123 protein-coding genes, 1 tRNA gene and 2 riboswitches (2 of these 126 only partly in view) are annotated in these 113947 nt (G+C 46.8%); of the genes, 26 read left to right on the forward strand and 98 right to left on the reverse strand.

Features of this window, described 5'->3' with window-relative positions:
• Nucleotides 1-750, forward strand: the 3' portion of a protein-coding gene (locus LG211_RS13295) for a sensor histidine kinase (RefSeq protein ID WP_148397527.1). It extends 672 nt beyond the left edge of the window; 750 of the gene's 1422 nt are visible here — the last part of the coding sequence; its start codon lies beyond the left edge, outside the window; the stop codon is at nt 748-750.
• Between the two features lies 1 nt (nt 751).
• On the opposite strand, the gene LG211_RS13300 is transcribed toward LG211_RS13295, so the two are convergent.
• The 21 genes from LG211_RS13300 to LG211_RS13400 form a co-directional block, all read right to left on the reverse strand.
• Nucleotides 752-2122 (reverse strand): aldehyde dehydrogenase, encoded by a 1371-nt coding sequence (locus LG211_RS13300; protein WP_269477729.1) that lies wholly within the window; start codon nt 2120-2122, stop codon nt 752-754.
• The gene (gene mobB, locus LG211_RS13305) at nt 2119-2763 is read right to left on the reverse strand and encodes a molybdopterin-guanine dinucleotide biosynthesis protein B (RefSeq protein ID WP_148397529.1); all 645 of its coding nucleotides are present in this window, start codon (nt 2761-2763) and stop codon (nt 2119-2121) included. The genes LG211_RS13300 and mobB overlap by 4 nt, the downstream gene beginning before the upstream one ends.
• A gap of 12 nt (nt 2764-2775) precedes the next feature.
• Nucleotides 2776-3480 carry an ABC transporter ATP-binding protein gene (locus LG211_RS13310; RefSeq protein WP_269477730.1) on the reverse strand — a complete coding sequence of 235 codons (705 nt, stop codon included), beginning with the start codon at nt 3478-3480 and terminating at the stop codon, nt 2776-2778.
• 10 nt (nt 3481-3490) lie between these two features.
• Nucleotides 3491-4186: an ABC transporter permease gene (locus LG211_RS13315; RefSeq protein WP_269477731.1), complete on the reverse strand. Its 696-nt coding sequence runs from the start codon at nt 4184-4186 to the stop codon at nt 3491-3493.
• Nucleotides 4187-4264: 78 nt separating this feature from the next.
• Nucleotides 4265-5146 carry an ABC transporter substrate-binding protein gene (locus tag LG211_RS13320; protein ID WP_148397532.1) on the reverse strand — a complete coding sequence of 294 codons (882 nt, stop codon included), beginning with the start codon at nt 5144-5146 and terminating at the stop codon, nt 4265-4267.
• Between the two features lie 91 nt (nt 5147-5237).
• Nucleotides 5238-5367, reverse strand: a riboswitch (molybdenum cofactor riboswitch).
• A 151-nt stretch (nt 5368-5518) separates the two neighbouring features.
• Nucleotides 5519-6208: a HesA/MoeB/ThiF family protein gene (locus tag LG211_RS13325; protein ID WP_253020996.1), complete on the reverse strand. Its 690-nt coding sequence runs from the start codon at nt 6206-6208 to the stop codon at nt 5519-5521.
• A complete protein-coding gene (locus LG211_RS13330; RefSeq protein WP_269477732.1) occupies nt 6205-7530 on the reverse strand; it encodes an NlpC/P60 family protein in 1326 nt (441 codons plus the stop codon). The genes LG211_RS13325 and LG211_RS13330 overlap by 4 nt, the downstream gene beginning before the upstream one ends.
• Nucleotides 7531-7545: 15 nt before the next feature.
• Nucleotides 7546-8589, reverse strand: a complete 1044-nt coding sequence (locus LG211_RS13335) for a C40 family peptidase (protein ID WP_148397533.1) — start codon at nt 8587-8589, stop codon at nt 7546-7548.
• Nucleotides 8590-8630: 41 nt separating this feature from the next.
• On the reverse strand, nt 8631-8870 hold the full coding sequence (locus tag LG211_RS13340) for a MoaD/ThiS family protein (protein ID WP_148397534.1): 240 nt from the start codon (nt 8868-8870) through the stop codon (nt 8631-8633).
• 103 nt (nt 8871-8973) lie between these two features.
• A complete protein-coding gene (locus LG211_RS13345; protein WP_148397535.1) occupies nt 8974-10755 on the reverse strand; it encodes an aldehyde ferredoxin oxidoreductase family protein in 1782 nt (593 codons plus the stop codon).
• A gap of 14 nt (nt 10756-10769) precedes the next feature.
• A complete protein-coding gene (locus LG211_RS13350; RefSeq protein WP_269477733.1) occupies nt 10770-11156 on the reverse strand; it encodes a 4Fe-4S binding protein in 387 nt (128 codons plus the stop codon).
• Between the two features lie 561 nt (nt 11157-11717).
• The gene (locus tag LG211_RS13355) at nt 11718-12905 is read right to left on the reverse strand and encodes a pyridoxal phosphate-dependent aminotransferase (RefSeq protein ID WP_269477734.1); all 1188 of its coding nucleotides are present in this window, start codon (nt 12903-12905) and stop codon (nt 11718-11720) included.
• 25 nt (nt 12906-12930) lie between these two features.
• The gene (locus tag LG211_RS13360; protein ID WP_148397538.1) at nt 12931-14019 is read right to left on the reverse strand and encodes a putative NPN-dependent ornithine cyclodeaminase; all 1089 of its coding nucleotides are present in this window, start codon (nt 14017-14019) and stop codon (nt 12931-12933) included.
• A gap of 24 nt (nt 14020-14043) precedes the next feature.
• Nucleotides 14044-15510, reverse strand: a complete 1467-nt coding sequence (gene putP / locus LG211_RS13365; RefSeq protein WP_336246072.1) for a sodium/proline symporter PutP — start codon at nt 15508-15510, stop codon at nt 14044-14046.
• 21 nt (nt 15511-15531) lie between these two features.
• Complete coding sequence (gene serS / locus LG211_RS13370) at nt 15532-16806, reverse strand: serine--tRNA ligase (protein ID WP_269477735.1); 1275 nt, start codon at nt 16804-16806, stop codon at nt 15532-15534.
• A gap of 9 nt (nt 16807-16815) precedes the next feature.
• Nucleotides 16816-18732 carry a type I glutamate--ammonia ligase gene (locus tag LG211_RS13375; RefSeq protein WP_269477736.1) on the reverse strand — a complete coding sequence of 639 codons (1917 nt, stop codon included), beginning with the start codon at nt 18730-18732 and terminating at the stop codon, nt 16816-16818.
• Nucleotides 18733-18849: 117 nt separating this feature from the next.
• Entirely contained in the window at nt 18850-21732 is a 2883-nt protein-coding gene (locus tag LG211_RS13380) for a UPF0182 family membrane protein (RefSeq protein ID WP_148397541.1), read from the reverse strand.
• A gap of 38 nt (nt 21733-21770) precedes the next feature.
• The gene (locus LG211_RS13385) at nt 21771-24608 is read right to left on the reverse strand and encodes a zinc ribbon domain-containing protein (RefSeq protein WP_148397542.1); all 2838 of its coding nucleotides are present in this window, start codon (nt 24606-24608) and stop codon (nt 21771-21773) included.
• Nucleotides 24609-24626: 18 nt separating this feature from the next.
• Nucleotides 24627-25184 (reverse strand): hypothetical protein, encoded by a 558-nt coding sequence (locus tag LG211_RS13390; protein ID WP_148397543.1) that lies wholly within the window; start codon nt 25182-25184, stop codon nt 24627-24629.
• Nucleotides 25185-25393: 209 nt separating this feature from the next.
• Nucleotides 25394-25552, reverse strand: coding sequence for a hypothetical protein (locus LG211_RS13395; RefSeq protein ID WP_269477737.1), 159 nt, complete (start codon nt 25550-25552; stop codon nt 25394-25396).
• A gap of 204 nt (nt 25553-25756) precedes the next feature.
• Complete coding sequence (locus tag LG211_RS13400) at nt 25757-26095, reverse strand: hypothetical protein (protein ID WP_269477738.1); 339 nt, start codon at nt 26093-26095, stop codon at nt 25757-25759.
• 604 nt (nt 26096-26699) lie between these two features.
• Here LG211_RS13400 and LG211_RS13405 point away from each other — a divergent pair.
• Together LG211_RS13405 and LG211_RS13410 are read left to right on the forward strand one after the other, a co-directional pair.
• Nucleotides 26700-27350, forward strand: coding sequence for an NlpC/P60 family protein (locus tag LG211_RS13405; protein WP_269477739.1), 651 nt, complete (start codon nt 26700-26702; stop codon nt 27348-27350).
• Nucleotides 27351-27711: 361 nt separating this feature from the next.
• Nucleotides 27712-28614 (forward strand): DMT family transporter, encoded by a 903-nt coding sequence (locus LG211_RS13410; protein ID WP_148397545.1) that lies wholly within the window; start codon nt 27712-27714, stop codon nt 28612-28614.
• On the opposite strand, the gene LG211_RS13415 is transcribed toward LG211_RS13410, so the two are convergent.
• Entirely contained in the window at nt 28609-29412 is an 804-nt protein-coding gene (locus tag LG211_RS13415) for a MerR family transcriptional regulator (protein WP_269477740.1), read from the reverse strand. The genes LG211_RS13410 and LG211_RS13415 overlap by 6 nt on opposite strands.
• 149 nt (nt 29413-29561) lie before the next feature.
• Between LG211_RS13415 and LG211_RS13420 the strand changes: the two genes are divergently transcribed.
• Nucleotides 29562-30470 (forward strand): DMT family transporter, encoded by a 909-nt coding sequence (locus LG211_RS13420; protein ID WP_269477741.1) that lies wholly within the window; start codon nt 29562-29564, stop codon nt 30468-30470.
• A gap of 499 nt (nt 30471-30969) precedes the next feature.
• On the opposite strand, the gene LG211_RS13425 is transcribed toward LG211_RS13420, so the two are convergent.
• The gene (locus tag LG211_RS13425) at nt 30970-32418 is read right to left on the reverse strand and encodes a sigma-54 interaction domain-containing protein (RefSeq protein ID WP_269477742.1); all 1449 of its coding nucleotides are present in this window, start codon (nt 32416-32418) and stop codon (nt 30970-30972) included.
• Between the two features lie 71 nt (nt 32419-32489).
• Here LG211_RS13425 and LG211_RS13430 point away from each other — a divergent pair, with 71 nt between their 5' ends.
• The 7 genes from LG211_RS13430 (at nt 32490) to LG211_RS13460 (ending at nt 38054) form a co-directional block, all read left to right on the forward strand.
• A complete protein-coding gene (locus LG211_RS13430; RefSeq protein ID WP_269477743.1) occupies nt 32490-33722 on the forward strand; it encodes an amidohydrolase in 1233 nt (410 codons plus the stop codon).
• A 205-nt stretch (nt 33723-33927) separates the two neighbouring features.
• On the forward strand, nt 33928-35124 hold the full coding sequence (locus LG211_RS13435; RefSeq protein WP_269477744.1) for a M20 family metallopeptidase: 1197 nt from the start codon (nt 33928-33930) through the stop codon (nt 35122-35124).
• A gap of 30 nt (nt 35125-35154) precedes the next feature.
• A complete protein-coding gene (locus LG211_RS13440) occupies nt 35155-36552 on the forward strand; it encodes a YfcC family protein (RefSeq protein WP_269477745.1) in 1398 nt (465 codons plus the stop codon).
• Between the two features lie 308 nt (nt 36553-36860).
• On the forward strand, nt 36861-37163 hold the full coding sequence (locus LG211_RS13445) for a hypothetical protein (protein ID WP_269477746.1): 303 nt from the start codon (nt 36861-36863) through the stop codon (nt 37161-37163).
• Nucleotides 37164-37208: 45 nt separating this feature from the next.
• Nucleotides 37209-37409: a hypothetical protein gene (locus LG211_RS13450; RefSeq protein WP_269477747.1), complete on the forward strand. Its 201-nt coding sequence runs from the start codon at nt 37209-37211 to the stop codon at nt 37407-37409.
• Nucleotides 37410-37490: 81 nt separating this feature from the next.
• Nucleotides 37491-37646, forward strand: a complete 156-nt coding sequence (locus LG211_RS13455; RefSeq protein WP_269477748.1) for a hypothetical protein — start codon at nt 37491-37493, stop codon at nt 37644-37646.
• Between the two features lie 123 nt (nt 37647-37769).
• On the forward strand, nt 37770-38054 hold the full coding sequence (locus LG211_RS13460; protein WP_269477749.1) for a tyrosine-type recombinase/integrase: 285 nt from the start codon (nt 37770-37772) through the stop codon (nt 38052-38054).
• 425 nt (nt 38055-38479) lie between these two features.
• Here the strand turns inward: LG211_RS13460 and LG211_RS13465 are convergent, their stop codons facing one another.
• From LG211_RS13465 to LG211_RS13670, 42 genes are all read right to left on the reverse strand, one after another.
• Nucleotides 38480-38824 (reverse strand): phage holin, encoded by a 345-nt coding sequence (locus tag LG211_RS13465; protein ID WP_269477750.1) that lies wholly within the window; start codon nt 38822-38824, stop codon nt 38480-38482.
• 5 nt (nt 38825-38829) lie between these two features.
• On the reverse strand, nt 38830-39030 hold the full coding sequence (locus LG211_RS13470; protein ID WP_269477751.1) for a hypothetical protein: 201 nt from the start codon (nt 39028-39030) through the stop codon (nt 38830-38832).
• 8 nt (nt 39031-39038) lie between these two features.
• On the reverse strand, nt 39039-39740 hold the full coding sequence (locus LG211_RS13475) for a D-Ala-D-Ala carboxypeptidase family metallohydrolase (RefSeq protein WP_269477752.1): 702 nt from the start codon (nt 39738-39740) through the stop codon (nt 39039-39041).
• A 358-nt stretch (nt 39741-40098) separates the two neighbouring features.
• Complete coding sequence (locus tag LG211_RS13480) at nt 40099-40335, reverse strand: hypothetical protein (protein ID WP_269477753.1); 237 nt, start codon at nt 40333-40335, stop codon at nt 40099-40101.
• 406 nt (nt 40336-40741) lie between these two features.
• Nucleotides 40742-41839 carry a hypothetical protein gene (locus LG211_RS13485; protein WP_269477754.1) on the reverse strand — a complete coding sequence of 366 codons (1098 nt, stop codon included), beginning with the start codon at nt 41837-41839 and terminating at the stop codon, nt 40742-40744.
• A 16-nt stretch (nt 41840-41855) separates the two neighbouring features.
• Complete coding sequence (locus LG211_RS13490) at nt 41856-44105, reverse strand: hypothetical protein (protein ID WP_269477755.1); 2250 nt, start codon at nt 44103-44105, stop codon at nt 41856-41858.
• Nucleotides 44106-44108: 3 nt separating this feature from the next.
• Nucleotides 44109-44453 (reverse strand): hypothetical protein, encoded by a 345-nt coding sequence (locus LG211_RS13495; RefSeq protein ID WP_269477756.1) that lies wholly within the window; start codon nt 44451-44453, stop codon nt 44109-44111.
• Between the two features lie 10 nt (nt 44454-44463).
• The gene (locus LG211_RS13500) at nt 44464-47712 is read right to left on the reverse strand and encodes a phage tail protein (RefSeq protein ID WP_269477757.1); all 3249 of its coding nucleotides are present in this window, start codon (nt 47710-47712) and stop codon (nt 44464-44466) included.
• Nucleotides 47702-48019, reverse strand: a complete 318-nt coding sequence (locus LG211_RS13505) for a hypothetical protein (RefSeq protein WP_269477758.1) — start codon at nt 48017-48019, stop codon at nt 47702-47704. Before LG211_RS13505 ends, LG211_RS13500 begins: the two co-directional genes overlap by 11 nt.
• A gap of 74 nt (nt 48020-48093) precedes the next feature.
• Nucleotides 48094-48546 (reverse strand): DUF6096 family protein, encoded by a 453-nt coding sequence (locus LG211_RS13510; RefSeq protein WP_269477759.1) that lies wholly within the window; start codon nt 48544-48546, stop codon nt 48094-48096.
• 14 nt (nt 48547-48560) lie between these two features.
• On the reverse strand, nt 48561-48971 hold the full coding sequence (locus tag LG211_RS13515) for a phage tail tube protein (protein ID WP_269477760.1): 411 nt from the start codon (nt 48969-48971) through the stop codon (nt 48561-48563).
• Nucleotides 48972-48986: 15 nt separating this feature from the next.
• A complete protein-coding gene (locus LG211_RS13520) occupies nt 48987-49352 on the reverse strand; it encodes a hypothetical protein (RefSeq protein WP_269477761.1) in 366 nt (121 codons plus the stop codon).
• On the reverse strand, nt 49349-49867 hold the full coding sequence (locus tag LG211_RS13525) for an HK97-gp10 family putative phage morphogenesis protein (protein ID WP_269477762.1): 519 nt from the start codon (nt 49865-49867) through the stop codon (nt 49349-49351). The genes LG211_RS13520 and LG211_RS13525 overlap by 4 nt, the downstream gene beginning before the upstream one ends.
• Nucleotides 49864-50232: a hypothetical protein gene (locus LG211_RS13530; protein WP_269477763.1), complete on the reverse strand. Its 369-nt coding sequence runs from the start codon at nt 50230-50232 to the stop codon at nt 49864-49866. Before LG211_RS13530 ends, LG211_RS13525 begins: the two co-directional genes overlap by 4 nt.
• On the reverse strand, nt 50186-50527 hold the full coding sequence (locus tag LG211_RS13535) for a phage head-tail connector protein (RefSeq protein WP_269477764.1): 342 nt from the start codon (nt 50525-50527) through the stop codon (nt 50186-50188). The genes LG211_RS13530 and LG211_RS13535 overlap by 47 nt, the downstream gene beginning before the upstream one ends.
• 5 nt (nt 50528-50532) lie before the next feature.
• On the reverse strand, nt 50533-51570 hold the full coding sequence (locus LG211_RS13540) for a coat protein (protein ID WP_269477765.1): 1038 nt from the start codon (nt 51568-51570) through the stop codon (nt 50533-50535).
• Between the two features lie 15 nt (nt 51571-51585).
• Nucleotides 51586-52266: a DUF4355 domain-containing protein gene (locus tag LG211_RS13545; protein WP_269477766.1), complete on the reverse strand. Its 681-nt coding sequence runs from the start codon at nt 52264-52266 to the stop codon at nt 51586-51588.
• A 103-nt stretch (nt 52267-52369) separates the two neighbouring features.
• The gene (locus LG211_RS13550; RefSeq protein WP_269477767.1) at nt 52370-52561 is read right to left on the reverse strand and encodes a hypothetical protein; all 192 of its coding nucleotides are present in this window, start codon (nt 52559-52561) and stop codon (nt 52370-52372) included.
• Between the two features lie 53 nt (nt 52562-52614).
• On the reverse strand, nt 52615-52905 hold the full coding sequence (locus LG211_RS13555; RefSeq protein WP_269477768.1) for a hypothetical protein: 291 nt from the start codon (nt 52903-52905) through the stop codon (nt 52615-52617).
• Complete coding sequence (locus LG211_RS13560; protein WP_269477769.1) at nt 52895-54472, reverse strand: minor capsid protein; 1578 nt, start codon at nt 54470-54472, stop codon at nt 52895-52897. Before LG211_RS13560 ends, LG211_RS13555 begins: the two co-directional genes overlap by 11 nt.
• A complete protein-coding gene (locus LG211_RS13565) occupies nt 54465-55871 on the reverse strand; it encodes a phage portal protein (RefSeq protein ID WP_269477770.1) in 1407 nt (468 codons plus the stop codon). The genes LG211_RS13560 and LG211_RS13565 overlap by 8 nt, the downstream gene beginning before the upstream one ends.
• Nucleotides 55868-57169 carry a PBSX family phage terminase large subunit gene (locus LG211_RS13570; protein ID WP_269477771.1) on the reverse strand — a complete coding sequence of 434 codons (1302 nt, stop codon included), beginning with the start codon at nt 57167-57169 and terminating at the stop codon, nt 55868-55870. Before LG211_RS13570 ends, LG211_RS13565 begins: the two co-directional genes overlap by 4 nt.
• Nucleotides 57154-57942, reverse strand: coding sequence for a terminase small subunit (locus LG211_RS13575; RefSeq protein WP_269477772.1), 789 nt, complete (start codon nt 57940-57942; stop codon nt 57154-57156). The genes LG211_RS13570 and LG211_RS13575 overlap by 16 nt, the downstream gene beginning before the upstream one ends.
• Nucleotides 57943-58235: 293 nt before the next feature.
• Complete coding sequence (locus tag LG211_RS13580) at nt 58236-58466, reverse strand: hypothetical protein (protein WP_269477773.1); 231 nt, start codon at nt 58464-58466, stop codon at nt 58236-58238.
• 237 nt (nt 58467-58703) lie between these two features.
• The gene (locus LG211_RS13585; protein WP_269477774.1) at nt 58704-59099 is read right to left on the reverse strand and encodes an RNA polymerase sigma factor; all 396 of its coding nucleotides are present in this window, start codon (nt 59097-59099) and stop codon (nt 58704-58706) included.
• Nucleotides 59100-59295: 196 nt separating this feature from the next.
• The gene (locus LG211_RS13590; protein ID WP_269477775.1) at nt 59296-59484 is read right to left on the reverse strand and encodes a hypothetical protein; all 189 of its coding nucleotides are present in this window, start codon (nt 59482-59484) and stop codon (nt 59296-59298) included.
• A gap of 25 nt (nt 59485-59509) precedes the next feature.
• Complete coding sequence (locus tag LG211_RS13595) at nt 59510-60433, reverse strand: radical SAM protein (RefSeq protein WP_269477776.1); 924 nt, start codon at nt 60431-60433, stop codon at nt 59510-59512.
• Between the two features lie 137 nt (nt 60434-60570).
• The gene (locus tag LG211_RS13600) at nt 60571-60918 is read right to left on the reverse strand and encodes a RusA family crossover junction endodeoxyribonuclease (RefSeq protein WP_269477777.1); all 348 of its coding nucleotides are present in this window, start codon (nt 60916-60918) and stop codon (nt 60571-60573) included.
• Nucleotides 60915-61169, reverse strand: coding sequence for a hypothetical protein (locus LG211_RS13605; protein ID WP_269477778.1), 255 nt, complete (start codon nt 61167-61169; stop codon nt 60915-60917). Before LG211_RS13605 ends, LG211_RS13600 begins: the two co-directional genes overlap by 4 nt.
• A 10-nt stretch (nt 61170-61179) precedes the next feature.
• Nucleotides 61180-61590, reverse strand: coding sequence for a single-stranded DNA-binding protein (locus tag LG211_RS13610; RefSeq protein WP_269477779.1), 411 nt, complete (start codon nt 61588-61590; stop codon nt 61180-61182).
• The gene (locus LG211_RS13615; protein ID WP_269477780.1) at nt 61565-61867 is read right to left on the reverse strand and encodes a nucleoside triphosphate pyrophosphohydrolase family protein; all 303 of its coding nucleotides are present in this window, start codon (nt 61865-61867) and stop codon (nt 61565-61567) included. The genes LG211_RS13610 and LG211_RS13615 overlap by 26 nt, the downstream gene beginning before the upstream one ends.
• The gene (locus LG211_RS13620) at nt 61860-62390 is read right to left on the reverse strand and encodes a replicative helicase loader/inhibitor (protein ID WP_269477781.1); all 531 of its coding nucleotides are present in this window, start codon (nt 62388-62390) and stop codon (nt 61860-61862) included. Before LG211_RS13620 ends, LG211_RS13615 begins: the two co-directional genes overlap by 8 nt.
• Nucleotides 62368-63096 (reverse strand): conserved phage C-terminal domain-containing protein, encoded by a 729-nt coding sequence (locus LG211_RS13625; protein WP_269477782.1) that lies wholly within the window; start codon nt 63094-63096, stop codon nt 62368-62370. The genes LG211_RS13620 and LG211_RS13625 overlap by 23 nt, the downstream gene beginning before the upstream one ends.
• A gap of 13 nt (nt 63097-63109) precedes the next feature.
• A complete protein-coding gene (locus LG211_RS13630) occupies nt 63110-63652 on the reverse strand; it encodes a hypothetical protein (protein ID WP_269477783.1) in 543 nt (180 codons plus the stop codon).
• A 41-nt stretch (nt 63653-63693) separates the two neighbouring features.
• Nucleotides 63694-64035, reverse strand: coding sequence for a hypothetical protein (locus tag LG211_RS13635; RefSeq protein ID WP_269477784.1), 342 nt, complete (start codon nt 64033-64035; stop codon nt 63694-63696).
• Entirely contained in the window at nt 64032-64316 is a 285-nt protein-coding gene (locus LG211_RS13640) for a hypothetical protein (protein WP_269477785.1), read from the reverse strand. The genes LG211_RS13635 and LG211_RS13640 overlap by 4 nt, the downstream gene beginning before the upstream one ends.
• Nucleotides 64309-64935 carry a Sak single strand annealing protein gene (locus tag LG211_RS13645; RefSeq protein WP_269477786.1) on the reverse strand — a complete coding sequence of 209 codons (627 nt, stop codon included), beginning with the start codon at nt 64933-64935 and terminating at the stop codon, nt 64309-64311. Before LG211_RS13645 ends, LG211_RS13640 begins: the two co-directional genes overlap by 8 nt.
• Nucleotides 64936-64937: 2 nt before the next feature.
• Complete coding sequence (locus LG211_RS13650; protein ID WP_269477787.1) at nt 64938-65183, reverse strand: hypothetical protein; 246 nt, start codon at nt 65181-65183, stop codon at nt 64938-64940.
• A complete protein-coding gene (locus tag LG211_RS13655; RefSeq protein WP_148397367.1) occupies nt 65170-65481 on the reverse strand; it encodes an HTH domain-containing protein in 312 nt (103 codons plus the stop codon). Before LG211_RS13655 ends, LG211_RS13650 begins: the two co-directional genes overlap by 14 nt.
• A 37-nt stretch (nt 65482-65518) precedes the next feature.
• Nucleotides 65519-65716: a hypothetical protein gene (locus tag LG211_RS13660; RefSeq protein ID WP_269477788.1), complete on the reverse strand. Its 198-nt coding sequence runs from the start codon at nt 65714-65716 to the stop codon at nt 65519-65521.
• A 74-nt stretch (nt 65717-65790) separates the two neighbouring features.
• Nucleotides 65791-65979, reverse strand: coding sequence for a hypothetical protein (locus LG211_RS13665; RefSeq protein ID WP_269477789.1), 189 nt, complete (start codon nt 65977-65979; stop codon nt 65791-65793).
• Entirely contained in the window at nt 65973-66161 is a 189-nt protein-coding gene (locus LG211_RS13670) for a hypothetical protein (RefSeq protein ID WP_269477790.1), read from the reverse strand. The genes LG211_RS13665 and LG211_RS13670 overlap by 7 nt, the downstream gene beginning before the upstream one ends.
• A 90-nt stretch (nt 66162-66251) precedes the next feature.
• On the opposite strand from LG211_RS13670, the gene LG211_RS13675 reads away from it, so the two are divergent.
• A complete protein-coding gene (locus LG211_RS13675; protein ID WP_269477791.1) occupies nt 66252-66632 on the forward strand; it encodes a DUF2513 domain-containing protein in 381 nt (126 codons plus the stop codon).
• Here the strand turns inward: LG211_RS13675 and LG211_RS13680 are convergent.
• The 3 genes from LG211_RS13680 to LG211_RS13690 all read right to left on the reverse strand — a co-directional run bounded on the left by LG211_RS13680 (nt 66627) and on the right by LG211_RS13690 (nt 67770).
• The gene (locus LG211_RS13680) at nt 66627-66812 is read right to left on the reverse strand and encodes a hypothetical protein (RefSeq protein WP_269477792.1); all 186 of its coding nucleotides are present in this window, start codon (nt 66810-66812) and stop codon (nt 66627-66629) included. The genes LG211_RS13675 and LG211_RS13680 overlap by 6 nt on opposite strands.
• Nucleotides 66813-66824: 12 nt before the next feature.
• Entirely contained in the window at nt 66825-67490 is a 666-nt protein-coding gene (locus LG211_RS13685) for a Rha family transcriptional regulator (RefSeq protein WP_269477793.1), read from the reverse strand.
• A gap of 85 nt (nt 67491-67575) precedes the next feature.
• Complete coding sequence (locus LG211_RS13690) at nt 67576-67770, reverse strand: helix-turn-helix transcriptional regulator (protein ID WP_269477794.1); 195 nt, start codon at nt 67768-67770, stop codon at nt 67576-67578.
• A 134-nt stretch (nt 67771-67904) separates the two neighbouring features.
• Here LG211_RS13690 and LG211_RS13695 point away from each other — a divergent pair, with 134 nt between their 5' ends.
• From LG211_RS13695 to LG211_RS13710, 4 genes are all read left to right on the forward strand, one after another.
• Nucleotides 67905-68531 carry a helix-turn-helix domain-containing protein gene (locus LG211_RS13695; RefSeq protein WP_269477795.1) on the forward strand — a complete coding sequence of 209 codons (627 nt, stop codon included), beginning with the start codon at nt 67905-67907 and terminating at the stop codon, nt 68529-68531.
• Between the two features lie 69 nt (nt 68532-68600).
• The gene (locus LG211_RS13700) at nt 68601-69068 is read left to right on the forward strand and encodes an ImmA/IrrE family metallo-endopeptidase (protein ID WP_269477796.1); all 468 of its coding nucleotides are present in this window, start codon (nt 68601-68603) and stop codon (nt 69066-69068) included.
• 47 nt (nt 69069-69115) lie between these two features.
• A complete protein-coding gene (locus LG211_RS13705) occupies nt 69116-70402 on the forward strand; it encodes a DUF5067 domain-containing protein (protein WP_269477797.1) in 1287 nt (428 codons plus the stop codon).
• A 147-nt stretch (nt 70403-70549) separates the two neighbouring features.
• Nucleotides 70550-71773 carry a tyrosine-type recombinase/integrase gene (locus tag LG211_RS13710; protein ID WP_269477798.1) on the forward strand — a complete coding sequence of 408 codons (1224 nt, stop codon included), beginning with the start codon at nt 70550-70552 and terminating at the stop codon, nt 71771-71773.
• An 88-nt stretch (nt 71774-71861) separates the two neighbouring features.
• Here LG211_RS13710 and LG211_RS13715 read toward each other — a convergent pair.
• The 5 genes from LG211_RS13715 to LG211_RS13735 form a co-directional block, all read right to left on the reverse strand.
• Nucleotides 71862-71937 (reverse strand) — tRNA-Lys (locus tag LG211_RS13715).
• Between the two features lie 1061 nt (nt 71938-72998).
• A complete protein-coding gene (locus tag LG211_RS13720) occupies nt 72999-73358 on the reverse strand; it encodes a NifB/NifX family molybdenum-iron cluster-binding protein (RefSeq protein ID WP_148397554.1) in 360 nt (119 codons plus the stop codon).
• Nucleotides 73330-73689 (reverse strand): DUF134 domain-containing protein, encoded by a 360-nt coding sequence (locus LG211_RS13725; protein ID WP_148397555.1) that lies wholly within the window; start codon nt 73687-73689, stop codon nt 73330-73332. The genes LG211_RS13720 and LG211_RS13725 overlap by 29 nt, the downstream gene beginning before the upstream one ends.
• Before the next feature lie 630 nt (nt 73690-74319).
• A complete protein-coding gene (locus LG211_RS13730; RefSeq protein ID WP_269477799.1) occupies nt 74320-76047 on the reverse strand; it encodes an AMP-binding protein in 1728 nt (575 codons plus the stop codon).
• Entirely contained in the window at nt 76037-76918 is an 882-nt protein-coding gene (locus LG211_RS13735) for a 2-oxo acid dehydrogenase subunit E2 (protein WP_269477800.1), read from the reverse strand. The genes LG211_RS13730 and LG211_RS13735 overlap by 11 nt, the downstream gene beginning before the upstream one ends.
• Nucleotides 76919-77129: 211 nt before the next feature.
• On the opposite strand from LG211_RS13735, the gene LG211_RS13740 reads away from it, so the two are divergent.
• Together LG211_RS13740 and LG211_RS13745 are read left to right on the forward strand one after the other, a co-directional pair.
• Complete coding sequence (locus LG211_RS13740) at nt 77130-78842, forward strand: FtsW/RodA/SpoVE family cell cycle protein (RefSeq protein WP_148397559.1); 1713 nt, start codon at nt 77130-77132, stop codon at nt 78840-78842.
• The gene (locus LG211_RS13745; RefSeq protein ID WP_148397560.1) at nt 78839-80206 is read left to right on the forward strand and encodes a penicillin-binding transpeptidase domain-containing protein; all 1368 of its coding nucleotides are present in this window, start codon (nt 78839-78841) and stop codon (nt 80204-80206) included. The genes LG211_RS13740 and LG211_RS13745 overlap by 4 nt, the downstream gene beginning before the upstream one ends.
• Before the next feature lie 297 nt (nt 80207-80503).
• On the opposite strand, the gene LG211_RS13750 is transcribed toward LG211_RS13745, so the two are convergent.
• Together LG211_RS13750 and LG211_RS13755 are read right to left on the reverse strand one after the other, a co-directional pair.
• Nucleotides 80504-81274, reverse strand: coding sequence for a YlmH family RNA-binding protein (locus LG211_RS13750; protein WP_148397561.1), 771 nt, complete (start codon nt 81272-81274; stop codon nt 80504-80506).
• Nucleotides 81275-81276: 2 nt separating this feature from the next.
• On the reverse strand, nt 81277-82263 hold the full coding sequence (locus LG211_RS13755) for a DUF3048 domain-containing protein (RefSeq protein WP_269477801.1): 987 nt from the start codon (nt 82261-82263) through the stop codon (nt 81277-81279).
• A gap of 124 nt (nt 82264-82387) precedes the next feature.
• Between LG211_RS13755 and LG211_RS13760 the strand changes: the two genes are divergently transcribed.
• A complete protein-coding gene (locus LG211_RS13760; protein ID WP_148397563.1) occupies nt 82388-82660 on the forward strand; it encodes a TIGR03905 family TSCPD domain-containing protein in 273 nt (90 codons plus the stop codon).
• A 7-nt stretch (nt 82661-82667) separates the two neighbouring features.
• On the opposite strand, the gene LG211_RS13765 is transcribed toward LG211_RS13760, so the two are convergent.
• Nucleotides 82668-84116 (reverse strand): basic amino acid/polyamine antiporter, encoded by a 1449-nt coding sequence (locus tag LG211_RS13765; RefSeq protein WP_269477802.1) that lies wholly within the window; start codon nt 84114-84116, stop codon nt 82668-82670.
• A gap of 190 nt (nt 84117-84306) precedes the next feature.
• Here LG211_RS13765 and LG211_RS13770 point away from each other — a divergent pair, with 190 nt between their 5' ends.
• From LG211_RS13770 to cysK, 4 genes are all read left to right on the forward strand, one after another.
• The gene (locus LG211_RS13770; protein ID WP_253020976.1) at nt 84307-85479 is read left to right on the forward strand and encodes a cation diffusion facilitator family transporter; all 1173 of its coding nucleotides are present in this window, start codon (nt 84307-84309) and stop codon (nt 85477-85479) included.
• A gap of 452 nt (nt 85480-85931) precedes the next feature.
• On the forward strand, nt 85932-86369 hold the full coding sequence (locus LG211_RS13775) for an RrF2 family transcriptional regulator (protein WP_148397566.1): 438 nt from the start codon (nt 85932-85934) through the stop codon (nt 86367-86369).
• 120 nt (nt 86370-86489) lie between these two features.
• On the forward strand, nt 86490-87785 hold the full coding sequence (locus LG211_RS13780) for an O-acetylhomoserine aminocarboxypropyltransferase/cysteine synthase family protein (protein ID WP_148397567.1): 1296 nt from the start codon (nt 86490-86492) through the stop codon (nt 87783-87785).
• A complete protein-coding gene (cysK, locus tag LG211_RS13785; protein WP_148397568.1) occupies nt 87782-88702 on the forward strand; it encodes a cysteine synthase A in 921 nt (306 codons plus the stop codon). Before LG211_RS13780 ends, cysK begins: the two co-directional genes overlap by 4 nt.
• Before the next feature lie 39 nt (nt 88703-88741).
• Here the strand turns inward: cysK and LG211_RS13790 are convergent, their stop codons facing one another.
• From LG211_RS13790 to LG211_RS13800, 3 genes are all read right to left on the reverse strand, one after another.
• Nucleotides 88742-89500 carry a glycerophosphodiester phosphodiesterase family protein gene (locus tag LG211_RS13790; RefSeq protein ID WP_269477803.1) on the reverse strand — a complete coding sequence of 253 codons (759 nt, stop codon included), beginning with the start codon at nt 89498-89500 and terminating at the stop codon, nt 88742-88744.
• Between the two features lie 62 nt (nt 89501-89562).
• Nucleotides 89563-91407 carry an Ig-like domain-containing protein gene (locus tag LG211_RS13795; RefSeq protein WP_269477804.1) on the reverse strand — a complete coding sequence of 615 codons (1845 nt, stop codon included), beginning with the start codon at nt 91405-91407 and terminating at the stop codon, nt 89563-89565.
• 46 nt (nt 91408-91453) lie between these two features.
• Complete coding sequence (locus LG211_RS13800; RefSeq protein WP_269477805.1) at nt 91454-92278, reverse strand: deoxyribonuclease IV; 825 nt, start codon at nt 92276-92278, stop codon at nt 91454-91456.
• 123 nt (nt 92279-92401) lie between these two features.
• Here LG211_RS13800 and LG211_RS13805 point away from each other — a divergent pair, with 123 nt between their 5' ends.
• Nucleotides 92402-93433, forward strand: coding sequence for a DUF2804 domain-containing protein (locus LG211_RS13805; protein ID WP_269477806.1), 1032 nt, complete (start codon nt 92402-92404; stop codon nt 93431-93433).
• 2 nt (nt 93434-93435) lie between these two features.
• Here the strand turns inward: LG211_RS13805 and ribH are convergent, their stop codons facing one another.
• From ribH to LG211_RS13850, 9 genes are all read right to left on the reverse strand, one after another.
• Nucleotides 93436-93897: a 6,7-dimethyl-8-ribityllumazine synthase gene (gene ribH / locus LG211_RS13810; protein ID WP_148397571.1), complete on the reverse strand. Its 462-nt coding sequence runs from the start codon at nt 93895-93897 to the stop codon at nt 93436-93438.
• A gap of 14 nt (nt 93898-93911) precedes the next feature.
• Entirely contained in the window at nt 93912-95114 is a 1203-nt protein-coding gene (locus LG211_RS13815; RefSeq protein ID WP_148397572.1) for a bifunctional 3,4-dihydroxy-2-butanone-4-phosphate synthase/GTP cyclohydrolase II, read from the reverse strand.
• 11 nt (nt 95115-95125) lie between these two features.
• A complete protein-coding gene (locus LG211_RS13820; protein WP_269477807.1) occupies nt 95126-95761 on the reverse strand; it encodes a riboflavin synthase in 636 nt (211 codons plus the stop codon).
• 4 nt (nt 95762-95765) lie between these two features.
• Entirely contained in the window at nt 95766-96848 is a 1083-nt protein-coding gene (gene ribD / locus LG211_RS13825; protein WP_269477808.1) for a bifunctional diaminohydroxyphosphoribosylaminopyrimidine deaminase/5-amino-6-(5-phosphoribosylamino)uracil reductase RibD, read from the reverse strand.
• Between the two features lie 213 nt (nt 96849-97061).
• Nucleotides 97062-97177, reverse strand: a riboswitch (FMN riboswitch).
• A gap of 553 nt (nt 97178-97730) precedes the next feature.
• Nucleotides 97731-98384, reverse strand: a complete 654-nt coding sequence (gene phoU / locus LG211_RS13830; RefSeq protein WP_269477809.1) for a phosphate signaling complex protein PhoU — start codon at nt 98382-98384, stop codon at nt 97731-97733.
• 11 nt (nt 98385-98395) lie between these two features.
• Entirely contained in the window at nt 98396-99160 is a 765-nt protein-coding gene (gene pstB / locus LG211_RS13835; RefSeq protein ID WP_148397575.1) for a phosphate ABC transporter ATP-binding protein PstB, read from the reverse strand.
• A gap of 3 nt (nt 99161-99163) precedes the next feature.
• Nucleotides 99164-99988 carry a phosphate ABC transporter permease PstA gene (pstA, locus tag LG211_RS13840; RefSeq protein ID WP_148397576.1) on the reverse strand — a complete coding sequence of 275 codons (825 nt, stop codon included), beginning with the start codon at nt 99986-99988 and terminating at the stop codon, nt 99164-99166.
• Nucleotides 99985-100875: a phosphate ABC transporter permease subunit PstC gene (gene pstC / locus LG211_RS13845; RefSeq protein WP_269477810.1), complete on the reverse strand. Its 891-nt coding sequence runs from the start codon at nt 100873-100875 to the stop codon at nt 99985-99987. Before pstC ends, pstA begins: the two co-directional genes overlap by 4 nt.
• Before the next feature lie 13 nt (nt 100876-100888).
• Nucleotides 100889-101752, reverse strand: a complete 864-nt coding sequence (locus LG211_RS13850) for a phosphate ABC transporter substrate-binding protein (RefSeq protein ID WP_148397578.1) — start codon at nt 101750-101752, stop codon at nt 100889-100891.
• Nucleotides 101753-101970: 218 nt separating this feature from the next.
• Here LG211_RS13850 and LG211_RS13855 point away from each other — a divergent pair, with 218 nt between their 5' ends.
• Nucleotides 101971-102750, forward strand: coding sequence for a hypothetical protein (locus tag LG211_RS13855; RefSeq protein ID WP_269477811.1), 780 nt, complete (start codon nt 101971-101973; stop codon nt 102748-102750).
• Between the two features lie 32 nt (nt 102751-102782).
• Nucleotides 102783-103535, forward strand: a complete 753-nt coding sequence (locus tag LG211_RS13860) for a Rossmann-like domain-containing protein (protein ID WP_148397580.1) — start codon at nt 102783-102785, stop codon at nt 103533-103535.
• On the opposite strand, the gene LG211_RS13865 is transcribed toward LG211_RS13860, so the two are convergent.
• The 10 genes from LG211_RS13865 to LG211_RS13910 all read right to left on the reverse strand — a co-directional run.
• Nucleotides 103522-103953, reverse strand: coding sequence for an MOSC domain-containing protein (locus tag LG211_RS13865; protein ID WP_269477812.1), 432 nt, complete (start codon nt 103951-103953; stop codon nt 103522-103524). The two genes, LG211_RS13860 and LG211_RS13865, sit on opposite strands and share 14 nt — an antisense overlap.
• On the reverse strand, nt 103946-104473 hold the full coding sequence (locus LG211_RS13870) for a MogA/MoaB family molybdenum cofactor biosynthesis protein (protein ID WP_269477813.1): 528 nt from the start codon (nt 104471-104473) through the stop codon (nt 103946-103948). Before LG211_RS13870 ends, LG211_RS13865 begins: the two co-directional genes overlap by 8 nt.
• On the reverse strand, nt 104474-104956 hold the full coding sequence (moaC, locus tag LG211_RS13875; RefSeq protein WP_269477814.1) for a cyclic pyranopterin monophosphate synthase MoaC: 483 nt from the start codon (nt 104954-104956) through the stop codon (nt 104474-104476).
• Nucleotides 104957-104958: 2 nt separating this feature from the next.
• The gene (moaA, locus tag LG211_RS13880; RefSeq protein ID WP_269477815.1) at nt 104959-105912 is read right to left on the reverse strand and encodes a GTP 3',8-cyclase MoaA; all 954 of its coding nucleotides are present in this window, start codon (nt 105910-105912) and stop codon (nt 104959-104961) included.
• A gap of 130 nt (nt 105913-106042) precedes the next feature.
• Complete coding sequence (locus tag LG211_RS13885) at nt 106043-108436, reverse strand: transglutaminase-like domain-containing protein (protein WP_269477816.1); 2394 nt, start codon at nt 108434-108436, stop codon at nt 106043-106045.
• Nucleotides 108437-109591, reverse strand: coding sequence for a DUF58 domain-containing protein (locus tag LG211_RS13890; RefSeq protein WP_253020963.1), 1155 nt, complete (start codon nt 109589-109591; stop codon nt 108437-108439).
• Nucleotides 109591-110622, reverse strand: coding sequence for an AAA family ATPase (locus LG211_RS13895; RefSeq protein WP_336246070.1), 1032 nt, complete (start codon nt 110620-110622; stop codon nt 109591-109593). The genes LG211_RS13890 and LG211_RS13895 overlap by 1 nt, the downstream gene beginning before the upstream one ends.
• Before the next feature lie 428 nt (nt 110623-111050).
• Nucleotides 111051-111575, reverse strand: a complete 525-nt coding sequence (locus LG211_RS13900) for a hypothetical protein (protein ID WP_269477817.1) — start codon at nt 111573-111575, stop codon at nt 111051-111053.
• A 261-nt stretch (nt 111576-111836) separates the two neighbouring features.
• Nucleotides 111837-111986 (reverse strand): hypothetical protein, encoded by a 150-nt coding sequence (locus LG211_RS13905; RefSeq protein WP_253020961.1) that lies wholly within the window; start codon nt 111984-111986, stop codon nt 111837-111839.
• A gap of 273 nt (nt 111987-112259) precedes the next feature.
• Nucleotides 112260-113947 carry the 3' portion of a molybdopterin biosynthesis protein gene (locus LG211_RS13910; protein WP_253020960.1) on the reverse strand. It continues 217 nt past the right edge of the window, so only the last 1688 of its 1905 coding nucleotides appear in the window; its start codon lies off the right edge, out of view; its stop codon occupies nt 112260-112262.

Here is a 113947-nt window from a genome sequence, read left to right on the forward strand (position 1 = left end):
TATACGGAACTGAACAATCTGGCGGACACGCTGACCCGGGCTTCCATTGAACTGGAAAAGTCGACGATGCTCCAGAAGGATTTGATCGCCAACGTTTCCCACGATCTGCGGACTCCGCTGACCATGGTCAAGTCTTATGCGGAAATGATCCGCGATCTTTCCGGAGACAATCCCAAAAAAAGAAACGCCCACCTCCAGGTCATCATCGACGAGGCGGACAGGCTAAACCTTTTGGTAAACGACATGCTGACCTTATCGAGAATGCAGTCGGGCGCTATTGTCATCAAGAAAACCCATTTTAACATCAAGGAAGCAGTGGAAGGCATTCTGCTGTCCTACAAGCTTCTGATGGAGGAAGACGGCTATAACATTAATTTGGACTGCCGCGGCGACATTCTGGTGGATGCGGATCCGGAAAGGATGAAACAGGTATTCTCCAATCTGATCAACAACGCGCTCAAGTTCTGCGGAGAAGATAAAACCGTCAATGTAGTTATTAAAAAACGAGGCCGCCACGTACTATGCCAGGTGCAGGATCACGGAGTCGGTATCCCGGCGGAAGAACTGCCTCATATCTGGGAACGGTATTATAAAGCCAGCTCCAACATGGTCCGTTCCACCACCGGAACAGGTCTGGGTCTTTCCATCGTAAAGGAAATTCTTTCTCTGCACAAGGCCAATTACGGCGTTGACAGCACTCTGGGAGAAGGAACTTCCTTCTGGTTCGAATTGGATGTGGCCCTCAAATAACTTATTTGATAAACGCACGGACGATCTTTGTTTTCCACCGGGTATAAGGCGCATAGCGGAACGGGAGATCGATCCAGGTCTTTTTGTCCACCAGGCTTTTGTAATGGGTAAAGGTGTCGAATCCGGTCTTTCCGTGATAGGCGCCCATACCGCTTTCTCCCACGCCGCCAAAGCCCATGCTGGTGGAAGCTAAGTGAATAATCGTATCATTGATGCATCCGCCCCCAAAGGCAATTTCCTCAGTCAGTTTTTCTTTAACCGACTTGTTCTGTGTAAATACATAGAGCGCCAGTGGGGTCGGATGCTTTTCGATCATCTTTATGGCCTCTTCGATATCGTCGAATTCTAAAACCGGCAGCACCGGTCCGAAAATTTCTTCCTGCATGACCGGACTTTCCATGGTCACATCCGTCAGCACAGTGGGCTCCATCCTCCGGCAATCATCGTATTTGCCGCCGATCCGGGCCGTCTGTCCCTGGATCAATCCGATCAGCCGCTGAAAATGTTTTTCATTGATGATATTGCCATAATCCGAATTGGCGAGGGGCACGGTGCCGAATTGGATGCGGATAGCTTTTTCTATATGGGCCAGGAGCTCATCTTTCACGTTTCGCTGCACCAGAAGATAATCCGGCGCCACACAGGTCTGACCCAAATTGAGAAACTTGCCAAAGACGATCCGCTTGGCAGCCAGCGGCAGGTTTGCCGTCTCGTCCACCACACAAGGGCTCTTTCCTCCCAGCTCCAGCGAAACAGGCGTCAAATGCCTGGCCGCCTTTTCCATAACCAGCCTTCCCACCGTTTTGCCGCCGGTGAAAAATATGTAGTCGAATTTTTGCTCCAACAGCAGGCTGTTAGCTTCCCGGCCGCCTTCCACCACTGTAACCAATTGGGGCGAAAAGGTCTTTTCCACCAGCCTGGCCATGATTCTGCTGGTATGGGCAGATGCGTTACCGGGCTTTAAAATGGCCGTATTTCCCGCTGCCAGGGCATCCACAAGGGGCGCCATGGTCAAGAGGAAAGGATAATTCCAGGGGCTCATGATCAGAACGGTTCCATAAGGGCAGGGCTTGACATAGCTTTTCGAGTGAAACTGTACCAGCGGAGTTTTTACCCGTTTTTCCTTTGCCAGCCCTTTCAAGTGCTTTTGCATGTATGAGATTTCCTCTAGAACCATTCCCACTTCGCTCATGTAGCCTTCGGGAGCGCTCTTCCCCAGGTCCTGTTTCAGTGCTTCCAAGATCTCGTATTCCATACTGCGAATCTTATTCTTGAGTGACTCCAGTGCTGATTCGCGGGCAGCGATGCTCCTGGTGGCTCCTGTTTTAAAATATGCCTTCTGGCAGTCCAAAATTTCTTTTATATCTCTCATCCTTTCACCCGGATTGCAATCTCTTTTCCTTCTTCATAGCCATCCAACGCTTTCACCGCACCAATAACCACGTTTTTCAGCGTATTCTTAACAAATGGCACCATAGGAATTTCTACTCCGTCGATAGTCAGAATTACATCTGCCTCCTGTTTTTGTTCTTCAGTAGCTTTCTCGATTAAATCAGCCATTTTCTCTACCTCCTCTAAACAATTAATCACCGGAAGCCGGCCGTAATGGTCCAGTTTTCCGGAAATGATCCCCGATACAGCGATCACTTGATCGGTCATGCGTTTTGCCAGATCCTCCTCGGTCGCTCCGGTCAAAATGGCCGGGCAGTCTGCGCCGCTGTCGCCCTCCAGGATGATAAAATCCTCTTTATAATATTTCAGGACAGCGTCAATGTCCATCCTGCGCGACAGCAGGATGTCCGTCTCCTTCTCTCCCAGCGCAGTTACCCGCTGGGCCCCTGCCTGGGTGTGCTTATAGGTATCCGTCCCCGGATGATCCATGGCAAACTTCTCATAGTGAATATCCTTTACCGTTCCCACGCTGTATCCCCGCCTGCGCAGTTCTTTAATGATCTGCGTAACCGTGGTCGTTTTCCCTGTTTTTGAAAACCCTTTTACCATAATGACTCGCATCGCTATCGCTCCTTAAATCAGCAGTTCTCCTGCTATAAATTTTCTGGTCAATTCCTCCTTGGGATTTGCCAGTATCTGATCAGCCCTGCCCGTTTCGATCAGCTGCCCGCTTTTGAGGAACAAACATCGGTCGCAGGTCCTTTTGGCCTGAGCCAGGTTGTGGGTGACCAATACAACGGTAGTTTTCTCTTCCTCGTTGATTTTTATCAGCATCTTTTCGATTTCTGCCGTGGTGGAAGGGTCGATATTTGCTGTTGGCTCATCCAGCAGCAGCAGTCTGGGGTGAAAGGACAGCGCTCTGGCTAAAGCAACTTTTTGGGTTTCTCCCCCCGACAGCTTCCAAGCCTTTTTCTTTCTCATGCCGGTTAAATCCAGCTCCTGGCAGAGCTGGGCGACTCTTTCCTCAATTTCATCTTCACCCCATCCCCGCAGCTTCAGCGGGTAGGCAATATTTTTTTCTACGGTGGTCGTAATCAAATAAGGGGTCTGGAAGACCTGAGTAATTTCATTCTTTGGAATCTGGTTTTTTCCATCGTAATAGATCCGGCCCCCGTCAGCCCGGTCCAGTCCTCCGATCAGGTTGAGCAGCGTGCTCTTTCCGGCTCCGTTAGGCCCGATGACCCCGGTCCTGCTGCCGCTGACAATGGCTCCTGCTTTCAGATCCAGCACTTTTTTTCCTTCATATGCCCGTGTCAGCTCTTCAAATCTCAGTTCCAAGCCGCACCTCCTATCTGCTTTCCCGTTCCTGAAAATTATACAATACAGCGTTTACCAAAAATGAAAGGGTCAGCAGGATAATGCCCACGGCTATGGCGCGGTCATAGTATCCCATGCCTTTCAATTCTGAAATATAGGTGGTCATAACCCGGGTCTGTCCTTTGATATTGCCGCCGACAATCATAACGGCTCCCACTTCGGAGATGGCCCTGCCAAATCCGGTAACGACAGCTGTGGTAATGCCCACGCGCATCTCGTAAATGAGCAGTTTCATCCGGTCCAGCCGTTCCGCTCCCAGGGTCATACCCAGGCGGTTTACTACAGGCGCCTTTTCCTTTACCAAATTGTAAGTCAGGCCGATGATGATGGGCGTCACAAGGCAGATTTGAGCGATAATCATCGCCGTCACCGTATAATTCAGCTGCAAACTTCCCAGCGGTCCTCTCCGCATCAGAATCAGAAATACCGTCAATCCCGCGATGACAGGGGGCAGGCTCATAAAGGTGTAAATTAATCTGACTACGACGCCTTTGCCTCTGAATTGGTGCGTTCCCAGGAGAATACCCAGAGGTATGCCAGCGCAAGTGGAAAACACCACAGAAAAGCAAGAAACGTAGAGAGATAGCCCTACGATTTCAAAAATTTCCCCGTCGCCGGCAAAGATCAGTTTAAAGGCTTCGATAATTCCATGTCCAATTGCATCCATAAATGATCCTTTCTCAAATCAGTCCTATTATATCAAAAAAGGACAGGATTGTCTCCCGTCCTTTGCTTATCAAATCCGTTATTTTGCGTTGGGAACGAACAGAGCCTGTCCATATTCTTCCACTCCGTATTCACCGATCAGCTTCTGTGTTGCTTCTGAAACGATCCAGTTCTGGAATGCTTTCGCACCCTCAGCGTTGATGTTTTCATTCTTTTCAGGATTTACACAGATAACGCCGTACTGGTTGTTGAGCACGCCGCTTGGGTCTTTTTCGCTGACGATCTTCAGCTGGGTATTTTTGCCCACGTTGAGCCAGGTTGCTCGATCGGAAAGGGTGTAGCCCACCATTTCATCGGTCATGGTGATTACATCGCCCATTCCAGCCGCAGCTTCGATATACCAGTCGCCTTTCGGTTCAATCTTTGCCTTTTCCCAAATAGAAAGTTCTTTCTTGTGGGTACCGGAGTCATCTGCCCTGGATACGAACTTTTTTTTCTGGTCCTTAATGGTTGTGAAAGCCTTAATTGCGTCTTCTTTTGCGTTCTTTTCGATAGCCGCCGGATCATCCTTTGGTCCCAGTACAACAAAGTCATTGTACATAACGTCCAGTCTTCCGTCTTTGTCCGCATGGCCGCCTTCCACATATTCCTTTTCAGCAGCAGGTGAGTGTACGAGCAGTACGTCTGCTTCGCCCTTTTCGCCCATTGCCATGGCTTCGCCGGATCCTACGGATACAACGTCAACTTTGTAGCCGCTTTCCTTCTCGAATTCAGGCAGAATCGAATCTAAAAGTCCGCTGTCCTTGGTGCTGGTGGTGGTTGCCAAAATCAGCTTGGGATTGGCCGGTTCCTTGGCCGCTTCTTTGTCGTCTCCGCTGCCGCATGCACTCAGCATAGCTGCTGTGGAAAATACCATCATCAGCGCCAGCACGCATGCAAACACTCTCTTCTTACTTCTCATTTTTTCTCCTCCTCAGTAACAAAAATAATTTACCCAAAAAACAGAACAAAAAACCTTTCATTGCATTGAAATGAAAGGTTATATTCTGTATTTTGACATACATCGTATTCCTTTCCACACTGGGAGGCCGGAGAGTTTCCTCTAGGACCCTGAACGGTCAAGTGCCATGCGCCTTTTGCTGCGGACGGTTAGGCTGTATTGACTCGGAACATTTTCTATTCAGTTGTAAGGATCATTTTGGGCAATGATCCGGCCCGCTGCGTCATCTCAGCAGCCATTGGTATTTTCGCATGAAATCAACCCGTCTGTCAAGACAAATTACCATAAAACTATCATAATTCCCCTTAGATTCAAACATCTTCCACATTCAGATCAGAATCGAATCACTTCATATTCCTGATTGAGCAGATCGATGGTCAGCAGACGATTGCGCAAAATCTGTGGTTTTCCAAGGAGCACCTTTACGGTCTCCGCCACTTGGACCGCTGCTACCATTGCAGGCGTGAAGCTTGGGTTTCCAGTTTCCTGCTCGGCACCTTTATTAGAACCAGCAGGGTAGATTTTATCAAAGAGGTCGTCCCCCGGCATGATCACCGCGGCCTGCCCATGCCAGCCGGCGATGGCACCGTGAACCAACGGGAGCTTTTGCTCCCGGCATCCTTGTTCCAAAAGACGTCTGGCCTTTATATTATCCAAAGCATCGACAACGGCATCATAACGATCCGTTATAATGCCGTCCACATTGTTCTCGTCAATATAATGACACAAAGGATGGATCTGCACCTCTGAGTTGACCATTTTAATCCTCTCCTGAGCTTCCAGGGCTTTGTAGCGTCCAAGTGTCCTTTCTGTAGAGAGAAGCTGCCTGTTCAAATTGCTGGCTGAAAAAACGTCTCCGTCCACGGCTGTAATTTGACCCACTCCCAGTCTGGCCAGACCCTCGATTACATGGCCTCCCAAGCCGCCGCAGCCAGCTACCAAAACCCAAGAGTTTCGCAGTTTCTCGTTTTCTGCCAGTGAAATTGTACCGATATTTCTCTCGTATCTATCAGCAGTCATCATTCAATGATCCTTCTTACGGCTAGAATTGGTTTATAAGTCGCCTTGCTGATTTTAATCCCGTCCGTAGGATTGCTGGCGTGGACGATCTGACCGCCTCCCATATAAAGCGCTACGTGGCCGTCATAACAGATAATATCACCTGGTTTTGCCTCGCTGTAGGATACCCCTCTTCCGCAGGAGCGCTGAGCGCTGGAGGAATGGGGAAGCTTGATGCCGAATTTGGCATACACACTCATGGTAAAACCGGAACAATCGGTGCCGTTTGTCAGGCTGGAACCACCGTACACATACGGGTTGCCGACAAACTGCAAGGCATAATCCACGACTGCCTGTCCTTTATTGGTCGTAACCGGGGGTTTGGTTTCCTTATCCGGAGGAGTGGTTGGCTCCTTCTCGGGTTTTGCTGTGCTCGTCTCTTTTTCCGTATTCGCGGTCGGTTTTTCCGTTGTCTGCTTGGACGGTTTGGTATTGTCCACAGACGGCTTTATCGCTTCAGTCGCAGGCTGAGTGGCTTTGCTTGGCTCTTTTGCCGCAGCCGCTGTTGCCGGCTGGGGCGCTTTCTGTTCAGGCTGCTGCTGCGGTTCTGTCGTTGGTTCTTCCGCAGGCTTAGGCTGCTCCGTATCTGGGGCCTTAGCCGTTTCCTTTTCTTTTGCCGCTGTCAAGGTTCCGTCTTCTTTTACGGAATCATTGCCTTTGGCGACTACCATTGCTACAGGCTGGCGCGTTACTTTTTCCGATATCACCTTTTCTGACAGTGTACTGCCATTGACCCGGACCACCTGGCTGGTAATCAGCTTGCCGCCTTCCTGTCCTTGGGCTACAATTTTCTTCTGCCCTTTATCCAGGTTATCATCGATTCGGTATTCCGTCTGATATGCAATCGTTTCTGTTCGCGAAACTTGATCCACCGTCGTTACCGCTACCATCGGATTACCAGACGCAGCCGCCGTATAGATTTGCTCAACCGCGTCCTGCGCCTCCACAACGTTCACTTTCTCGTCGCTGCGTTTCAGCGCCTTTTTCTCCACGGTTATCTCCGGAGAAAGGCTAGTCTCTCCTTCCTTGGTATTGGCGGTGCTGTATTTTTGTTTGATGCCGTCGATGACCGCCTGTCCTTCTTTTTGACTGGCAACAATGAACGTTTCCTGATCGCCTATTTTTACTGCCCATGGTTCCTGTATTCTGGCCCCATTATCCGTAATAGCGTAAGGTTTTGTCATCTGAAGATAGATACAGACTGCAAGAATTAGAAGCACTAGACTCAAACCTGCTGCTGCAATCTTCAGCATCTTTCCTCTATTTTTTGAAATTGCTGCTCTCATAATCCCCTGCCTTTGTTACTCGATAATTCTTCTTACAGTAATGATGTTTTTATAAGTTGCGCTGCTGACCTTAATTCCGGTGCTCGGCGTACTGGCATGAACGATCTTGCCATTTCCGATATAGATGGCTACATGTCCCGCATAGCAGATAATATCGCCTGGTTTTGCTTCGCTGTAAGGTACTTCCTTGCCGCAGGATCGTTGCGCACTGGATGAATGAGGAAGTGAAACGCCGAATTTGGCGTACACGCTCATAGTGAAACCGGAACAGTCGGTTCCGTTGGTCAAACTGGTTCCGCCGTATACATACGGATTGCCCACAAACTGCAGAGCATAATTAACCACTTCTTTACCAGAGCCCCTTCCCATAGCTGCTCCGCCTCTAGAGACAACCTGAGAGGCCTTGTCAGCCGTCATGGTTTTGGTTCCTTTTTCGATAACTTTGGCAACCGGCTTTTGGTCCACAGTCGTAGCGATCACTTCTTCAGATACAATCTGGCCGTTCTGCTTAGTCACCTGGCTGACAATGGTCTTTTTACCTTTTTTGCCCTTTGTCGCTACCTTTTCTTCGCCAAGGTAGAGCTTGCTGTTTTCCTTATATTCTGTCTTATAGTCGATGGCTTCTGTCTTTGCCACCTCTTCTGTTGTGGTCACCGTTATCATCGGCTCAGCGGTTTTGTTTGCCGCGACCACTTGTGTCACCGCATCATCCGCTTCCACGACAGTGGGCGATTCATCGCCTCTTTTCAATTCTTTTGCCACTACGGTTACTTCCGGAGACAAGGTTGTAGCTTCCTTTTTCGTGTTCTCCGTTACATAGCTGCTTTTTATCCCCTCGATAACAGCTTTTCCTTCTTTTTCGCTGGCGACGACGAAGGCTTCGTTATCGCCTACTTTCACCACCCAAGGCTCTTCCACTTTCACCCCGTCTTCCGATATTGCGAAAGGCTTGGTGAACTGCAAGAACGCACACACACCTAACACGATTACTACGATCGCCAGCCCGATGACCGCGACCTCCATTTTGTGTTTCATTTTACCCAGGTGTTTTTCAAACATAGTACCCTTCCTTGTGTGTTCAGTAACAACGGACCCGCCGATCAGCCTCCCGAAATCCTCGAGTATGCCTTCAGCTCATCCCCTGGCGACAGCCGGTCATAGATCATGACGCGCATGCCATTGACTGCCACGAACCCAAAACTGGGGATCTCTTTGTAATTGATACCTACTGCCTGCAATGCTTCGTCGCAGGTGCAGTTATCGGGCACCTCCACCTTCCGCTCTTTATCCTGGCCAAAGTACTTGCGGAGCGTGCCTCTGAGTGTGATTGTGATTTCCATAGTTCCTCCTTGCAAAAAAGAGTGTATAGGATATTATCCAAACACTCTTTTATTATACATCATTTTTGCTATGGCAAAAAGCCAATTTTTGAAGTTTTTTGTATTAGAGCAAGGAAGCGATCAGTTCTTCCGGCATCATGCCGTTTTCATCCCATCCCATAACCTCATAATACTGGCTCAGCATATCATCAAAGACTTCCTGCGGAATCACCTGTCCCTTTGCAGGACCGTTCTGCAGAGCCTCGGTTACAACACGCTTGGGCACGGTATCGTTCTTGCGGTCAAATCCTTCTCTCTGATTGAATGCCCGGCCGATGTTGATGACGCGGCGTCCGATCTTAGACATGTCTTCCACCGTCCATTCGGTTCCGGTAACCATGGTCAGCAGCTCTGCCATGATTTCGTATGTAATCGATCCCCAGAAGTCGCAGATACAGAGGGAGAATTTAATGGCGTTGAACTCTGCCAGATCATAGACCAGCTGTCCTTTATTCTCGCCCGTATACGGCGGTGCAGCTGCTTCGAATACTTCCAAATTGGGAGCATAAGAACGCATGTGGCAGGCGCCTCTGTCGGATACTGCGTAGGATACGGACATAGCCCAGGAACCGCGTGGTTCATACTGAGGATATTCCAGTCCCTTAACCTGCATTGCGAATTCTGTGCCGCCGAATTTCTCGGATGCGCGCTTTGTGCCCAGGGCCAGATCCTTGCCCACGCCTTCATTTTTCGCAATCAGTTCCAAGTAGTGAATCATTTTATCGGCTTCTCCGAACTTGATGCCAAAGTCGTGGATGCCCTTTTCCGTCATTTCCATAGCCCAGATGATCGTATCTCCGGCACTGATGGTATCCAGTCCCATATTGTCAGCCACTTCATTGAATTTTACGATCTTTTCCGGGTCGCGGATTCCTGCGTTGGGGCCGGCAACGGAAATGGATTCATATTCAGGTCCCTCGCAGATGGCATCGCCGATCTTGAGGAAGTTTCCGCAGCCCAGGCCGCAGCTTCCGCAGCCCCGCTTACCGACTCTGTACTTTTTCAGCACATCGCCATTGTATTCGGTCCATTTTTCGTCCGTTGCATCGGAGAAATTCTTCCATGGAAGGATTCCGCCGTCGTTGCAGGCCTCCAGGAACGCAGTCGTACCATCGTGATAGATAAAATCGTTGTCCTCGGTTACTACGTTTTCACGAAGAAGCTCAACGATTCGCTTCGTCGTGTTTTCAATATCGTTTACTTTTACGCCGCCGGTTCCCCGGATGACGATCGCTTTCATATTTTTGGATCCCATTACGGCGCCGATTCCGCCTCTTCCAGCCTGTCTGTAGTAGTCGGAATTGATGCAGGACATGATGTTCAGATTTTCGCCGGCAGGTCCGATGGACATGATGCTGTACTCGGTTCCATATTTTTTGGAAAGAATGCTTTCTGCTTCATGGGATCCCAGTCCCCACAGATCAGATGCATCCATAAAACGAATTTTTCCGTCGTCAATGAGCACATATCCCGGCTTATCCAGTTTTCCTTCAAAGATAACCATATCGTATCCGGCAAATTTAAGACGGATGCCCACATGGCCGCCGATGGAACAGTCGTTCATAGTTCCTGTGGCCGGTGATTTTGCCGCTACTGACAGTTTTCCCGAGCAGGGAACCGGAGTTCCGGTCAGGGGACCGGTTGTCAAAAATAATTTATTTTCAGGTCCAAGAGGATCGATTCCAGGCGCCAGTTCTTCATACATATATCGAATGGCCAGTCCTTTTGATCCCACGTATTTTCTTGCAAAGTCCATGCGCAGCGGTTCGAAGGACACGCCCTTTTTCGTCAGGTCAATACGCAGTACTTTGTTTTGATATCCAAGCATTGTTTTATTCTCTGTCATGATTGTCCTCCTCCCTACTCAAATGTCAGCGCGTTCTGCGGACAAGTCTTTACACACATCGGGTCGCCCTTGCAGGTATCGCAGATGTACGCCTTCTCGTCTCTGATACGCACGACTTTCTTCGGACATTTTTCAGCGCAGGCTCCGCAGCCAATGCACTGATCCATATCCACCTCTATGTATTCGCCGATTTTTATCGCGTCTACCGGACATGCCTTTGCGCACATCCCGCATAAGATGCAGTAGTTATCGTGATATTTAAGATTGCCGTTGTCATAACAGGTCTCGATAAAAATTCTCGCCTTGGAAGGAATGTATTCCCCTTCCTTCATCGCTGAGCAGACCTGAGCACAAAGCTGGCAACCGATACACGTCTCTTTCTTAAACTTCAGTCGCTTCATTTTTTCTCTTCCTTTCAACATTTAGCATAAATTCCGCAAACAAAAAATGCAAAGCATGTCTTGCCGCTGTCCGCGGTTTTTAAGACTCTCCTTTGCACAATGGCAGGCAGCAAAATCGCTTTTACTACCCTAACGTTTTCGCCGGCACAGAGTGTCATGCGAAAATCGGAGTTATTAAATTTGTCGTTTCTATGTCTGATTATAACCTATTTTCTCTTCAGTTGTCAATTACTCGGGCCTTCCTTTTTTATACAAGTTTGCTGTGTTGACCCAGCTCATTTGTTGTGCTATATCGGGCTGCTGCATAAAGGAAATCACTTTTTATGCAGCAGCTCATGTTTTTTTCAAATTTCACGTGGCAGGGCTTGAGGGCCTGGTATTTGGGGATATATAAATTTTCAAGGATTTTGACACCATTCAACCCTTGGAAATGTTGAAATTCTACACTAAACTTCTAAATGTTAGAAGTTTAGTGTAATCCCAGTCATGGCACAGCTGCATAAAGAGCCGCTTGAAACAAATCAGTTTTCACGCACCTACCCCCTCAAAAAGAACAGATCTTTATAATCCGTATTCCGCCGCCAGTTTTTTAAACCCGGGCATGGAATTTACAATCGTCTCATAAGAAACGCAGTAAGCCAGCCGCACATATCCCGGGCCGGCAAAGGCGCTGCCCGGCACCATCAGGATATTATACTTTTTCGCTGCCTGGCAGAATTCCGCTTCATCTTCCACCGGAGATTTTACAAAGAGATAAAACGCGCCCTGGGGCAGGATACATTCAAATCCGCATTCCTTCAATCCTTCGTAGAGCGCTTTTCTGTTTTTATCATAATAGCTGAGATCCACCTTGGCATCCACACAGCGGCCGATTACCTTTTGCTGCAGGGAAGGAGCATTGACGCAGCCGATGATTCGATTGGCATTGGACGCGGTATCGAACACCAGCTCGCTCTCCTCAAGCTCATCGGGGATAACCAGATAACCGATCCGTTCTCCCGGCAGGGACAATGATTTGCTGTAAGAGTACGCCACAATGGTGTTATCGTAATACTTGGTCACATAGGGCACATTGATTCCATCATAGGCCAGCTCCCGATATGGCTCATCGGCAATGATAAAGATGGTCCGGTTGAGCTCCTTTTGTTTTTTCTCCAAAATGGAAGCGATTCCCTTGATGGTTTCCTCCGAGTAGACGACGCCGGTTGGGTTGTGGGGCGAATTGATCAGCACCACCCTGGTGCGATCGCTGATACACGATTCGAAAGCAGCCAGGTCCGGCTGGAAGGTTGTCGGCTCAGTTTTAGCTTGAACCACAGCACCGTCGAAGTTGTTCACATACCAGTTGTATTCCAGGAAATACGGGGTAAAGATTACCACTTCTTCCCCTGGATTTAAAATGGTTTTCAGGGCCACGTTGAGTCCGCTGGCCGCGCCTACTGTCATTAAAATATTCTTCATGGAAAAGTTGGTGCCCTGGGTCTTATTGATGTGCTGGGCAATGGTTTCCCGCACATCTTCAAATCCCGCATTGCTCATATAGCCATGGAGGATCAGGTCTGGTTCTTCCTTAACAATATCGCAGATGGCCTGATTGACTTCCGGCGGCGTGGGAGCATCGGGGTTTCCCAGGCTGAAATCGTAAACCTGATCGCGGCCGTACTTGGCCCGCATTTTATCCCCTTCCTCGAACATGGTGCGAATGGCGGAATTATTCTCCATCAGCGGTTTCATTTTCTCTGAAATCATTTCTTCATCTCCTCTGTTTACATGCTTACAGCTTCAGGCCTTTTGCCAGATTGCAGACAAAATCCTGCACATTGGTCACGATCCCTTTGGCTGCCAGGCTGCCTCGGTCCGCCAGTTTATTGACAGCAAATTCCGAGGTATCTATGGTATAAAAATAAATTTGGCGAATGGTTCCGTCGGACATTACCCGGTAATTGGGAGTCATGTTTCCGGCGGCAATGGTATGCAGCACCGTCGCCATACCGATCACTGTAGTCGCTTTGCTGATGTGGATTCTTACCGCGTCCTGCCCCACATATGTATGTTCATATACTTCCGGCAGTGGCCCGTCGTCCCGCAGCGAACCGTTGAGGATAAACGGAACATCGTGCTTAACACAGCTGTATATGATGCCGTCTTTTATTTTTTCTTTCTCAAGAAAGGCTGGTATGGAGCCATGGAGATTCACCTTGTTAATGGTATCAATATGGTTATAATGTCCATTGAAGTGGGGCCGCTGGGTTCGGATATCCTGCCCGAGGGCGGTTCCCAAAAGTCCTGCCTCCAGATCGTGGGTAGCCAAGGCGTTTCCAGCCAACAGCGCATCCACATAACCTTCCGCAACCAGCTTGGAAAAGGCTTCTCTGGCCTCATAGTCAAAGGCGCAGGCAGGTCCCAGCACCCAAACTACATAGCCATGCTTTCTTTCATGCTTCAAAAGTTCAATCAACTGTTCATAGTCATAGGAGAAGGCAGTCTCACGGCTGCGGCTCTGGCGAAAGGAGAAAGGTGTATCCTTATTTTCTTCCTGCTCAAAGCAGTCGACGTGCACGTAGATACCTTCCTCGCATTCCTCGGTTCTGCCTACAACGATCCGGTCTCCCTGTTTTATGTTGCGGAACTCCCTTACATGAATCTTTCCTTCTTCGTAAACTGCCACACAGTCCATCCGGGATTCTTCTGCAAGCCTCCATTTTCCATCGATCTTAAAATATTCTGGAAAAATAGAGGTGGCGTGAAAATTCTGAGGCGCTGTCATGTCCTTTGGGGCAAGGCGCAGCACCGCATCCGGCGCATCGCTGAATTTTCTCAGCGAAAAATTCGGCTCTTTATATGCTCGTAATTTAAAAGCCATTTCAATCAACTCTCCCTTGCTGTACTAAAATTTGGTTGTTTTTACCGAGTCAAACTCTTCTGCGATCTCAGGCGACAATTTGCTGCAGAGGCTGACGATCACGATCACCGCCGCGGAGGCGATAAATCCAGGAATGATTTCATAAATATCAAAGATGCCGCCTTCCAGGTTGTACCACAAAAGATCCACCACTCCGCCTGTAATCATACCGGCGATGGCGCCCGGCAAGGTCATTCTTCTCCAGAAAAGGGCAAAGAGAATCAGCGGTCCGAAAGCCGAGCCGAACCCTCCCCACGCACAGGAAACCAAACCGAAGACGGAACTGTCCGGATCGATGGCAATGATGATGGCGATTACAGAAATGATGACTACCGTCAGTCTGCTGGCCCAAACAATGGAAGGGCCTTCCGTATCTTTTTTAAAGATGGTGGCATAGAGATCCCGCGAAACCGATGATGCTGATACCAGCAGCTGAGAGCTGGCCGTACTCATGATCGCAGCCAGAATCGCAATTAATAAAATGCCTGCGATGACCGGGTTAAACATAGTATTGATCATGGACATATAGATCGTTTCTCCGTCCTCCAGACCGGGCATGAAGGCTTTGCCTACGATGCCGATGATAATGGCTGCAGCCAGCGTAATTCCAACCCAGATCATGGCGATCACCCTGGATTTGTGAATCATATCCGGGCTTTCGATGGCCATAAACCGTACTAAGATGTGGGGCTGTCCGAAGTAACCCAATCCCCAGCCCAGGGCAGAGGCTAAAAGCAATCCGTTGATTCGTCCGTCGATCTGCGGGAAAAATCCCAGCGATTCGGGTGTCAGCTGGGCCAGACGCAAGGATACGTCGTCGATCCCGCCCATGGAGATTACGGCGATGATGGGTACAATAATCAGCGCGAAGAACATGATGGTTCCCTGAATGGTGTCGGTCCAGCACACAGCGGTAAACCCGCCCAAAGCCGTATATGCTAAGATGATCGCCGCGCATACGATCAAGCCGATGGTATAGTCCATTCCAAAAATGGTGTTGAACAGCTTGCCGCCGGCCGCGAACTGGGAGGACGTGTAGACCAGAAAGAAGATAACGATGAACACGCCGGAAACGATCCGCAGGATATGCTTATGATCCCGGAACCGGTTTTCAAAAAAGTCGGGTATAGTAATGGCGTTTCCCGCCACCTGTGTGTATTTTCTCAGCCGTTTGGCTACAAAGAGCCAGTTAAGATATGTACCGATGAACAGGCCGATGGCGGTCCAGATGGCTTCCGAGGTCCCCGTGTAAATCACATAGGCGGTTCCCGGAAGGCCGATCAATAGCCATCCGCTCATATCCGATGCCTGGGCGGACATGGCCGTTACCCAGCTGCCTAGTTTACGCCCGCCCAAAATATACTCTGATAAGCTGTCTGTCTTGCTGTAATGTTTTATTCCGATTGCCACCATTACGCCCAGGTAAAGGATGAAAATGGCGGCGATAATCACTGTACTCAAAATATCGCTCCTTTATTTGGTAATCTTGTCTACGCCCATATAGGATATAAGCGCCTCTGGAATCACAACCGAACCGTCGGCCTGCTGATAATTTTCCAGAATCGCCGCAACCGTTCTGCCTACTGCCAAACCCGATCCGTTGAGGGTATGAACGAATTCCGGCTTGCCCTTTTCCTGAGGGCGGAAACGGATGTTTCCTCTTCTCGCCTGGTAGCTTTCAAAGTTGCTGCAGGATGAAATTTCTACATATCTGCCATAGCTCGGCATCCATACTTCAATATCGTAGGTCATTGCCGAAGAAAATCCCAGGTCGCCCGTAGAAAGCCGCACAACTCTATAAGGAATATTCAGCTTTTGCAGAACTTCTTCCGCCGCATTTGTTAAAAGCTCCAGCTCTTTGTAGGATTCATCAGGATGCACGAATTTTACCAGCTCTACTTTATTAAACTGATGTTGGCGGATCAGACCTCTGGTGTCTCTGCCCGCGGAACCCGCTTCTTTTCTGAAACAGGGCGTATATGCGGTATAGTAAACCGGCAGTTCGTCATAGCTGAGGATTTCATTCATTCTCAGATTGGTTACCGGCACCTCTGCTGTAGGAATCAAGAAAAAGTCTTTAGCCGGCACATGGAACATGTCATCTTCAAACTTGGGGAGTTGGCCGGTTCCTGTCATCGCGTCCCGATTGACCATAAAGGGAGGCAGAATCTCCGTGAAACCGTGTTCTCTTGTATGAAGATCCAGCATGAAGTTGATGACGGAACGTTCCAGTCTGGCACCCAATCCTTTGTAAACGGTAAATCTGGTACCAGAGATTTTCGCTGCCCGCTCAAAATCCAGGATATCCAGATCCTGGCCCACATCCCAGTGGGCTTTTTCTTCAAAGTCAAACTTCCTCGGCTCGCCCCACTTGCGCAGCTCCACATTGTCGCTGTCATCGGCGCCCACCTGTACGTCTTTGTATGGGGTGTTGGGAATGTTGAGAAGGGCGTTTCTCAGCTTTTCTTCCACATCGCTGACTTCCCCGTCCAGCGCTTTAATTTCTTCTGAAAGAACCTTCAGCTCCTTCATCAGCTCGCTTGGATCTTCGTCGGCCTTTTTCATCTTTGGAATTTGTTTGGAAGCAGTGCTTTGCTGGTTCTTCATCTGTTCCACTTTTGCCAGCGTTTCCCGCCTTTTTTTATCGTATTCCAGCACCTGATCGATCCCGAAATCACCCTGTCCTCTGGATTCGACGGCTTTTTTTACATTTTCAAAATCTTCTCTAATTCTTCTGATATCTAACATGGCTCACTCCTAAAATAAATTTTTCTTATATATTATGTACAAATCCGTTAGTTCTTTTACCTTTTCCTGCATTTCGATCTGCAGGTTGGAAGCCGTTTCAAAGTCCCGCTTATCCAGCGCCCGGACGATTCTTGTGAGCAGGCACTGTTCATTGAGTTTATCTCTTCCCAGCAAGTTGCGAATCGTATTGATTTTTTCCCAGTAGACCACATCGTAGTCTACGCAGTCGCCCTCATCATGACATTTGACACAGTGGCGGATCAGATCCATAGTATTGGGCACGATTCGGTTATGAAGCTCGGTCGCCCACTGTGCTACAATCGCTTCTTTATAAGATTCCAAGGTAATCGGTGTCATGACATCATCCTGCTGGAATACTTTCAGCTTTTGCGGATGGTCTTCAAAGGCGCAGATGTTTTCCCACACTGTCCGCGGCACCCGGCCGAAGAGTTCATTCCGCTCCTGCTCCGTATATTCTTCAAACACATCCAGCTCGCTTCTGTAAAGCCGGTCTTTTTCCAGATAAAAATCTTCCTGTCCGTACTCTTTGGAGATGGACGCTTCCAGCTCTTTAGGCGTTTTTTCCCCTTCCAGAGCCGCCTTGATCCCATCTAACATAGCCATATAAGACGATGCCAGGATCAGATAGGTGTTGCTCTTGGGGTTGGGCGCTCTCAGTTCAAAGCGTGTTGCCAGCGGATTGTCCACATCCCGGACCAGTCCCACGAGAACGGTCCGGTTTCTGGAGGGCATTTCCACGCCGTGGCCCAAAGAGGTAACCACACAGACAGGCGCTTCGTATCCGGGCTTGAGGCGGTTAAAGGCATCGTTTGTAGCGCTGACAAAGGGGTTTACCACTTCGTAGTTCTTGAGAATTCCCATCAGCGCGCCGAAACCGATGGGGCTGAGGAATTCCTCTTTCATGTCCTTTGCCGAAAACAGATTTATCCTGCGGCCGTCTTTCAATTTGGCGGCAAGCCCCATATGGGTATGCTCTCCGCTTCCGGCCACGCCTTCCATGGGCTTGGCCATAAAGGTCACTTCCAGCCCGTGCATACGGAAAATATCTCGCACCACGTATTTGATATGATTTTCATTATCCGCAGCCTGAATGGCTGTGGAAAACTTCCAGTCGATTTCCAGCTGTTCCATTACGTGGTCATAATTTCCCGAGTTTCCAATTTTGGCTTTTACCCCGCCGACCTCTTTATGGCCCATCTCCATCTCAACGCCGTATTTATCCAGAACCAGCATCACTTCTTCCAAAGCCGTCCGCACCGGGCCAATGGTTCTCTTCCAATACTGTTCTTTTAGAATCTGCGCCGTTGACAGCTGCTCCCGGTCCGCTTCGTCATCCGGGGTTTTTACCCAAAACTCCAACTCTGTGGCCGCTGTGATCTCCAGCTTTTCGATCTGATCCACGCCGTCTATGTCCAGGTGATCGAAGATATAAGGATTTTCCTTAATAATTTGTAAGAGCTCTTTTTTAAAGTTGATAATGGCATCCCGCAGAATTACCCTCGAGCCTACCTCCGCCACATCGTTGTGGATTAGAAAAGAAGGAATACGCAGGGTTCCTATGGGGAGCCCGGTTTCTCTGTCCACATGTTTAAAATTATGGTCCACATACCAGTTTACCTCTGTATCTGGAATGATATCCACTTTTGCGTTATTTAATTCTGCGATCTTCGGCAGGACTACGCTGGATCCGTCCGTCTGCACGCCGGAGTTAAGAAATTTATCCATATCCTCGATAAAGAGATTTACCGGGATCTTTTCATCTGTATCATGACCTCCGATGTCCAAACCTACCAGTGAAACGAAGCGAACTTCGGGATGGGCCCGAAGAAGGCTGGTAATTTCCTCCGGCGAATGGTTTCCCGCCGGTATGGTAAACAGCATCTTATCCAAGTCGAAATCAAACATGTAAACAATACTCCTTTCAAATTTATGGTTCTCAAACAGGCTAGGACATCCTCTTTACAAAATCTGCAAAAAGAATGTCCCCTAAAACCCTTACTTATTCTAAATGATTCTGAAGTTTTATTCTTCAGCTTCTTTTGCTGGCGGTGCCAACAGATTCAGATACTTCTGCAGTTCATCCAGGTACTGGCCGTATTTGGCCCAGTCGCCGTCTTTCTGCGCTTTCTCCGCATTGGTGAACGCTTCCTGCGCCTTGGCTGCCAGTTCTGCCTGGCTCAGTGCATCGTCGGTCTTTTGTCCCTCCTGTGCCTCGGCATCGCCGCTGCCCGGGCTTTCCTTGGCGCTTCCTTCACCGAACAGGGAATTGAGCGCATCTGCCAGCGTGCTTTCATATGCGATCTGGTCGCCGTAAGCGACAATAACACGCTTGACTTCCGGAATACTGGAATTTTTCGCCTCCAGGTAAACCGGTTCTACATAGAGCAGGGAATCTTCGATCGGAATGACGAACATATTTCCTCTGCTGTAGTTGGATCCGGCAGAATCCCACAGGGAGAATTCCTTAGAAATCTCCGTATTCTGGTCGATCTGCGCTTCGATTTGCATTGGCCCGTAAATAATCTTGCTCTTCGGCAGCTGATAGAGAACCAGTTGTCCGTAGTTTTCTCCATCATTTCGTGCCACCAGAAGACCGGTCATATTCTTCTTATCTTTCGGCGTATACGGGATCGAGTTAACGAATTCTGCGCTCTTTTCTCCCGGCAGCTTCATGATATAGTAGTTCGGCGTCATCGCGGTTTCTTTTGTGCCGTAAATTTCATCGGCCACATCCCACATATCCTCTTTCTGGTAGAATACCTTCACATCGGTCATGTGGTACTTTTTGTACACGTTGGCCTGAATGTTAAAGAGTACATTCGGATAACGAATATGCGCCTGGAGAGATTCCGGCATTTCTTCAAAATCCTTGAAGAGCTTGGGATAAATCTCTTTGAAGGTATTGGCAATCGGATCCGTATCGTCAACCAGGTAGTAATTGGTTGTTCCATTGTATGCATCGATAACAACTTTAACCGAGTTCCGGATATAATTGGTGTTGTTCGTCTCATCGAACGGTTCGGAATACGGATATCTGGTACTGGTCGTGTACGCATCGATCATCCAGTAAAGGTTTCCGTCAGCTGTCACGATATATGGATCGCTGTCGTATTCCAAGTATGGCATGATCTTCTGAACTCGTTCCTCGATGTTGCGGTTGATGACGATCCTTGAGTCGCTGTCAATGTTGCTGGACACCAGCAGCTTGAGGCTGCGCTCGCGGATTGAGAACATCATTTTATTCAGCATATTGAGTTTGATTCCGGCATCACCTTCGTATGTGGCGTATTTATTGTTGTCTCCGTCCGGATAGTCGAACTCTTCTTCGTTGGTATTTACTAAGATATAATTATCTGTTTTTTCTCCGAAATAGATCTCCGGCCGTTTGATCTGAATTTCCTGTACATCGGAAATCGGCGGGATACTGTCAATCAGCATATCCGGCTGGCCGCTGGAAGTCACCTTGTCAACTCTGGAAAGAGTAAGTCCGTATCCATGGGTGTATTTCAGATGCTTGTTCAGCCATGTATCGCTGATCTTTTCTTCATCAATTTCTCTAGCTGACTGGAATGTCTGAGTATATTCACCGTTAACCATATAGCGGTCCACATCGACATCATTAAAGGTGTAGTATTGTCTGATACTTTGTGTTTGATTGTAGAATTTTTCCGCTGGTTCATAATCATTGATACGGATGTTGGAAATCGTCTCCGCATTGTTAGCGATGTCTTCGCTGCTCAGGTCATTGTTGGCCGCAAAGGGTTTGACCGTCACTTCCCCCAAATCATATGCGTATCTGGTATATTCAATATTACGTTCCAAGTATTTGCTTTCTTTGTTGATTTCATCAGGCGATACGACCAAATTCTGGATCAAGGTACCTGCGCCTGCGCCAACCAGCCCTACTACAATCATAATGACCGGTACAACCACAGCTGTCTTAAATTTTCTCTTGGAAATGCCAATGGCAAAAGCAATAGCTGCTACCACGGAAAGGACCATAAGGATACGGTATACCCAAAGGGTAATGTTGACATCTCTGAATCCGGCGCCGTAGACCGTTCCCGTATGTCCATAAAGCAGATCGAACTGCTTCAGGAAAAAGTTAATTGCAACCATAACAAAGAACAAAATCCCCACAATAATCAACTGCTTTTCGGCAATGCTGATCAGGTGCATAAAGTTCTTGTCATCGAACTGCTTTTTCCGTCTTGGAGCACGGTTCATGCCGCTTTTCTTGCCGGTAAAGGCTTCCCCGAATTTGCCGAACATGTCGGTTACATTGTCAAATCCGGTTCTAGGTCCGTCATGCGGACCGGTGAAGGGTTCTTCTTCAAAAGGTTCTTCTTTTTCCTCAAACATTTGAGGCGTCCGAACCGACAGGAGCACAGCGTAATAAAGCAGCGTCAATATGGCAAAGGCTATAATTACACCGATTAAAATCTGGTTAAGCTCCTTAATGAATGCCAGCTTAAATACATAGAACGATACGTCCAGATTGAATAAAGGATCGGAAATATCAAATCCTGTGCTATTGGCGAATTTTAGAATTTCAAACCACAGCTGGGTCACAGAAACAAAGGTGACCAGTACGGCGAAGACGATTGCCATTCCCCATGATATGAGATTCAGCCTCTTATGGTTTGTCTCCTCATTAGATTCCACCTTTTTGAAATATCCTCGTTTGAGGAATTTCAGGTAGACATACGCCAAGAATGTGATGACGATAAATGTAGGTATTCCGATTTCCAGCTGAGTAATCAGCTTTTTGAGAAATACGCTTACATACCCCAGTTCTCTGAACCATAAAAAGTCTGTTATAAACCCAATAAGACTCAGGAACAATACGATGAGCAAAAGAATTACGATGATTAATCCTTTTAAGCCCAGTTTCTTCTTTTTCAAATCAGTTCCTCCCTTTTGTGATACTACATATATAAAGGTTAAATTTCATAGCTGGCTACCACTTTCATAATCTCGTTATCCGGCTGCAGTTCATAGATTCGCTTTGTTGTGGAATTTTGCTTGCTTCCGTTTTGCGTATCAGACACTTTTTCGGATACCCAGACAAAGTAGGAGCTGCCCGCTTGTCTAATTTCTCCAATTTTTAGCGTCTTGAAAGTCTCTTTCATGCCTTTTTTGCCCAGCTGTTTGACCTCTTTATAAAGATCCGTTCCTTGCTGCATTAAATTGAGAACACTAGTGTCATTATTATTGATCAGGTTTACCTTTTGCGAGTCATATGCAATGATCGCTCCAACGATAGCCTGGTCGTAATACACTTGTTTGTTTTCAGCGTCTTTGTACCAGGTAACATCCGCCAGCTTTTGGGTCAGGTTCAAATCTTGATTCTCATATTTTTTGTCCGGATCAAATTTTAAATCCGCGTTGTATTCGATAGCCGCGATGTTTCCATCCTTATTTTTGCCCATTTCAGCCTGAATTAACGTCGTCTTGTCTTCCATCGGCTCCTCACGAATATCTTCCTTCTCCATGGCAAAGGTATATTCAGCATCGTTTCCGGTGAAGAGATGGATCACCTTGTTGAGCTGGCTGTCGATGAACTTGGCAGCACCGCTGTTTGGCGCAGTCAGCTTAATCACAACGCCGGCAATTTCGATTGCCAGCAGGATGATCAGGATTACCAGGAAGACTTTAAGAACCACTCTGCCTTTTCCGCCCTTTTCTTCTTCATCCTCATCTTCTTCATCTTCAAATTCCATATGGTCCGCAATTCCAGTCTGTTCAATGGCTTCGCTAATGTCTTCCGCCGGGCTGTAATCGGACGGGAAGACCATGGTCGCATCCATCGGCTGTTGAGCTGGTTCTGTTTGATTATTTAAAATATCGGCAACGGATTCTTCTGACATAATCAGAGTCTCGTCCGATACTGGTTTTGCTTCCGCAGCAGGTTCATCCGGAGCCGGATCCTGCGCTTCTTCCCCCATCAGATCATCAAAGGAGAAAAGCTCTGCCGGGATTTCTTCCAGTTCTTCTGCCGAACGAGCCGGCTCCGCTTCGACGGAAAGATCTTGGAGTTCGTCGAGAATATCAATTTCTTCAATCGTATCTGCAGCTGGCACAGATGCTGCCGGCTCTTCCTCAAAGTGTCCCAAAAAATCAGGCATATCCACTGGTTCAGATGCAAAATCTTCAACTGGTATCTCTTCCTGCGGCGCTACCTTGGCCGCGGCTTCGGCTGCTGCTGCTTGCCGGTCCCGCTGTACCATCTCAGAGGCAGTTGCCATTCCTGCGAGAATGGCGGCTTTATCAACGGCTTTTGTCTTTTCTGGAATCGGCTGTTCCTCTTGCAGCGGCTCGTTTTCTTTCAGCGCATCCTCAAGGGATTGCTGACCAAAGAAGGTCTCTCTTGCCCGCACCATTTCAGAAATATGGTTGAGCGGATCTTCTTCCGCAGCTTTAGCCGCAGCAGCCTTGGCTTCTTCTTCCGCCTTTGCCCGCGCAATTGCTTCTTCCCGAGCCTTGGCTTGCGCCTCTGCTTTGGCTCTAGCTTCTGCGGCTGCTTTGGCCTCTGCCTCGGCTTTTGCCTTAGCTTCTGCTTCTGCTTTGGCTCTGGCTTCCGCCTCTGCCCGCAGTCTTGCCGCTTCCTGAGCTAATTTGGCTTCTGCTTCTTCTTGCGCGATTCTGGCTTTTTCTGCTTCTGCTTTCATCGCTGCTTCTGTATCTTCTCTAGCTGCTGCTCGTTCTTTTTCGCGTTCGGCAGCTTCCTGCGCCGCTCTTGCATCCGCAGCCCGCTTAGCTTCCTCTTCCAGTCTCAGCCGTGCGGCCTCTTCCGCTGCCTGCGCCTTTGCAAGAGCTTCAGCCTCTGCTTTGGCTTTGGCCGCCTCTTCTTCTCTGGCCTTGGCTTTTTCTTCTTCTATGATTCTGGCCGCTTCTTCCCTGGCTTTTTTTTCTGCTTCTGCTGCCTCAATGCGGTCCAGCACATCGGTTTCTACTGGTTTCGGTTCGTAGCTTTTTACGACCCCTTCGGCAGCAAAAAGTTCTTCCATTGGGTCTTCCGGCTTTCTTGAAGCAAATTTTTCTTCAGATGCGGCCGCCGCTGTGTTCATTTCCTCAGAGAGTATATTCCCGGATTTTATCTTTTCATACTCCCGATCTAAAAGTTTCTGAAACTCTTCGTTCTTTTTATTAAAAGTAAAAAATTTGTCGATTTGCTCGGATTGTTTTCTAGCTTCGTCAGCCTTGCTGTCCAGCCCTCCGAAGAGTTCTTCTTCCAGGCTGGACGCTGCCTGAGGTTTTTGCCCTTCATCCGGCTGTTTTATAGTTTCGGATGCAGGCTGTGGTTTGGCGTCTGCCGAGTTAATCGTTTCCTGCACTATTTCTCCTGCTGGTTTTGTTTCAGCCGTGTGCGTCTGCGCAGGCGCGCTTCTATGCTGTGCCGCCTCCAATTCTTCAGGACTCATCGACCAGTTAAAATCAATTTCTTCTGTCTTTTCCACTCGTTGTCCCGGGAATGTATGTATATTCCAATCAAAATCCTCAACCGGCGGTGTCACGGACCCGGATTCTTTGGATTTTCCTGCAGAGTCGTCCAGCCCAAGGTCTATTCCAAGATCGAGTGACTTAAAGTCAAATGGTTCAAACAAAGGAGCCTTTTCTTCCGGCTGCCCTTCAGCCTGTGCGTGCGAAGTTTTCTCCTCTGCGTCCGCAGCCAGATTCTCCGGTTTATCGTTTTCGCTTGCTAAAATTGTTTTTTCTCCACAGGAACTGCAAAACTTATCCCCGTCTGCCAATTTTTGTCCACAATTTCTACAATACATAAGTTCCTCCTCTGCTTGTTACTCTTTAATAAGTAATTCAAGTTCTTCCTTTGTATAGATTTTTCCGCTTTTTCCAATATTATAAATTGACGTTGCGGGCGTTTCGCTGCCCTTGTCCAAAGTATCTGTCAGCTGAACGTCGGGCTCAGCTTTTTCTGTGGCCTCTATGTTCGGAATATTAGCGGTCTGTATCGTTTCTGGCTCGTGAGAGGATTCTTCCGGAGCGTTTATTGGTTCATGTTGTTTTTTCTCCGGTCCCTTATCCTCCTCCGCTGTATATTCGCCGTGTTTTTCTGCCGGCGGCGGTTCCGGATTCACGTTTTCTTTTTGTATCGGTTCCGTCTCTTGCACTTGTCCTGTTTGAATGCTGGCCGTGTTCTGCCGTGACACTGCCGCTGCTTCCTGCCTGATTCTGATGGTTAAAGCCTTTTCCACTGTAGTCAGACGCTTTTCGATATTTTCCAGAGCCGTGAGCTGCGCAGCGGATTGTTTCCGCCATAGGATCAGAGTGATCACTAGAATCAGCAGGATCACGACAGCTACTACTGCAAGTATCGGCAAAGCTATTGTCGTCATGCTAAAATCTCCTATTTTTAAGATATCCCGGCCTTTCTATTTGTCTTGGCGTACTTCACCGAGATTATAACTTTTAATATTATACTACAAAGTTAAAACAATAGCAAACACAACAGTACAGAAAGCTTCAGGAAATTCCATACGCAAAAAGAGCGGGTACCCCCGCTCCAATAATTAGGAGAGACATCCTGCTCTTTTTGCCGTAAGAATTAGTACTCAGATCTGTTGTTCTGGTTCTTTTCGTTGTTGAAACGATTGTTCTGTGAATTTTTTTCGTTCCTTTCACTTCTTTCGCTTCTGTTCTGGTTGTTGTTGTTCTGGTTGTTGTTGTTGTTGTTCTGGTTGTTGTTGTTTTGGTTGTTTTTCATTTCTCATCCCTCCTCGTTTATTATTTTGTTCCGACCGTGCATTTTGTATGTGCGGAAAAATGAGGAATTTTTATACGCATGTGTTTTTTTGGCTTTGATTGATTTGCAGTGGAAGGAATGAAGGCAGGTCATTCACTAAGAAAGTGACCGAAAAAAGAAAGTCGAACTGGGTAAAGTGCCGGTGAACTGCAACCGCAAGAACTATTAATAATATCCATTTACATATGAAACCGCCCATATCCGAAGCTTGCAAAAGCGCTTTTCCCGCTTCTTCAGTTTACCAGAAGAATAAAAAATGGTATCATTCGTTTTGGCAAATAGACCCGTATTCAATATAATAAAAGGAAGGTACATCATGTTGAAATTTTTTCGAACCACTTGCACGGTATTAGCTGTTGTCGTACTTTGCTCCTCATTCTCAGTCCTTGTCTTTGGGCAAAGCAGTGCAGAGCCAGCCGCAGCACCATCAGACGCCCAAAGCTCCGGACAAAAAATCATTGCAGAACTTGATAGTTTGCCATCCAACACATCTCGGCAAACCATTAAAATTGGCTCCGGAAAATCTCCCAATCTTCCGAAAGAACTCCGGGTCCGCTTTGAAAATAACTCTGATTTTATAGCCGTCAATGCGGACTGGAACTCAAGGCCGAGCTTCAGCGCCGATCGGGCAGGTAATTATACATTCACACCAACGTTTCCCGCTCAATTTCATACAAACCCATCTACTGCACTTCCCGTTATCCATGTAATCGTAGTCAAAGCGGATACTTCCGTTAGTGGAATTTTTCAAAAATTCACAAAAAAATCACGGCAGACAATTTTCCAAAATATTACTGTAACCCCGGCTTATGGAAGAACCCTCGAATTGCAGTTATACCAAAACGGACAGTGGCTCACGAAAAAAAACTTTCAGCTGCCTGACTCAAGCAGCGCTGCCCTCACCGCCGTTTTCCCCAATGATTGGTGGAAGGTTCCCTCCTCCGCATGGCGTTTTGTGGTTCCGGAAAGCGACCAAGCAGCGGCTTTCACTAGCAGCAGTATAACCATAAAGACTCAAAGGTATTATCAAAATCCCTCAAAATATATTCAAATCCAGGATAAAATAAAGTTAAAGCATTCCGGCGGCTACAATTTAAAGGTGGGATATATGGGGCTGAAAGTCCAGAAGGTCAATCGTTATTTTCATATTGGGAATAAATATTGGCCTCGCTACACTGCTCAAACAAAACGGAAAGTCAAAGCCTTTCAAAAGCGAAAAAAATTAAAGGCAACCGGCGTCGTTAATAAAGCTACGTGGTTAATGATGGGTTTTTCGGAAAGTTCCTGGTACAACCTGGGAGCCTATGTTTCACCGATCATAGTAGACCCTTCCAGCACGAAAAAGGACCATATCGACGCGATGATCAGTACCGCCAAGAAATATCTGGGCTCAAACTACGTGGTAGGAGCTTCGGGAAAACCCCGCCAGGGTGCGGATTGTTCAGGCCTGATCATGCAGGCGCTGTACGCGTCCGGCATCGATCCTTATCCGGTCAGTTGTGTAAGGCATTCCAAGCCGGGGTACGAATTTGAATCGCGAAATATCTGGAAGAACAAAAAGTTAAAGACCGCGTCTTATACGAAAAAGAAGCGGGGCGATTTGATCTTTTACCAAGGTCCCAGCGGAGCAATCAACCACATTGCCATTTATCTGGGCGGTGGAAAGGTAATCGAATCCTGGCCTAACAAAGTAGTGATCCAGCCGATTAAGAACGGCCGCCGGAGCAGAATTAAAGGGGTAAAACGAGTGTTTAATTAACGACATGTATTCAGGAAGAATAAAACCAGCATACTTGTTGTAATACTGGCATTCTGGTTTTTACGTTTTATTTTTGCTTAAGCGCTTTTTTGCTGCTGAAGATTATGGTCATCCCGATCGTCATGGCAATAAGCATTCCCCTACAAGCTGAGATCGACATCGGCACCGGTCTGGACCGAATCGGCATTATCCAATGTATCCCCATCCGATGTGGTGGTTGTAGTTGATGTCGTCGTATTGTCATCGTCCCATCTTTGTATTGTAATTTACGAAATTTTTAAAATCTTCTTGACATTACAGTTACAGGATACGCTAACATGATAGGTAAGAATATTGGATTGATGGAAAGAGGCTGAAAGGTTTGTTAGAAAAATTTATTCAGAAATATGGGGCCCCGGCCGGGGTTTTAAGCCTAATCATTGCCGCACTCCTGTGGGGCGGCGAATATGTAGTTGCAAAAGATGTTTTGAACTTGATCGAACCAAATTGGAGCAATGCTATCCGAACGTTCTTCACGTCTGTTCTGGCCCTCGTTATATGGCGGAAGCAGTTTGCCAGGGCCACCCGGCAGGATTGGAGACGGGGAGCCGTCTGCGGGAGTTTGTTCGGCCTGGCCTTTGCGCTTCAGATCATGGGATTGAAGATGATCAACGCCGGAATTAACGCGTTTATCTCTTCTGCATATGTTGTGCTGGTTCCATTTATGGTATGGTGCATCGAAAAAAAGCGGCCACCCAGTAAAGTTTTTGTCAGCGCTTTCGTGGGAATTTTAGGCGTAAGTATCATGTCCGTAACCGGTTTTTCCACAGGGAGTCTGTCAATCGGCACCGGCGAACTTTTATCGCTGCTCAGCGCCGTCGGCTATGGAGGTGCCATCGTGGCGGCGGATTATTACACGAAAAAAACATCTGTAGAATTTATCACAGGCTGTCAGTTCTTATTTACGTTTGTCATCGCTGTCATCTTTGCAGTGATTATGGAAGTGCCGCCGCGCATCGTTATGACGCCGTCCATTCTGTTGGAGTTTTTATATTTAATCATCTGCGGAACATTTATTACGCAGCTTTTGTTTACCATAGGCGTGAAATATGCTTCGGCCAATCAGGCAGGCGTCATATTCCCCTTAGAATCTGTTTCCGCAACCATATTGGGCTGCCTGTTTTTGCACGAGCAGCTGAAAGTCGTTCAGGTTATCGGGGGAATTCTCATTGTTGCCGCGATCGTCATCAGCAGCATTACCAGGAAGAAGTCATCAGACTTATAAAGAAACCGGTCCGATAATCTCAACCATGGCTTTATAGTAATCGTATTTAATGCCGTTTTCGGACCCGGCTGTCAGGAACTTGCTAATCACAACGCCCGTCGTATTACCAAGTTCATGCAGCCCTTTTAGATCCCCTTTCAGATTATGCTCCCACGGGAAGGCGTACTCCGTTCGAAAGAGAAACGACAAGTACTGATTTTCTGGCTGTTTCAGTGCCCAAAGGGGCGCTACCCCTTCCGGTATCTGATCCGCGTGATCAAGGGGTAGAGCGATACCCTCCAGACACCGATCGTAAGGAGGCTCATAGACATTGATCATACAAAACGTATTTATACTGCTTACGTATAATTCCATGATGGAATTTTCAAAACTCCAGGGCAAAAGAATGAAGGGATCGGGCTTGCATGGCTGAAATGGGGCATTTTGCAGCGCCTTATATTCATTGGATCGTTCAATCCTGTAATCCAGCTTGCTCATCGTATTCGACAGCTTTTCCATTTCCTTTTCCAGCACACTGCGCCTTTTGGCAATCATATCGATGTTATCGTCTACGGACGCTTGGTTGATTCGGCAAATGTCCTTGAGGGACAGACCGAGAGAACGGTACATGAGCAAATCCTGTATTTCAGAAATTGATTTCTTGGAATAGACTCGGTAATCGTTTTCCTTATTTCTTTCCAGGGAAATTAATCCTTTCTTCTCCCAATAGCGTAACGCGGACTTGGGTACATTGAAGAGCTTTGCGATATCTTTTATGTTTTTAAGGAATGCTTTGCTATTTTCCTTTTGATCTGGCATCTTGTCCACCTTTTTCTTATCGGAGTTACAATAAAGGAACGGTCGTTTTGTTATAAGGAAATTCTATCAAAATAACCATTGACATTCAAGTAAGTTTAAGGTTTACCATGAGAACATAGAATTCAAAACTTAATTCAGGAGGAGAGAAGATGGATTTACAAACAACGGACAAAAAAATAAAGCCAGTATTGGCGGCTACGGTTTTACCGGTGGCAGGCGGATTGGATTTTGTCTTTATTGAATATATTTCCGCATACATAGACTCGGTGAGTCTGGTGTTCTTGAGACTTGCGCTGATCGCTATTTTATTTCTGATTGTACTTAAGATCAAAGAAAAGAAGCTGCCTTTTCAAAAGGAAGACATACCAAGATTTCTGATTGGCGGCGCTCTTGGATCCGGGCTCTATTATATCATCGAAGCCATCGGGATTACGCTTACGGGAGCCTCTCTTTCGTCGCTGTTGTTTGCAACTGTCCCTCTCTTTGGAATAATCGGAGATGCCATCGTATATAAAAATAAAATTACAAAAGTAAAATTGCTTGGCGTTCTGGCGTCCATTGCTGGTGTGGCCGTGATTCTTATGGGCGCAGAAGAAGGCGATTTCAGCGGCAGTCTCTTGGGGATCATTCTGGTGCTCATTGCTGCTTGCTGCTGGGTTGGTTATACGATTGTCGCCAAACCGTTAAATAACAAGTATTCCATCTTGGCAATGACGACCGGTTTTTTTACAGCGGGAGCATTGATCGATCTGCCGCTTTTCTTGCTCTATCATCCGGAGCACGTTCTGCAGCTCACTCCAATCCAGTTAATCCTCATTATGGCGGCGGCTGTCCTTCTTATCGGAATCAGTCAGCTTTTCTATCTTTATGGGGTCGGAAGGTTGGCAGTAACAACAACCGCCATTATGATGAACCTGCTGCCTTTCACAGCGGTTATTGTCACATGGATTTTATTTGGGACGTTATTAAACACGATGCAGCTGCTGGGCGGAGCTGTAATCATAGCATCGATTACCATAGTTGCCCTGGCTGACAGGCCGAAGGTCGGCGCCGAATAAAAGTGTCCGTAACAACGGGTGCGGTGTGAAGAAAACATCTAGATGCACCAGACTTATCAACGGGTTTACAAAGGATATAAATCAACGATGCGGGAAATTAAAGTGTCTCAGATTGTCTGTTTGGGAATCATAGAACGTTCTAAAACGTTAGAATTTTATGGTTTATTCAACCCGCTTCGCGGCCTGCCGTCCGGCGGCTCCTCTTTCAATCGTCTTGGACCGCGCCTTACTCGATGGTTCCGCCGGACCATCTCGCTTTACACTCGCGCCTTTCGGGTTCGAACCCATCGCGGCCTTTTTACAAAAAAAGATACCAGCTGTCTGCGGTATCTTTGCATTTTGATACACCATCAAGGGTTCGAACAATTATCAAAATCTGAAAGTATTGAAAAATAGAGGTTTGACACGTTGCCTGATTCGAGTGTAAGCACAAGTGTAAGCATTTTGGCGGATGCTGCTTAGGGGGGCTTGCATGGTGGAAAAGTGTCACTCTTGTTCATTATTTTTTGACGTATTTCCTTATCAATCTATTTGCTTTACTCTGTGATATTTTTAATCTGTCTGCAAGTTTGTATGAATTGTTGTACTCTAAATAGAGATGATTTATAAGCTGGCTCTCGCATGATTCGATGTAATTATCAAAAGAGTCTACTGCATCAAGTTTGCTGGTATCTGAAACGGATGGCGATATGCTGATGAAATCCGATGCAGGCGTGAAGCTGCCGTTGTGCTCAGGTAGTTCAGATTCGTTTATGATTTGTGAAGGCAGCATCTGTGGAGTAATATATCCTTCATCGGCATTCAGTATCAGAAATTCTATCAGATGTTCAAGCTCTCGGACATTGCCAGGCCACGAATAATCAAGCATAAGTTCCATAGCTTTTTTTGAGAATACAGCATCGGTTTTGTGCTTATGATTGAATATATGTGTGAAGTGATGGATAAGCAGTTCAATATCCTCATAGCGACCTTTAAGTGCCGGCATTGTAATTGTCACTACAGCAAGACGGTAATAGAGATCTTCACGGAATACACCATCCTTAACCTGAAGAAACAGATTCTTATTTGTAGCAGCTATTATTCTGGCATCTATCTGCTTCGGCTGCACGCCACCAACAGGGAGGTAGGTTTTGTCCTGAACAAGCTGCAGAATCTTGGCTTGAAGGCTCAGGGGGATTTCGCCTATTTCATCGAGGAAAAGGGTACCACCATCGGCTAGTTCCACAAGACCTTGTTTGCCGCGATCGCTGGCCCCGCTGAAGGCACCCTTCATATAGCCAAAAAGCTCTGATTCAATAAGATTTTCTGGAATTGTAGAGCAGTTTATGGTTACGAAAGGCCCGTTTTTTCTGGTGCTGTTATCATGTATCCTTTTTGCCAGACATGATTTACCTGTTCCGGAAGGACCCAGAATGAGAATGTTAATATTCTTTGGAGCCATGTTATCGGCAAGGCTGTATACCTGAGACATTGCTTTGCTTTTGAATTCAGTTATCAGATTGTTCTCAGGAACGGTAGGCTGAGGTACAGCAGCCTGCTTGATGACTGGAGAATCACTTATTTTATTATTGGATTCAAAAGCCAGTTCGTCTACACAATATGTTTGTTCTATAATAAATTCAAGTTTTTGCTTTTTATCAAAAACAGGTATAGTTTTGTTTATCAGCTGCTTCTTGGATTTGCAAATCTGCTCGTAAGTGACAGGTTTGCCGGTTGATGCAGCAAGCTGGTTAAATGACTGATCTACGAGTTGTTTCTCAACCAGAGTCTCTATGGATGTTCCCGTCAGAGAGTATTTCGATATTCCGTAATTTGCAGCAGCAGTGTCATTGCAAAACAGCACAATACCGCTGATATCAGTAAGAACTATTCCATCAGTAAGTTTGTTAAGAAGTTTATTTAATTGTAAAAAATCAAATTCGTTATTCATAGCAATATTATAAAACATTCGTAGCTTTTCGTCATCTGTTTTGTAAAATTAGGACATATGTGATATATTAAACTCGTTGGAGGAAAACTATGATAGAGTACAGACAGATCAAGCAGATTGAAAAACAAGTTGATAAATATATAGACAAAATGAAAGGAATAAGTGATTTCCTGTTCAAAAATCCGGAACTTGGCGGAGAGGAATACATTGCCAGCAAGTACCTTATCGATATTGCAGATAAAATGGGATTCAGGACTGTGGAAAACTACTGTGGCCTTGATACTGCTTTTATGGCTGAATTCCAGAACGGGCAGGGCCCTGTGTTGGCGGTGGTTGTTGAATATGATGCACTTCCGGGGTTTGGCCCGGATGGAAGTCTGGCGCATGCCTGCGGACATAACTGGATTTCTGCTGTAGGTATGGGAACGGCAATGATCATGAGTGAAATGAAGGATGAATTCAGTGGAACTCTGAGATTACTTGGAACACCTGCAATGGAAAATCTGGGCTGCAAGGCTGAAATGATTAAAGCACATGCATTTGATGATGTTGATGTTGTTATTCAATCGCATCTTGAACATTATACAACTGTGGCATGTAAGTTCCTCGCTCTTGATGCTATAGAGTTTAAATTCAGAGGCAGAGCGAGTCATGCATCCTCATCACCTGAAGAAGGTATAAATGCACTTGATGCGGTACAGTTTATGTTTATTGGAGTCAATGCGTTAAGACCTTATTTGGGATCAGGCATCAAGATACATGGTGTAATTTCAGAGGGAGGCGAAGCACCAAGTGTTATCCCTGATATTGCCGCATGTAAATACTATATCAGAGCAGACAGCAGGAAGCAGCTTGAAACTATTAAACCTAAAATAATAAGGTGTGCAGAGGGTGCGGCACTGATGGCGGGTGCTGAGATGACCATGTCATACGTTGAAAATCCTCATGATGATATGCTCAATCTACCACTGTTGCAAAAAACTGCGGAGCAATATATTGTGAATGAAGGAATAAGGATTAATGAAGACTATGAAAGTATTGCAGGATTTTCTTCGGCAGACATAGGTAATGTGAGCCATGTGTGCCCTACATTATATATGGAATTTGATGTAGAAGCGAATAAAGATTTCAGAGTTCATGACAAGATCGCTTTAAATTATGTCAACTCGGAATATTCTTTGAAAAAGCTTAAACAGGTATCGAAGATAATGGCAGAAGTATTAATGGAATTATATAATAATCAGGAACTTGTTGAAGATATAAAAAAAGAGCATGGGAAAATGATGAGAGAAAAAGCAGTCTGCGAGTCTAAAATGATTTAAGTCGAATATGAATTAATTTAAAAATGACTTTGATTTTAAGTCGATTATGATTTGAAATCAAAGTCTTTTTTATTTCAGAAAAAAATTAAAAGGCTATAATGTTTGTAATTTCAAGGATTTGTAAAGCACTATGATTTTTGCGCTCTTATTTGGCACAACGCTTGCTAAATAAGTAAATGCAAGATGAAATATTTAGGAGGTATTTATGGACAAGAAAGAAAAAAAGCTCCTTGCCGCCCAAATAGAAGAAAAGTTTGCTGATGTATTTGAAGGTGTAAGCGACTATATTTTCAGACATCCGGAACTTGGCGGAGATGAATATGAGAGTTCTAACTACCTTGCAGAGTTAATGCGCAGCTATGCCTTTGATGTGAGTATTCCTTATGGGAATGAAAAAACTGCATTCAGAGCAGAAAAGAAAAATGGCTCAGGCCCTGTTGTAGCACTGCTTGCAGAGTATGATGCTTTACCAGGATATGGGGATAATGGTGCTGCGGCACATGCCTGCGGTCATAACTGGATAGCTGCAGTAACGGCTGGAACTGCTATTACTATAGGCAGTATGGTGGAAAACCTGCAGGGGACAATAGTTCTGATGGGAACTCCTGCGGAGGAGACCTATGGTGCAAAAATTAAAATGATCGAAGAAGGATGCTTTGATGATGTTGATATCGTTTTACAGGCTCATCTGGAAGAACGAACGGATATCATGGCTCCGGCGTTGGCTATGGACTCGCTGAAATTCAAATTTTCAGGAAAGGCAGCACATGCTGCACAGTTTCCGCATGATGGAATAAATGCGCTTGATGCAGTTCATCTGACATTTGATGGCATAAACGCTATGCGCCAGCAGGTTACACCGGATATAAGAATTCACGGAATTATAACAGACGGAGGGCAGGCTGTGAACATTATTCCGGAAAGGGCCGAGTGTGCATTTTACGTAAGAGGAAAGAAACGCGCCAATGTAGATGCTGTTACGCAGCGTGTCATAAACTGTGCCAGAGGGGCAGAACTTATGACAGGGGCTAAACTGGAGATAACAAGACCGGACCCTTCCTTTGATGATATTATTACGATTCCTGTTCTTGGTAAGCTTGCAGAAAACAATATGAAAGAAAACGGTTTTTCTCAGGTTTACAGAGAATGGGATCCTGCGCCGGGCTCGACGGACATAGGCAACGTAAGTTACCATGTTCCTACACTTTATGCAGAGATTGCTCTTGATGATGGACTGCTATTTAAGGTGCATGACAGAGAGGCACTTAAATATGCCAATTCAGAGACTGCATACAGGAAAATGCACCAGATGATTAGAAGTTTTGCCGGTATGGCAATAGATATTTTTGATGATTCGGATATTGTTGAAACGGCGAAAAAGCAGCTCGAGGAGCAAAAGTAGTTATTGTAATGTAATGTTTAGGAGAAAAAAATGAACAACAAGAAAAGAAAATTTAGTATCCCGCATACGTATACCATCATTTTCTGTATCATTCTTTTCATGACTATTCTGACATGGATCGTTCCAAGCGGAGTGTTTGATACGATGGAAACAGATGACGGAAGAACAGTAGTTATTCCAGGAACATATCATGAGGTTGAGTCAAATCCACAGGGGATTGATGACTTTTTCACATCGCCTATTAAGGGAATAATTGATGCAGCTGAAACTATTGCGTTTGTTCTTATTGTAGGTGGCGCTTTCGGCGTAATAAACAGCACTGGGGCAATAGAGGCAGGAATAGGAAAAGCTACAAAGATATTCGGACGGAAGGAATTGTTTATTATTCCTCTATGTATGATTCTGTTCGGACTTGGTGGAACTACATTCGGTATGTGTGAAGAAACATTACCGTTTTATATGATTTTCATTCCATTGATGATGGCTTTAGGATATGATTCCTTGACGGGACTTTCTATAGTATATATTGGAGCTGCGGCAGGAACTTGCGCATCAACAGTAAATCCTTTCTCTGTAGGCCTTGCACAGTCCCTTGCAGAGCTTCCTCCAGGCTCCGGTATAGTATACAGAGGTATCATCTGGGTGATTATGATGACTGTATCAATAGCATTTGTAATAATGTATGCAAGAAGGGTCAAGAAAATTCCCGAAGCCTCAACGGTATATGCACTGGATCAGATTAACCGCGAAAAATTACAGAAGGATTCATCCAATGTAAAGAAATTTACAAAGCGTGACGGAGCTGTTCTGCTGGTATTTGGTGTTGGAATGGCTGTAATGGTATGGGGCGTTCTGGCCAAAGGCTGGTATACTCAGGAGATTTCAATGATATTCATGATGATTGGTGTATTCGGTGGAATTGCCGGCGGGCTGAAACAGGATGAGATTGCAGATGCATTTATAGCAGGTTCCAAGGATTTGATTTATGCTGCTCTGGTAATCGGCCTTGCAAGAGCAATAATCATAATAGCTCAGGATGGTAAAATAATAGATACTATATTAAATGCTGCAGCAGGTATGTTGGGTGGCCTTCCTAAGACAATATTTATCAACCTGATGCTCATAATTCAGAATATTATTTGCTTCTTTGTTCCATCATCATCGGGTCATGCAGCACTTACTATTCCGATTATGGCGCCACTGGCAGATCTTGTTGGTGTATCAAGACAGAATATAATCACCGCATACCAGTTCGGAACAGGTATAACAAGTTTTATAACTCCAACTAACGGGGTATTAATGGCAAGCCTTACTATGGCAGGTATACCTTGGACAAAATTCCTTAAGTTTGTACTTCCGTTGATAATCGTACTTTGGGTTATCGGTGCAGTGGCATTGACGATAGGGTTACAGATATTCCCTACATAAACAGAAAAGTTCGTAGAGAAAGTATGCAACCACTAAACTGATCGACTCGCCATTCAGGACCTACTGCAGCAAGCAAAAAAAATTACAGTTTGCTGCTTTAAGGGATAAAGGTCAGACAGAGAGCTACTCGTAAGATAGGCGGACTGAAAGGGCTGTATTATCACAACTGTTATCTGCTGGGATATCTGTCGAGAGGAACAAAACGCAAGCCGCTTTCGCTAGAAATGGTAGAAGCATGGAGACGTATTGACAGAACGAGTCAGCAAATAAGACTCATAAGTAAGTACAGTTTCAAGAAGCTTGATGATGTGACAAGCTTCATATCTCAGACTGATTCTGTGATGAAAAGCATCAAGGCAAACAGAAACAAAATATACAACAGCCTCAGACGATGCAATGATCCTGAAGCAGAATCACAGCTGAAGTCGCAGCGGGATGAATGCACAGCAAAGCTCACTGCGCTGCGAAAAGAATTTAAAGCAGCGGAGCGTATTCTGGAAGACAACCCGAAAATCAGAGAAGAAATATCAAAGAAACAGCAGATGAAACCTCTTCAACAGGTAATTATCAAATCAGAAGTAAAGAAAAGAGAACATGAACGCTGTAGATAGCAGTAAGTTGCAGAATCAGAATTAACGAGGAAAGGAGGTGCCCCGGTGAATAATTCCAGTTCAAATGAAGTATTGCAATACCTTGTTGAAAACGGTATCATTGACTTAGGCAATGTGGAAAATGACATAAAAAAACCGAAACTGCAGAAAATTTTGCTAGGGCACCCATACTCTATCAAACAAGGGAAGAACGGCCGCTGGACAACATATGCATATGATGAAAATCATCCTAAAAACAGACGGTAGATAGCGAAATCCTCTGAAGAAAAGCTTCATGAAGCACTCTACAACCATTATTGCGGAATCGAGGAAGCACAGCTCAAAAGAATGGCATGGGATGATTTTGAAAATCGTGTCAAGGTTCATCAGCTTTCTCCGCTGGCGGTGTTGTTCCAGTTTGAGACTGGTGTCAGGATCGGAGAATTGGTGGCACTTCGTTATGAAGATATGAATAGCAGATATCCACACGTACAGCGTATGTGAAGAAGGGATACGAAGGAAATCGTGGAACATACAAAAGGAACATATGGCGACAGAGAGGTTATTCTGACTTCCGAGACTCTTCCTATTATTTAAAGGGCCAGGAACCGTCAGAAAAAACTTGGCGTGAGCACAGACAGATCTATTTTTTCGATAACTGATGAGCCTGTATCGTATTATGCTGTTTCTGACCTTTACAGGAAGTACTGCAATAAAATGAGTATAGAGGTGAAAAGCTCCCACAAATCACGTAAGACGGTGATTTCTTCAATGATCGATGCCAATATGAATATCAACACTATTCGTGAGATGGCCGGACATGCAGATGGAAGAACTGCTTACAATAATTATTGCTTTGACAGAAGCGCGGAAGATGAACGAATCGAACAGATGGAACGTGCTCTGGCATAAATTTTTTATAATGTAAGCAAATCGAAAATAGTGTAAGCGTTTTTGAAAAAGTGTAAACATTAACACGTGCCTTTTACACTCGAATCTATTCATTTCAGACAGCACTCACACTCCTTGAAACGGTTGAAATTCCAATATCTGCAAGGATAAAGAAAAAACCTTGCAGAATCACCTGCAAGGCCTCGAAATTGGTACACCATCAGGGGTTCGAACCCTGGACACCCTGATTAAGAGAAAAACTGAACCGGTATTTATTAAAATTATTATGCGGTAAAAGTTGTAAAAAGCTGTATTTATCAACGTTTTTGATTTTATTATAATTTATTCTCTATCAAAAAATAGCATTAGATTGGGGTAGAATTGGGGTAAAACATCAAACAAAAAAGCCCCGGAAGGAAATCACTCCCCCGGGGCATAGGTATGGGCTATTCGGTTGTTTCAATTCCCTCTTCAATCGTTACTTCTTCATTCTCGCCGGCCAGGTCACTTTCAAGTTCTGCCTCTTCAATGTAATCTCTTCGTGGTTCTTCATATGTAAGGGCCTGCTCGCTGTCCGACAGTCCTGCTGTGGTATTGTCAACAACAATGCCCAATACAGACAGCAATACAAATACCGCATTGACTACAGACAGTAGCCTGTCCTGTATGACGGTCAAATCTATGCTACACCCAAAGATCGCCGTGACTGCCTGAATCAGCAGGATCACCGCCGGGATCACGGCTACCCAAAACGCTTTACTCTTTAATCTTACTTTCCAGTTTATTTTCATATCTTTTATCCTTTCTTTTCTAAATGCTCATCCATGCGATGGTGGGCGGACTTTACGCTCTGCTCCACGACCGCCATTCTCTCGATCAGGTTGTTATGCTTGTCCTGTTTCTTTTCAAGGTTATTGATCTTTGTCGTGATCCTTCCCGCAAAAAGACCAAAACTCGCCGCATATACAACCATCTGAATCCAAAATTCTGTACTCATGCTGACACCTACTTCTTGCTGATCAGATACTTTTTAGCTACCCATTTTCCGGTGCCAATTCTGCACCAGCTACCCTTGGTCTCCACTACAGTTACCTTCGTACCATTTTTCAATGCGCCAACCTTCTTACCTTTAATAGAAGCTTTGTTGCGGACATTCAGTCCGGCTTTCGCTTTAACATACATCGTTTTGCCTTTTTTGGTACTGCTGCCCGATTTTTTCTTTACGCCGAAATACTTATAGCAGTCCGAAAACGACAAGAAATACCCATATTTATTTCGCTTTCTTTCATCGTATCGATATGTTCCGCCTTTCTTAAAATCCAGATGAGCGGCGGTAGAAGAGATACATCCGATCCCAATGAAACCAAGGTCCTGAGCAGCACACATAATATATTTTGACGCCACACGTTTACCGTCCATCCAGACGTTCACATCTACGGCCCTCCCTTCCAAATGTCTGCTGTTGCTGCTGCCACCGACCTTTCGGTTATACGCCGGGCTGCGGTACCCGGACGTGATTGTTATAGACACGGTTTTTGGATTTTTAGCCTTCTTTTCAAAGTAATTCCGCAGTTTCTGCAGGTACTTTGGTAACCGCTCGTCAATCAGAATCTTGTCCGTCCCTGGGCAGCCAAACTCACTGACCTTAAAGTTTTCGGCCAGCTTTTTACTGCCATGTTTTTTCTTACTGTATTTTTTGATAGCCATAATAATTCCTTTCTCCCTCTCTCTTCGAGGGTATAAAAATAGACCCCTTGAGGTCTTGGTTAATCTACTATAAATGATCCGGCGAACGGTATCAAAACGCCTGGCGGTAGCGTATTTCCATTCGTCGCTATAAAGATTTCTCCCGATTTGTTTATGTACCCTACAATCATCACTCCGGCGTTGCAAGTTGGTGTCATATACTGATTTTCCAATAATGTACAGGGTAGTTTTCCAATTTTGACATATGTTGCTGGCAAGTCTTTGTTCAGCGTGATCGAGCCAAACATTGACCCATTTTTTCCTATGATGCGATACTTTGGTGTCGTATATATTGCACAGCCTGGCTCAAGCGGAAACGTTAGCCATCCGGAAAATTAAAGATCGGCGTATTTCTTGTGATCGTGCCGGAAGACATCTGACCGGTTACCGTCATGATTCCGTCTTTTATTCTTGCTTTCACGATTTCGTTTTCCCCTGCTGAGTTTGTCCAGCCGTTTAATAGTGTGAGATCAAATTCTTTTACTGTAATTCGATCAATCAGTTCCCTTGAGAGTCTGTCGTGCATTAATACTTTTTCTTCTATTGTATATTCCATTCTCTTTCCTTTCCCACCCCTCCGGCGGGAGAGGTGTCTTTATTTTTTATAACCAGATACTTTTATTGATATTGCCATCGTAACCGCAACGGACGATATGGTAGCGCAAAATGTCAGCATTGCAAGTCTTTCGCTGTCCTGGAAAAGTGCCCGAATACCGCTTGCTCCGCCTGATGCGTCTATCCCGTAGACACTATGAGGTCTTGTTATATCGACCGCAACGGGGAATCCTACCATGCCATTCCTGCAATAAAATCCTGTTGAACCACTGAGGGTAGACGCTGTGAGACTTACGTTTATGATCCCTTCCTGTTCCACCCATCCATTTGCGTGTATTTTTACATGCCAGTCTCCGCTGTCATATTCCGCTATCACCGGATTGGTCAAAAACAGCTGCACCAACCTATTAAGATTTAGTACCCCCCCCCCCCCCCGACAAATCAATGCCTGCGGCCTTGGCAGCGGCGATGGTTTCGTCTGAAATGAGGTTTGCCAAAGAGGTTTCCAGAGCCGTGATCCCAAAGCTATTTTTTACATTTGCAAGAGAGGTTTGACCGGTCCCGCCTCTCGCAACTGGCAAGGTCCCGGATGTAATATCCCCGGCGCTATGTTTATGCCCGCTTGTCGCCTTACCTGCAAGGCCAGACCGTAATACCTGCACGCTCTTGAGCAGCTTGCCGAAGATCGTTGCCAGCGTCTCACCGGTCTTTATGTCCACGTCGCTGCTGGCAACCGTAAAGGTGACCGGTTGAGCAGACAGGTTTGTGATTGTGCCTGGATCGCCTTTAGCCCCTTGGGGTATCGCAAAGTCTAAAATCACATTCGTGGATGTACCCCTTGCTGTGATCTGCACGCTGCTGCCCGGCGCACCCGTGGTCACATTGCCAACCGATACCGTTGCTGCCTGACCATTAAAATCTCCGTTATTTAACTTCTGCCGCACCAGGGTAGCTATATCATTTGCAGTCTTGGCCGCTGCCTCTGCTGCTGTTGCCTTACTGTTTGCATTTGTAGCCGCTGTATTGGCCGATCCTGCCGCCGTATTTGCCGCCGTTGCCTTTGCGTTTGCATTACTCGCTGCTGTTTCTGCAGCCGATGCTTTGGCATTTGCGTTGCTGGCCGCCGTGTCTGCAAGGGCAGCCTTACTATTTGCGTTCGTGGCCGCTGTATTTGCGGCTGTGGCCTTGGTATTTGCATTTGATGCCGCATTATTAGCCGCTGTGGTCGCCGTCTGCATTGTGGCAAGAGCGGCGTTTGCGTTGTCAAAGGCTTTCTGCATATCTGCTGTAAACCGGTCAAAGATATGATCGAGAGATAATTCAACATTCTCTTCCATATCTTCAAATGTTGCCATCCTTTTGACCACTCCCGGCTCATAACACAAATACGTCGCCCGGCCATCTGCCGCATTGGGATCGCCGCTCATAACCGTTGCCCATTCGCCTGATTTAAGCTTGTCCGGGTTAAAATCTCCATAGGCTCCACGCCTGTTTTGTATTGCCATGTGTTCCTTCCTTTCCTTAGTTTTTGCTGTAGCCGATAACGTCCAGGATCGCTATTCCGGTGCCTACGTAAGCCATTGCCGTGTCCGCTGCCGCCGATGATTCTGTTGCAGCCAACCGTAGCACATTAAGGCCGTTAGATAGCACCGGCGCAAGATTTCCCGATACGACTGTTTTTGTTGCCTGGGTCATACTTCCGGCAATTCCTGCTGTCAAAAACCCTCCGCTAGTAATCTGATCCCAGTCTCCTACAGAGGCGATATCTGCATTACCCGGTAAGTCGCCGCCCATCGCAAGCCCCGCATTGGACGTCCCTTTATAGAGCCGGATGTTTCGTGAGTAGCCTGTGACAGTTCCATCGGATTCCCATTTATTCCAAACACCAGCATTACTCTTTAATGTCAGGATCGCTTTTTCCACGACGTAATTATCCGGGATATTGGCGTATATATAGATGCTGCCGGCCATGCCCTCTAAATAGAGTTCTGTCCCGCTTCCTAAAAATGCAGGCGCGCCGCCGTTGCTGATAAACTGCAAGTTACCACATACCCCATTCGCACTCATCAGAGACGCACCTCCGGCAAGCTTGATCCCGTCATAATTCATGACGATCATTTCGCTGTCGTCATTCGCCAGCAGCCGGAAGGTCCCGTTTGCATTACTACGCCCGCCAAGGGTCAACTGACCGCCCCTGGCCCAGTCAAAATTGATGCCAATCGCTGAGAGCATATTGACCACGGCATTTCCTTGCGCATCAATCCCGGCATTCCAGGTTTTCCCGCCGTCCGTCGATACGCTAAACACCCCGGCTGACATCCGCCAGATCGTCTGTGACTCTTCCAGCTTCGGCCGGTCGTGCATGTAAAAAATAGCACTCCCGTCACTTTGCCGCACCTCGGTTTTAAAAATGCCCAGGGACTTTGTGACAAGGCCCGTGAGCCGCTGCATTTCGGTCCGATGGTTCTGTATTTTGGCGTCTGTATGCTTCTTCACCTGCTCAAGCTTCTGATCGGCCACGCTGGGCCGTTGGCTGGCCTGCTCCGATGCACTGACCGCCCCGCAACTGTATTTACTGTTTCCGCCAAGGGTATAGGTGACATTGGTCAGAATCGTGCTGTAGGTCAGCCCCCGGTAGTCCGTCACCGTTGCAAGGTCCCCAGCTTCGATACATGGGTCAGACTGCATCGTCACATCGAGCGGACGGAACCGCACGCCGACGATCCGGCTGCCGATCTGCTCCGCTACCTCTTTGACTTTACTGCACGGTATGAGCGGGTTATTTTCGATCGTTATGACATATCCCTCTTCGCCGTACAGATACGACGCTGAGCGCTCTTCCTCGGTTGTTTCCACGTTACCTTCATCGTCCGTAGTCTCTACCGTAAACATTTCGGTTGTATTGACTCGCACGCCGGTGATCAGTACATCCCAGAGATCAACATTAAGACTCGCAACATCATACAGACTATGTTCTTCCGCCCATTGCTCAAAGGTGCCTTCGTCGTATGTATCACCGTCCGTATAATCATAAAATGTCCCGCCATCGCAAGTGTCGCCGGTGGTGTAGGCGTTTATGTCGTAATCATCAAACCGGCCGCCATCATAGCCATAATGTCTCAGCGTGTCCGCATCGTACCAACCAAACGTCAAATGCCCTGATGTATCACAATAGCCATAGTTGCCGGTGATTTGCGCCGCATAAGACAGCACGGCCCGGAAGGTCAGATTCTCACCCTCTGGCCGCTTATTGATTATATAATTCTCTCCTGCAAAACTGTCCGGCGCCAGCACCAACCCGCAGACATTACAGGCGTCGTTTGCGATCTGCCGCACCGTTGCCGGATAGGTCAGGTTACTCTTGCTGTAGTCCTGATCCAGCCTTGCCATGTTGTCGTAAGCCGTGATGGTCCAGACGCTCCCAGAGGTGGCCGCACGCTCTGAGGTAAAGACGCCCTTGTCCAGCCACTCCGTAGTTCCGTCCTCAAGATCAAGGCCGATCTGCACGCTGATCTCGGCGCCGGTAAAGTCATAGGGTGTAAACTCCTCGTCAGCATTACTGATCCGCAAGGTCAGTTTGCCAATCACCATGCTGCCAATCTCAAAACTATTACTCTGGCTGGTAGCTGTCTCAATCGACAGCCCGCCGCTCATGATGTTGTCGTCGTCGATTGTGAGCATGGTCGTGTCGGCCAGCTGCACCTTGACCAGGGCCCGATAGTGTCGGTTGTATTTGTCTGTGTTTTTGTATTTATCCGTTACCGGTATCATATTTTACCTCTCGATCAAGTCTATGGATATGTTTCGGTACCACACTTCACTGTTACCGCGATTCCACCGTTCAGCTTGGATCGGCCCTCTGTAAGCCGGAAAAGTACCTAAATCATTTAGAGTGACAGAAAAGAATCCAAGCTTCAGATGCTTTTCAATCAGATCCATTTTACTCTTTGGTAAAACGTTCCATTTGACCGATGCCGTTATTTTTTCCGCCACTACATTCCCAGACATTTTCCCACTTTGGGTTCTTCCGGTATCAGAACTCCAGACCGGCTCTTTTTTTACTGTCAAACTTGTTGGTGTGGGGAGAACTGTGCTCCCCACTTTTAGAAAATTTGCCATTTCATTTCACCTACCCTATTACTGGATTGAATCGACGGCCAATTAATTCTTGGCCCTTGCTGGCATGCCTCGCAATTTCTTCGTCTCCTATATAGAAAGAAAGTCCTTTTAACTCAGTCAATACCTGAGAAAGCAGCGCCCTGAGTTCGCCTGCGGACATACCATCCGTATTAGTTCCATTCGCACGAACTGCCATTTCTGCACGGTATACCGCCGCAGCAATACCGTCAGTGATCTGCTGATTATTCGCAACGACAGATTTTCCATTGCTGAATTTTCCGGCTATCTCACCGCGGTTCATCATGAATGGACCTTCTTCCGGGAAGCCACCCTTTGCATATGTATAGAATCCATTTGGGTAACTGATCTTAAAACCAGCAATCGTTTTTGATCCCCACTTAATTCCAATTTTGGGAAGACTAAATTTCAGAAGTAAACTTTTGGCGCCGTTCAATATCCAACTTAAAATTGAACCAGTCCAATTCTTCTTTCTTGACATCAGCAATGTAACTTTACTTCCTACCCAGGAAGCAATTGAACTCGTCCAGCTTTTCTTCCTAGACATGAGCAGTGTCATCTTGTTACCGACCCATGAGGATATTGAGGTTGTCCAGTTTTTTACCCTACTGACCAGCACGCTCACTTTATCACCCACAAAATCTTTCAAAGCATTCCAGCCATTCTTCACAAGTGATACCGCCGCCGAAATCTTATCGCCAACAAAAGAACTCAATGCAGTCCAACCACTCTTTATAAGAGAAATTCCAACACTTACAAGAGTGCCAACAAATTTTGCGAGTGTATCCCACCCCTTTTTTAGCAGCTTGATATAAATTTCAAAAGTGAGTTTTGCCAGGCTGAATAGGTCCTTCCAAACCTGCCCAGATTTAATATAATCAACGAGATATTCGCCTACGCGATCAATAAATCCACCTAAAAGCTCCATCACTCCAAGGATTGCATTTCCCAGTAATGTGATGATCTTCTTTGCAACGCCGATCCAGTCTATACTGCAGATAAAGTCCGCGATCTTCTGTCCAATCTGGCTCCAGTCTATCGTTGTCACCATATTAATCGCAGTATCAAGGATACCTTTTACTGCATCAGATAAGGTCTTTCCGGCTTTTGCTAAATCCAAATTTGTAATAAATCCATTAATCGCATTGCCGATTGCTGTCCCAAATTTTTTCCAATCAAACGTTTTAACAAATGTATAAGCCGCATTTATAATTGTGTTGAAGGCATTTGCAAAGGATGCGCCAAGTAGCTTCCAGTTTGTTGTTTTGAGCAAATTATTCAGAGTCGTCGCAATTCCGCCCACAATACCGACGCATGCGCTATTGATTACATTCCAATCAAGACCAGTCAACGAACCATTTATACCACTTCCAATTGCCTTGCCCAATGAATCCCAATGAAAACTCTGTGCGAAAGAGTTTAGAAATTCAAACGCCGTGTTGACACCTTGTGCAAGGGTATTCCCAACAAGCCCCCAATCGGTAGTTTCAATGAATCCATTCAGGAATGTCGCAATGCTCTGCGCTATTTTCCTAACTGTTTCCTTGATCCCATCCCACGGAATGTTTGCCAAAGCACCATTTAGCTTTCCGCCAAGTACGGAGCCAATCTCTGTAAAATCTGCATTCGCCCAGGCCTCTTTGACCTTATCTGCCCAGTTGGACCACTTGTTATCGACTTCTACAGTCTCGAACATGTCGTTGGGAGATAGGCCGCCGCCAGATGCTCCGGTGCCACCAGAAGCGCTGTCACTTGCCGGATCGTCCAGCTTATTGATCTGGTCAAACCCCAGCAAGGTCTTTTTGTACTTTTCTGCTTTTTTATTTGCCTCATCCGCCGCGCTTCCGGTATCAGCAACACTGCTGGCAAAATCCGTATTTACCTTCTTTGCAACGACCACTTTGCTCTGACCAGTCAAAGCCGCGAAGAAGTGGGCAATCGCCGTCGTTGCCGATGTAAGCCAGCCGATCAACGTATTGAGAATCGGTGCCACGACCGATAGAATCGGCGCGAACGCTGTCGCAAGACTATTCCTCAGTTGGATCAAACTTGACATCAACATAGACAGGTCAGAATTTGTCTTTGCACTGTACTGTGATAAGCTCTTGAAACCTTCCTTCATGGCGGTAATTCCGCCCATGATCATGAAGCTGGCCAGCATATAGGTCGCCGTAATTCGAAGCGCTCCGAATCTACCAAGTAGCTTCCCGCAGCTTTGACCTAAACCATCCATCGATGATCTGGTCCGATTCAGCCCGGGGATTAACGGTCGAATCTTTTGATAGACCTTGCCAAACCCAGACGCAAGTTTTTTGAGCCAGGAAACAGATACACGAAGCGGAGCAGTCAGCCCTTTGATTGCAATACTTGCCCCTTTAAACGCCTTCCTCGAAACATTTCCGAACTTCTGCGCAAGCGTCAGTGCTTTCTGCAGCGCAGGATGCACCTTTGCGGCCTCTGTAATCACACTTGCTGCCGCACGCTTCCCTGCTGCCGCATATGCCTTTGCAGCCTGACCGGCCCCTCCTGAATCAGGCGCAGGCTTATAATCCTTCCCAGCTGCAGACATCTGTCCTTGTTCTGCCTGGTAATGCTTCACTTGCTCTTGCGCAGCCTGAATTTGCTTTTGCAGCTCCACAAATTTGTCGCCTGGAGAATATGCCTGTCCAGAAGCTTCCATCTGCGCCATTCGATCTTGATACTTTTTCAATTCCAAATTTGCTGATTCAATATCTTTTTCCAGCTGCTGAAACGCCGCGGAACCGGTAACGGATTCTCCCAGCTCCGCCCATTTGATCTGCTGCTCAATCAGCTCATCTAGCCTCTTTTCGATCTTTGTAATCTGGTCCGCACAGGCAGCATAACTAGCAGTCATCACCTTTGCATCTTTATCAGACAGGCTGGCCTGTTTCGCTTTTAACTTATCGACTTCGGCCTGCGCCTTCTGAATGTTCTTTATAAGCTCGATATACTCCTTTGTGGGTTCCAGGAGACCTGCGTCAATTTTCGCCTGTTTTGCAAACGCTTTTACTTTATCAGCAATCGTTTGGGTCTCCTTTTTAACCGCTTCCAATTGAGCAGTCGCTTGAACAGATACGCCAGTGTCTCCGATCTTCTCCAGGTCCTTATTTGCAGTAGACATGGTTTCTTCGGCTTCGGCTTTGACCTCTTCGCATTTCTTTTTGAACTTTTTAATTTCCGCAGTGATCTCTACCTGCAATCTGTGCAGATCAATACTCATCTGGTTCTACCTCCTGTCTTTTTCGGCTGTAGGCTGCCGCCTGCTGCTTCCTGGCCTCGATATATTCTTGCAGTTCCAATTCTTGTTTCATTTTTTCTGCCATTTGCTGCTCTTCTGCAAATAGCTCCGGATACATATCCCAAGGCTGAATCACCTGCATTGCAGCACGGTCTTCCTTCTGCGCAAATAAATAAGCGACTCTGCTGCCAATCGCTTCCGCCAAGACAAAGAGCCGCTCAATATTTACTTTTTCTTTTTGCCGAATCGTTCGGTAATGACTATTCAAGGTTGCTTCGATCTCCGCCATAGACAGCTCCCAAAACTCCGCCGCACCAATACCACAGCTTAATGCTTTCGGGTAAACCGCATAAAGCAAATCTGTTACAGTGCGGAATCCATATCCTTCATTTCCTCGGTCAGAATCTCCATCTGATTCCGCGTAAAAAAACCTGACGCACCTAAGAGCGGCATCAGCACATCGCTCATTAATTTCGTCTGGTCTCCGCCCTCCTCTGTGTAGCGATCATACAGATTCTGTACGGTTAAATAATTGATCTTATGTTGATATTGCAGCATAGCCGCCTGAATGACCGTCAACATGACGCTGAGTGGCGGCAGGCCATCCTCCGTGATGTACAGCAACAGGTTCCGCTTATACTTCTGTTCAAGCTTGCATACTGCTGATGCGGTTAATTTTAACTTGTATGTTTGGCCTCCCACTTCCCAGGTTGCAAAAGGCAGCCTTTTGGGCATTTCTTCTTTAACTGGAATATCGACCGCGGTTTCTATTTCTTCCACCATATCGTCAAAGCCCTGTTCCATTTTTTCATCCATGATACGTTACCTCCTTACGCTGGATCTGTGATTTTGAGATTGCTTTGCAGAGACAAGTTCAGATCAAACTCCATCGCCGCATTGACGCCCGCGCCTGCTCGCTTTACAGCCACCTGCGCGTCAAATTCTGTTGTAGTGCCATCCTTCAAGGTTTCTTTAAACGATACGGTTTCCCCGGTTTTCTCATATTCGCGCAGGATACGGTAAGATGCTTTTGCATCACCATTATCCCACTTGAATTTATAGGTCATATCGCCCGGATCACCAATTCCGTTTTCATATTGTTTAATTTCATCCTCAAGAGTGGTATTCTCCACTTTTTCTGGTTCGACTCCCACGTCCGGAAGTTCTTTCAACCCTGGCAGCTTTGCAAAGGTTGATTCACCACTTTTCTTTACCTCTAATGTTGCTCCATTCGCTAACATGCTGTTTCTCCTTTCTTACCGGTTGTTTTCCCAGTAAACAACCTCTGTTTCGTTATCGATAATTCCCTCGTACCGCATTTGCTTATGCCGGTGGCGGCTTGGGTCCTCCACGTCCTTGCACTCAACTCTAACCAGCCCCAAAGCAGATACCGCCTTGTCAATTTTCAGTGCGGTCAGGCTCGTGCTGCCACGGTCCCAGATATCGATGCGGTATCTTACTTGAGACAGGTTTTCCACATCATCCGTCTTCGTAAAGACAGTATTGGCTTCTTCCAAATACTGCACGGCCGGGAAGTTCTCCCAGTCATTTGGATAAATGTCACTGACATTCTCACATACAGAACGCAAGGCTTCATACACCTGGTCTTTTACATTAATCATTTGCCTGCTCCTTTCAAAATGTTATTCATGCCGTCCTTCATGATCCGGAGGACCTTCTGTTCATTGTCTTTGAGCGCCGGGTACAGGAAAGGCTTCGCCGGTTGCCCGGAGCATTTATAGAAACGCCCCTGGTCCGTGTCGATATATGGCCATCGGTACTGCTCTGCGACCCACTGGTCTACCTGAGATTCATGGATCCACCAAGGTTCCATTGTATAGGCTGGCGTGATATTCGGGGATATCCCGTCGTGGTCCGCCGCACCTCTCGGACCGGTCCCCAGCTCAACAAAACCGCCATAGGACACATTGGTATAAACCTCACTTTTGGCATCTTCGGCCGTTTCTTCAAAATTGCAAAAGATATTTTGTCTAAGATACCCTGAGTTCCCCGGGCAGTTCTCGACCGCGGCGCCCCGGACAAACTGGCCAGCTTCTTTGACATATTCAGCTTTCGTTGCCTTAGCAACGATTTTATCCAGCTGTACGCAAAGCTCCCTGACTCCATCTTTACTCATAGCCTTTCCACCTCCATGTAAAGCGGCTTATACGGTTTTATGGCTACAATACGATAATCCGGATCTGATTCAGGCATTGCATAAATACAGATTCCATCGTCTTCCCGCAATTCAAAGTCTGCAAAAGCATATTTGCAGTGATTCCCTTCCTGCTCAATCTTATAAGTTCCTGCAACTTTGCAATTCATAATTGCGTCGATTCGGTTACCATATTGCTCGGTCTGTAGCTTACCTCCTGCCGGCCAAATTTCTCCACGAAGTTGCTTTGCATCCGCATAGCTAATAATGGATGCTCCTTCGCGGTCTTCATCCACTATCTTATTTCGTAGATGGTACGTCGTCATCCGAGATTTCTTCATGCGCATATCCGCCACACCTCGCTAATCGATACTGATTCAAAATAGCATAAACTTCTTTTGGCGCAGCGTCGAAAGAATAGCTCTCTCCCGCCTCACTTCTGCTGCTCTCCCCTTCTGTTCCCATCCGGTTGTATGCAATCAGGGCAAGGTCTGTAACAACGCCCTCCAGAGCAGGGATAATCATCGACCGGTTTGTGTAACGCATCACGTAACGCTCCGCCCTGGAAACTAAAAGAGAGAGCAACCGTTCGTCGCTCTCCCCTGTCAGGATCTTTAATTCATCGAGCCTATCTAATTCCATTGGCATCACCCGTTTGTAATCAGGGCAGCCATCGGAATAGATTTCGGATCGAATTTAATCTCCCAGTTGCTCTTATTGAAAAGCTGTGCGTCTGTTGGGGATTCGGTCCAATTGGAGGATGGCACCTTGAAACTGAAACCATTCGGATGAAGGGTCTCCCTCATTCTTGTGATCAGTTCGTCCTGTCCGCCGTTTTCCTTTGGCTCCCTGTGTGCTTCTACTGGTACATCTACACGGCCTTTCGCCGTACGGATCACGCCCGCGCCCAGAATGTAGGTGGTGTACTTTTTCAGGTCTTTATTATCTCCTGCCCCGCCAATATCGACACACGGCACACCATCATCAATGATAGCGGTATAGCCGTTGATATCCGCAATGTTCATGCGTCTCTGGATACCGTTTGCATCAGTGTACTTCCAATACTCCAATAGCTGTTTATTTTCCAGTGTCTTCGCCACGTTGGAGTGCATGATCGCAAGACTAAACATGTCCTTGTGATCCCCGCATGCCTGTGTAGCCAGGTCATTCAGGTCGGTTTCCTCAATTTTCTTTGGTGTTGCCGTAGCGGACCCAAGATCCACGATATGGTTATCTGCCCACTTCTTTGCGTTGCCGGTACTCCCTGTGATGCCGAAAATCGCATCCAGTATCCCGATCAGCTTCAGCTGTCTGCGCTTCTGCCAATACTTTGCAATGCTGCCGGCAATATGCCCCATCGGATCTGCCCCGGACAGCTCTGCAGTAAAGTTCCGCGCAAAAAATCCTTTCGCACGCCCATAAACAATACCGGTCTGAGAGCCTCCGCCTACTTCCGCTACCGTAATATCCGTCTGACCATCATAGTTCTGGTCATCTCCATCGAGGACATCATAATACGGGATCGTATAGAGGTTACCGCTGTTTGCGATACGTTGCGCAATGATCCCATCTTCCACCACTGCCCCCGAATCGATCATGGCGGTCAGATACGGGTCTGGTGCCTCACTCCACATTTCCATAAATATCTCGTCATCAAAAGGGATGCCGAAAATTGCTTTTGCCATTGTTTAGCTCCTTTCCTATTTACCGGACAGCTGCTTGTACAGCTCCGGTTTCTCCATCTTCAGTTTCAATTTTTCTTCATATCCCAGCTTGGAATATTCTTCTTTGGTTATATCTTCTGTTTCCGGTGCCTTTGGCGGCTTCCCGCCTTTCAGCTTTTCTTCCACTGCCTGCTGCACCGAATCACGGAATACGTGTTCCACTACCTCAATAGACCCTTTGCACTTATCCGCATCCGAGTAATCGAGAACGTCCGCCAGCGCTACAGGAAGCTGCTTTTCTGCCAGTGCGGCTTTTGCTTCTGCCATCATTTCACGCCTTGCAAGATCCTTTTCTCTTTGCTCAAGCTCTGCGGTAGCTTTTTTCTGTTTGTATTCCTTTCGTTCCAGCTCGGTCATTTTGCTCAGTTTCTCTGCTTCTGAGATACGCTCGTCTGCCAAGGCTTCCTGCCGTTCCCGTTCTTTTGTGACTGCCGTCAGTATGCCTTTTTGTAGTCGGCGGTCAAATTCCGCCTGAAACTCTTTGTTCTTTAAGACAGCATCAAACGTCTGCGGTTCAGGTGGCAGGTCTGCCGGTGGTTTTGGATCCGCTCCGCCCGGTGGGTCTGCCGGTGGCGTTCCGCCGCCCCCTGCGCCTCCGTTTCCTTCCATCAGAGGGATAAATCGTCTTAAATCATTCAAATAGTTTAATTTGTCCATTTCTTCCTTTCCGCCCCAGCCCGTTCTTTTGCCCAGGCCGTTGCTAGTTTACCCTCGTTTCGGAGCATAAAAATACACGCATTTCTGCGTGCCGCTACCCTCCTTATTTCTTTTTCTTTCCGCCTTTTTTACAGCCCACGTTCTCACCTCCCTGCTTTTCTTCTGTAATAACTTCAACATATCCGGCATTTTCGAGTTCTCTTGCCCGTTGCTGCGGATATTCATATGTGGCACCGGCCTCTTTGATTTCTTTTGTATACCGGTCCACATACCTTTTCAATACGTTTACCTGCATAAAACCTCCTTTCCTGCAAGAAAATACCCCGGGCCCGAAGGTCACCGGAGTGCTTAGTTATTGAAACACGTTATTATTTTTTCTCTCGTAATCGAGTCTTCCGCATATATGGAAACGCCGTAATCAATATCATAGAATAGCGTGAACTCCAATCCGTCTATCGTACATTTGTAGTAATCCTCAGACGGACCTGTTTGCTTTCTCCCAATTTCAACGCCTGCACGATTCTGCAAAGTTTTCATGATGCTCTCAAACAGAATTGCCTCATCTACTCTTTCGAAATTTGTAAATCCCACTTCTTCCTGTCTGGCATCTGATTGATATGCGTTTATTTTATTTTTCATCACGATCCACCCCAGCTTTCCTATCATACTCTTTGTTGGTTGTTGTGCTGCTTCGGATAATATCCTTGCATGCTTCCTCCCCTTCAAGGCCGTACTTTTGGCGTTTATGGTTCAAGATATCTTCAAAAGTCTGTATCGGTCTTTTCATATCCAAAAGCTTTCTTGCTTCTTGATCTTTCATCAGGTCTCTTGCTTGCTTTTTATAGGTTCGTCTTAACTCACACGCCTGTCTTGCCTGCTGCTCAAGGGGAAGTGATTTATCAATAAGGCTCGGTATCTTTTCGTCATGAGCCTTATACCATGACCGGACTTCTTTGTTTCCAAGCTTTCCGATCAGGGCATCCATCTGGCTGAAATCCAATTGGTTGAGACGCTCTTGCTTTGCGGCCTTTAACCGCTCCCACTCTTTAGGATTATTATACTTCAACCTCTGGAACTTCTCAAGGCTTTCGGGGATATCATCACCAAAGATACCACGGTACTTTTCATGCTGCTGCTTGTCGATAAAGCGATTCTCGTGTTTTCTCTCTTCTGCTTCCGTTCTTCCGCGAACAAACTTATCATACCACTGCTGATAAGTCATGTCCCCCGGCACGGTGATCCGTTTTCCGGTTGACGGATCAATTGCAGATTGCTTCATATCCCGCAGCCATTCGTCAGGCATATCCGCAAGGGTCGTTGATCGGCACCAGGGGTGCATGGGCGGATAGTTCTTCCCAGGCGTAGCTTCACTCACCGGAAACCGTTTCTTGTCAAGTGAACGACAGACCGCAGAAGTCTTTAAATCCAGGATCGCAAGATAGATATATTTTTTGATACCGCTCGCCTCGTAGGATTGTAGCTGCATGTGATTACAGATAAATGCGCTCTCTGTCCTTACCAGCCGCCTTGCCTCGCTGTATCCGGCTGCAAATCGTTTTTCGATCGCAAGGGACGCATCACGGAGCGGCCTGCCTGTGAGCAGGTTGAGCATGATCTCTTTTCTAATACTCTTTGCCAGCTTCTGGGTATTTCCCCAGATACGCTCTGAATAATTCTGTCCATGCCATCTGCTACTCAATGCCTTTTCAATGGTTTTCTGGTCCAGGACTTTAAAGGAAAATCCGTATCCAGAATACTGCTGCATGTCAAAGATTGAATTGTAATATGCTTTCTTTGCCAGCTTCGTAAGCAGGGCGTAAAATCGTTTGTTCTGCTCTGCATAGATTGCCATAGCCACAGTCTCAAGCTGATTGTACAGATTGTTTAAATGGCCGATTCTAGCTCCATAAGCTTGCGATTCAATTTCTTTTATGAGGTCCTGATTTTTAGGATCCTTTTTTAGTAGGTCAAGCAGCTGATTGATGTCACCGGGGTCCTTGACAGCTTTCAGCAACATCTCAGCCTCTGCTTTAGTCATCCCGTGCTTTGACTGGTACTTCTCAAAGATTTTTCGAGCCTGCTCCTGGATATCCCTCGAAGCCTGCAGATACAATCTCGATAACTGGCGTGCCATTTTCTCAGCACTTTCCATGTCTTCATACATCTGCTGCGCTTTACGCCGCTCCCAGTAATCCTGATTATTCATCTTCTCCACCATCTGGTGGTTCATTCGCTGCTACGGCAAAGAGTTTTTGCTGCCGCTTTATGCTTTCTTCCCCCTCTTTTTCTACCGCTTCCACCTCGCCGTCTGGATCTTCCACGAACGGCAACAGTTTGATCAGCGTCTTCTTGCTGACCGAATCCTTCAGCGTAGAGATCATCTGGGCAATCTCAAGGAGATTTTTCGGTAGTGCCCGGCTGAATGTCGGCACTACGGATGCAGCGTCGATCGATGTCGCTTTCAGGTCCAGAAAATGGCAGAATATCTGCATCCGTTTTCTCAGCCCTTTCCGGTAATACCGCTCTTTGGTCTTTGTTAACATCTCAAGCCCCAAAAGCTTGTACTCCATTGCAACCCCGGAGCTGTTGCCTGCAAATTTTTCATCCGTCAGGTTTGGTACGTGGGAAAATGTATAGATGTCCTCCTTCAAAGCCTTTCGGAGTGTTTCAACGCCAGTCTCATCAAAAGTCCTTGTCAGATACTCAGCTTTCGCTCCTGATGCGGGGAGTTCCAAAAGCTTTTCTTCGCCCAGTTCCCTGTAGGCTTCTCTTGCCTCTTCCGGCGTATCTCCCAGCAAAGCCCCGTAAATGACCAGGATCGCATCAATGAACTGTTCCTTATCATTCACCCGATCTGCCATCAAGGTATTGTACGCATCGATCAGTCCGATCTGCTGCTCAAAATCACCAATGCAGAATTTATTATTTTTATATTCGTTTATGGGGACATATCCCAAGTGATGCTCGCTTGGTTCTTTATCCGGCGGCATTTTTCCGGGCAACTTGTCCGGATAAAGGATCATAGGGAATATATTCGTAGCTGTGCAGATCGTTGCGATATACTGGCGTGTATCGTTGATGTCATCTCGCTTGACATAATAGTAAACTCCAAACAGCTCATTACGCTCGATCGTGTCATCATAGACAACGAAGGCATTGCGTGGGTCCAGATTCCTTACAGTCAGCTCCGATTTTCCCTCTGCTACGTAGATATATTCATACGAGCAGCCATAGATAGACAAAAGCAGTGCGTTATCTTGATCCACATCATCTGTACAGGCAGCCTCGAGTGCATCTGTAAGTTTTGTGATGTCTGTTTCTTCCTCGCCTTTTCCCTGCTCGTATGTGATAGGATTTCCCATAAAATAACCGCTTGCAGTATCTGCGATGTCTTTCGCATGATTGCAAACGGTCTTTTGGTTGGGCGCACTTTCCTCTTTTCTTTCATTGCGCATGATCTCGTGTGCCCCGTCGTAATAGTCTTTATTTTTCTGTAGCCGTGGCACCTCATACATCAGATGTTTTGATATCAGCTTTGTGATCATCCGCTTATTGAGTATACCCTGCTCGAATTTCTCTTTTGGATATGTAAAAATCCTATTCATCGTAAACCTCTCGCCTTCTTGCTCCTTATGACCGCTTTCTTGTTGCCCAGAATCGTAAAACAGAAATATCGCACCGCATCCATGCAGTGGTCATTTTGTTTTATCGGAATGTCTTCGCCCCGATCTGCAGCTTTCGGGTCCCAAGAGTATGCTGTAAATTCCTCCTGCGTATTTTGGCAGTCTTCCGTAAAGCCTATTTTGCCCTGTCCTAATAGTGCTGCCACTGTCCGGATACCGTCGATCACATCATTGCGCCCTGGCACCACCGGGAAACCTGCCTGTGTAAGTGCCTCGATGAAAGATGCAGCTGACGGGTCCACTATGACTGCCCGGATCTTTGTCGTTCCGATAAACTCCCGCATATCCTCGACATATTGTTGGTCTGTCTTCTGTTGCTCGGCTTTTCGCCCGGAATAGTAATATTCTTTTATGCAATACCATTTACCGCTTTCTGCTTTGTTCCACAGCAAAAACACCGTGGCATTTTGCGTCCCGTAGTCAACGGATACATAACGAGATGTGGTGAACTGGTCCCGAATATCCACGATCTTTACGATATGCCTAGCCACATCGAACATGTCATAGATAATGCCTTCGGCCACGACCCACAGACCAAGGATATATCGCTTGTAAAATACGCCCGTATACTGCGCCCGGTACCTGGCCTTGATCTCCTCCGACAGAGACAGATTGTCGTCCATCAAGATGTGCAGGTAAACCAGATTTTTGTCCTCTGCCCGGTCGATCCAGTTTACTTTGAACCAGTGAAATGGACCAGCAGGATTGCAGTTGAACCAAAACTTTGAACCATCTACTGAGCATCTTGCCGTTGCCTGGTTGACAAAGCTTTCCGGCATTAGGGCAACCTCGTCAAATAACACACCCGCCAAGGTAATACCCTGGATCAGGTCCTGGCTGCTTTCATCTTTGCCGCCGAAGACGTAGAAGTAATTGGTCACGCCTTTCCGGCTGATCTCTACCAGATTATCCGCCCGGTGATCCTTCACCTTGTAGCCCCGGCTCCGGAGCATTAGTTTGAGCACGGTCAGGACGTTACGCCGGAAAGACCCGATCGTCTTGCCACACATGGCAAAATTTTGCTCTTTAAAGGACTCCATCGCCCAGAATACAAAAGACAGCGCCATTGACACGGTCTTGCCGGACCGGATCGCGCCGTCTGCTATAATGCCATCTCTGTTATGTACCGGGGATTCCGGCAGCCACCAGGTAAGAATCTTTTTTTGTTTCTTGGAGAACGGCCGGAACTGAAAGACCGGCTGCTTTATTCGTCTTCCCATAATTCGCTCGCCTCCGCTTTCAGCGCATCAACAAAACCATCGTCTCCGGCCTGTTCGTCCGGCTCCTCGCCGCGAATACGGGCCGTTTCAGCTTGCAGCTTTTCGACTCTGGCCGCCTGCTCCGGTGTGGCAAGGTCCATATGGCCAGCCAGCCAGTCCAGCGCTTTCATGCGATCCGCCAATTTGATCTTGGCGCCGTCCTTGCCCTGGCTGACCTCACTGATCAGCGTGCCATCCACCTGATCGGACTCCCGAAAGTGGACCGTGTTTCTGCCCTTCTCCCGGCCGAAGCTGACAAAGTCAGTCATATCGCTAAAGGCGATCTCCATGTATTTTTGAAAGATGTCCTCTGGCTCCAGCATGGCTTTATTGAGCTTAGCCTGCTTGAGCCGCATGATCTCCTCCTTGATGCGTTCGTCCTTCATGAGCAGACAGCTCCTGGCCATCGCTGACTCGTAGGTGCAGCCATACGCCTTCTGGTACGATTTCGTCGCGTTGAAGGTCTTGGAGTAATACAAACAAAAAAGCCGCTGCTTGTCGTTGAGGTCTTCGTTTGTGAGGACCTGCTCGACGGTTTCAGCCGCTTCCTGCTTCTCTATTTTTTGTGTGCGTACTTTTCGCTTTTTTGTGTGCACACCTTTTTTGTCCCATTTGTACCTGGTCTTCCAGGATTTCACCGTGTTGAGGGTGACCTCGTACTTGGCGGCGATGTCTTTGTACTTCATGCCATCCATGTAATCCTGCTCCGCCAGTTCATAGTTTTTTAGGTCCACATCACCACCTCTCTTTGCTGTTGATCGTCTGTCTGTTTTAAGTTATACTTGTTTTGTAGCTACATTCATTTGCGGTGGGTACTGGACCCACGTCGGCATCTGAATTGAAGAAAAACTCCCCACCCTGGCAATTGTAGCCTGCGGTCTGGGAGTTTTCTTTTTTACCCAGCATGTACAGCCGGGCTCACCTCATTTCTCTGCTGCCCGTAAAGGGCGTTGTCTGGTATACTGCCCGCTCAGGGGCGTTGTTGCATATAAAAAGAGACAGGCACGGGGCTTGTCTCTTGATTATCTTATTGGGCTGCTTCCTCTATGGCTGATATAGCTTCTTCAATCCCGCTTACTGCGTCATATAGAGAATCGCAGGCTTGTTCTGCAATATCATATTTTTCAGATCCCTGAAGACTTTCGGGCATGTTATCCATGTATTCTTCTTCATCTCCAACAATATCCTCTAACTGTGACTTTAATACTTTGAGTTTGTCGGAAATCTCACTCAATGCTTTTCTTCTCTTGTTATTCATATGCGCTATCTCCCTTCGTACTAACATAAATCACCACTAACTTGGTATATCCATCATACCCTAAAATATGGCAGATTACAAAAGGATTTGACCACATGCTGCAAATTAATACTTTTTATCACAAGATAAAACAAAAACTCCCCGTTCCCAAGAAATCTTTGTCAGTTCTATTTATGCCAAAGGAGTACATCAAGCCTTTTTAACTTACTACCATATTACCACAGGTAAAAAGGGACATTAAAGGCCATCTTTCCAAAAGCTATGTAATTTTCGTTTAATCGTCCGCACACTATACCCCAGCTCCTCCGCAATCTCCTCCTGCGTCAGCCCGTTTATATATTGCAACCGCAGAATATCCCTGGTCTGCGGGTCCTCCACCCCATCCAGCCACTGTTCCAATTCTGTAATTTCGGACTGAATGGCATGGAGTTTATTCCAGTATTTGTACCGTAACTCGGCATAGTTTTCTTGGCCCAGGCCACCAATGTGCTGGGGCCTCGGGCGTCCCATGCTGCCGTCAAGTATCGTATCAATTACCATTCGGTTTGGTGATGCAGGACGGGATATATTCTCCTTCAAATGCTCCGCTTCTTTAAGTAGCGCTCTTAGTTTTTTTAACCGCTCTTTGGTCAATACTCTACCTCCTCACCCTCTTATCCACCGTATCCCTTTTATACCCCGACCACCCTATATCTTTAGCCCGCTCTGCCTTAATCCGCTCTCTGCGCTCATTTTGTGCCTGCTCATACTCTGCGTAGTACGGACAGCGAGTGTGGCAGCCTGGGGTGCGCTCGGGGCAGGATTTACAGGGGCTTTTACTTAACATTTCCTACCTCCTCGGCTTCTTTAACATCTTCTCGATTGGCTCTAGCGGGATTTGCAACATTGTCTTTCCGTCCTCAAGACTTAACGAGCTTCCGTATATATCGTGTGTAACTCTCACTGTCAATGTGGTCACTTTCATTTTTTTAGACACATCATCGTATACCATGCCGGTTACTTGTTTTATAGCCGTCATCACCGCTTACCTCCTTCCTCCCTGGTTATCCCATGCTGGGATCATATTTACTAAAATCTGGCTCTGCACAAAATATTATTCGATTATTGCACCATCGCTGTAATAATCGAGTGCGCTGCGGTGCATGTGGTTTGTCAAAAATCATAATGTAAGGGTTATATCCCAAATCCCTAAGAGTATAAATCCTATACAAGTCCTGCTCGTGGGTGCTGCCGAAATTGGTTAAAACGTATACAATCCGCTTGCTTGGGTCTTTAATGCGTGCGTGTCGGTCAAAGATTTTAAAGGACTCTGTTAAATCCTCATCTGGATTATCCCAGGCAAAGTGCAGCCGCTTTGTTCGGATTTTATTTAGGAGTGCAATGTTGTCCTTTGTCGTCAGCCGTATATCCAAGCCTTGTGTAAAATCCACATAGGCCCCGCTGTCTACGAGCTGCCGCAGCAGCTTTTCATGACTTCGACAGGCCAATAAGTTTGGATCAAGTAGCTTTATGTATCTCTGCTCCTTCCAAAATTCTGATAGGTCGGCTACCTGCTTGCTCCTGCTGCCCTCTTTTTTGCTTACGATGCAAAAAGGGCAATTGCGGGGACAACCTCTTGTTAAGAATCCGTATGCTGTATTTTTCACTTCAAAAGGGTCATAATCTTGATCATCGCTATCGACTTGATAAAGGCTATAATCCGGGTATATGTGTTCAATCTCGTCTTGCAGTTTATTTTTTAAATCGTACCCAGTCCCACCCTCAACAATCTGATCTGCGTTTATACAGTGTTTTATATCCTCGCTGTATGTTTTATCAAACACCTTGCTTTTGTAGACCAAATCGTAAGTTTTAAGCCCGTTCCACCATTCCACGCTGTCGCCTTTGCTCTTATGCCATGCCGACAATTTAATAATGGCCAAATTCGGGAAATTATGTCCATCTACATCGATCAACCCTATCTTCATGCCCCCTCCTTCCTCCCCGCAGAGCCATTTTTTAAAATATCTTGTGGTCTCTGAGTTTTAACGGCTGCTCTGCGGGGATGATGTATTCCAACCCGCCTATCTATGGAATTTGACGTTTACCGGCGGGCGTTTGGTCGCTATTGTTCGTAAATCTCTACCTCTGTTCTTGGGTTCTGCTTGTCCCAGTCTCCCCGGAGCCGCAGGTCAATGCAGCGAAAGCTGTCGTCCTGTATGATTCCCGCCTGCACAAGCCCGTCGAGGATGAACTTCCCGCTGTAGTTGTCCGGGTCACGTCTACCCCGTGTCGGGAAGAAATATGTAATCGTCACCACGGCCCTCTCAAACGGTTTTTGCGGTGCCTTTCCCTTGCAGAGCCACAGCAGCAGATCAAGCCATTCTTTCTTTGCTGTACGGTATTCCCAGACGTTCCTGCGGCCCTTGAATTTGTTATCGCTGGGCGGTATCTGGTGGATTACGAGGTTCACGATACCACCCGTTTGATCCGTTCTAAGTCCCCCTGTATATCTTGAAGCTCTCGAATCAGCGTTGAAAGCTCCTGATGCCCCACTAACAGATACCCCCTGTTTCGAGTTAGAATTAACGTGTTCCTTTTGTTGATACAATACTCCATCATTGGTATTTCGCCCTTGAAACAATAGCATCCTCCGACTTCTGCCGCTGTTGCGATACGCTCGGTATTCAGTTTCAAAATCGGTATTTTGGATAACTCTTTCATTTTCTTCCTCCTAGAACGGACACGCCTCATCCAGCGCTTGAAATCCTTCCGGGATAGCTTCCGTCTGCCGATCAGATTTATGCCTTCCGGTCGTTTCTTTTTCCGATTCTCCCCAGTCCAGAAATTCCACGTTATTCGCAACAACATCTGTGGTGTATACAGTCGCCCCGTCCTTGTTGGTATATTTTCCTGTCTGTATGCGTCCTTGGATTCCCACGAGCCTGCCTTTTACTAAAAAGCGTTCGCAGTTCTCCGCCTGCTTTCCAAACACAACCACATTAGGGAAGTCGGCCTGTTTCTCTTTTCCAGACTTCACCGGCCGGTCAATCGCCACGCTGAACCGGGCAACCGCCATGCCATCTGTTGTATATCTCACATCCGGTTCTCTTGTTAATCTACCGATCAGCACACAATTGTTCATGTTCCATCCTCTCTTTCTGCCTCTGTATCTTCTCTAAAACGATTTTATTGACTTCTTGTTCGCCAAGCATCAACTTTAACTGGGCGGCCATGATTTCCACATCCGCCAGCTCTTCTTGTGCATGTTTCATGGCTTCGCATAGCTCCTGAGCTGTTTGCGCCCGGTCGATCTTGCACAGAGCTTTCGTCAGCTCCGCCATTTCCTCGATGGCCACCATTCGCTGTTTATCACATCCATAGTGCTCGACAAAGCTCCAAAGCGTTTTTGTCTTATTCATGCGTTTGTTCTCCTATCTGCAAAGCCTCATTTAGAGCCTGCCTTACTTCATCCGGTAACTGCTCCTGCGCTTCCTGCCGCTCCTTGATCTCTCCGATCGTCTTTAAAAACTGCCCTCTGGTCACAGTGTTTACGATCTCCGTATCGGTCATGCCAAGGTCTTTCAGTACGCTTGCGCCTCCTAACCACCTTTGGCAGCAGACAGGGAGCTTCTCAAATTCCTCTTGAGATCGGTACCCGCTATTGCAAATCGCCTTGTAAACGATGTTCCACAGTTCTTCCGGTGAGTCTCCTGTCTTACTCAACAGATCGACCTGCGCTTTAATCTGTCCCGGAACCGGGAACTTCGGATATTCCCGGCTGTCCGCCGCCGCAAAGTTCATGGCCGCCTGTTCAACCACTGCGTAATTGTAATCTGCAAATATCTTGTGCCAGGCGTTAATCATAATCTGTGGGTCTGCTGCAACCTCCGGGTAATATGCGTTTAAGATCGCCAATATCTTAGCTGTTTCGTCCTTCGTCATGTTGTCCCCCTATGTAGTCCAGAAACTTGTTTCCGCCTTTCTTGATGCTTTTTTGATTCAGGTAGCTTTCAAACTTTGGTCCAAACAAGGTTTCCGGTCTTAAAAACTTCTCATACTCCGTCCCTGTCCACTCAACGGCTTTTTTCTCGATCACCGTCTCAAAGTCTGCCAGGGTAAATCCTTCGTTCATCCGTGCTTTTACGAGTCCTTTTGTTTTCTCGCTTGTCGCTTTATATCTGGTCCCGCAAAGACTGTTTAATTTTGACAAAACCGCCCTTGTCATTTCTCCCACCTTATTAAGACCTTTTTCATTTTCTTTTTCTATTTCTGTTTCATTTCCCATTAGGTTATCCGTAGATAAACCTAATGGTTTTTCGTAGCTTTCGCCTTGCTTTCCTTTTGCTTTTGGTGGTCGTCCTCCCTTGGAACCATTGGCACGCCTTGATTCTGTAAACTTTTTGCGACGGTCGGTTTCGTATTTCATCCTTTTGTTGTAGTAATCCCCTTTTGAATCCTGTTGGAATTTTTCTGAAATCTCTTCAAATTTATCTCCGCATATTTCTTTGAAGTTTTTTTCTTTGATTGGTCCTGTTTGCTGCTGCAAGGCAAGTAGTGTTATATACCGTCCCTTTGTGTCATAATCCATAAACATCGTACCCGTTAAAAAGTCGGATGGGTAAAATAAGACTGCCGGGTCCTTCATCATGGCCCATCACCTCTCAAACCTCTAAAATCCTATTGTCAAAGGTGAGATTTTCCACAAATTCATCAGTATGGGAATAGCTGATTTTGCGAAAAATAACGCTCGTATCCATTGCAACAAAATAAATATTTTGATCTCGCCCATGTGATGCGTTCGATAAACACATTTCAATCTCTTGCATATTTTCATCTAAATCCAGCCCTAATAAGATGCCTTTTGTTGGCTCCAGTTCATAGTCAATGTCTTTTAATTGCAATTCATCCAGCATATTCATGTATTTTGATAACTGCGACAAATCGTTTGGTGACAGATTCCTGTGTTTAAGTTCTACCACAACAAATGTCCTGGTTTCGAATGTGCCGGGTCCATCCTCAACATTATCCCAGCAATCAAAAAGCAGATCGATAAAATTCCCCCCAACATTAACTTGCCTTCCAATAAAATTAACATCGCTAATCCCGTCGTCATGCTCAAATACTACGTTTGTTAAAAATCGTTTGAAATCCTCTATATTCTCACAAATATAATCCTCTAAATCTCTTTCGCTTTGTATGTACATATAACCCTCCTAACTATTTCCTATCCTGCATCCGTTTCTCTTCAATCATTTGGCCCATTCCTGCCCCACTCCCTGCTGATCTGAGCGTCTAAAATCCGTATCCGCAGCTTGGTTGCGTTGACGTTCTCCTGCGCTGTCTTATACATGACTTCCGCTACATCCCGCTTGAACCGCTTGTCCGCACAACTGCCATAGATCACCTTGTCGATGAGGGTTACCGGCAGACCCTTGTCCCGCAGCTTCAGTGCTTCTTGTGACAGCTCCACTTTATATGCCCGCTCCGCCTCTGCGAATTCTTTCCCGTACTTCGCCATCAGCCGAACCCCTTCCGCCAGCTTGGTCATATGCTCGTTCAGCTCGTTAATCATCAATAGTCCGCTCATAAAAAGTTCCTCCCAAATATCCGCATGAAGTCATCTCGGCTTCCGTGGATTTCTTCAAACCGTTTCTGCCCTTCCCGGTGCAGGTAGTCCATCACTTCCTTGTTGTGATGCGCTCCGGCGGGCGGCTCGTTATGGTGCCAGTGATTCAGCCAGACCCATAGGCCGTATTTTTCAGACAGTTTCCGGTTTGGATTCCCGCCAAAGCAATGGTGCCTTTCAAGAGCATCCGTCCGGCCGCTGAGGAAACATCGTTTTTCCACTTGCAGGATTGATTCAGCCATTGGTATCACCTTTTTTATATGCGGCATCCACTTTGCCAATTAGGGCGAGCGAATACTGATATTGAGTCAATTCGCTTAAATCTTTGATTCCGTAGTAGTCGTAAAGCCTGCCGGCTTTCCGATTGGTACGCTCCAAAAGCTCTGCCAGCTTTGCTGCCTGCGCTTCGCTGATCGGCTTGTTCCTATCCTCCGCATAGACATCTTGTTTTTGCGGTCCAGGGTTCCCGTCTTGCTTCTCCGGCAAATCTTCTCCTGCATAGATGTAAAGGCCCAGTCCGTGTCTTGCACATGCTTTGGTCAGAGACCGCTGGATTGCCTTGTTCACGTCAAAGCTGGTGACGCTGGCAAGGGGAATCGACTTGTTTTTATAGTCCATCACTGGAAGATATTCAATATGCTCAATTCCATTGATGGTTACGCCGGTTTTCACCCAGCAGGTGTTGTTGTCGGTATGATAATTCCACCCCAGGTCATTCTCATAAATCGTATAGTTGGCATCTGGGAACAGTTTCTTGACCTCCGCCCAGGCCCAGGCCCATGATAAATAGGTTAAATTGGCCTTTTTCTCGGTCTTATCGTTTACATTGATCTGATTCAGTTGATTGAAATAGTTTTCCATGTTTAGTCCTCCTCGATTTGATAAACCAGCTGGCTGATCGCCGTTTCCCGATCCACGCCGTTATATTTCTCTAAAAAGTAAATCGCCAGCTCATAAGCGGTTCTTATATTCGTTCTGCACACCGGACAATATACCTGCCCATGCTCCGCTATGCTCCCGCAGTCACAAAGGGTCGGTGGTTCGTGATTTGTGTATCTGGCCGCAGCAGATTCATTCGCCACGGCGTTTGCATCGTTATAGCAGATCAAGGAATGTCACCTGCCCTTCTTCGGACTGATTGTCCATATTTTTCATTCGCCGAAAGATGGTTGCCGCTTTTGACGCATAGTCACGGCGAAAGCGTTCATATTCTTCTTGCGTTTTGGCGATCCAGTATCCTTCCTGCTCATTCAGTCCGCAGACTCGAACGCCTTGCTCTCTCAAGGCTTCAATCATTTTTCTTGCAGTACGATCGCCCACGCAAAACTGTCTGCTAATTTGTTCCCGTGTAACCGGATGCTCCTTATCAGCTTGATGAAGCATCAATTTCAAAAGTTCTTCTCTCATTGACAACCTCCTTTACTTGAGGTATCCTGTAATTGATTTATTTGTTGTGTGCCATTGTAGGGTTGCCGCCCTCTGGCACATTTTTTATGTACTTCAGCTTTATGCAAAGTTCTTCCTCTTCTTTCTTGCGTACATATGTTGTTAGGGCGGTATCCATAAACTGTTTCGCATCATCCAGCGTTGCAAATTCAAACTCAACCGCTGGATATCCGACATCAAATGTTACCTGAATCATATTCTTCTCCTTTCACCCTTCTCCCAGCCCCATCAGCACCAGGAGCAACAGACCGATTATGTAGTTGTACCATTTCATGCACTGCCTCCGTTCTTCATCCTGCTGATTGCATCTACAGATATGTTCAGCAGGTCTTCCTGGCGCGCTTTCTCTGTGGCCTCGATCTCGCCCAGCATTTTGACCATTTCTTTTGCCATCATGCGAGCTAATACCAATGAAACGGCCAGGCTCACAAGGCCGGAAACTAAAATTGTTGCTAACATGGTTTTTCACCTACGCTTTCCAGCCAAGTCTCTGCGGCCGCCCTCGTCGTCAGTCGCCGCTTCCCGATCAGAACAGATGGAAAATCATCTTTCCTGAAAATTTCCCGTATGGTTTCAACGCCAAGTTGTGGCGCATAGAGCTCTTTAAATTCTTTTGGCCCGATCAACATATGCTTGTCCATATTCATCACCTCTTTTCTTATCCTGTTTTCTTGTACTTGTCCTTTCCTGACGGTTCTGGTAGAATATGGTGGAAAGGACGGTTGAATATTATGAAATTGAACCATGATTGCGTTAGAGACTTACTACTCTTCATTGAAGAAAATGTCACATATGGAACTTACGCATTGGCCAACTCGATTGAACTGCCCGGCTACACCCAAGATGAAATCGTATATGCTGCCGAAAAGTTGGCGCAGGCCGATTATTTAGATGCCGAAGTAAGCCGCTTTCTAGATAGAGGTACGCCGGATGTCCATATCACTTCAATAACTTGGGAAGGCCATAAATTTTTAGACAATATTCGTGATGACGGAGTATGGAAACAAACTAAAGGAGTGTTATCCAAACTCTCGTCTGCCTCCCTCAGCATCGCAAGTAATGTTGCTGCACAGGTGATCTCTAACTTAGTTAAGACACAAATGGGCTTATGATTTAATCTCTTTTTTTAATGATAGCTCAAAGTTTTCTTTTAGAATTTCAAAGGATATTTCCAGTTGTAAGAATCGTTTGTCTCCACAAGATGCAATTTTATATTTGTTTATCCCTCCGATTTCTGATTCTCCTAATTTTAGAGAAAACTTATTGTCGCTTTCTTTCAGTAGATATTTCAATTTCCTCGCCTCCTATCCTGCAAATGCCAGCGATCTTTTCTGATATGCTACCTGCAAAATTCGTTTTCTTTCCTCATATTCCATACCTGCCACAATCAAGCCGATGTCAATACGCTGTAATTCTTCAATCATTGTGATCTGCTCCAGTTCTAAATACGGGCGAATGGAATGAACCTTTTTGTCGATTCCGTTCTGTTCTTTAAACTTCGCCGCTGACACACCCAACACGATTCGATTGATCATGTTGATTTCATTGCTGAAATGGTAGTGTTTTGGTTCTTCGTGGGCCTCTATGATCGCCTTTGTGAAGGCCGGGAACTCCATTTTAGCCTGCTGTAGAGACTGAATGAAGGCTTCCATTTCATTAAATGCATTAATATACTTCAGCTTCCATGCAAGAGCCTTCTTGCCTGTAAACCCCATCACCAACAGCGAAAACGCATCTCGGTTCATTAAATATTCTGGGTATTGCTTTCCTCTGCTTTTGTAGGTAGAGTTATAAAATTGAATTTCTGCCTTTGGTAAGTTTGGCTCGGATATTTTGCCGAGCGAATCTTCTAGCCTCCTAATATTCTTTAAGATATCATCGTGATTTTTGCCAAAGGCTTTGGCCACCTTCCGGCTGCTCGTCACTGGTTTGCCTCTGATTTCTGTTACTAAGTCCGTAATTGTTTTCACCTCCTCAAATGTTAATTAATAAAATTGTTATTACTGTTTCTTCAATCGATATTTATAGTCGACTGTAAATGTTGATTAAAAAAAATTATAAGCCAATAAGATCATCGACTTTTACGTCTAGCGCATTTGCCAGCTTTGTCAGTGTACCAACGGTAGTTTCTTCTAGTTTCCCGGTTTCCAGCCTACAAATAGTTATCCTTCCTACGCCTGACAATTCGGACAGTTGAAGCTGGGAGAGCCCTTTTTCTTCTCGAATAGTCTTTACATTATTAAATTGCATTTTGTTACCACCTCCTTGTTTATGATTATAGTCGACTATAAATTATTTGTCAACGATTTTTATAGTTGACTGTAATTATTTTTTAGTGTATAGTAAGGTATACAAGATATCAACTCATAATCAAGGAGTGACACATGTATTTAGGTGAATTAATAAGGCAGTACCGCGAAAAAGAAAACGTTAGCCTGCGGGAATTTGCAGAGAAAACAGGCCTATCAGTATCGTATATAAGTCAATTAGAACGAAATCAAAATCCAAAAACAGGGAGGGTGATTGTTCCCTCCGCAGAAACATTTCTAAAGGTTTCATATGCCCTAGGCATATCAATAAACGATTTAATCGATACGGTCGATGAAAATCAGCCTATATCTTTAGCACAGATTAAGGAAGACTGGGAATCTGAAATTTTAGACAATGCTCGTTCCGACCTTATTGATTATTTCGACGGAGACGTTTCCAAAATATTGCAATTTCAGGAAGCTGAAAAAAATGATGCCTTAAATGACCCTGAGCGACAGGCACAACTAAGCCGCTCTTATTCCGAAGATATGCGTCTTACAAAAATAATACAGGACTATCAATGCCTAAATGAAAAGGGAAAAGTTAAGGCATATGAATACGTATCAGACTTGGCCGAACAGCCTAAATATAAAACATATTCCGAACCTCTCCTCGACGCCGCCCATGAGCGCACCGATATTGAAGATACTGATGATATGAAAAAGTATGACGATGATATTATGGATGATGAAAATTTTTAGTAACAAATTTAGTTGAAGCACCAAAAAACGTACATGTCATGCTTTATACTATACATGGAGGTGTTATAGATGAAGTATGAAGCACTTTTAGATGAAGCCTATCAACAAGGCCTAGCAGTTAAAGAAAAGCCATTACAGGGGCACGATGGCCGCATAAAAGGAAATAAAGTCGCAATTAGAAAAAGCATTGGAACCAGCAGGAGAAAGGCCTGCGTCCTTGCGGAAGAACTGGGCCACTACTATACAACCGTAGGAGACATTCTTGATCAAAATGATCCTCGAAATCGTAAGCAGGAGCGAACTGCTCGGGGCTGGGCGTATAACAGGATCGTGCCTTTTGATCACATTAGGCAAGCTTATACCGCTGGCTACAAAGAGCCGTGGGAAATGGCAGATTACCTCGACGTGGACGAGCAGTTTTTACGGGAGTCAATGAAATATTATGAAGAGAAATATGGGGACGAACTGATCAAGGAGCGACAAAAGGCAGAGTTTGAGGAAGCCCTGCGGCAGGCAGGAATTGAATTTGATGAATAGGGGAACAGGGATTACAGCTATCGTATTTATTTTTCAGGAGGAAGATTATGCAAACAATCAAGCTACAAGTAAATGGAAAACCCCTGGTTTTTACAAACGAATCCGTCTCTTATGCTGGGTATGAGCTCTATTACATGCGAATGACAAAAATCGCCCATCGTGGTGGGGAACAGCCTGCCTTCGTATTTGACTACAACGGAAAGCGATTGGCTTTGCCTTACGATCCAAAAGATAAAGAGACGGTTATGAAAATTTTTCAAAGGATCGCCACACTAGAACAGCAGCGCAATAAGCAAGCCGCTGTTGCTGCTCAGCCGGAACCACCGAAGGAAGAACCAGTCACTCCAATGCAGGGAGCTGCTTCTGATTTCTCTGCCTTTAGCACGCCGACACCAACTCCTGATCCTGATTCAGACTATAATGGGAAGAAAAAGGGATATCTTTCGACAGGCAGACTTGTTATTGGAATTATATCCATGATACTCTTCATCTTTATCGCATTTCAGTCATGCGCCGCTGGTCTGAGCAATGCTTTGGAAGAAAATAATGCTCTAAGTGGAAGCGCCGGACTGTTTACAGCAATTATGTTTTTAGTCGCTGGTATCGTTGGTGTATGTACAAGAAACACTAGAGGTATTGTAGGTCCTATCATCACGGCAGTGCTCTATTTTATTGGAGCAGCCTTTACAATCGGCACTGGTGATACATATGGCGACCTTCCTATCTGGGGAGCATTATCTGCGATATTTGGGCTTATGCTTGTATTCTGTGTAGTAAAAACAAAACTCGGAAAAACAACCGAACCATTTTATAAACCGTTATGGCTCATCATTGTAGTAGTTGTCATTGCAGTCGGAGCTCTCGTTCTTGCCTTTACGGGAACCGGAGACAGTAAAGATGATACAAAAGATGCAAGTACAACAGCCAAAACAGAGCAGCAGAAATCAACAAAAGTAGATAAAATTAATATGGATAATGATGAAGGTACGCTGACCTACGTCAAGGCTAAATCAGCAAAAGATTATGAAGGAAATCCGGCAGTACTGGTCTATTTTGATTATACAAATAAAAAAGGTGAAGCGAGTACTGCTTTTGACACATTCTACGTTCAGGTTTTCCATGACGGAATTGAGTGTGAAATGGGGATGTCTGAAAACCAAAACGAAGCAGAGTCGAACCTCTCCAAAGATATTCAAAAAGGGAAGACGGTTCAAGTTGCGATTCTCTATACCCTTAAAGACTCCAAATCGCCAATCACCTTAAAAGTAACTGATCAATCAACCAAGAACCTACTTGATGGAATTTATCAAGAACAAGAGGTTAAATTAAAATAATAAAAACAAAAGCCCCGCCAAAGCGGAGCCAATGTCTACGGCCGCATGATGCAGCACATGTCTCGCAAACATATTGTATCATGTCTGGCCAGGGCATTGCAACCCCTGGTATTTTCGTGCAAAAAATTAAGAAAGGAATGATACAATATGGCAGAAAAAAGGAAAAAGCGCTATCACGGAGAAGGTACTATCCGGCAAAGAGCGGACGGAACATTTGAAGTCAGAGCAACTATTGTGGATATTTTCGGAAACAAAAGCCGGCCCTCCTTTTATGGGAAGACCGCTGATGAAGCCCTGGCTAAAAAAGATGAAGCGGTCGCAAAGGCCAGAAAGAATCAATATATTTCTCCCTCAAAAATGACTGTGGGTGATTGGATGGATCACTGGCTATGGAATATCAAACGTAATAAAAACCCGGAATCAAGAAAGAAGAAAAAGAAAGGCACTATCAGCCCTAAGACGTTTGACCATTACGAAAATCTGATACGGAACCACTTGCTCCCATATCCTATTGCAAGTATCCAAATTACCGACCTGCGGCGATATAATGTACAAGACTGGGTCGATACACTGGAAGATAAAGAGGTCGGAACCAGGAGCATCTCTTCTGTTTATGGGATACTACGCAATGCTATGAATGATGCAGTGAAACGTGAAGTAATTTACGAATCTTGCGTGAACCGAATCGACCTCCCAGAAGAGGTAACTCAAAAGGTACAAATATTAACTATGCCAGAGCAAAAAATATTTTTAGAAGCAATAAAAGGGCACCGCCTTCAAGCTGCGTTTATATTGGCCCTCACAACAGGGATGAGAGAAGGCGAAATCGCCGCTCTGACGTGGAAAGATATCTTTTTCGATGATTCATACCTTATCGTCAATAAAGATGCCGTTAGAATATATGACTATGATCCTGATACTCACAAACGGATTGGCTCAAGAATCATAGTGCAGGACATGCCTAAAACAGATGCAGGCAACCGGGAAATCCCGCTCATATCTCTGACATCCGCCGCCCTTGCAAAGCATAAAGCGGAACAGTCAAATGAGAAATTAAAAAACGTAAAACTCTATCAAGACAACAATCTGGTATTCTGCAATGAGATCGGCCAGCTTTACGATCCGAAAACTTTATATACCGCTTTAAGGAAAATCTGTACCAATACGGACGGTTTGCGCAAGATAAAATTTCATGCACTCCGACACACATTCGCAACAACGTCTCTGCGCCAGATCAAAGATCCAAAAGCGCTGCAAAATCTCCTCGGACATGAAACGCCAGAAATGGCCTTGCATTATACACATGTAGTTGAAGAGCAGAAACGTGAATATGTGAACGGGTTAGAAGAGCTATTTCCCGTTGATCTGTAATTGGGGTAGAATTGGGGTAAAAGAAGATTTTCAGGAACTTCATAGATATATAAAAATGCCCCGAAGCCTTGCGGTTTCGGGGTTTCGTTGGTACACCATCAGGGGTTCGAACCCTGGACACCCTGATTAAGAGTCAGGTGCTCTGCCAGCTGAGCTAATGGTGCATATAATCCTTTAGATTTCAATCTTTTTCAACTATAAGCATGTCTGTTTTTCAAACTTGCAAAATTGATTATACAATATTCAAATCTCTATTGCAAGTATTTTTTTATTAATTATCAATAATTTTATCTAGGCCTGCTCTTATTGCAAATAAGCTATTTACAATGACACTTGATATCTTCCCTTTTTTAAAAGGGCACCTTGCCCAGAGCATAAAAATATTGCTGTATACCGGAACATGTTGTTTTTGTGCAAAAAAATAAACCATAGGTATGGATTTTTCATAAAACGTAAGATAATACCGATCGCTACTTCCTCTCCCACCTTTACTCCCCATAAAGTTTCCGTCTTTACACCTCCGTACTTCGGAATCTTTGTCTACCGCTACGCTCCCGCTCCGGCGACTTACAACTCATATTTCCTCTGACTTCGGTTCCTAAAGTTTTCACTTTACCAAAATTCCTTTTTCTGCCTTTGGCCGCCCGGCCAGCATCGAAAGGCGTGTCACTTGGTTTTGCAATCGGTATTATCTTTTTGTTGACTCAGTTTGCATTTCTGGTGGACTCACCCTCTTTCTTTGATTAAAGCCTTTTGACTTCAACTTATTTATTTCAAAAGCTAGTAGAGAGTTCCATCTTAGATTTCCTTCTCTTTCTTTGCTTTTCTTGTTTGTATTATAGCATCACTTTTTTAACATTGCAAGAATTTTCTGATATTTTTTTGAAAAATTTTTTGTCTTGCCAAAAACCTTGTGGTATTTTTACCATCGGGACGGCATTGTCGCAAGGTAAAAAATACTGAATCTTACCGTGACTGAAAATTCGTTGTTTAAGAGGTAAAATTTGTAATCTTAATATGGACATTGCTATAGTATTTGCCCATATCGAATAGGAATTGACAAAAAGTAGGCGCATCGGGTAAAATCAGCGAATCTTGCTGCGGCGTAGCTTGCAAGGTATACGCCTATCGACATTACATGTTTAGAAAGCGCTGCTCCTTTTACGTGATAAATAAAAGAGCCGCTGCGAAAACGCAAACGCGGCTCCTTTGGATATGATGAGAATTAATCGTGGCACTTATGCCCCTCTCCGTGATGGGAACACTGGATCGTTGGATCATATTCCAGATTGCCGGCTAACAGCCGTTCTACTTGTTCATCCACGGCTCCAGATACTCCCGGCAGCACCTGAATGTCTAACTCGGCCAAAGCAGCTTTGGCACCTCCACCGATACCACCGCAGATAACCGTATCGACACCTGCGTCTTTGAGAAATCCCGCCAGACTCCCATGTCCTTTTCCGCCTGTAGATACAACTTCACTTGAGGATACAGTTCCATCCTTTACCTCATAGATTTTAAACTGGGACGTCTGCCCAAAATGTTGAAATACCTGTTCATTTTCGTAAGTAACTGCAACTTTCATCCTGATGGCCTCCTTTTTTGCAACACCGATTTCTGCCCTGCGGGCAAATTCTATAATTTCCTCCCTGTATGATCAAGGGTTTGCCGTCAACCAAGGCCTCCGCCAACTTTTTCCGAGCAGAATTATACACAGCCTGCACTGTAGTTCTCGCTACTCCCATCTGTTGGGAACAACTCTCCTGATTGTAGTCCAGATGGTCGATCAGTCTGATCGTCTCGTATTCATCAACCGTCATAATAACGTTTTCATCTGCGGCATCACCGTCCAGCGGTCCAAAATTGCATCGTTTAGGAAGGCCGCAGATTTTTCTGCATTTTTTAGGTCTCGGCATGGTAATCTCCTTGGTTTCTGACTTATGTCAATTATAGCCCAGTTTCTGACTTATGTCAATTATATTCCGATGTCTTTTTTCAGAGGCATGAAAATGACAGCAAAAAACAAATCGTCTGGCACTCAGTATTACAATTCTTGCCAAAAGGCTTCGACTTTGATAGTTACTCTCAGATCTCAGATTCTCGCGTTTCTCGCCCCCGCTGGTCTGAAATCGTAAAAGATGCGAGCTGCGGCTCGCATCTTTTATCCTGCTGTGCAGAAGAGTAGCCCTGCACGAAACGTTAAATGGCCGGAAGAAATCAAAAAAATTTTAATCTTTTCCCCTTTTTCAACGATTAAACCCTCTTAAATAGGCTTTTCAGGAGTCAGGCCTACTTTTTTCCAAAATGATGCCCCGCAGCCCCACAACTTTGCGTAAAAAAGGCAAAGCTTTGCAGGAGTTTTCCAAGATCCGCCACGCCACCTCACCGGTCAGTAACAATTTTCCCGGGCCTGGCCCCTCCCCATTCCGCAGAAGTATCCTGGAGCCCTGCCACCTCACCCACTAGCAGAAGTTTGCCAGTCCTCCCGGCTGTAAGCAGGAGTCGGCTCCCCTCAGCAATCAACACCGTACCAATTGTTCAAAATCCTATGATTCCAGTTTGTTCAGCTTTGCGAGCTCTTCCTTTTCTAAAACCGTATAAGCTACCTTTCCCACCAGTGTCTGAGGCAGCTTATCCCGATATTCAAATTCATAGGGCATGGCGTATTTGGCAATGTTTTTCGCACAATGCTCTTCAATATCCTTTTGGACTTCCGGCGTCGGCTTGACACCCCGCTTCAAGACGATAAATGCCTTAACCTTTTGCACTTTATATGGATCGGGCACGCCGATTACGGTACACATGAGCACATATTGGTTAGCGTCAATGATATTTTCCAACTGAGACGGGTAGATGGAGTATCCAGAGGAAATAATCATCCGTTTCAGCCGCTGTTTGTAATAAACAAAGCCTTCTTCATCCATAGTTCCCAGGTCTCCGGTATGAAGCCAAATCCTCCCGTCCTCGTGACGCTGGAGCGTGGATTCTGTTTCTTCCGGATCTTCCAGATATTCTTTCATAACTGTGGGGCCGCTGATACAAATTTCACCCTCATCTCCATAAGGGATTTCCATTTTAGTGCTGGCCTTGACAATTTTATAATAAGTATCGGGGAAAGGAATCCCTATACTTCCCTCTTTGTAAAAGTCCTTGGGCGTCAGACAGCTGGCAGTAACGCATTCGGTCGTCCCGTACCCCTCCCGGATCTGTACGGGAGCATCATGCTCCCGGAGAAAGCGGTCCACCTTCTTCTTTAACTCGACGGATAGAGAATCGCCGCCGGAAAAGACGCCTTCCAGGCAGGACAAGTCCACGTCTTTCATCCGTTTATTGCGCAACAGCGCCTCGAAAAGAGTCGGCACGCCGGCAATGTAGTTGGGCTGGACGGATTTGAGCAGCTTAGCATATGTTTCAACGCTGAATTGGGGAACCAAGGCGCAGCTGCAGCCGTGAATCAGCATGGTGTGGATACAGACGCCCAGACCGAACCCGTGAAACATGGGCATGATCGCCAGCATTTTATGCCCGGTTATAATACAGTCTCCCGCAGCACCGGTCTGCATAGCCAGAGCGTTAAAGTTCAAGTTGGTTAAGATGATTCCCTTTGTTTTTCCCGTAGTGCCGCCGCTGTATAAAATTGCAGCTTCAGCAGAACCCTTGCGCACGGTCCGGAAGTTTCCGGAAAAAGATTCCCCCTTCCGCATAAAGCTCGTATAGGTGATAACATCCTCACGGCTCGGGATCTTCTTGATCTTTCTTCCTTTCGTCAGCTTGAATCCAAGTTTTGTAATACCTGAAAGCTCGGTGGCAATGGAGGCTACAATAACATGCTTCAACTCCGGCGTCCGGCCGCGTACCTGTTCAACCTTTGAATAAAAAGCGTCCAGAACAAGAATAGCTGTGCTGTGAGAGTGGTTGAGATAAAACTCGATTTCTCCCTCAGCCGACAGCGGATGGACCATATTGGCCAGCGCTCCCATGCGGTTGATCGCATAAAACATCGTGACCGCTTGCGGAGTGTTGGGCATACAAATCGTAACCCGGTCGTTTTCATGAATGCCCAAAGCACACAATGCTCTTGCGCACTGATTGACTTCTGACAAAAACTGGCGATAGGTCACTTTCTTTCCCATGAATTCGTATGCAGTTACATCCTGGTGTTCTTCTGCATTCTTTTCTATCAGATCGATCATCGAAAGATCGGGGTAATCCAGTGTTTCAGGCACATTACGGTATGACGACAGCCACGGAGCCTTTGGTTCTTTAGCATTCATAATCCACTTCCTCCTTTACTGGTTTTTCCAGAATTTCCGGTTGGGATAGGATTTCCTCCAGCAATTTTACGGATCTGGCAAAATAAAAGCCGTCTGCAATTCTTTCATCCAAAGTAACGCCAAGATCAACCACATCTCGGATCTCCGCTTCTCCATCATCCCCAATGATCTGTGCTTGATGCACGGTTCCTACGGCAATGAGCAGAGAGTTAGTTCCATAATTGTTCAAATGATGATAGACACAGCTGCATCCAATGCTGCCCAGGTTGGTCAGCATAGCCGTTGAATAGTTGGGGTCCCCATCACAGATAAATGCCGGCATCTTATCATGAAAATCCAAAAACCGAAAAGCAGCCATCATGATTCTCATAACAAATCTGGGCAGCTTAGCCAGTTTGCCCAGCACTTGGTCAATATCATTTGTACCAGCCTCTTGCCTAAGCTTGGCAGAATCTCCAATGATTTTTCTGCTCACATCTTCCAGTGTCATATCGTCCTCAACCCGCAGCGTCATCAGCGCTTCTTCGGCTCCATCCTGAAACTGTCGCTTCACTACAAATGAAATTGTAATCTCATTACGATCGAAAAATCGTTTGCCAGCAATAAAGCGGTTCAGCAGCGGTCTTTTATATATGGTTTTAGCAACCGCCATAACGATCGTATGAAAAATTGTAGTTTTATATTCGGCACCTGGCCCATTTTTTTCCTGCAGATACCGCATCAAATTGGTGACATCGATCTGCTCTTGTATATACACTTCCGCATCACACCGATTGGGCATCAAATGCGGCATAATCGCATGGACCCCATCCACATTGCGGACTCTGGTTCCGTCCCGCCTGTCCCCTCTTTCTTTCGTTTTCTTTGTCATACACTTCCTCCTCGGTCGCCGAGTATTGTATACAATTTATAACATAATCTAACTTAATGATATATTATATTCATTTTTTCGCTTTTTTTCAACTTTTTCAGCATGAGCAGCCATCATGTTGATTCTTAAAAGTTTATTAAAGGGGTCCGAAAAAAGACCCGGTTGTGATATAATGTTCTCTGCATTTAAGTTAGAAAAAGGAGGACAAGGCATGGATACATTCCAGAACATAATGACCGTCATGGGGCCATATTACACAGCGGCCGTAAGGTGGGTCTTTGTGCTTCTTGCTATATTTATACTGGTCAAATCAATTAAATCTTTGCTTCAGGCAAAAAACCCTTCAGAGATATGGGCCTATATAGGAGGCCCCGACGGTTCTTCTACCCCGCTCAAGCATTGGGAAAACGTTATCGGGCGAGCTTCCAGCGCCGATATTGTAGTCAACCTGAACAGTATATCCCGTAATCACGGAACCCTGGTTCGGGATGCCCGGGGAACTTGGCGATACAATGACTTGCATTCGAAAAACGGTTCTTACATAAATGGGGTGAAGGTAAAAAAGACTATGCCTTTGCGTCCCGGCGATGTACTTACTCTGGGCGGCGCTAATTTTTCTTTGATTCCTGTAAGCTTGCAGGAAAAGCAGCAAAACATTCAAAAAAGAAAGCGGAAAAGCCGGCCCGTATCTCCGTGGACATCGCTGATTGCGCTGACGGTCTTTCAGGTTTTGACAGTAGTTCAGTTTAAAGTCGCATATGGAGATGACTGCCCTCCATCCATTCCAACATCCATCTTCGGTCTATGTGCGATTATGTGGGTTTATTTTCTTTTCATGCGCTCTCTGCGGCGGATCGCATTTGAAATGGAAACCATTGCCTTTTTCTTGTCCACGCTCAGTTTGGCTGCAACAGCTGTACACACCGGCAACACGATGAAACAGTTGATCTGCATCATCTTAGGGGTAGTCTTATTCTTTCTGTTGTGCTGGTTTTTGCGGGATTTGAACAGGTCCAAGGAAGTTCGGATGTTGATTCTGGGAGTGGGCGTTGTTCTGCTGCTGGCAACATTACTTTTTGGAACAACTCATTATGGAGCAAAGAACTGGATTGAAATCGGAGGAATGTCTATTCAACCGGCAGAATTGGTTAAAATATCCTTTATTATTGCCGGAGCCGCTACTTTAGATGAGTTGTATGAAAAAGGAAACCTGACCATCTTCATGATTTTTTCCGGCTTTTGTATGGGCTGCTTGGCTTTAATGAGTGACTTTGGCGGCGCTGCCATTTTCTTTGTCACCTTCCTGGTCATCGCCTTTCTGCGAAGCGGCGATTTTTCCAAGCTGATCCTCATCGTCGGTGCTGTAGCACTGGCTGGTATGCTGGTGCTGACGTTGAAGCCCCATGTGAGGCAGCGATTCGCCACTTGGGGGCATGTCTGGGACGATCCTATGGGAACCGGATACCAGCAGACCAGGGCCATGTCGGCGGCGGCCAGCGGCGGCCTTCCCGGCGTTGGTGCCGGAAAAGGCTGGTTCCATACTACAGCGGCTTCAGATACTGACCTTGTTTTTTCCCTGCTTGCTGAGGAGTGGGGTCTGATTATAGCTATTTTAGCTGTTCTATGTATTGTAACGCTGGGCGTCTTTGCGGTCCGTTCCATCATCGCAGGCCGCTCCGCTTATTACAGCATTGCCGCTTGTGCCGCCACCTCGCTGTTTATTTTTCAAACGATACTCAACGTGTTCGGTGCGCTGGACCTGCTGCCTTTTACCGGAGTAACCTTCCCCTTCGTTTCCAGCGGAGGGACCAGTATGATCGTCTCCTGGGGGCTTTTGGCCTTCCTCAAGGCAGCCGACACCAGGCAGAACGCCAGCTTTGCCGTCCGGCTGGATGATAAAAAGGAAGGGGGCCTAGCATCATGAAAAAGATTGAAAAACGTGCGATCATGTGCCTGCTCCTTGCCGGAGTCCTGGTAATCGGCCTCGGCGTCTTTTGTTTTCGCTATGTGAAAGACGGAGGCGACTGGGCGACTTATACAGCCAACAAGCAGATTTACAACGATAAAGGAAAGCTGAAAACCGGCTCCCTTTACGATCGAAACGGCAAACTGCTTATGACCAATGCGGGCGGAAAGATGCAATTCAGCGATACCTCTTCCATTCGGAAAGCGAACGTCCATTTAACTGGCGATAAAAGCGGCATGATCGCTACCGGCGCTAATAAAGTCTTTGCCAATAAGCTTTCGGGTTATAATTTTCTTACGGGGACTTACTCCATGCTGGGAAAAGGCAGAAATGTGAACCTCACTATTGATTCCGAAATCTGCACTACGGCCAATCAAGCGCTTGCCGGACGAAAAGGTACAGTCGGAGTTTATAACTATAAGACCGGAGAAATCATCTGTCTGGTCAGTTCGCCTAATTACGATCCAACGGACCCGCCTAAGGTAAGCGAGGATGATAAATCTGGTATTTACATGAACCGTTTCTTTTCCGCTACCTTCACTCCCGGCTCCATATTCAAGCTGGTGACAGCGGCGGCTTCCATCGAAAATTTATCCGATTATGCGACCTGGGAATACACTTGCACCGGCAGACAGTCTTATGGCGGTTCGGACCGAGTTACCTGCCAGGAACCTCACGGAAAGGTTAATCTGGAAAAGGCTTTGGCCGTATCCTGCAACTGCTATTTCGGAAAGCTGGCCGAAAAGGTGGGCGCAGAAAAGATGAAGGAATATACAGAGAAGACCGGTCTGACCATCAGCAGAGATATCAACGGAATCTCTACTGCAAGGGGAAAGTTTGAGTTTCCACAGAGCGGTGGAGTTGAGCTGGCTTGGGCCGGTATCGGGCAGCATGAAGATCTAGTAAACCCTTGTACGATGATGACCTATATGGGAGCCATCGCCGGCGGCGGGCGGGCTGTACAGCCGAAAATTATTCGCAATGTAAAATTCAGCACCGGAATTCCTGCAAGCCTGCCCTGGAAGTCCTGGACTAAGCGTATGATTGAAGAAAACACTGCATCAATCCTTCAAAACATGATGCGTAACAACGTGGAAGATAATTATGGTACGGAGAACTTTCCGGGCCTGAATATCTGCGCAAAATCCGGCACAGCGGAAGTTGGGAAGAATAAACGGCCCAACGCTTGGTTTACCGGTTTCCTCAGGGATGAAGAACATCCATATGCCTTTATCGTATTGGTTGAAAACGGCGGTTTCGGCAGTCAGGTTTCCGGCAGTATTGCCAATAAAGTGCTGCAGGAAGTCGTCGAAAAATATTAACCGGACAAGAAAGCCGGAAGCGCGAACACAGCAGTCACACTTCGTGTGACTGCTGTGTTTTTTGGTTTACCATAATGAAAATGGGGTGTTTGGGCCGAAAGTGGTGTAAATATTGTGGGCTTGCAAGCCTGAAATTTCGAGATATATAAAGGTTCAAGGATTTTGACACAATTTGAACCTTGAAAACGTTGCAATAATTCACTAGATTCATTAAAATAAAAAATTTAGTATAATCCCAGGCACCGCACAGCTACATGAATTAAATCATTGGTCAGCAGGCAGCCCATTTTCTATGGCCTACAAATACCGTTCAGTCACAATAAAAATTCGATCCTTTCTCGTTCGCTGTCCGACTTCACGCAAGAAGGCCTTGCCCTTCCCCCGGAGTACCAGCTTATCTCCTTCTTTAACCTGGAAATCTGTCTTTTCCGCCTGCATACTATTGACAAAGACCAATCCCGAGCGAATCGCTTCCGCCGCCTTTGCTCTGGAAAGGGAAAAAGCCGATGCGATCACGTTGTCCAGTCTCAAAGAGGCAACCGTATCTTTTTGCATACTTGTTTTCTGCTCAGGTATCCGCAGCTCCGACAGAGGGACGGACTCCAGCTTCAGGCTGGTTCTTCCTGCTTTCTCATAATGAAACAGCAGGAAGTCCCTTATTTCTTCTAAAATAAGGATGTCCGCCCCTGTTTCATTGGTAAGAATATCACCGATCATCTCCCTTTTGATCCCCAATCCGGTGAGCGATCCCAGATAATCCCGATGGGTCAGCTTCCTTCCCCCGGACGGAGCCTCCGCACGGATGACCGCTAGGGGATGGTTCTCTTCAAGGCTCGCATAGTCAGGCAGAAACATGGCGATGGTTCGCTCCGCATCTTCATACCCGCCGAAAAACGCCCAGCTCACATCGCTTGAAGCTTTGCTCAGCTCCCGAAGGCGTCCTTCCACCAGCGTTCTTTGTCGTAAATCCAGAAAACCAGTGCTGGTCACCATATACTGGCGGCTGCACTGCTGATATTTGTCTTCTGCCCCAGCCAAGAGCATTTTATCTTCTTTGCTTTCGTTCATCGCTATTTGTATTCCACCTTCACCGTGTCATCCACCACCTGAATCCAGGTAACGCCCACGTTCAGCTTCAGTTCCTTCCCTTCTTTATCCGTAAAAACAGTAGGGGAATCGAGATCTTTTCTAGACCAGCTGCCTTCTACTGCAACTCCGTTGGTAAAAAGCAGGGCATCTCCCCCTGCGGTCATATTGATTTTCAAGCGCCCCTTTTCATCCAGAACTTTGGATTTCACTTTTTGCACCAGAATGTTTCTCGTGGTGATCTGCTTTCCGGTCTCTTTGTCCATATACTCGCTTCCGCCGACGTATTTTTTATAGAGGCCAGTTTTTTTATCATACTTATAGTTATTCTTATTTACCCGATAATCAATATCAATATCGACGGCAGATGCTCCCTGCTGGGTCTGGCCGTCTCCCAAAAATGGAAAGCTCCTCGGCTCCTGCTGCTGATCCCATCCTTCTTTTTTAATGGTCTTCCAGACGTCTTTCCCCGTGGTATAAGAATTATGGGGCGCGCTGCGATCCGTTGAACGATAGAAAATACGGTTATAACTGAACGCGCTGATGTAGGGAATCACACCGGACTCTAAATATTTTTTGGCCTGCGGGCTCCATCCGTGGTGGACGAAAACCGCTTTATACTCTCTGGCCATATCGATAAAATACGGCCTTGCGCTGCGGGATGGTCCGATTTTGTCAGGTACCTTGCTGTAGTAAATCGGCTCCAAACGGCTGGAACCTCCCTCCACTGGAAATTCATAAACAATATCGGCCTTGGAGATCCCCGACTGTGGTCTTGCCAGACCGGAATCATTGTCAGTTGAAAGGATGAACGGTCTCGATGGCAGTTCGATTACCAGCTCACCGGTCAGCGGGTTTGTCTTTGGTGATTTGATATCCGGCCAATCGCTGGAAAGCCCTCCAAAGAGAGCAAATACGGCGGTTGCCCCACCAATTACCAGTACAACCAGCACAATCAACATCATTTTCATGCTGCTTTTTTTCTTAATTTTTCTTTTATTTTTGTCTGAACGCATTTTATCTTTCCCTTTCCGTTCTTTTTTGCTATATTATATATTATAACAGTAAAAAGCAATTAAGAAAGGACAAATTGTTATGAAGTATTCCTACATCCCACGAGGAGTCTGTTCCACCAAGCTGGACTTTGAATTGGACGGCGATATTGTCAAAAATGTAAAGTTCAGCGGCGGCTGCAACGGCAATCTAAAGGCAATTTCAACATTAGTAGAAGGCATGCCGGTGGAAGAAGTCACGAAAAAGCTTTCTGGAATTAGCTGCGGCATGAAATCCACATCCTGTACCGATCAGCTGGCTACAGCTTTGAGAAAAGCACTGGAAGAGAATAAAGATAAGGAGGGAGCCAAATAGGCTCCCTTTAAAATGGATCGAGACCCCCTTGTCCCCTCAGTGCAAGCGAAATTGTAAAGATCGATAGAATCAGAGTCAGCAGAACCTTATCCCTCATCCGGTAAAAAGGAGGAAGATGCTGCTCACCTTTCCCCTTCATATAAATCAAGGTTCCCGGCGCATATAGGAGTGCAGACACCAACAGTGCCGTCAAACCGCCCGAATAAATCAGCCAAACTCCATATAAAATTCCAATTACAGCAGCAAGCCGGCCCCTTGCAGGGTGTATCCCCGCATGCTCTAAACTTTCCGGTCTATGAGCGGCCAGCTGCCAGTAATAGAGAGCCGTCAAAAGATATGGAATGACCATCATGGTCGTAGAAATTGTATAGAAAATTTGATAAGTGGATGCACTCTTATATACGATCACCAGAAACAATTGAACCAGTGCTCCGGTTATTAACAGCGCGGCGATAGGTGCTCCCGATTTTCCTTCCATAGCAAAGAACTTGCAGAATGAACCTTTTGACGCAGCTTCGTAGGCACATTCCGCAGAAATAATCGTATGCCCCAGTGTGGCTCCCAACAAGGAAAGGACAACGCCGGCATTGATCAGATTACCGCCCCAGGGCCCGACTACCTGCCGCATTACGTCCGCCAGCGGCGGATTGCCCAGCTGGGCCAGCTGTCCTCTGGTCATCACACCCATACTGAGAACAGAAATCAGGATATAAATCATCAGCACACACAGATAAGATATTACTGTCGCTCTGCCCGCATCCTGTGAAGTCCTCGCTCGTCCGGAAATAACAACGGCTCCTTCAACGCCGATGAAAGCCCATGCCGTTGTATATGTCGTAGCCATCACTTGTCTGCTGAATGGCAATCCGGTATCCTCTCCCATAAAGTTGAAAAAAAAGATCTGCGGATCAAAGGCTTTTAGAAAAATCACTGCCAAGATAAATAGAAAAATCGGGATGAGCTTGGCAAAGGTGACCAGCAGATTGATGAGGGCAGCCGCTTTCATTCCCCGGAGCACCAAAAGTACTGACAGCCACGTGACCGCCGATGCTCCCACGACAGACGCCAAATTGTTTCCTGCTCCGAATACAGGAAAAAAATGGCCCAGCGCCGCAAACATTAAAGTTGCAAAGGACACGTTGCCCAGAAAATTGCTGATCCAATAGCCCCAGGCCGAATTGAAACCTGCATAATCCCCAAACCCGGCTCTGGCATAGCTGTAAATACCGCCCGTCAGCCCCGGCTTGACGCGGCTCAGGTGGTAAAAGCAAACGACCAGTCCCAGCATTCCCAAGCCGCATAAAAGCCATCCGCATAGAATCGCCGCTGTCCCTGCTCCGGCAGCCGCCATATCCCCCGACAAGCTGAAGGCTCCGCTGGCAATCGTACTGCCCACTGCAACGCCGGTTAATTTAAAGCAGCTTAACTGCTGCCCATGATTTAAGTCCTGTTTCATAAAGATCCACCTCTCTTTGGGAACATATGCCGGCGGACGAGTTGTTTTGCCTGAAAATTGTATTTCTCCCCCTTTCACTCCCGTCGATGGGCATAGCAACCGGTCATATAATTTCCTGCCATCCGTTTGTACATAGTTGTAGAAAGATATGGTATAATAGGTCATATTGTTATTTGAACGGAGTATAGATATGGGAACTTTTTTAGCAAAAATATTTGTAAAAGACTATAAGAATACCGGCGATCCCAAAGTCCGGGAGCGCTACGGTAAATTTGCCGGAATCGTAGGCATTATCTCTAATGCGGTTTTGTGTACGATGAAGATCATCGTCGGTCTGGTGGCAGGCAGCATCGCCATTGTGGCGGACGGAATCAACAATTTGGCGGATGCTTCTTCCTCTATTATTACACTGATCGGTTTCAAGCTGGCGGCAGCGCCTGAAGATAAAGACCATCCCTACGGCCATGCCCGAATCGAATATCTGACTGGCCTTTTTATTTCAGTGCTGATCATCGTTCTGGGCCTGCAGCTGCTGAGCTCATCCTTTCGCAAAGTTCTGCAGCCTGACCCGCTTTCCTTCAGCTATACTACGGTAATTATTCTAGTCATTGCCATTGTTATTAAGATTTGGCAGGCCCTTTTTAATATGGGGATCGGTAAAAAAATCAATTCCGTTGCCCTCATGGCCACAGGCGCCGACAGCCGCAATGACGTGATCTCCACTTCCGCTGTTCTGGTCAGCATTTTCATCGGAAAAATCTTTCATATACAGCTGGATGGTTATATGGGCTGTTTAGTTGCCTTGTTCATCGTTTGGTCCGGGATTCAGCTGATTCGCGAGACTTCCAGCCCGCTTCTGGGAGAAGCGCCGGATGCGGATCTGGTACGGGCCATTGAAGAAGGCGTTCTTTCCCATGAAGGGGTTATCGGCATCCATGATCTGGTGGTGCACAACTATGGTCCCGGCAAAATCTTCGCATCCATTCACATTGAGGTGGACGCCAAGGGCGATCTAATGGAAAGCCACGATATGATCGACAACATTGAACGATACATCAAGGAGGGCCTTCACATCGAGTTTACTGCTCATATGGATCCGGTAGAACTGGATAACCCTCTGATCAGCCAGCTCTATAAAGAGATTATTCAGACAATTAAGCCCCTTGAGGGAGTCCACAGCATTCACGATCTACGCATCGTTCCCGGCAAGACGCATACCAATATCATCTTTGATGCGGTATTGACACCGTCCTGTAAAATGTCCGAGGATGAAATAAGCCGGCTGGTGGATGCAATGCTCAAGCAAATTAATCCCACCTATTTCGTGGTCATTACCTTTGATAAGGCTTATACGGAAACTTGATTGGCTATCTAATTCGCTATGCAGCAACTGTTGAATTGCGGCAATATTTTCTTTATTTTGTCCAGACATTAATATCTAACGCAGTTCTGACCATCCGCAGGCTAGCGATGGAAAGGCAGCACGCTGGGGGTATCAGAAAATGGGATTTTTTAAGGCTCCCCCCTTCAGCCATCGGCTCGTTATGTTATAACTTGCGAGCCAGGTCGAGCAAGTTTCACTTATTCTGCACCTCTCGGCAGCTCCGTATTAATCTGGTCAGAATAGTATAATTTTTTCGCCACGAAAAGAATTTTACGATATTCAACTTTGCGGCAATGCCGTGCTCAATGGAGAATATCGTATACGATGAAAATCACACGCTCGCAGAACTCGCTAGGTTTTGCAGCATAAATTCTGTCTGGCTGCTACTGCGTTGCCGAAGGATAAAATATCGCAAAGAAAGGAATGTGCTTATGAAAATTTCAACCAAAGGCCGCTATGCGCTGCGTTTCATGCTGGACCTGGCGATCTACGGCGGAGATGAATATGTTTCTCTGCGGGAAATTTCTGCAAGGCAGGATATCTCGCTGAAATATCTGGAGCAAATCGTATCCTTATTTAATAAGAACGGCTATATCAAAAGTGTTCGCGGCCCCCAAGGCGGCTATAAGCTTGCCAAAGCGCCGGATTCTTACACAGTAGGCGACATTCTGCGAACGACAGAGGGAGCTCTGGCCCCGGTAGTCTGCCTGGAAACTCCAGAAAATGACTGCCCCCGCTGCAGCAGCTGCGGAACCCTTCCATTCTGGACCGGCCTTTATAACGCCATCAACGATTATGTGGACAGTGTCACCTTGGCCGACCTCTGCGAAAATCAAAGGACCGCAGGCAATAACGATTTCTGCATCTAATTTTTCTATTTGGTTTAAGATTCCCTGTTGACAAAGCAGGGAATTTATATTACTATCAATTCATACTATTTCTATAGGAATTATATGAATTAAGATTTGAGGTATTAGGAGGAGCATATCATGGCAGAAACAACTTACAGATTTGAGACATTGCAGGTGCACGTAGGACAGGAGGAAGCCGATTCGGCCACCGATTCGCGGGCAGTCCCCATTTATCAGACTACATCCTATGTTTTCAAGGATTCGGCTCAGGCCGCAGCCAGATTCAGCCTTGCTGAGTCCGGCAATATCTACGGCCGGCTGACCAATTCCACACAGGATGTCTTTGAAAAAAGGATCGCCGCCCTTGAAGGCGGCTGTGCCGCTCTGGCAGTGGCTTCCGGGGCTGCCGCCATCACTTATACATTCCAGAATCTTGCACATGCAGGGGATCACATCGTCGCAGCCAAGACCATTTACGGCGGCACCTATAATCTTTTAGAACATACCTTGCCTGAAATGGGTATTTCCACCACCTTTGTCGATCCGGACGAGGACGGCGCTTTTCAGAATGCGCTGCGGAAAAATACGAAAGCTATTTTCATTGAAACCATCGGCAATCCCAACGCGACCTTGATCGATATTGAAAAAGTAGCTAAAGTTGCCCATGATCATGGAATTCCTCTTGTTGTAGACAATACCTTTGCCACACCATTTTTGCTGAGGCCCTTTGAACTGGGCGCCGATATCGTCGTTCACTCGGCTACCAAGTTCATCGGCGGCCACGGCACAGCCCTGGGCGGTGTAATCGTAGACAGCGGCAAATTTGACTGGGAAGCCAGCGGTAAATTCCCGCAGCTTACCCAGCCTACTGCCTGCTATCACGGTGTCAGCTTCACAAAAGCGGCCGGGCCGGCGGCTTTTGTCACCCGCATACGCGCAGTCCTTTTGCGGGATATGGGCGCAACTCTGGCGCCGCTCCACGCATTTTTGTTTTTACAGGGCTTGGAAACCCTTTCCCTCAGAGTTGAGCGCCATGTTTTCAATACGTTGAAAGTGGTGGAATTCCTCAGTAAACATTCATTGGTTGCAGCTGTCCAGCACCCTTCCCTTGCGGATCACCCGCATCATGATCTTTATGAGCGGTATTTTTCGGGCGGGGGAGCCTCCATCTTTACCTTCGATATTAAGGGTGGGCAAAAAGAAGCCCATGCCTTTATTGATCATTTGAAAATTTTTTCGCTGTTGGCTAATGTAGCCGATGTTAAATCACTGGTCATCCACCCGGCCAGCACAACCCATTCTCAGCTCAATGAACAAGAAATGAAGGAGCAGGGCATCGGGCCTGCAACCATCCGCTTGTCCATCGGCACTGAGCATATTGACGATATTATTGAAGACCTCTCGCAGGCATTTAAAGGAGTAGAAGCATTATGAAGATTTATAAGAAAATGACAGATTTAATTGGCGGCACGCCGCTTTTGGAAATATCCCGATTCAGCCGGGCACAGAGTCTCAGCACACCCCTTTTAGCGAAGCTGGAATATTTTAATCCCGCCGGAAGCGTCAAGGATCGAATCGCAAAAAATATGATCGAGCAGGCGGAAGAGTCCGGTCTGTTGAAAGAAGGCTCCGTGATCATTGAACCTACCAGCGGCAATACTGGAATCGGGCTGGCTGCAGCAGCGGCGGCAAAGGGTTATCAAATCATTCTCACCATGCCGGAAACCATGAGCATGGAAAGGCGCAAGCTGCTCAAGGCTTACGGAGCTGAACTTGTGCTGACGGACGGCGCCCAGGGAATGAAAGGCGCTATCGCCAAAGCGGAAGAACTGGCTGCCAATACGGAAAACAGTTTTATACCTAGTCAGTTTGCCAACCAGTACAACCCTGCAGCCCACGAAGCGACCACTGGTCCGGAGATTTGGCAGGATACGGATGGACAGGTCGATATCTTTGTCGCCGGAATCGGAACCGGGGGTACCATCACTGGCACAGGCCGCTATTTGAAGGCGAAGAATCCAAAGATTAAGCTGGCCGCCGTCGAACCATCCGCCTCTCCGGTTCTATCCAAAGGTATTGCCGGTCCCCACAAGATTCAAGGGATCGGCGCCGGATTCGTTCCCGAAGTACTGGATACCCAGCTCTACGATGAAGTCCTTACGGTAGACAACGAAGAGGCTTTCGAAGCAGCCAGAACGCTGGCTAAGACAGAAGGAGTCCTGGTCGGCATTTCGTCCGGCGCCGCCCTCTACGCTGCGGTTCAGCTGGCAAAACGTGAAAAAGACAAGAACATTGTCGTTCTCCTTCCCGATACTGGTGAACGTTACCTGACTACGGATTTATTCAAATAAACAGCAGACGCGATCCTTAAAGCCTCCATGTTTTTTTCTCTATTTGTAAATTTTATTGGAAATCACATATTCAACATGGTCTGCAGCCGCCAGTTTCCGTGCCAGCGCTCTGCTGTCCACGGTCCACACAGCCAGCTTGCAGCCGCATTTATGAATACGGCTGATAGATGTTGAAGATAAAATTGTATACTTGGCGGAGATCCCTGCGATCCCCGCTTTTTTGTATTCCAGGAGCCGTTCACTTTTAATCAGCGCCGGCTTTTTGACTAAATAAAGCAGCTGGGTATTTTTACGGATAAAAGGTTTCAGCCGATACAAGGAATGAAGATTGAAGCTTTGCAGCACTGCGAGGCGACCCGGCAGTTTGTTGTAAAGGAGGCTGGTTAAATGCCTTGCTGTTTCCTCTGAGATAGCATTTTCTTCATTCTCCGGCTCCCTGCTTTTGATTTCAACAATCGGGATCGCTTCTGTTGTTTCTAAAATCTGCAAATAGTCTTCAAAGGTGGGGATTGGCAGGGAGCCGCCATATTTACCGATATTCTTGCCCCGAATAATGGGGTATTCGGCCAGCTCGCTTTTGGTCAGTTTCGTGATGCGCACATTGACGCCGCACATGCGGGACAGGTTTTCATCATGCATGATCATAAGCTGCGGCCCGCCGCCGTCCTCCCTTGCCTGCCAAACATCGCACTCAACAGCGCCGAATCCATGCTTGACGGCCTCTTCAAAGGCTGGGATGGAATTCTCCGGCGCAATGCTGCTGTAGCCTCTGTGGGCTGCATATATGGTATCTGACATGGTTCGTCCTTTCTATTATTGATGATAAAAGTCTGCTCCGAAAAATTGAAGCAGACTTTCTTTTACTTAAATACTTTTTTATTAGATATGACATAATCCACATGATCAATCTCTGCCAGCCGATATGCCAGCGTTGTATCATCCACGGTCCATACTCCCACTTTCAAACCATATGCCTTAGCATTTTGAATAATGGAAGGGGTTGCAAGATTACGGTTTATACAAATCCCGGAAATGCCCTGGTCTCTGTATTGTTCCAAATCGCTGCTATCAACCTCAGCTTCTGAGCTGGTGAGGTAAAGAAAGGTCAGATCCAAAGCAGCGTACTCTTCCTTTTTGGCTGCCTCCATTACCCGCTGCAAAGAAATGATATTGAAACTCTGGAACACCACGTTTCTCTTCAGGTCTGCCTGCTTCAGCTGTTTGAGCAGTTCTTCCGCTGCCGTTTCGTCGATAGCCGTATCCGCAGTCCTTGGAGTTCTGCTTTTGATTTCGATAACCGGGGTGGTTCCATTTCCGATAAACGTCTCCAAATACTGTCCATAGGATGGGATCACCTGGGTTTGATACTTGTGAATATTAGTTCCGTTTTTGATCGGATAGTTGCTCAGTTCCAGCGGTGTCAGGTCGGTAATGAGTTTATTGACGCCGCACATCTTCAGAAGATTCTGATCGTGCATGATCATGAGCCCTGGGATTTCTTTTGGAGGCTCTTTATCGCCGCCTTCTCCTCCTTCGCCCTCATTATTCTGATTTTCCTGCAGAAGTTTGGCTGCCTGGGGTGTTTTCTCCGTTTTATCTTCTGCATAAGGCACGGTATTTTGTCCTTCGGGCGTAGCTCTGGCAATTGAAGCAGCTTTTTTTTCAGCCTGTTCTTGCGTTTCCTGCGGGTTTCCTTTTGTCTGCCATACATCGCATTCGATGCCGCCGAAGCTATACCTTACTGCTTCGTTAAAAGCTGCGATTGTATTTTCCGGAGCAATGCTGCTGTATCCCCGGTGTCCGACAAACATTGCGGAACTCTGTGAAGGCAATACAACGTTTATCTTAAAAGATCCCTTTTTTCCAGTTCCGTCCTTTGCTGAAGCGGTTATCGTAGCCGTTCCTTCCCTGACGCCGGTAATGGTCCCTGAAGAGTTTACTTTCGCAATAGATGTATTGCTGGATTTCCAGGTCACGGATTTATAGGACGCGGATCCGGGAGACACTTTGGCCGTCAGTTTTATTTTTGATCCGCCTTTTCCAATATAATTTTGACCGGATACGGATATCTTGCTGATCTTTGTGCCTACGATCACTTTGTACCTGGCATATTTTCCCGATCCGTCCCGCGCTTTTGCTGTAATATATGCGGTACCCTTTTTCTTTGCTTTCACAACGCCTTTCGACGATACGGACGCGACTGAAGATTTACTGGATGACCAGGAAATTCTTTTATTGCTCGCATTGGAAGGCTTTATCGAAACTTTAAAGGTTTTCTTGGCTCCTTTTTTCATTACATAGGTACTGGTGACGTTTGTATATTTTACTGAGGATACCTTTGTCCCCACGGTCACTTTAACTCGGTCCCGCTTCTTAGATCCGTCTCTTGCCGTTACAGTAATATATGCGGTACCCTTTCTTTTGGCTTTTATAACGCCTTTTTTGGATACAGACACGACCGACGGACGACTGGACTTGAATTTCACCTTTTTATTGTTAGCTTTTTTCGGTTTCACCGATACTTTCAATGTCTTTTTCTGCCCCTTTTTTAAGGTAAGATATGTCCCCACATTTGTGAAGGATACGGATTTAACCTTTTTCTTTGATGCCGCAAAAGCTGCCTGGGGTACGGCCAGCTCCAAAATCAGAGCGAATATGATGCATACGATCAGCACCCATTTTGTCTTTTCCATTTCTTGATGCATATGAGCTACCTCTTATATCTTTCTTTTGTGAGATAGTTCTATTGTATCACGCTTCCCGCAGCATCGCAATCTCCCGCGCATATCCATCCAGTTCATTGGGCGTTTCTAGAATAAAGGGCAGGCCCGCAAGCTGAGGATGCTTGACGATTTTGGAAATGGTCTCCAGCCCCAGATGGCCTTCTCCAATCTTTGCATGACGGTCTTTATGAGCGCCTATGGGATTCTGACTGTCGTTGATGTGCATGGCATGCAGCTTCTCCAGCCCGATGATCCGATCAAATTCCTCAAGTACGCCGTCCAAATCATGAATGATATCATAACCGGCGTCGCTGACATGGCAGGAGTCCATACAAACGCCGATCTTATCCTTTAACTCTACCCGCTCTATGATGGCCGCCAGCTCTTCAAATCTGCCTCCCACCTCGCTGCCTTTACCGGCCATCGTTTCCAGCAGCACAATCGTGCTCTGCTCCGGTTTGAGAATCCGATTTAGTAAATCTGAGATCATGCGGATCCCTGTTTCCACACCCTGACCCACATGGCTGCCGGGGTGAAAATTGTAATAGTTTCCTGGCGTATACTCCATCCGCTGCATATCTTCACTCATAGCCATGAACGCAAAATTCCGCACTTTCGGGTCTTTGGAACATGGGTTGAGGGTATACGGCGCATGGGCCACCAGCTTGCCGAATTTATGCTCCTTCATGATCAAAAGCAATTTATCCGCATCTGCCGGATCGATGGCTTTTGCCTTGCCGCCCCGAGGGTTTCTCGTAAAAAAAGCAAAGGTATTGGCCCCGATCTTAAGGGCGTCTTTTCCCATATTTTCATAACCTTTCGCTGCTGATAAATGACATCCTATCGTTAACATGTTGATTCTCCTTTGTTTAATCTATATTTCTATGATACCACATTCACAGAAAAACGAACCACTACTTCCCAACTGTTCAAAAATGTTTTATACTATTCTAAGATGAAAAAAGGGAGAAGGATTATGCAGCATGAAATAACGAGAAAACACGATCTGCTCCGGCCCAATGGAACATTATCTGAAGCCGGGTTTGCAAGGAGTCTCCTATTAGACTATGATCGTTCCGCTATAAAAGCGAATAAATTTCGCATAAAAGAATGGGATTATTATCTGATTGCCAATCGGGAGTTTGCCGTGGCTTTGACCATTGCTGACAATTCCTATATGGGACTGGACAGTATCTCTTTTATTGATTTTCGAAAGCCGTGGCAGCATACGAAAAGCCCTATGCGTTTGTTCCCCATGGGCCACACCCATATGCCGGAAACATCGGAAACCGGATACACGGAAAGCTTCTGCAAGAACCATTTTCTTTCTTTTCGAAAAGAAAAGGACCGGCGCTTTCTCAAATTCCATATGGATCATTTTTATGATCATAAAACCCTGGATGGAGAAATTACCCTGGAGGATCATGGCGGCGATTCGATGGTCATTGCCACGCCTTTTGTGGAAGATCCCCTGGCCTTCTATTACAATCAAAAAATAAACTGCATGGCAGCGAAAGGTTATGTTAATCTGGGTGATCAGTCGTATATTTTCCGTCCGGAAGAATCTTTTGGCGTTCTGGATTGGGGCCGCGGGGTATGGACTTATAAGAACACCTGGTACTGGGGAAGCAGCTCCGGTCTGCTGGATGGAGTACCCTTCGGCTTTAACATCGGCTGCGGCTTTGGCGATGATTCGGAGGCCACGGAAAACATGCTCTTTTATGGGCATAAAGCCCACAAGCTGTCCCGTGTGACCTTTAACATTCCCACATTAAACGGGGTGGACAATTACCTGGAGCCCTGGTTTTTTACCAGCGATGACGATCGTTTTAAAATGATCTTCCATCCCATTATCGACCGGGCAGCTAAGACCAATCTGGGAATTCTGTGCAGCGATCAGCACCAGGTATTCGGGTTGTACACCGGGCGAGTCGTTCTCGATGACGGAACGGTTCTGACAATAAAAGACTTCCTCGGATTTGCCGAGAAAGTCTTCAATAAATGGTAGCATTAGATTTCTTTGATCAGATTGACCATTTCGATGGCAGCAGCTGCGGCTTCGCTGCCTTTGTTTCCGGCCTTGGTTCCTGCCCGTTCAATAGCCTGCTCGATGGAATCCACAGTGAGTACTCCAAAGATCACCGGAATCTCGCTGTCCAGCCCTACGGATGCGATTCCTTTGGACACCTCCGCGCTTACATATTCAAAATGGGCGGTTGCTCCGCGAATGACAGCGCCCAGACAGATGACGGCGTCATACTTTCCGCTCTTTGCCATTTTCTTGGCAATCAGCGGAATCTCAAAGGCCCCCGGAACCCAGGCCACACTGATGGCATCTTCATCCATTCCATGGCGCTTCAGGGTATCGATTGCCCCTGACAGCAGCTTGCTGCCGATGAACTCATTAAACCTGCCTGCAACAATTCCAATCTTCAGTCCTTGTGCGATTAAATTTCCTTCTAAAACTTTCACTTTCCTTTACCTCCTTAACATGAATGGAGCACGTGGCCCATCTTTTCTTTCTTGGTCTGCATGTAGAATTCACTTTCCGGCTTGATCTTTGTCTCAATGGGCACCCGCTGCACCACATCGATGCCGTAGCTTTCAAGGCCGCTTATTTTATCCGGGTTGTTGGTCATAACACGGAGGGTGGTGGCACCCAGGTCTTCCAAAATCTGTGCTCCCACTGTGTAGTCACGCAGGTCCGCGTCAAAGCCCAGAGCGATGTTGGCGTCCACCGTGTCCATTCCCTGGTCCTGGAGCGCATAGGCTTTCAGCTTATTGATAAGACCGATGCCCCGGCCTTCCTGCCGCAGGTAGACCATGATTCCCCGGCCTTCCTGGGCGATCATCCGCATCGCCGCATCGTACTGGTCGCCGCAGTCGCACCTGGCGCTGCCAAGCGCATCTCCAGTCAAACATTCGGAATGAACGCGTACCAGTACCGGATCGCCGTTTTCCACATCGCCCATGGTCATAGCTACATGATGCTCCCCGTTGAGCTTGTTAATATAGCCATAGATGCGAAACTGTCCGTATTTGGTCGGGAAATCGGCTTCTACAACCCGTTCCATAATTTTATCATGGCGCTTTCGGTAGGCGATTAAGTCTTTGATGGTAATAAAGGTCATACCGTGCTCTCTGGCCAGTTTCATGAGCTCGGTCCTCCGCATCATGGTTCCATCTTCCCGCATGATTTCACAGCATAGGCCGCATTCTTTGAGGCCGGCCAGGCGCATCAGATCAACGGTTGCTTCCGTATGGCCTTCCCTTTCCAGAACACCTTTGGACTTGGCCTCCAATGGGAACATATGCCCCGGACGGCGGAAGTCGCACGGCTGTACCCGGTCCGCTGCACATTTCATGGCGGTAACAGATCGTTCATGGGCGGAAATGCCGGTGGTGGTATCCACATGGTCGATGGAAACCGTAAAAGCTGTCGCATGGTTATCCGTGTTATTGTCGACCATCTGTGCCAGGCCCAGCTTTTGTGTCATTTGTCCGCTCATGGGCATGCAGATCAGCCCTTTCCCATAGCAGGCCATAAAATTCACGTTTTCCGGCGTTGCAAACTCAGCCGCACAGATAAAATCGCCTTCGTTTTCCCTGTCCGGATCATCGGTACATACAATGATCTTGCCGTTTTTCAAATCCTCTAATGCTTGCTCAATCGTTCCAAAGTTGCTCATTTTTTATCCTCCTAAAATCCATTTTTCTGTAAAAACTCCAGATCAATGCTGCTCTTTGCCGGTTCTGCTGCGGCGGGCTGCATGAGTCTTTCGATATATTTTGCTATGAGATCAGTCTCCAGGTTAACCAAATCGCCTGTTTTTTTCTCCAGCAGGGTGGTTTCCGATCCCGTATGGGGAATAATGGAAACTTGAAACCCATGCTCCCAAAGACTGGCTACGGTTAAGCTGATGCCGTCAATGGTTATTGAACCTTTTTCCGCAATGTAGCGGAGCAGCTCTTTCCTGCACGAAACCGTAACCCATACGGCATTCCCTTCTTGCTCCAGGCGTGTTATCGTTCCGGTGTCGTCGATATGCCCGCTGACGATGTGTCCGCCAAAACGGCCGTCCGCAGCCATGGCCCGTTCCAGGTTGACCCTGCTGCCAGTTGACAACCCTCCCAGGTTGCTGCGGCGCAAGGTTTCCGCCATAACGTCCACGGAAAAGGAAGCCGCATCAAATCCGGTAACGGTCAGACAGACTCCGTTGACTGCGATGCTGTCCCCCAGATGGACGTCCTCCAGGACCTTCTTTGCCCGGATCCGCAGGCTTCCCTGCCGGCTCTCCATCAGACAGCCGATCTCCTCTATGATTCCTGTAAACATGTTCTCACCTCTTTGGTATGGCTTGAATCATCAAATCTTCGCCTATTTTTTCAAACTGGACGTTATCCAATGATATGGCTTCATCCATGCGGGCCAGGCCTTCACCTTCCACCGGCGTCGGCGCATCTTTTCCGCCGATTATTTTCGGTGCGATAAAGAAAATAACCCGATCCACGATACCGGCTTTCAATGCCGATTCATTGAGCCTGCCGCCCCCTTCCAGCAAGATGCTGTCGATTCCCCGCTTTCCCAGCTGCATCATCAAATCATCCAAATCCACCTGTCCGTCTCTGCTCTTGGTAAGCAATACTCGATCACCTAATCGTTTCTTTTTTTCCGGGTCGCAATCTGACGTGGCCGCCAGGATGTAATTATCATCTTGCAGGACCTTGGCTGAAAGGGGTATCTTCAAATGGCTGTCAACGATGATGCGTACCGGATCCCGGCCGCCTTCTTTGCGGCAGGTCAGCCTGGGATCGTCGGCAAGCACCGTCCCGATTCCTACCATGATTCCTGTGAGGCTATTACGCATCTCTTGCACCAGACTGCGGGATTCTTCGCCGCTGACCCATTTGGAATCTCCCGTTCGCGCCGCAATCTTGCCGTCCAGTGTCATGGCTGTTTTCATTACAACAAACGGTCTTTTCTCCATAATATATTTGAGAAAAATTTCGTTGAGGCTCCTGCACTCCTTCTCCAGAATACCGGATTCTACCTGGATTCCCGCATCCTCCATCATCTTGATTCCTTGTCCTGCCACCAGCGGATTGGGATCCTCCATGCCTATATAAACCTTTTTAACCTTCTTTTCAATGATGGCCCTGGCGCATGGCGGCGTCTTGCCGTAATGGGAGCACGGCTCCAGGGTTACGTACATTTCCGCGCCCTGAACGTCGTGGCCTGCCCTGGCCGCATCTTCAAAGGCATTGATCTCTGCGTGGTTCCCGCCGTATTTCTTATGCCAGCCTTCTCCGATGATCCGGCCGCCTTTTACGATTACGGCTCCCACCAGCGGGTTGGGCGAGGTCCTTCCTCTGCTCTGCTCCGCCAGGTTTAATGCATAACGCATATATTCTTCTTTTGTCATCTTCATCCCTCCCAAAAACACAGAAAACCCCGAAATCAAATTCGGAGTTTTGTTTTATAATCAGCATTCCTATCTTTTGCTGAATCCCGGCACGTTCTTTGATGCCGATTATCCTTTGCCGTACAGATTTTTACCAGTGCGTGCGGCACCGATTATCTTAAACAAAAACCCTGAGAAAATTTCTCAGGGTAAATTTACATAGCAAAAGAGCTCTTTCATCTTCTCTCATCCAGACTTTACTGTCGGCACCGGAATCTCACCGGTTCATGCGCTGGGCGCTCGCGGGCTGTACCGCCGGTATGGAATTTCACCAAACCCCGAAGACTTGTTATTCAATTCATTTTTTATTATAGACCTTCTGACCGTATTGTCAAGAAAAAAATTTTCTGTGCCGCCAGAAAGGGGGGGGCGATTCAACTCCGCACAGCCGGGCCGGCAGGCACCGGCCGCACATCGTTTTCATCACAATACACACATAAGCGCTGCCTCACATTTTCTGTATTTTTCGCCTCACGGCAGCACCAAATTTTTTTGGCGATCCATACTTCTAAAATAAGTATACCCCCCCCCCCCCAGCCATATTTTGTCAATGTTTTTTTACAAAAATCCAGGATTGAACAAATCGCAGGCTGGAAGGAAGGGCGCGGGGTTAATTGCAAACCAGTCATGCATAGAATAGATTTACCATTATAAAAACGCCGTATTTTTGTGTAAAATGGTGTAAAAGTTGTGCGTTGCAGAGAGCAAAATCAGTAAAAATCGGAACTCAAAGCAGATTTGGCAAAATTTACCCGCTGGAAACGTTAAAAAATACACTAATTTCATTCAATAATACAAAATTAGTGTAAGAGGATTGCCGCCGCGAATAAGTCAGCCTACATTCTATTCCATCGCATAAGCGCCTTCCAAGGAAAACACGGTCTCCTCGCAGATGTTTGTCGCATAATCAGCAATGCGCTCCAGATGGGCGGCAACAAAGGCAAACATAATGGAAAGACGGGCGTTTTTGGAATCAGTGGCTGCAATTCCGATCTGTTCTTCGTATACGTCGCGAAACAGCTCATCCACCTCTTCATCCGCTTTCCAAACCTTGCGGGCCAGCTTGAGATCCCGCTCCAGAAAGGCGCGAATAGCGTTTTTTACCATGCCTGCGGCCATCTCCGCCATCCTTGGCAAATCGATCAGTTCTTTGTAGTATTCCTCATTTTCCATACGGATCGCATACTTGGCCAGGTCCTCGCAGTGATCGCCGATCCGCTCCAGATCGGTTACCATCTTCATAATGGAGATACAGTAACGCAGATCGCCGGCCAAAGGCTGCTGGGTAGCCAGGAAAAGATAGCACATTTCGTTAATCTCATCATCCATATCATCGATCTTCTCATCGTTGTCAATAATGGCTCTGGCCAAATCCATATCTTTCTCTTTAATCGCTCTCAGCGAATCGACAATGGCCTGTTCGATTTCTTCGGTCATTTCTGTTACCTTATCGTTAATCGCAATTAGTTCCTGGTCCATTTTAGGTCTCGGTGTCATAAATTCCTCCTTTAACCGAATCTTCCGGTTATATATTCTTCTGTCTTTGAATTGGATGGGTTAGTAAAGATTTTTTCCGTATCATCAATTTCCATAATTTCACCCGTCAGGAAGAAGGCTGTCCGGTTGGAGATTCTAGCCGCCTGCTGCATGTTATGGGTGACGATGATAATCGAATACTTGGATGCCAGCTCCTGAATCAAAGCCTCGATCTTAGTTGTAGCCACCGGATCCAGCGCCGAGGTAGGTTCATCCATAAGGATCACCTCCGGTTCCACCGACAGGCATCTGGCGATACAAAGCCTTTGCTGCTGGCCGCCAGAAAGGCCGATCGCCGATTTGCCCAGCCGGTCCTTTACTTCTTCCCAAAGCCCTACCTCGCGCAGCGTACGTTCGACGATTTCGTCCAGCTTGCTCTTGTTTTTTTCTCCATGAATTTTGGGCCCGTAGGTAATGTTTTCATAAATGGTCTTGGGAAAAGGATTGGGTTTTTGAAACACCATCCCCGCCCGTTTTCGCAGATTAATCAGATCATAATCTTTATCGTAGATATCCTCGCCGTCAAAGAGGACGCTTCCTTCGATCCTGCATCCCTCCACCAGATCGTTCATTCGGTTCAAGGTTCGCAGGAAGGTGGACTTGCCGCATCCGGAGGGTCCAATCAATGCTGTGATATCCTTTTCGTATATATCAATATTAATTTTTTTCAGAGCCTGAAAGGTTCCATAATATAAATCCAGATCCTTTACTTGAAAGGTTTTTTCTTTATCCGTCATTTCTTACTCCTTCGCCAGCTTGCCGCTGATATAGCCTGCAAGTGTATTGATGATCAGTACCAGAATGATAAGCAGCGCCGCAGTGGCATACGTGTTTTTATCCGACAGCCCTTCGGAAGCCAGGGTGTATAAGTGAACCGCCATCGTTCTTGTGGAATCAAAAATCGATACGGGAAGCTTTAAGGATCCGCCCACTGTCAGCATAACAGCAGCAGTCTCTCCGATGGCTCTGCCGATGCCCAGGATCAAACCCGTCAAAACCCCCGACTTACAGCAGGGCAGCACAATTTTTTTGACCGTTTCCCATTTAGTGGCGCCCAGAGCCAGACTGCCTTCCCGGTAAGAGACCGGTACTGTTTTCAGCGATTCTTCCGTTGATCGGATCAGCGTGGGAAGAATCATCATGGATAAGGTCAGGCCGCCGGAAATAACCGACCAGCCCATTCCTAAAAATACAACGAAGAAAGCAAAGCCGAAGAGACCAAATATGACTGATGGTATTCCAGCCAAGACCTCTGTAAAGAATCTAATTATGTTTATGAGCCTTCCCTTCTTCGCGTATTCCGAAAAGTAGATCGCTGCCGCCACTCCAATGGGCGTAGCGATGATGACGGACACCAGAGTCACGTACAAAGTCCCGATGATAACGGGAAAGATTCCGCCCTCTTTGCCCATCCGTTTAGGAGAGTCCGTCAGGAACTCCAGCGATATACTTGGGATTCCTCTTATGAGGATAAATCCAATAATGAGGATCAAAACCCCCAGGGTTATGGCAGCTACCAGGCCTACCAGGCCGAAATAGCCTTTACTTTTTATCCGTTTGCTCATGCCGTCATACCCCCAAACTTTCTCATAATCGCCTGGGCGATGGAATTGAGTATTACAATAATTACAAAGAGAATGATACCGATGGCGAACAGCGCGCTCTGATGCTCCGGAGTGGCATACGACATCTCCATGGCGATTGTGCCTGTCAGCGTAGCGGCCGGATCCAGCGGGCTTCCCGGAATCTGCGCCATGTTTCCTGTAATCAGGAGCACGGCCATAGTCTCGCCGATTGCTCTTCCCATAGCCAAAATAATGGAGGAAAAAATACCTGATTTTGCCGCCGGAAGAATTACTTTGGTAATGGTTTCCCTTTTGTCCGCGCCCAGAGCCAGGGAAGCTTCCCGAAACTCGACCGGTACGGCGGATATGGAATTTTCCGAAATGCTGACAATGGTGGGAAGAATCATAATTGCTAGAATAATTGCTCCTGCGAGAACACTAAACCCGCTGCTGGCCGCTTCCGGGTTTACTTTCTGCACCAAAGGCAGAATATATTGCCGAATCGCAGGTACGATGACCGCCAATCCAAAGAATCCGTATACAACGGAGGGAATCCCGGCCAGCAGCTCAATGGCTGATTTAAACCATTTTGCCGGCCGCTTTTTCAGCATTTCCGCAAGAAACACGGCGCAGCCCAGGCCAGTTGGGATACCAATTATGAGAGCGCCCAGCGTAACGCCCAAGGTTCCTGCGATCAGCGGCAAAATACCATATTCGCCGTTTGTCGGCCTCCAGCTGTGGCCAAAGATAAAGTTGAACAGTCCGTAGTTCTTTAGTACCGGAATCCCTGAACTGAAGATAAAAATTGTGATAAGTGCAACGGCCAGGGTAGAGACCGCTGCACAAATCAGAATTACTTTTTCAATCGCTTTTTCTCTCGTCTTCATGATTAAACCTTTTTTAGTTTACAGGGATGAATCCGTTTTCCTCTACGATTTTCTGCCCTTCCGCGCCCTTGGCAAAGTCGATGAAGGCTTTGGCCGCATCGCTCATTTCGCTGTTTACAACATATACGAAGGGTCTCTGGATTTTGTAATCGCCGGACAATACATTATCAACCGTAGCTTCGGTACCTTCAACCTTAATTGTTTTTATACTATCATCCAGCGCACCTAAGGATACGTATCCGATGGAATCTGGGGTGCTGGCAACCGTTTTCTTGACAGCTCCTGTCGAAGGCTGAACCAGTGCATCCTTTGTGGTCTTGTCGGATTCCTTTCCTGCGTCATCCTTTTCAAGCACACCGGTAATTTCGGTAAAAGCGCCTCTTGTTCCAGAACCTTCTTCTCGGGATACGACGGTAATCGGTTTGTCGTCTCCGCCTACATCCTTCCAGTTGGTAATCTTTCCTGTATAGATATTCTTGATCTGTTCCAGCGTCAGGTCATCAGTTTTTACCTCCTTGTTGACCACCACTGCCACACCGTCTTTTGCGATTACCACTTCCTCTGCTACAGAAGCTTTTTCTTCATCTTTTACTTCTCTTGAAAGAGAACCAATATCGGCGATTTTTTCTTCGATGGATTTGATGCCCTGTCCTGAACCGCCGCCTTGTACCTCAACGGTTACATCTGGATTACTGTCCATATAAACTTCCGCCATTGCTTCTGAAAGGGGCTGAACGGAAGTGGATCCAGCAATTACCACACTTCCTTTATTGGCAGCAGCATCCTTTTCGTCTCCGCCGCTTCCGCATCCTGCCATTCCCAGTGATGCGATGAGTACAGTTGCAGCAAGCAAACCTGTCAATACTTTCTTTTTCATGATCTTCGTCCTTCTTTCTTTTTATTTTTTCTTTCATCTTTTCTTTTTCACAAGTTTAGTTTAACCGGCTTTTGTTAAACCTATTTTAAGAAAAGCGTTAGATTTGGGTTAATTATGTTAAATGGCTGTAAAAAATGAGATTGTTTTGAGGGATTTTGTTAAGAGCCGGATTATGGTATAATCAATCAACAAGATCCTGTATTTGAAAGGAGTTCATGATGAAAAAGAAATGTTTGTGCTTATTATCTGCGCTGCTGATCGTTTTTTCACTTGCCGCTTGCGGCAGCGATACAGAAACTGCTGACAAAGAAAAGAGCGATTTTGATTCTTTTATGACTGTGCAAAAGAACATGGAGCAGATAAAAGATGCGGAATTTAAGGTGAATATGGAAACGGCCATTCCCTCCAGGGACGGCGACTATAACATGACCGTGAGCGGGACCGCAAAGGAGATCAAAAAGGCCAAAGACGATATCCAGATGGAAATGAAGTATAAAATGAACATGGCCGGTACCGATATGAGCGGCACCATGTATATGAAGGATAAGGCTCTTTATACGGAATTCATGGGACAAAAAGTGAAAACGGATACATCCAATGAAATGGGTGCCATGATGAAGGTGGATACTGATGAATTGTTATCCATTACAGAGGAAATGATTTCAGATTTGAAGGTTAGCCGGGATGGAGAGGACACGGTCTATAACTTTACCATGGATCCGACGAAAGCCATGGACTATATGGCCAAAAACGTATCAGGGGCAGAAGGGATTACCGATGCAGACGGAAAGCTGACCTTTGACAAGGCGAACATATCCGTTACGGCTGACAAAAACGATATGGCGAAAAAGATCGATGTGGATTTTTCCCTGAAAGCAAAGCTGGATGAAGAAACCGTGGCTATGAAATTTAAGACAACCGTGGAATTTGTCAGCATTAACACCGATTTAACCATTGACTTCCCTGATTTTGAGGGGTATCAGGAAATGACAGTATAGAATCTGCGATAGATAAAAAGGATTTTGAAGTTATGTGGCAGCTGTATGATCAGTTAATCGAGACAATACCAAAGGATGTGAAAATCAATCACATCCATGTGGGTCCAACCTGGACCATTGTTTACGCCGGACCTTACTGCGGATTTGCAGCAACAGTGAATGAGCGAGGACTTTCTTTACCGGTTTTTGACGGCTTAATCGGCGTGGATATGCAATCTGCCGCTGAGCTGTGCAAATCCTGGGACTTCCTGAAAGCCAGCGCGGGAACCGCGGTTGTCAACGCCTACTGCAACCATCCGGCTGCCGCTCTTTCCGTGCCTGGCATGGAAAAGACCCAAAACGCCTTTTTCGATTATGCCGGCGCAGTAAAAAACAAAAAGGCAGCGATCATTGGTCATTTTTTCAATCTGGAACGATTCCTGACCAATGCTGCCTCTATTTCTGTTCTGGAGCGCAAGCCCTCTGGCGATGACTATCCCGATTCTGCCTGCGAATTTATCCTGCCGCAGCAGGACTTTATCTTTATCACCGGGTCAGCGTTTATCAACAAGACCCTTCCCCGTCTTTTACAGTTGTCTGCCCATGGGCGGGCAGTTGTTCTCGGCCCCAGCACGCCCATGTCCCCGGTCCTCTTTCAATATGGAGCAGATGAGCTATCCGGCTTGCTGCCCAACTATCTGCCTGTCAAGCAGGCTGCGGAAATCGGTCGGGGATATGTGAAGATGGGGGATTTTGGTCAGCGGGTACGGCTGCGAAAGGAAATGCACTCCACTAAATCACTTTAATTTCGTCTCCTGCTTTCACAGTTCCTTCTCGTAGCACTTTAACAAAAATGCCTTCCCGGGGCATGACGCAATCGCCGGCCAGCTCCCGAATGGCGCAGCCCTGATGGCACTCTTTCCCGATCTGCGTCACCTCGCAGATCGCGCCGCCAATCTGCAGTCTGGCCCCAATGGGCAATGTAAAAAGTTCAATGCCTTCTGTAAGAATGTTTTCCGCGAAAGCTCCGCTCTTCAGTTGGAAATCCAACGCTTTCTGGACTTTCTCCACACTCTCGGCCGCCAGCAGGCTGACCTGGCGATGCCAGTTTCCCGCATGGGCGTCGCCCTCGATCCCATGATCAATCTTGAGTTCTACCCTGTCCACCGGATGTTTTTGTTCTCCCTTTTTTTCGCTGATGCAAACAGCCTTTATCTTAGCCATGGTGATGGCCCTCCTTATCCTTTTTATGCATCTGTGCACAGTCGTGAGACTGGCCTCTCAGCACATCGATTCCATGTTTGATGGGTTTAATGACCGCTGCCAGACATTCTTTGGCCGCCTTTTCGCTGCCAGGCAGATTGACGATGAGAGTGCCCCCTCTCAGACCTGCCTCTGCACGGGAAAGCATGCCCATAGGGGTAATCCTCATGCTCTCCGCCCGCATGGCTTCCGGGATACCCCGCACCTCACGGTCCGCTACCGCATGGGTGGCCTCCGGCGTCACATCTCTGGGTGAAAATCCGGTCCCGCCGGTGGTCATCACCAGACAAACGGAAAGATCATCCGCACATTTGATCAATTCCTCTTTAATCGTTTCAAAATCATCAGGAATGATGCTGGTATACATCACCTGCCAGCCATTCTCTTTCAACATCTCACAAACAGCAGGGCCGCTGGTGTCTGTGCGCAGTCCCTGTGAGCCTTTGTCACTCATGGTAATTACAGCCGCTGTATATTCCATCTATCTATCCTCCCATCTAAAATCGCCGCTCTTGCCTCCGGTCTTTCTCAGCAGATGAATCCGATCGATGACCATATCCTTTTGAACGGCTTTGCACATGTCGTAAATAGTCAGGGCTGCTATGGAAACCGCTGAAAGGGCTTCCATCTCCACGCCCGTTACGCCGGAGCATTTTACTTCACTCATAATTTCAATCGCCAAATCTTCTTCATTCAAAGAAAAGGTAATGTTGGCGCCGTTTATCATAATCGGATGGCACATAGGAATAATCTGAGAAGTGCTTTTCGCTCCCATGATCCCGGCCACTTGAGCGGTTCCCAGCACATCGCCTTTTTTCATACCGCCGCTTTTAATCAGGTCAAAGCATTCTTTATTAACAAGGACTCTTCCTGCGGCAACCGCAGTTCTGATGGTCGTGTCTTTGCCGCCCACATCCACCATTTTAGCCCGTCCTTCTTCGTTAAAATGTGAAAAATCCGCCATACTTATCCTCCTATCTGATTCATGTCTCTGCCGGCCTTGCTGGGGCTGTCAGCGCCCAGTTCTTCCCGCTTCTGCGGCTTGTCCATGATTGCGCCGCGGAGCGTTTCCTCCATCTGATCTTCGTTCAAGCCTTTTAAAGAAATCTCCTGATCCGAGTGAAGACAAGGTTTTAGTTTTCCATCTGCTGTCAAACGTATTTTGTTGCAGCCTTCACAGAAATCGCAGCTGACCGGCCGGATCAAACCGACTCTCCCCGCCGCTCCGGGAAGGGCATAGAGACGTGCAACGCCTTCTTCCCGATTGAGGGAACGAAGCTGGGGAACCTTTTCCAAAACAGTATCGCAGCTTACAAACTGGGCCCGGTCAAATCCAATGCCTCCACCGATGGGCATCAGCTCGATAAAGCGCACTTCAATGGGCTGCTCCCTGGTCAGATTGACAAAATCCTCCGTCTCATCATCGTTAAAGCCGCCCATGAGCACATTATTAATCTTAATATTGGTAAATCCCACATCCTCTGCGGCTTTCAAACCAGCCAAAGCGTCGCTCAATTCTCCGAGCCGGGTAATATGATGGTATTTTTCCGGGTTGAGGGTGTCCAGACTGATATTGAGACGGTCTACCCCTGCAGCTTTCAAGTCTTTAGCGTATTTTGGAAGCAGGGTACCGTTGGTGGTGATGCAGACTTCTTCAATTCCAGGAATGTCGGCAATAGCACCGCAAAGCTTTACAATCCCCCGTTTGACAAGGGGTTCTCCTCCGGTGATGCGAATTTTACGAATTCCCAGCCTGGCCGCCGCCGAGACCGCCATGATAGTTTCTTCGGCCGTCATCATCTCTTCGTGGGCTTTTTTCGCAATCCCTTCCTCCGGCATGCAGTACCGGCATCTCAAATTGCACAGCTCCGTGACGGATACCCGCATATAATTAATATCTCTGTTATATTGATCTTTCATGTATATCCTCTTGATTTTTACTAGAATTAGCAAGCGCCCGCAAAGGGCCGCTGCAAATGATTATACCACAAATTCGCCGTTTGTACCGCCCCTGAGCTGTCTTTCTCAGGATTCTTCCATCTTCCAAACCTCATATATAAAAGCGCACCCATTTCATAAGGAATTTCTTTCCTGCCTTGGAAGCTCCATAAACATGTTTTGCCAGATTTCGGACATAGCGATTCATAGTTTCATATTCTTCTTCCAGCAGATGGCCTTCACTAAAACGTACCCGGTTCACCAGCCTCAAAAACTCAGCAAGCGTGATATCGGTCACAGCATCATAAGCAGTCGAAAGCTCTTCCAGCTGATCGTACGGGTTATCCGGCAGCGGGTGTCCGTCAAAGGCCATCACCCGCCCTGCATACGCGTACATCTTGTAAACCTGTTCATCGGTATGAATCGCAGCAAAGGATGCCAGTCGTTTATGAATTCGCTGCCTTCCCACAGCCTCATAGATTAGAATCAGCAGTACGATTGCAGCCACAACAAACCATGGCCAGCTGACCGTCTGTTTTTCCGTCTCTTGTTTTGCTTCCGGCTCCCGGCTGTCTTCAGGAATCACATTCTCATACGTCTCGTCATCGCCTTCTTTCAGCTTCTCCGGTTCTTCCGGCTGCGGCTTCTGTGTTTGTCCGGTGCCATAATAGCCCGGGACCACCTCCACCGGGAACCAGCCGATTTCATCCACATAGATTTCAACCCAGCTGTGGGCCAGGAAGTCGGGCACATCCACATCCGCATGATCCATTCCCAGGTAATCGCTTATGTATTCCGGTGAAAGATAGTAACCTTCTGCATACCTGGCCGGAATGCCTGCCTTGCGGAACATGAGCGCAGCGGCTGTGGCAAAGTGCATGTCATTTCCGCTGTAGCTGTCGTTCATAAAAGTATCCAGCTGTCCTTTTCCTTTCATTGCTTTTTGCTGCTGCGGGTTATAGGTAAACTCTTCCTCGAAATTTTTGCGGATATAGTCCAGTGTATAAGCGATGGACTTCCCCTCGCATCGTTCGATTCCGCTGGCTCCCAGCGCAGCCGCATCCTTGTTGGAAACAGAAAGATAAGTGTCATAGACATAAGCCCGATACACGGCTTCTGCCTTAGAATAGTCCTCCCATCCTGAGCTTGCTTTCAATTGACCGATCCATTGGGCCGCGCCCTTTTCACTGTAATCATTCATTATGGCCGGGTAGGTCTGGAAGATGTATTGCCTCTGGCCGGTCAGCCCTTTGGTAAAGGCGCCGTAATCCTTTTTGTAATTGACCTTTTCTGGGAGGGCATCGCCGCTGAGCGCCGCCTCGTATGGAAGATACAGATACCTGCTGCTTCCGTTGCGGTTATTCACATAGACATTTGAAGGGGCAGCTGCGCTTTGCAGCATGGAATAAAGACGCCCCTGCTGCACCCAGGGATAAAAATCCTCTTCCATCAAGCTCTCTATTAGGCCGGTATATTGGCCGCCATAGGCCCCTTCTGGAGCTTCCTCCCATTGATCCTCCTTGAATTCACCGCCTGTGAAGCCTCTTAGATACATAGCCTGCGGGTTTTCCATTGTCAAAGTAAGGACCGAATTTCCCGTATAGGCAAGAGGATGGGACTGAGTCAGGTCGCCCTCACTCAGCTGGTCGATTTCATCGCCTCCCAGTTTGCTGTAGCGAAGATGCTCCTGGGCTGCCACAACTGCGTCTCTGGCTTCGTTAACCGTCTGCGGCGGCCGATAATCGTCACCTGAAAACAGCAGTACATACCCCAGCAGAAGAACCAGAGTAATACCGAGGAAAAGATATGGGAGCATTGAATTTTGAGAATTTTGGATATAAATGGGCCGATTTTTTTTCCGGCTCACCGGCCTGGCAACAGCTGAAAGAACCAGGAGCCCTGTCCAGCTTAAAAGCAATAAAATCAACAGCCAAATGGACGGTCGGATTTTCATGCACAATCCCAGCAAAACCGGAAAAGCGGTAAAGATAAATCCCAAAAGAGGTTCTTTATGGTAGATGCTGTGAACAATGGCCATGGATGTCAGCAGGATAACTGGAATCATGGTCAAAAATACGTCTGTGCTCCAATCAACTGAATCACCGGCCGCCTCAAAGGAAACCAACCCTGCTTTGATTTGATCGTTCAATATCTCGATGACGTTGTTGGTCAATACCAGCAATCCGTTCCAAACATGCTTGTATGCTGCCGCACAAAATACCGCTGCTAGCACAAATACACACAGGGTCAAAAACCGCCCCAGAAATGGGTTCCAGCATAGAAAATACAGCCCCACCGGCAATCCTGCAATAAGCAGGACGCTAATGATCGGATCCACCGGATTGGGAAACATGGAAAAAAAGGTGTACCAGCATCCCACCGAAAGGGCGATCGCAAGCAGTAGCTCAAAGAGAACTCTCCTGGCCGGATGCCTGCTGTTTTCATCGGTTATTTGTACCAGATCCATTGCGGTCCTGGATTCATTCTTTCTCGTTAAAATCATCATTTATACCATCAACTCCGGGATTCCCTGCCCAATCTGGTTTACCGGCACCGGAACCAGCTCGATCACCTGCTGCGCCTGCTCCTTATAAGCTTCATCTTCATAAACATACACCGTCCGCATTGCTTGCGACACTTCCATTTCTGCAACCTTCTCCACATCCGGATCCGATGTAATGTAAACCAATGTGTTTTTTTGCCCTGAATAGGCGCTGGCCGCATAATAGTCCAAAGCGATTCCCTTTTCCTCCCCGGCAAAGGACGCCAGAACCTGCGCCGCTGCCAAATCCAGATCTTCAAAATCATCCAGCTCGCGCACATGAAAAGCCCGGTCGCCGGCATCATACCACGCCAAGTTGTGGTTGATGCCGCCTTCCAGAAGCGCCCTTGACAATGACAGGTATAATTCCACTACTGCATCCACCGCATCTTCCTTTCCGCGAGTCAGCTCCATTAGAAGAAACACCGAATAGTTGAAAGGAAGGCTGAAATCCCGCACCATCATCTTGTCGATTTTAGAAGACAATTTCCAGTGGATTTTTCTCACTTCATCTCCAGGGGCATATTCCCGCAGGGCAAAAACTTCGCTCACGTCCTGACCCGGTTTGTCCGTTGAGTAGCGTCTGCCGTCACCGGTCGTTTCGATGGCTTTTTCCATATGAACGGCAGCTTCCCGCATATGGGGATAAATCATCGTCGCCTGATCGGGTAGATCGGTTTTTTTTAAAGTAAAGAGGCCGAATGCGTCGTATATGCATATTTCTTTTGTCGAAATGATTACAGTTCCTACTTTGCTGTCTTTGATAGCTAATCTTGCGCTTGCTTGTTTTTTTCCGCCTACGGTGGTGCTGACCTTTCTGGTCTTCTGCGATCCGCTCATCTGATTTTCCAACTGCACCTGAAAACCAAGCCTGGCAACCGGCAGCCGGCTGGCGTTTTCAAATTGATAGGTGAAAACAGCCTCTTCCTTGTCTGCTGCAGCGGGCGCTTGCAGACTTATGGACAGTCCCCTGTGGGATAGCAGCATGAGAGCCAGTGAAACAAGGGGCAAAAGCACACAGAGGCCAAAAAGGGTCAGTGTGTAATATGTATTTGTAAAGATGTAAATCACAGCCATTGCCAAAAGCAGCAGCCCATAAAACACTCTGTTTCGCAGCATTATTTTGCCTTTCTTTCCAGAATCGCCGGCGGTTTTATTTCTTGCAGAATATCCTGCAGAATTTTTTCTTCTGTTTCTTTGCGAATCTTCGCTCTGGCTGTCAAAATCAGCCTATGGCCACAAACATCGACGAACACATCCTTGATATCCTGGGGTATGGTGTAGGTTCGCCCGTCCATGAGAGCATCGGCTTTTGCCATCTGCACCAGAGCTAATACTGCTCTCGGACTTACACCTTGTTCTACAGCCGCCGCAGTCCTGGTTTTCTCACAGAGGGCCGCCGCGTATTGAATGATCTCCTCGTCCATATGGATCATCTGCACAGCTCGTTTCATGGCTTTGATATGAGCCACGCTCACGAGGGGGCGAACGGTCTTTATCGGATCGGAGCTCTGGCGTTGCTTAACGATTTCCACTTGGCTTTTCAGATCCGGATATCCCATGGATAGCCGGGCCATAAAACGGTCCAACTGAGAGTCAGGGAGTTTCTGTGTTCCCGCGCTTCCCAGGGGGTTTTGGGTGGCAATACATACGAATGGGTCCGGCGCTTTGTGCGTCACCCCATCGACGGTCACACCTCCCTCCTCCATAACTTCCAGCAGCGCCGCCTGGGTTTTGGCTGAAGTCCGATTGATCTCATCTGCTAAAAACAGGTTGCACAAGGCCGCCCCCGGTTTGTAATCCAAAGCTCCGGTTTCTTTATTGTATACGCTGAACCCGGTGATATCGCTGGCCATCGTATCTGGGGTAAATTGCATACGTCTGTAATCCAGATTCATGACTCTGGAAAAGCCCAGGGCCAATGTAGTTTTACCAACTCCAGGCACATCCTCCAGCAAAATATGTCCGCCGGCCAAAATGACCATCAGCACCTTTTTGATGGTTTCATCCTTTCCCACAATTACTTTCTTCAGTTCCCTGATAATCGCCAGACAGACCTTCTGCATTTCAGCTGTGACGGTTTCTTGTCTGGATGCAGCCGCAGCAAGTGTCTGGTCGTTTGGCTGCGATTCCTTTATCTGTTTGTCCATGATATCCTCCTCAATAATTGCCTGTTCAAGACAGTTGATGACCTCTCTGATCAACCGTTAATTTTTTTGATTATTTTCCGATATAGTATATCACATTTTCATGCTGCATGACTACCTTTGTCGAATCATGTCAGCCCAGCCTGCATGAACCCACACTGTCACTTACCGACATTTTCTCTTTTAATTCCATGAAAAAAGCAAACCACTTGCGCTGGTGGAATGGTTCTTCTTTTGAAAAACTTCTCCGGCACATCTGTTTGCTTAAAAGAGGGTGCTTTTAAATTGTACGTTCCCATCGGAAAGGGTTGCTGCCCGGCTCTTACCGGTCCCACCCGGAAGGCAGCAAGGATATTTTTTGATATCCGTTAAATCCTACTCTCTATGTAACTGCGTAAAGCGATTACATGCTGCCAGCCAAATCCATACACTTATATGGCTGCTTGTCTGAGTGCGGATTTATCAACTTTGTTTTCTCTGAGCCAGTTCATTCCATCCATGGATGCGCTGAATTCTACAATCAAAGTTTCAAAATGCTTTTCTTGTGAGTCTCTCAGTGCGGAAAGCTCGGAGTCTAAAGCCGCGACGTGTTCTTCCAGAGCGGTTACACGCTCTTCCAAGGTGCTCACACGTTCTTCCAAGGCAGTCACACGTTCTTCCAAGGCAGTCATTCGTTCTTCCAAGGCAGTCATTCGCTCTTCCAAGGCGGTCATTCGTTCTTCCAAGGCAGTCATTCGCTCTTCCAAGGTGCTCACACGTTCTTCCAAGGCAGTCATTCGCTCTTCCAAGGTGCTCACACGTTCTTCCAAGGCAGTCATTCGCTCTTCCAGAGCCGACATGCGAACTTCCAAGGCAGTTACCCGTTCTTCGATCCGATCCACTTTGACATGCAGACTTTGTACACTGTCCAAGGTGCGAAGCATTAAGTCCTTCAGTTCTTGAATATCTCTATCCATTTCATTCTCCTTTCCTGAAAATTTTCCGAAAATCTTCTCTTTCAGAATGTGACTTAATTATATCCAATTTGTAAAATTTTGTCAATCTTTTTCGAGATAAAAATCCCTTCCGTAAAGAATCATTTGCCTCTCTTTTACAACAAAAACCTGGCCAAGCTTTGCCAGCCTGCCAGGTTTTCGCTCATCTTTTGGTCTTTCAACCACGCTCTTGTCTTTAAAAACTATGTGTAAACACGCCTAAATCATAAGACATTGCAATTATTATTCTTCCACGTCTTTTGCAATCAGTTTCACTCTTTGTCCGGTCATCTTTTCAATCTGCTTTTCTGTCTCATGAAGCATGTGAGAAATAACATTCGAAGGATTTCCCGGATTGTCGTTTTTAAATCTGCTGACTCTTGTTGATGTCATGGTTCAACACTCCTTTCTTCCTCATCATTATGATGATAATAAAATTATCTCTTCTGACATGGTCATTATATTCGTAGTCAATTAAAATTTCAACCAAAAACAAACAACTTTTTCAACTCAGCAATCTGATTGCAGGCAAATAACAAATTTGTTCATTTTCTTACAATTTGGATAATTAATTTGTGCATTGCTACTATTTTAACAAGCATGTCAAAGGGAAGCATTACACCAATTCGAGCCTTATTTTCCCCTATCTTTTTACAAATCGTCCGCCTAAATAAGCACCACATCCCCTGCATGTTCATAGGAATACCCGCCTAGTTCATCAAGGCGGCGATGAAAATCTTCGCTTCGCAGAATCTCCAGGAACGCCTGGATATGGGGCAAATCCAAATAGCTTTGAGGAATTGCAAAATCATATTCTTCGGGGCCAATCGGTATGAAATCCAAATCCATCGCTTTTGCTGACGAAAGAATGCCCATACCTGCATCTGCCCCGTCGCTTCCTACCGCCGCCGCTACAGCCATATGGGTAGCAGCTTCCCGGTCATATCCATTGATCTGCTCGGGCTCCATTCCCAGCTGCTTTAGCTTATAATCGAACAATACCCTCGTACCTGCGCCCCTCTGCCTGTTGACATATCGACAGCCGGCTAAGTCTTCGATGCCGCCGATGTCCAGGGGATTTCCCTTTTTTACAAGAATACCCTGTGTCCTGCCAACTCCCTTGATTAGAGCCATCTTCTCATCTCCGAACACCGTTTTTATATAAGAAATGTTGTACTGACCGGATGTTTCATCCAACAGGTGTATCGGCGCCAAATGGGCCTCTTTTCTCTTCAGCGCCATCAACCCGCCCATGCTGCCCACATGGGTGCTGGAAACAAACATCCCTTTATGCCGATCAGGCATCATGTCGGCCACAACATCCAAAATCAGATCGTGGCTGCCGATGATCACCACTGTATTTTCCACTTCAGCCTTTTCCCGATACAACTCTACCTTGACCGGATCGCCAGCTTCCACGCCCTCGCTGTTCTGCTCGATCACGCAGAAACCATCGGCCCTCACCAGCGACATAGCCGCTCCCGCTCCCCTGGCCAATGGCGCTGCAACCATCTTATCTCCCACTTTTCCCACTTTGACGCGGACATATTCCTTGTGCTTGAGGCTGGAGACCAGTCGTTTGGAGATATACGCTGTCACGCTTTCACGCCGCTTTGCCGGAGTCTGTCCCATCATGGATAAAACCGGTTCAACAAAATTTTCAAATCCGATATATGCGGAAACCGGGTATCCCGGAAGTCCGATGACCGGCTTTCCCTTGACTATGGCCAGGATGACCGGTTTTCCCGGTTTGATGGCCACTCCGTGGACCAGCACCTCTCCCAGCTCCCGCAGGACATGAACGGTAAAGTCCTCCGTGCCTGCGCTGGAACCGGCGTTAACGATCACCATGTCGTATTCCCCGACCGCTTCTGCAATATGATCGCGAATCTGCTTGTAATCATCCATAATCGGCGGAAAACGATGAGCAGCGCCTCCGGCTTCCGTAACCATATTTTCAAACATACGAGAATTGGATTCGATAATATTGCCGTCCTCCGGCGTTTGTTCCGGCTCGATGATTTCCGTACCTGTAGGGAAGATGGCCACCTCCGGCTTCTTAACCACTTCGATTTCCGTAATTCCGGCAGACAACAGCACACCCACATCAATGGGACGTATCTTATGGCTGCTGGGCAAAATCATTTCCCCTGCCACAATATCTTCCCCAATTGGTCGGATATGCTGCCAGGGAGCAGCAGATGCGATGATCAATACCCCTTCTTCTGTCTCCACTAAATCTTCGGCCATAATCACCGCATCATATGGCGGATGAATGGGATCGCCCGTGTCAACCACCACATAATCTTCTTTTTCCTTTAATACAACAGGTTCAGTCTCAGCAGCATCCTTTG

This window comes from Hominibacterium faecale (assembly GCF_020734085.1).
Classification (GTDB): Bacteria; Bacillota; Clostridia; order Peptostreptococcales; family Anaerovoracaceae; genus Hominibacterium; species Hominibacterium faecale.

Excerpts from the sequence above, each read along its gene's own strand:
- LG211_RS13300 (WP_269477729.1), bottom strand. The coding sequence starts at position 2,122 with ATGAGAGATATAAAAGAAATTTTGGACTGCCAGAAGGCATATTTTAAA.
- mobB (WP_148397529.1), bottom strand. The coding sequence starts at position 2,763 with ATGCGAGTCATTATGGTAAAAGGGTTTTCAAAAACAGGGAAAACGACC.
- LG211_RS13315 (WP_269477731.1), bottom strand. The coding sequence starts at position 4,186 with ATGGATGCAATTGGACATGGAATTATCGAAGCCTTTAAACTGATCTTT.
- LG211_RS13320 (WP_148397532.1), bottom strand. The coding sequence starts at position 5,146 with ATGAGAAGTAAGAAGAGAGTGTTTGCATGCGTGCTGGCGCTGATGATG.
- LG211_RS13325 (WP_253020996.1), bottom strand. The coding sequence starts at position 6,208 with ATGATGACTGCTGATAGATACGAGAGAAATATCGGTACAATTTCACTG.
- LG211_RS13330 (WP_269477732.1), bottom strand. The coding sequence starts at position 7,530 with ATGAGAGCAGCAATTTCAAAAAATAGAGGAAAGATGCTGAAGATTGCA.
- LG211_RS13335 (WP_148397533.1), bottom strand. The coding sequence starts at position 8,589 with ATGTTTGAAAAACACCTGGGTAAAATGAAACACAAAATGGAGGTCGCG.
- LG211_RS13340 (WP_148397534.1), bottom strand. The coding sequence starts at position 8,870 with ATGGAAATCACAATCACACTCAGAGGCACGCTCCGCAAGTACTTTGGC.
- LG211_RS13345 (WP_148397535.1), bottom strand. The coding sequence starts at position 10,755 with ATGACAGAGAATAAAACAATGCTTGGATATCAAAACAAAGTACTGCGT.
- LG211_RS13350 (WP_269477733.1), bottom strand. The coding sequence starts at position 11,156 with ATGAAGCGACTGAAGTTTAAGAAAGAGACGTGTATCGGTTGCCAGCTT.
- LG211_RS13355 (WP_269477734.1), bottom strand. The coding sequence starts at position 12,905 with ATGATTTCAGAGAAAATGAAACCGCTGATGGAGAATAATTCCGCCATT.
- LG211_RS13360 (WP_148397538.1), bottom strand. The coding sequence starts at position 14,019 with ATGGCTTTTAAATTACGAGCATATAAAGAGCCGAATTTTTCGCTGAGA.
- serS (WP_269477735.1), bottom strand. The coding sequence starts at position 16,806 with ATGTTAGATATCAGAAGAATTAGAGAAGATTTTGAAAATGTAAAAAAA.
- LG211_RS13375 (WP_269477736.1), bottom strand. The coding sequence starts at position 18,732 with ATGTTTGATTTCGACTTGGATAAGATGCTGTTTACCATACCGGCGGGA.
- LG211_RS13385 (WP_148397542.1), bottom strand. The coding sequence starts at position 24,608 with ATGTATTGTAGAAATTGTGGACAAAAATTGGCAGACGGGGATAAGTTT.
- LG211_RS13390 (WP_148397543.1), bottom strand. The coding sequence starts at position 25,184 with ATGACGACAATAGCTTTGCCGATACTTGCAGTAGTAGCTGTCGTGATC.
- LG211_RS13395 (WP_269477737.1), bottom strand. The coding sequence starts at position 25,552 with ATGAAAAACAACCAAAACAACAACAACCAGAACAACAACAACAACAAC.
- LG211_RS13400 (WP_269477738.1), bottom strand. The coding sequence starts at position 26,095 with ATGGTTTGCCGAGATGTGTTGGATGGCAAACTATCAAGTTCTGCAATG.
- LG211_RS13405 (WP_269477739.1), top strand. The coding sequence starts at position 26,700 with ATGGGGCTGAAAGTCCAGAAGGTCAATCGTTATTTTCATATTGGGAAT.
- LG211_RS13415 (WP_269477740.1), bottom strand. The coding sequence starts at position 29,412 with ATGCCAGATCAAAAGGAAAATAGCAAAGCATTCCTTAAAAACATAAAA.
- LG211_RS13420 (WP_269477741.1), top strand. The coding sequence starts at position 29,562 with ATGGATTTACAAACAACGGACAAAAAAATAAAGCCAGTATTGGCGGCT.
- LG211_RS13425 (WP_269477742.1), bottom strand. The coding sequence starts at position 32,418 with ATGTTTTATAATATTGCTATGAATAACGAATTTGATTTTTTACAATTA.
- LG211_RS13430 (WP_269477743.1), top strand. The coding sequence starts at position 32,490 with ATGATAGAGTACAGACAGATCAAGCAGATTGAAAAACAAGTTGATAAA.
- LG211_RS13435 (WP_269477744.1), top strand. The coding sequence starts at position 33,928 with ATGGACAAGAAAGAAAAAAAGCTCCTTGCCGCCCAAATAGAAGAAAAG.
- LG211_RS13440 (WP_269477745.1), top strand. The coding sequence starts at position 35,155 with ATGAACAACAAGAAAAGAAAATTTAGTATCCCGCATACGTATACCATC.
- LG211_RS13455 (WP_269477748.1), top strand. The coding sequence starts at position 37,491 with ATGGCATGGGATGATTTTGAAAATCGTGTCAAGGTTCATCAGCTTTCT.
- LG211_RS13465 (WP_269477750.1), bottom strand. The coding sequence starts at position 38,824 with ATGAAAATAAACTGGAAAGTAAGATTAAAGAGTAAAGCGTTTTGGGTA.
- LG211_RS13470 (WP_269477751.1), bottom strand. The coding sequence starts at position 39,030 with ATGAGTACAGAATTTTGGATTCAGATGGTTGTATATGCGGCGAGTTTT.
- LG211_RS13475 (WP_269477752.1), bottom strand. The coding sequence starts at position 39,740 with ATGGCTATCAAAAAATACAGTAAGAAAAAACATGGCAGTAAAAAGCTG.
- LG211_RS13480 (WP_269477753.1), bottom strand. The coding sequence starts at position 40,335 with ATGGAATATACAATAGAAGAAAAAGTATTAATGCACGACAGACTCTCA.
- LG211_RS13485 (WP_269477754.1), bottom strand. The coding sequence starts at position 41,839 with ATGGCAATACAAAACAGGCGTGGAGCCTATGGAGATTTTAACCCGGAC.
- LG211_RS13490 (WP_269477755.1), bottom strand. The coding sequence starts at position 44,105 with ATGATACCGGTAACGGATAAATACAAAAACACAGACAAATACAACCGA.
- LG211_RS13495 (WP_269477756.1), bottom strand. The coding sequence starts at position 44,453 with ATGGCAAATTTTCTAAAAGTGGGGAGCACAGTTCTCCCCACACCAACA.
- LG211_RS13500 (WP_269477757.1), bottom strand. The coding sequence starts at position 47,712 with ATGAGTATTGATCTGCACAGATTGCAGGTAGAGATCACTGCGGAAATT.
- LG211_RS13505 (WP_269477758.1), bottom strand. The coding sequence starts at position 48,019 with ATGGCGGAGATCGAAGCAACCTTGAATAGTCATTACCGAACGATTCGG.
- LG211_RS13510 (WP_269477759.1), bottom strand. The coding sequence starts at position 48,546 with ATGGATGAAAAAATGGAACAGGGCTTTGACGATATGGTGGAAGAAATA.
- LG211_RS13515 (WP_269477760.1), bottom strand. The coding sequence starts at position 48,971 with ATGTTAGCGAATGGAGCAACATTAGAGGTAAAGAAAAGTGGTGAATCA.
- LG211_RS13520 (WP_269477761.1), bottom strand. The coding sequence starts at position 49,352 with ATGATTAATGTAAAAGACCAGGTGTATGAAGCCTTGCGTTCTGTATGT.
- LG211_RS13525 (WP_269477762.1), bottom strand. The coding sequence starts at position 49,867 with ATGAGTAAAGATGGAGTCAGGGAGCTTTGCGTACAGCTGGATAAAATC.
- LG211_RS13530 (WP_269477763.1), bottom strand. The coding sequence starts at position 50,232 with ATGCGCATGAAGAAATCTCGGATGACGACGTACCATCTACGAAATAAG.
- LG211_RS13535 (WP_269477764.1), bottom strand. The coding sequence starts at position 50,527 with ATGGAATTAGATAGGCTCGATGAATTAAAGATCCTGACAGGGGAGAGC.
- LG211_RS13540 (WP_269477765.1), bottom strand. The coding sequence starts at position 51,570 with ATGGCAAAAGCAATTTTCGGCATCCCTTTTGATGACGAGATATTTATG.
- LG211_RS13545 (WP_269477766.1), bottom strand. The coding sequence starts at position 52,266 with ATGGACAAATTAAACTATTTGAATGATTTAAGACGATTTATCCCTCTG.
- LG211_RS13550 (WP_269477767.1), bottom strand. The coding sequence starts at position 52,561 with ATGCAGGTAAACGTATTGAAAAGGTATGTGGACCGGTATACAAAAGAA.
- LG211_RS13555 (WP_269477768.1), bottom strand. The coding sequence starts at position 52,905 with ATGAAAAATAAAATAAACGCATATCAATCAGATGCCAGACAGGAAGAA.
- LG211_RS13560 (WP_269477769.1), bottom strand. The coding sequence starts at position 54,472 with ATGAATAATCAGGATTACTGGGAGCGGCGTAAAGCGCAGCAGATGTAT.
- LG211_RS13565 (WP_269477770.1), bottom strand. The coding sequence starts at position 55,871 with ATGAATAGGATTTTTACATATCCAAAAGAGAAATTCGAGCAGGGTATA.
- LG211_RS13570 (WP_269477771.1), bottom strand. The coding sequence starts at position 57,169 with ATGGGAAGACGAATAAAGCAGCCGGTCTTTCAGTTCCGGCCGTTCTCC.
- LG211_RS13580 (WP_269477773.1), bottom strand. The coding sequence starts at position 58,466 with ATGAATAACAAGAGAAGAAAAGCATTGAGTGAGATTTCCGACAAACTC.
- LG211_RS13590 (WP_269477775.1), bottom strand. The coding sequence starts at position 59,484 with ATGACGGCTATAAAACAAGTAACCGGCATGGTATACGATGATGTGTCT.
- LG211_RS13595 (WP_269477776.1), bottom strand. The coding sequence starts at position 60,433 with ATGAAGATAGGGTTGATCGATGTAGATGGACATAATTTCCCGAATTTG.
- LG211_RS13605 (WP_269477778.1), bottom strand. The coding sequence starts at position 61,169 with ATGAAAGAGTTATCCAAAATACCGATTTTGAAACTGAATACCGAGCGT.
- LG211_RS13610 (WP_269477779.1), bottom strand. The coding sequence starts at position 61,590 with ATGAACAATTGTGTGCTGATCGGTAGATTAACAAGAGAACCGGATGTG.
- LG211_RS13615 (WP_269477780.1), bottom strand. The coding sequence starts at position 61,867 with ATGAATAAGACAAAAACGCTTTGGAGCTTTGTCGAGCACTATGGATGT.
- LG211_RS13620 (WP_269477781.1), bottom strand. The coding sequence starts at position 62,390 with ATGACGAAGGACGAAACAGCTAAGATATTGGCGATCTTAAACGCATAT.
- LG211_RS13625 (WP_269477782.1), bottom strand. The coding sequence starts at position 63,096 with ATGATGAAGGACCCGGCAGTCTTATTTTACCCATCCGACTTTTTAACG.
- LG211_RS13630 (WP_269477783.1), bottom strand. The coding sequence starts at position 63,652 with ATGTACATACAAAGCGAAAGAGATTTAGAGGATTATATTTGTGAGAAT.
- LG211_RS13635 (WP_269477784.1), bottom strand. The coding sequence starts at position 64,035 with ATGAGCGGACTATTGATGATTAACGAGCTGAACGAGCATATGACCAAG.
- LG211_RS13640 (WP_269477785.1), bottom strand. The coding sequence starts at position 64,316 with ATGGCTGAATCAATCCTGCAAGTGGAAAAACGATGTTTCCTCAGCGGC.
- LG211_RS13645 (WP_269477786.1), bottom strand. The coding sequence starts at position 64,935 with ATGGAAAACTATTTCAATCAACTGAATCAGATCAATGTAAACGATAAG.
- LG211_RS13655 (WP_148397367.1), bottom strand. The coding sequence starts at position 65,481 with ATGAGAGAAGAACTTTTGAAATTGATGCTTCATCAAGCTGATAAGGAG.
- LG211_RS13660 (WP_269477788.1), bottom strand. The coding sequence starts at position 65,716 with ATGATTCAGGTAACATTTGATGTCGGATATCCAGCGGTTGAGTTTGAA.
- LG211_RS13665 (WP_269477789.1), bottom strand. The coding sequence starts at position 65,979 with ATGTTAGCAACAATTTTAGTTTCCGGCCTTGTGAGCCTGGCCGTTTCA.
- LG211_RS13670 (WP_269477790.1), bottom strand. The coding sequence starts at position 66,161 with ATGGACAAGCATATGTTGATCGGGCCAAAAGAATTTAAAGAGCTCTAT.
- LG211_RS13675 (WP_269477791.1), top strand. The coding sequence starts at position 66,252 with ATGAAATTGAACCATGATTGCGTTAGAGACTTACTACTCTTCATTGAA.
- LG211_RS13690 (WP_269477794.1), bottom strand. The coding sequence starts at position 67,770 with ATGCAATTTAATAATGTAAAGACTATTCGAGAAGAAAAAGGGCTCTCC.
- LG211_RS13695 (WP_269477795.1), top strand. The coding sequence starts at position 67,905 with ATGTATTTAGGTGAATTAATAAGGCAGTACCGCGAAAAAGAAAACGTT.
- LG211_RS13700 (WP_269477796.1), top strand. The coding sequence starts at position 68,601 with ATGAAGTATGAAGCACTTTTAGATGAAGCCTATCAACAAGGCCTAGCA.
- LG211_RS13705 (WP_269477797.1), top strand. The coding sequence starts at position 69,116 with ATGCAAACAATCAAGCTACAAGTAAATGGAAAACCCCTGGTTTTTACA.
- LG211_RS13710 (WP_269477798.1), top strand. The coding sequence starts at position 70,550 with ATGGCAGAAAAAAGGAAAAAGCGCTATCACGGAGAAGGTACTATCCGG.
- LG211_RS13720 (WP_148397554.1), bottom strand. The coding sequence starts at position 73,358 with ATGAAAGTTGCAGTTACTTACGAAAATGAACAGGTATTTCAACATTTT.
- LG211_RS13725 (WP_148397555.1), bottom strand. The coding sequence starts at position 73,689 with ATGCCGAGACCTAAAAAATGCAGAAAAATCTGCGGCCTTCCTAAACGA.
- LG211_RS13730 (WP_269477799.1), bottom strand. The coding sequence starts at position 76,047 with ATGAATGCTAAAGAACCAAAGGCTCCGTGGCTGTCGTCATACCGTAAT.
- LG211_RS13735 (WP_269477800.1), bottom strand. The coding sequence starts at position 76,918 with ATGACAAAGAAAACGAAAGAAAGAGGGGACAGGCGGGACGGAACCAGA.
- LG211_RS13740 (WP_148397559.1), top strand. The coding sequence starts at position 77,130 with ATGGATACATTCCAGAACATAATGACCGTCATGGGGCCATATTACACA.
- LG211_RS13745 (WP_148397560.1), top strand. The coding sequence starts at position 78,839 with ATGAAAAAGATTGAAAAACGTGCGATCATGTGCCTGCTCCTTGCCGGA.
- LG211_RS13750 (WP_148397561.1), bottom strand. The coding sequence starts at position 81,274 with ATGAACGAAAGCAAAGAAGATAAAATGCTCTTGGCTGGGGCAGAAGAC.
- LG211_RS13755 (WP_269477801.1), bottom strand. The coding sequence starts at position 82,263 with ATGAAAATGATGTTGATTGTGCTGGTTGTACTGGTAATTGGTGGGGCA.
- LG211_RS13760 (WP_148397563.1), top strand. The coding sequence starts at position 82,388 with ATGAAGTATTCCTACATCCCACGAGGAGTCTGTTCCACCAAGCTGGAC.
- LG211_RS13765 (WP_269477802.1), bottom strand. The coding sequence starts at position 84,116 with ATGAAACAGGACTTAAATCATGGGCAGCAGTTAAGCTGCTTTAAATTA.
- LG211_RS13770 (WP_253020976.1), top strand. The coding sequence starts at position 84,307 with ATGGGAACTTTTTTAGCAAAAATATTTGTAAAAGACTATAAGAATACC.
- LG211_RS13775 (WP_148397566.1), top strand. The coding sequence starts at position 85,932 with ATGAAAATTTCAACCAAAGGCCGCTATGCGCTGCGTTTCATGCTGGAC.
- LG211_RS13780 (WP_148397567.1), top strand. The coding sequence starts at position 86,490 with ATGGCAGAAACAACTTACAGATTTGAGACATTGCAGGTGCACGTAGGA.
- cysK (WP_148397568.1), top strand. The coding sequence starts at position 87,782 with ATGAAGATTTATAAGAAAATGACAGATTTAATTGGCGGCACGCCGCTT.
- LG211_RS13790 (WP_269477803.1), bottom strand. The coding sequence starts at position 89,500 with ATGTCAGATACCATATATGCAGCCCACAGAGGCTACAGCAGCATTGCG.
- LG211_RS13795 (WP_269477804.1), bottom strand. The coding sequence starts at position 91,407 with ATGCATCAAGAAATGGAAAAGACAAAATGGGTGCTGATCGTATGCATC.
- LG211_RS13800 (WP_269477805.1), bottom strand. The coding sequence starts at position 92,278 with ATGTTAACGATAGGATGTCATTTATCAGCAGCGAAAGGTTATGAAAAT.
- LG211_RS13805 (WP_269477806.1), top strand. The coding sequence starts at position 92,402 with ATGCAGCATGAAATAACGAGAAAACACGATCTGCTCCGGCCCAATGGA.
- LG211_RS13815 (WP_148397572.1), bottom strand. The coding sequence starts at position 95,114 with ATGAGCAACTTTGGAACGATTGAGCAAGCATTAGAGGATTTGAAAAAC.
- LG211_RS13820 (WP_269477807.1), bottom strand. The coding sequence starts at position 95,761 with ATGTTTACAGGAATCATAGAGGAGATCGGCTGTCTGATGGAGAGCCGG.
- ribD (WP_269477808.1), bottom strand. The coding sequence starts at position 96,848 with ATGACAAAAGAAGAATATATGCGTTATGCATTAAACCTGGCGGAGCAG.
- phoU (WP_269477809.1), bottom strand. The coding sequence starts at position 98,384 with ATGACACCGAGACCTAAAATGGACCAGGAACTAATTGCGATTAACGAT.
- pstB (WP_148397575.1), bottom strand. The coding sequence starts at position 99,160 with ATGACGGATAAAGAAAAAACCTTTCAAGTAAAGGATCTGGATTTATAT.
- pstA (WP_148397576.1), bottom strand. The coding sequence starts at position 99,988 with ATGAGCAAACGGATAAAAAGTAAAGGCTATTTCGGCCTGGTAGGCCTG.
- pstC (WP_269477810.1), bottom strand. The coding sequence starts at position 100,875 with ATGAAGACGAGAGAAAAAGCGATTGAAAAAGTAATTCTGATTTGTGCA.
- LG211_RS13850 (WP_148397578.1), bottom strand. The coding sequence starts at position 101,752 with ATGAAAAAGAAAGTATTGACAGGTTTGCTTGCTGCAACTGTACTCATC.
- LG211_RS13855 (WP_269477811.1), top strand. The coding sequence starts at position 101,971 with ATGAAAAAGAAATGTTTGTGCTTATTATCTGCGCTGCTGATCGTTTTT.
- LG211_RS13860 (WP_148397580.1), top strand. The coding sequence starts at position 102,783 with ATGTGGCAGCTGTATGATCAGTTAATCGAGACAATACCAAAGGATGTG.
- LG211_RS13865 (WP_269477812.1), bottom strand. The coding sequence starts at position 103,953 with ATGGCTAAGATAAAGGCTGTTTGCATCAGCGAAAAAAAGGGAGAACAA.
- LG211_RS13870 (WP_269477813.1), bottom strand. The coding sequence starts at position 104,473 with ATGGAATATACAGCGGCTGTAATTACCATGAGTGACAAAGGCTCACAG.
- moaC (WP_269477814.1), bottom strand. The coding sequence starts at position 104,956 with ATGGCGGATTTTTCACATTTTAACGAAGAAGGACGGGCTAAAATGGTG.
- moaA (WP_269477815.1), bottom strand. The coding sequence starts at position 105,912 with ATGAAAGATCAATATAACAGAGATATTAATTATATGCGGGTATCCGTC.
- LG211_RS13885 (WP_269477816.1), bottom strand. The coding sequence starts at position 108,436 with ATGATGATTTTAACGAGAAAGAATGAATCCAGGACCGCAATGGATCTG.
- LG211_RS13890 (WP_253020963.1), bottom strand. The coding sequence starts at position 109,591 with ATGCTGCGAAACAGAGTGTTTTATGGGCTGCTGCTTTTGGCAATGGCT.
- LG211_RS13895 (WP_336246070.1), bottom strand. The coding sequence starts at position 110,622 with ATGGACAAACAGATAAAGGAATCGCAGCCAAACGACCAGACACTTGCT.
- LG211_RS13900 (WP_269477817.1), bottom strand. The coding sequence starts at position 111,575 with ATGGATAGAGATATTCAAGAACTGAAGGACTTAATGCTTCGCACCTTG.
- LG211_RS13905 (WP_253020961.1), bottom strand. The coding sequence starts at position 111,986 with ATGACATCAACAAGAGTCAGCAGATTTAAAAACGACAATCCGGGAAAT.